At 33.8% G+C, this 115,343-nt stretch carries 97 protein-coding genes and 5 pseudogenes (2 of these 102 running past the window's edge); 52 read left to right on the forward strand and 50 right to left on the reverse strand.

What is annotated here, in order from left to right:
• Together ACXGSQ_RS04055 and ACXGSQ_RS04060 are read left to right on the forward strand one after the other, a co-directional pair.
• Window positions 1-662 carry the 3' portion of a slipin family protein gene (locus ACXGSQ_RS04055; protein WP_458628356.1) on the forward strand. 439 nt of this gene lie to the left of the window's left edge, so only the last 662 of its 1,101 coding nucleotides appear in the window; its start codon lies off the left edge, out of view; its stop codon occupies window positions 660-662.
• 185 nt (window positions 663-847) lie between these two features.
• Window positions 848-2,248, forward strand: coding sequence for an RtcB family protein (locus tag ACXGSQ_RS04060; RefSeq protein WP_458628357.1), 1,401 nt, complete (start codon window positions 848-850; stop codon window positions 2,246-2,248).
• Between the two features lie 560 nt (window positions 2,249-2,808).
• Here ACXGSQ_RS04060 and ACXGSQ_RS04065 read toward each other — a convergent pair.
• The 4 genes from ACXGSQ_RS04065 to purN form a co-directional block, all read right to left on the reverse strand.
• Complete coding sequence (locus tag ACXGSQ_RS04065) at window positions 2,809-4,707, reverse strand: amidophosphoribosyltransferase (protein ID WP_458628358.1); 1,899 nt, start codon at window positions 4,705-4,707, stop codon at window positions 2,809-2,811.
• A gap of 69 nt (window positions 4,708-4,776) precedes the next feature.
• Window positions 4,777-5,703 carry a PfkB family carbohydrate kinase gene (locus ACXGSQ_RS04070; RefSeq protein ID WP_458628359.1) on the reverse strand — a complete coding sequence of 309 codons (927 nt, stop codon included), beginning with the start codon at window positions 5,701-5,703 and terminating at the stop codon, window positions 4,777-4,779.
• 81 nt (window positions 5,704-5,784) lie between these two features.
• Entirely contained in the window at window positions 5,785-6,426 is a 642-nt protein-coding gene (locus ACXGSQ_RS04075; protein ID WP_458628360.1) for a ribonuclease H1 domain-containing protein, read from the reverse strand.
• A 39-nt stretch (window positions 6,427-6,465) separates the two neighbouring features.
• Window positions 6,466-7,029, reverse strand: a complete 564-nt coding sequence (gene purN, locus ACXGSQ_RS04080; RefSeq protein WP_458628361.1) for a phosphoribosylglycinamide formyltransferase — start codon at window positions 7,027-7,029, stop codon at window positions 6,466-6,468.
• Window positions 7,030-7,300: 271 nt separating this feature from the next.
• Between purN and ACXGSQ_RS04085 the strand changes: the two genes are divergently transcribed.
• From ACXGSQ_RS04085 to pyk, 5 genes and pseudogenes are all read left to right on the forward strand, one after another.
• Window positions 7,301-7,534, forward strand: coding sequence for an acyl carrier protein (locus tag ACXGSQ_RS04085; RefSeq protein WP_013869581.1), 234 nt, complete (start codon window positions 7,301-7,303; stop codon window positions 7,532-7,534).
• Between the two features lie 13 nt (window positions 7,535-7,547).
• Entirely contained in the window at window positions 7,548-8,798 is a 1,251-nt protein-coding gene (gene fabF / locus ACXGSQ_RS04090; protein WP_458628362.1) for a beta-ketoacyl-ACP synthase II, read from the forward strand.
• Between the two features lie 7 nt (window positions 8,799-8,805).
• Window positions 8,806-9,545: pseudogene (rnc, locus tag ACXGSQ_RS04095) on the forward strand (ribonuclease III).
• Window positions 9,546-9,677: 132 nt separating this feature from the next.
• On the forward strand, window positions 9,678-10,157 hold the full coding sequence (locus ACXGSQ_RS04100) for an IPExxxVDY family protein (RefSeq protein ID WP_458628363.1): 480 nt from the start codon (window positions 9,678-9,680) through the stop codon (window positions 10,155-10,157).
• A 1-nt stretch (window position 10,158) separates the two neighbouring features.
• Window positions 10,159-11,601, forward strand: a complete 1,443-nt coding sequence (gene pyk, locus ACXGSQ_RS04105) for a pyruvate kinase (protein WP_458628364.1) — start codon at window positions 10,159-10,161, stop codon at window positions 11,599-11,601.
• A 129-nt stretch (window positions 11,602-11,730) separates the two neighbouring features.
• Here the strand turns inward: pyk and dinB are convergent.
• Window positions 11,731-12,833: pseudogene (dinB, locus tag ACXGSQ_RS04110) on the reverse strand (DNA polymerase IV).
• Between the two features lie 53 nt (window positions 12,834-12,886).
• On the opposite strand from dinB, the gene ACXGSQ_RS04115 reads away from it, so the two are divergent.
• Complete coding sequence (locus tag ACXGSQ_RS04115) at window positions 12,887-13,360, forward strand: CYTH domain-containing protein (protein WP_458629317.1); 474 nt, start codon at window positions 12,887-12,889, stop codon at window positions 13,358-13,360.
• Window positions 13,361-13,566: 206 nt separating this feature from the next.
• Here the strand turns inward: ACXGSQ_RS04115 and ACXGSQ_RS04120 are convergent, their stop codons facing one another.
• The 4 genes from ACXGSQ_RS04120 to ACXGSQ_RS04135 form a co-directional block, all read right to left on the reverse strand.
• Window positions 13,567-15,480: an OmpA family protein gene (locus ACXGSQ_RS04120; protein ID WP_458628365.1), complete on the reverse strand. Its 1,914-nt coding sequence runs from the start codon at window positions 15,478-15,480 to the stop codon at window positions 13,567-13,569.
• A 20-nt stretch (window positions 15,481-15,500) separates the two neighbouring features.
• Complete coding sequence (locus tag ACXGSQ_RS04125) at window positions 15,501-16,409, reverse strand: PorP/SprF family type IX secretion system membrane protein (RefSeq protein ID WP_458628366.1); 909 nt, start codon at window positions 16,407-16,409, stop codon at window positions 15,501-15,503.
• Window positions 16,410-16,435: 26 nt separating this feature from the next.
• Entirely contained in the window at window positions 16,436-22,483 is a 6,048-nt protein-coding gene (locus ACXGSQ_RS04130) for a GEVED domain-containing protein (protein WP_458628367.1), read from the reverse strand.
• 225 nt (window positions 22,484-22,708) lie between these two features.
• Window positions 22,709-23,659, reverse strand: coding sequence for an endonuclease/exonuclease/phosphatase family protein (locus ACXGSQ_RS04135; RefSeq protein WP_458628368.1), 951 nt, complete (start codon window positions 23,657-23,659; stop codon window positions 22,709-22,711).
• A 71-nt stretch (window positions 23,660-23,730) separates the two neighbouring features.
• On the opposite strand from ACXGSQ_RS04135, the gene hflX reads away from it, so the two are divergent.
• Together hflX and ACXGSQ_RS04145 are read left to right on the forward strand one after the other, a co-directional pair.
• Window positions 23,731-24,942 carry a GTPase HflX gene (gene hflX / locus ACXGSQ_RS04140; protein ID WP_458628369.1) on the forward strand — a complete coding sequence of 404 codons (1,212 nt, stop codon included), beginning with the start codon at window positions 23,731-23,733 and terminating at the stop codon, window positions 24,940-24,942.
• Window positions 24,943-24,985: 43 nt separating this feature from the next.
• A complete protein-coding gene (locus ACXGSQ_RS04145) occupies window positions 24,986-27,235 on the forward strand; it encodes a penicillin-binding protein 1A (RefSeq protein WP_458628370.1) in 2,250 nt (749 codons plus the stop codon).
• Window positions 27,236-27,321: 86 nt separating this feature from the next.
• Here the strand turns inward: ACXGSQ_RS04145 and ACXGSQ_RS04150 are convergent, their stop codons facing one another.
• The 7 genes from ACXGSQ_RS04150 to ACXGSQ_RS04180 form a co-directional block, all read right to left on the reverse strand.
• Window positions 27,322-28,251 carry a DUF3078 domain-containing protein gene (locus ACXGSQ_RS04150; protein WP_458628371.1) on the reverse strand — a complete coding sequence of 310 codons (930 nt, stop codon included), beginning with the start codon at window positions 28,249-28,251 and terminating at the stop codon, window positions 27,322-27,324.
• A 139-nt stretch (window positions 28,252-28,390) separates the two neighbouring features.
• Entirely contained in the window at window positions 28,391-28,897 is a 507-nt protein-coding gene (locus tag ACXGSQ_RS04155; RefSeq protein WP_458628372.1) for a DUF2480 family protein, read from the reverse strand.
• An 18-nt stretch (window positions 28,898-28,915) separates the two neighbouring features.
• A complete protein-coding gene (locus ACXGSQ_RS04160) occupies window positions 28,916-30,751 on the reverse strand; it encodes an ABC transporter ATP-binding protein (RefSeq protein WP_458628373.1) in 1,836 nt (611 codons plus the stop codon).
• A gap of 12 nt (window positions 30,752-30,763) precedes the next feature.
• Window positions 30,764-31,090, reverse strand: a complete 327-nt coding sequence (locus ACXGSQ_RS04165; RefSeq protein ID WP_458628374.1) for an iron-sulfur cluster assembly protein — start codon at window positions 31,088-31,090, stop codon at window positions 30,764-30,766.
• 58 nt (window positions 31,091-31,148) lie between these two features.
• A complete protein-coding gene (locus ACXGSQ_RS04170) occupies window positions 31,149-31,571 on the reverse strand; it encodes a SufE family protein (protein ID WP_458628375.1) in 423 nt (140 codons plus the stop codon).
• A 33-nt stretch (window positions 31,572-31,604) separates the two neighbouring features.
• Window positions 31,605-32,357, reverse strand: coding sequence for an META domain-containing protein (locus tag ACXGSQ_RS04175; protein ID WP_458628376.1), 753 nt, complete (start codon window positions 32,355-32,357; stop codon window positions 31,605-31,607).
• 114 nt (window positions 32,358-32,471) lie between these two features.
• The gene (locus tag ACXGSQ_RS04180) at window positions 32,472-33,686 is read right to left on the reverse strand and encodes an aminotransferase class V-fold PLP-dependent enzyme (RefSeq protein WP_458628377.1); all 1,215 of its coding nucleotides are present in this window, start codon (window positions 33,684-33,686) and stop codon (window positions 32,472-32,474) included.
• Between the two features lie 123 nt (window positions 33,687-33,809).
• On the opposite strand from ACXGSQ_RS04180, the gene ACXGSQ_RS04185 reads away from it, so the two are divergent.
• The 4 genes from ACXGSQ_RS04185 to ACXGSQ_RS04200 are packed head-to-tail and all read left to right on the forward strand — an operon-like array spanning window position 33,810 to window position 36,407.
• A complete protein-coding gene (locus tag ACXGSQ_RS04185; protein ID WP_115817209.1) occupies window positions 33,810-34,142 on the forward strand; it encodes a PadR family transcriptional regulator in 333 nt (110 codons plus the stop codon).
• Between the two features lie 2 nt (window positions 34,143-34,144).
• A complete protein-coding gene (locus tag ACXGSQ_RS04190) occupies window positions 34,145-34,573 on the forward strand; it encodes a hypothetical protein (protein ID WP_458628378.1) in 429 nt (142 codons plus the stop codon).
• A gap of 11 nt (window positions 34,574-34,584) precedes the next feature.
• On the forward strand, window positions 34,585-34,764 hold the full coding sequence (locus ACXGSQ_RS04195; protein ID WP_092466156.1) for a hypothetical protein: 180 nt from the start codon (window positions 34,585-34,587) through the stop codon (window positions 34,762-34,764).
• A complete protein-coding gene (locus ACXGSQ_RS04200) occupies window positions 34,752-36,407 on the forward strand; it encodes a serine hydrolase domain-containing protein (protein WP_458628379.1) in 1,656 nt (551 codons plus the stop codon). The genes ACXGSQ_RS04195 and ACXGSQ_RS04200 overlap by 13 nt, the downstream gene beginning before the upstream one ends.
• Before the next feature lie 38 nt (window positions 36,408-36,445).
• Here the strand turns inward: ACXGSQ_RS04200 and sufD are convergent, their stop codons facing one another.
• The 6 genes from sufD to ACXGSQ_RS04230 all read right to left on the reverse strand — a co-directional run bounded on the left by sufD (window position 36,446) and on the right by ACXGSQ_RS04230 (window position 41,316).
• Window positions 36,446-37,759, reverse strand: a complete 1,314-nt coding sequence (sufD, locus tag ACXGSQ_RS04205) for a Fe-S cluster assembly protein SufD (RefSeq protein WP_458628380.1) — start codon at window positions 37,757-37,759, stop codon at window positions 36,446-36,448.
• A gap of 150 nt (window positions 37,760-37,909) precedes the next feature.
• Window positions 37,910-38,662, reverse strand: a complete 753-nt coding sequence (sufC, locus tag ACXGSQ_RS04210) for a Fe-S cluster assembly ATPase SufC (RefSeq protein ID WP_458628381.1) — start codon at window positions 38,660-38,662, stop codon at window positions 37,910-37,912.
• A gap of 4 nt (window positions 38,663-38,666) precedes the next feature.
• Window positions 38,667-39,074, reverse strand: coding sequence for a hypothetical protein (locus tag ACXGSQ_RS04215; RefSeq protein WP_458628382.1), 408 nt, complete (start codon window positions 39,072-39,074; stop codon window positions 38,667-38,669).
• 66 nt (window positions 39,075-39,140) lie between these two features.
• Window positions 39,141-40,589 (reverse strand): Fe-S cluster assembly protein SufB, encoded by a 1,449-nt coding sequence (gene sufB, locus ACXGSQ_RS04220; protein WP_458628383.1) that lies wholly within the window; start codon window positions 40,587-40,589, stop codon window positions 39,141-39,143.
• 21 nt (window positions 40,590-40,610) lie between these two features.
• The gene (locus ACXGSQ_RS04225) at window positions 40,611-40,940 is read right to left on the reverse strand and encodes a HesB/IscA family protein (protein ID WP_458628384.1); all 330 of its coding nucleotides are present in this window, start codon (window positions 40,938-40,940) and stop codon (window positions 40,611-40,613) included.
• 136 nt (window positions 40,941-41,076) lie between these two features.
• Complete coding sequence (locus tag ACXGSQ_RS04230; protein WP_458628385.1) at window positions 41,077-41,316, reverse strand: hypothetical protein; 240 nt, start codon at window positions 41,314-41,316, stop codon at window positions 41,077-41,079.
• Window positions 41,317-41,705: 389 nt separating this feature from the next.
• Here ACXGSQ_RS04230 and thiL point away from each other — a divergent pair, with 389 nt between their 5' ends.
• The gene (gene thiL, locus ACXGSQ_RS04235; protein ID WP_458628386.1) at window positions 41,706-42,758 is read left to right on the forward strand and encodes a thiamine-phosphate kinase; all 1,053 of its coding nucleotides are present in this window, start codon (window positions 41,706-41,708) and stop codon (window positions 42,756-42,758) included.
• A 297-nt stretch (window positions 42,759-43,055) separates the two neighbouring features.
• Here thiL and ACXGSQ_RS04240 read toward each other — a convergent pair whose 3' ends face one another.
• Window positions 43,056-43,298 (reverse strand): hypothetical protein, encoded by a 243-nt coding sequence (locus ACXGSQ_RS04240; RefSeq protein WP_458628387.1) that lies wholly within the window; start codon window positions 43,296-43,298, stop codon window positions 43,056-43,058.
• Window positions 43,299-43,375: 77 nt separating this feature from the next.
• Window positions 43,376-44,152: an alpha/beta fold hydrolase gene (locus ACXGSQ_RS04245; protein ID WP_458628388.1), complete on the reverse strand. Its 777-nt coding sequence runs from the start codon at window positions 44,150-44,152 to the stop codon at window positions 43,376-43,378.
• Between the two features lie 92 nt (window positions 44,153-44,244).
• Between ACXGSQ_RS04245 and ACXGSQ_RS04250 the strand changes: the two genes are divergently transcribed.
• From ACXGSQ_RS04250 to ACXGSQ_RS04260, 3 genes are read left to right on the forward strand one after another with little or no spacing between them, the layout of a single operon-like run.
• Window positions 44,245-45,798: a serine hydrolase gene (locus tag ACXGSQ_RS04250; RefSeq protein ID WP_458628389.1), complete on the forward strand. Its 1,554-nt coding sequence runs from the start codon at window positions 44,245-44,247 to the stop codon at window positions 45,796-45,798.
• Window positions 45,799-47,100, forward strand: coding sequence for a branched-chain amino acid transport system II carrier protein (gene brnQ, locus ACXGSQ_RS04255; protein WP_458628390.1), 1,302 nt, complete (start codon window positions 45,799-45,801; stop codon window positions 47,098-47,100). It abuts the gene before it with no gap.
• A gap of 2 nt (window positions 47,101-47,102) precedes the next feature.
• Window positions 47,103-47,807, forward strand: coding sequence for a DNA adenine methylase (locus ACXGSQ_RS04260; protein WP_458628391.1), 705 nt, complete (start codon window positions 47,103-47,105; stop codon window positions 47,805-47,807).
• A gap of 49 nt (window positions 47,808-47,856) precedes the next feature.
• Here ACXGSQ_RS04260 and ACXGSQ_RS04265 read toward each other — a convergent pair.
• A pseudogene (locus tag ACXGSQ_RS04265) lies at window positions 47,857-48,300 on the reverse strand (EamA family transporter); the annotation flags it as partial.
• Window positions 48,301-48,433: 133 nt separating this feature from the next.
• Window positions 48,434-49,726, reverse strand: coding sequence for an aminopeptidase P family protein (locus ACXGSQ_RS04270; protein WP_458628392.1), 1,293 nt, complete (start codon window positions 49,724-49,726; stop codon window positions 48,434-48,436).
• Window positions 49,727-50,223: 497 nt separating this feature from the next.
• On the opposite strand from ACXGSQ_RS04270, the gene ACXGSQ_RS04275 reads away from it, so the two are divergent.
• The 4 genes from ACXGSQ_RS04275 (at window position 50,224) to ACXGSQ_RS04290 (ending at window position 55,574) form a co-directional block, all read left to right on the forward strand.
• Window positions 50,224-50,910: a succinate dehydrogenase cytochrome b subunit gene (locus ACXGSQ_RS04275; RefSeq protein WP_458628393.1), complete on the forward strand. Its 687-nt coding sequence runs from the start codon at window positions 50,224-50,226 to the stop codon at window positions 50,908-50,910.
• A 12-nt stretch (window positions 50,911-50,922) separates the two neighbouring features.
• The gene (locus ACXGSQ_RS04280) at window positions 50,923-52,935 is read left to right on the forward strand and encodes a fumarate reductase/succinate dehydrogenase flavoprotein subunit (protein WP_458628394.1); all 2,013 of its coding nucleotides are present in this window, start codon (window positions 50,923-50,925) and stop codon (window positions 52,933-52,935) included.
• Between the two features lie 10 nt (window positions 52,936-52,945).
• Window positions 52,946-53,692 (forward strand): succinate dehydrogenase/fumarate reductase iron-sulfur subunit, encoded by a 747-nt coding sequence (locus tag ACXGSQ_RS04285; protein ID WP_458628395.1) that lies wholly within the window; start codon window positions 52,946-52,948, stop codon window positions 53,690-53,692.
• Between the two features lie 109 nt (window positions 53,693-53,801).
• Window positions 53,802-55,574 carry a MutS-related protein gene (locus ACXGSQ_RS04290; RefSeq protein WP_458628396.1) on the forward strand — a complete coding sequence of 591 codons (1,773 nt, stop codon included), beginning with the start codon at window positions 53,802-53,804 and terminating at the stop codon, window positions 55,572-55,574.
• Window positions 55,575-55,706: 132 nt separating this feature from the next.
• Here ACXGSQ_RS04290 and rpmA read toward each other — a convergent pair whose 3' ends face one another.
• Window positions 55,707-55,967, reverse strand: coding sequence for a 50S ribosomal protein L27 (gene rpmA / locus ACXGSQ_RS04295; protein ID WP_013869859.1), 261 nt, complete (start codon window positions 55,965-55,967; stop codon window positions 55,707-55,709).
• Window positions 55,968-56,009: 42 nt separating this feature from the next.
• The gene (rplU, locus tag ACXGSQ_RS04300; protein WP_458628397.1) at window positions 56,010-56,654 is read right to left on the reverse strand and encodes a 50S ribosomal protein L21; all 645 of its coding nucleotides are present in this window, start codon (window positions 56,652-56,654) and stop codon (window positions 56,010-56,012) included.
• 299 nt (window positions 56,655-56,953) lie between these two features.
• Between rplU and ACXGSQ_RS04305 the strand changes: the two genes are divergently transcribed.
• Both ACXGSQ_RS04305 and ACXGSQ_RS04310 read left to right on the forward strand, forming a co-directional pair.
• A complete protein-coding gene (locus ACXGSQ_RS04305) occupies window positions 56,954-58,273 on the forward strand; it encodes a M16 family metallopeptidase (protein WP_458628398.1) in 1,320 nt (439 codons plus the stop codon).
• Between the two features lie 19 nt (window positions 58,274-58,292).
• A complete protein-coding gene (locus ACXGSQ_RS04310; protein WP_458628399.1) occupies window positions 58,293-60,371 on the forward strand; it encodes a M16 family metallopeptidase in 2,079 nt (692 codons plus the stop codon).
• Between the two features lie 54 nt (window positions 60,372-60,425).
• Here the strand turns inward: ACXGSQ_RS04310 and ACXGSQ_RS04315 are convergent, their stop codons facing one another.
• Window positions 60,426-61,316 carry a DMT family transporter gene (locus ACXGSQ_RS04315; RefSeq protein WP_458628400.1) on the reverse strand — a complete coding sequence of 297 codons (891 nt, stop codon included), beginning with the start codon at window positions 61,314-61,316 and terminating at the stop codon, window positions 60,426-60,428.
• Window positions 61,317-61,414: 98 nt separating this feature from the next.
• Between ACXGSQ_RS04315 and ACXGSQ_RS04320 the strand changes: the two genes are divergently transcribed.
• A complete protein-coding gene (locus tag ACXGSQ_RS04320; protein WP_458628401.1) occupies window positions 61,415-61,918 on the forward strand; it encodes a cation transporter in 504 nt (167 codons plus the stop codon).
• 52 nt (window positions 61,919-61,970) lie between these two features.
• Here the strand turns inward: ACXGSQ_RS04320 and ACXGSQ_RS04325 are convergent, their stop codons facing one another.
• The 3 genes from ACXGSQ_RS04325 to ACXGSQ_RS04335 form a co-directional block, all read right to left on the reverse strand.
• Window positions 61,971-62,342: a hypothetical protein gene (locus ACXGSQ_RS04325; protein ID WP_458628402.1), complete on the reverse strand. Its 372-nt coding sequence runs from the start codon at window positions 62,340-62,342 to the stop codon at window positions 61,971-61,973.
• A 69-nt stretch (window positions 62,343-62,411) separates the two neighbouring features.
• A complete protein-coding gene (locus tag ACXGSQ_RS04330) occupies window positions 62,412-63,824 on the reverse strand; it encodes a DUF5689 domain-containing protein (RefSeq protein WP_458628403.1) in 1,413 nt (470 codons plus the stop codon).
• Window positions 63,825-63,902: 78 nt separating this feature from the next.
• Entirely contained in the window at window positions 63,903-66,689 is a 2,787-nt protein-coding gene (locus tag ACXGSQ_RS04335; protein WP_458628404.1) for a carboxypeptidase regulatory-like domain-containing protein, read from the reverse strand.
• A gap of 138 nt (window positions 66,690-66,827) precedes the next feature.
• Between ACXGSQ_RS04335 and ACXGSQ_RS04340 the strand changes: the two genes are divergently transcribed.
• Complete coding sequence (locus ACXGSQ_RS04340; RefSeq protein ID WP_458628405.1) at window positions 66,828-67,883, forward strand: endonuclease/exonuclease/phosphatase family protein; 1,056 nt, start codon at window positions 66,828-66,830, stop codon at window positions 67,881-67,883.
• A gap of 98 nt (window positions 67,884-67,981) precedes the next feature.
• Here ACXGSQ_RS04340 and ACXGSQ_RS04345 read toward each other — a convergent pair whose 3' ends face one another.
• The 11 genes and pseudogenes from ACXGSQ_RS04345 to ACXGSQ_RS04395 form a co-directional block, all read right to left on the reverse strand.
• Window positions 67,982-68,422: a hypothetical protein gene (locus tag ACXGSQ_RS04345; RefSeq protein ID WP_334468405.1), complete on the reverse strand. Its 441-nt coding sequence runs from the start codon at window positions 68,420-68,422 to the stop codon at window positions 67,982-67,984.
• Between the two features lie 49 nt (window positions 68,423-68,471).
• Window positions 68,472-70,822: pseudogene (gene pbpC / locus ACXGSQ_RS04350) on the reverse strand (penicillin-binding protein 1C).
• Window positions 70,823-71,026: 204 nt separating this feature from the next.
• Entirely contained in the window at window positions 71,027-71,878 is an 852-nt protein-coding gene (locus ACXGSQ_RS04355; RefSeq protein ID WP_458628406.1) for an SH3 domain-containing protein, read from the reverse strand.
• A 231-nt stretch (window positions 71,879-72,109) separates the two neighbouring features.
• Window positions 72,110-77,683, reverse strand: a complete 5,574-nt coding sequence (locus tag ACXGSQ_RS04360) for an alpha-2-macroglobulin family protein (RefSeq protein ID WP_458628407.1) — start codon at window positions 77,681-77,683, stop codon at window positions 72,110-72,112.
• A gap of 315 nt (window positions 77,684-77,998) precedes the next feature.
• Window positions 77,999-78,373 carry an endonuclease domain-containing protein gene (locus tag ACXGSQ_RS04365; protein WP_458628408.1) on the reverse strand — a complete coding sequence of 125 codons (375 nt, stop codon included), beginning with the start codon at window positions 78,371-78,373 and terminating at the stop codon, window positions 77,999-78,001.
• A gap of 64 nt (window positions 78,374-78,437) precedes the next feature.
• The gene (locus ACXGSQ_RS04370; protein WP_458628409.1) at window positions 78,438-79,160 is read right to left on the reverse strand and encodes a DUF6090 family protein; all 723 of its coding nucleotides are present in this window, start codon (window positions 79,158-79,160) and stop codon (window positions 78,438-78,440) included.
• Window positions 79,161-79,240: 80 nt separating this feature from the next.
• Window positions 79,241-79,936: a DUF6090 family protein gene (locus tag ACXGSQ_RS04375; RefSeq protein WP_458628410.1), complete on the reverse strand. Its 696-nt coding sequence runs from the start codon at window positions 79,934-79,936 to the stop codon at window positions 79,241-79,243.
• Window positions 79,937-79,968: 32 nt separating this feature from the next.
• Window positions 79,969-80,664 (reverse strand): DUF6090 family protein, encoded by a 696-nt coding sequence (locus ACXGSQ_RS04380; protein ID WP_458628411.1) that lies wholly within the window; start codon window positions 80,662-80,664, stop codon window positions 79,969-79,971.
• 60 nt (window positions 80,665-80,724) lie between these two features.
• Window positions 80,725-81,507 (reverse strand): DUF6090 family protein, encoded by a 783-nt coding sequence (locus ACXGSQ_RS04385; RefSeq protein WP_458628412.1) that lies wholly within the window; start codon window positions 81,505-81,507, stop codon window positions 80,725-80,727.
• Window positions 81,504-82,259 (reverse strand): hypothetical protein, encoded by a 756-nt coding sequence (locus tag ACXGSQ_RS04390; protein ID WP_458628413.1) that lies wholly within the window; start codon window positions 82,257-82,259, stop codon window positions 81,504-81,506. Before ACXGSQ_RS04390 ends, ACXGSQ_RS04385 begins: the two co-directional genes overlap by 4 nt.
• Window positions 82,252-82,962: a DUF6090 family protein gene (locus ACXGSQ_RS04395; protein WP_458628414.1), complete on the reverse strand. Its 711-nt coding sequence runs from the start codon at window positions 82,960-82,962 to the stop codon at window positions 82,252-82,254. The genes ACXGSQ_RS04390 and ACXGSQ_RS04395 overlap by 8 nt, the downstream gene beginning before the upstream one ends.
• Window positions 82,963-83,698: 736 nt before the next feature.
• Between ACXGSQ_RS04395 and amaB the strand changes: the two genes are divergently transcribed.
• From amaB to ACXGSQ_RS04420, 5 genes are all read left to right on the forward strand, one after another.
• Entirely contained in the window at window positions 83,699-85,252 is a 1,554-nt protein-coding gene (gene amaB, locus ACXGSQ_RS04400; protein ID WP_458628415.1) for an L-piperidine-6-carboxylate dehydrogenase, read from the forward strand.
• Between the two features lie 121 nt (window positions 85,253-85,373).
• On the forward strand, window positions 85,374-86,069 hold the full coding sequence (locus ACXGSQ_RS04405; RefSeq protein WP_458628416.1) for a carboxypeptidase-like regulatory domain-containing protein: 696 nt from the start codon (window positions 85,374-85,376) through the stop codon (window positions 86,067-86,069).
• Entirely contained in the window at window positions 86,047-86,751 is a 705-nt protein-coding gene (locus tag ACXGSQ_RS04410; RefSeq protein WP_458628417.1) for a hypothetical protein, read from the forward strand. Before ACXGSQ_RS04405 ends, ACXGSQ_RS04410 begins: the two co-directional genes overlap by 23 nt.
• A gap of 152 nt (window positions 86,752-86,903) precedes the next feature.
• A complete protein-coding gene (locus tag ACXGSQ_RS04415; RefSeq protein WP_458628418.1) occupies window positions 86,904-88,265 on the forward strand; it encodes a DUF1800 domain-containing protein in 1,362 nt (453 codons plus the stop codon).
• A 2-nt stretch (window positions 88,266-88,267) separates the two neighbouring features.
• Window positions 88,268-89,455, forward strand: coding sequence for a DUF1501 domain-containing protein (locus ACXGSQ_RS04420; protein ID WP_458628419.1), 1,188 nt, complete (start codon window positions 88,268-88,270; stop codon window positions 89,453-89,455).
• 214 nt (window positions 89,456-89,669) lie between these two features.
• On the opposite strand, the gene ACXGSQ_RS04425 is transcribed toward ACXGSQ_RS04420, so the two are convergent.
• The 5 genes from ACXGSQ_RS04425 to ACXGSQ_RS04445 are packed head-to-tail and all read right to left on the reverse strand — an operon-like array spanning window position 89,670 to window position 93,960.
• Complete coding sequence (locus ACXGSQ_RS04425) at window positions 89,670-90,803, reverse strand: DUF5929 domain-containing protein (protein ID WP_458628420.1); 1,134 nt, start codon at window positions 90,801-90,803, stop codon at window positions 89,670-89,672.
• A 30-nt stretch (window positions 90,804-90,833) separates the two neighbouring features.
• A complete protein-coding gene (locus tag ACXGSQ_RS04430; protein WP_458628421.1) occupies window positions 90,834-91,457 on the reverse strand; it encodes an HD domain-containing protein in 624 nt (207 codons plus the stop codon).
• Window positions 91,454-92,212, reverse strand: a complete 759-nt coding sequence (locus tag ACXGSQ_RS04435) for an SDR family NAD(P)-dependent oxidoreductase (protein ID WP_458628422.1) — start codon at window positions 92,210-92,212, stop codon at window positions 91,454-91,456. The genes ACXGSQ_RS04430 and ACXGSQ_RS04435 overlap by 4 nt, the downstream gene beginning before the upstream one ends.
• Window positions 92,209-93,039, reverse strand: a complete 831-nt coding sequence (locus tag ACXGSQ_RS04440; protein WP_458628423.1) for a DUF4886 domain-containing protein — start codon at window positions 93,037-93,039, stop codon at window positions 92,209-92,211. The genes ACXGSQ_RS04435 and ACXGSQ_RS04440 overlap by 4 nt, the downstream gene beginning before the upstream one ends.
• 57 nt (window positions 93,040-93,096) lie before the next feature.
• Window positions 93,097-93,960, reverse strand: a complete 864-nt coding sequence (locus ACXGSQ_RS04445; RefSeq protein WP_458628424.1) for an aldo/keto reductase — start codon at window positions 93,958-93,960, stop codon at window positions 93,097-93,099.
• A gap of 104 nt (window positions 93,961-94,064) precedes the next feature.
• On the opposite strand from ACXGSQ_RS04445, the gene ACXGSQ_RS04450 reads away from it, so the two are divergent.
• The 16 genes and pseudogenes from ACXGSQ_RS04450 to ACXGSQ_RS04525 all read left to right on the forward strand — a co-directional run bounded on the left by ACXGSQ_RS04450 (window position 94,065) and on the right by ACXGSQ_RS04525 (window position 110,986).
• Window positions 94,065-94,634 (forward strand): DUF4382 domain-containing protein, encoded by a 570-nt coding sequence (locus ACXGSQ_RS04450; protein WP_458628425.1) that lies wholly within the window; start codon window positions 94,065-94,067, stop codon window positions 94,632-94,634.
• A gap of 221 nt (window positions 94,635-94,855) precedes the next feature.
• Window positions 94,856-95,857 carry an AAA family ATPase gene (locus ACXGSQ_RS04455; RefSeq protein WP_458628426.1) on the forward strand — a complete coding sequence of 334 codons (1,002 nt, stop codon included), beginning with the start codon at window positions 94,856-94,858 and terminating at the stop codon, window positions 95,855-95,857.
• Window positions 95,858-95,951: 94 nt separating this feature from the next.
• Window positions 95,952-96,818: a DUF58 domain-containing protein gene (locus tag ACXGSQ_RS04460; RefSeq protein ID WP_458628427.1), complete on the forward strand. Its 867-nt coding sequence runs from the start codon at window positions 95,952-95,954 to the stop codon at window positions 96,816-96,818.
• 155 nt (window positions 96,819-96,973) lie between these two features.
• Window positions 96,974-98,608 (forward strand): hypothetical protein, encoded by a 1,635-nt coding sequence (locus tag ACXGSQ_RS04465; protein WP_458629318.1) that lies wholly within the window; start codon window positions 96,974-96,976, stop codon window positions 98,606-98,608.
• Entirely contained in the window at window positions 98,608-99,612 is a 1,005-nt protein-coding gene (locus ACXGSQ_RS04470; protein ID WP_458629319.1) for a vWA domain-containing protein, read from the forward strand. The genes ACXGSQ_RS04465 and ACXGSQ_RS04470 overlap by 1 nt, the downstream gene beginning before the upstream one ends.
• Window positions 99,605-100,645, forward strand: a complete 1,041-nt coding sequence (locus ACXGSQ_RS04475) for a vWA domain-containing protein (RefSeq protein ID WP_458628428.1) — start codon at window positions 99,605-99,607, stop codon at window positions 100,643-100,645. Before ACXGSQ_RS04470 ends, ACXGSQ_RS04475 begins: the two co-directional genes overlap by 8 nt.
• Before the next feature lie 150 nt (window positions 100,646-100,795).
• On the forward strand, window positions 100,796-101,650 hold the full coding sequence (locus ACXGSQ_RS04480) for a tetratricopeptide repeat protein (protein WP_458628429.1): 855 nt from the start codon (window positions 100,796-100,798) through the stop codon (window positions 101,648-101,650).
• An 81-nt stretch (window positions 101,651-101,731) separates the two neighbouring features.
• A complete protein-coding gene (locus ACXGSQ_RS04485) occupies window positions 101,732-103,501 on the forward strand; it encodes a BatD family protein (RefSeq protein ID WP_458628430.1) in 1,770 nt (589 codons plus the stop codon).
• Between the two features lies 1 nt (window position 103,502).
• Window positions 103,503-104,261 carry a tetratricopeptide repeat protein gene (locus ACXGSQ_RS04490; RefSeq protein WP_458628431.1) on the forward strand — a complete coding sequence of 253 codons (759 nt, stop codon included), beginning with the start codon at window positions 103,503-103,505 and terminating at the stop codon, window positions 104,259-104,261.
• Between the two features lie 47 nt (window positions 104,262-104,308).
• Window positions 104,309-104,602 (forward strand): hypothetical protein, encoded by a 294-nt coding sequence (locus ACXGSQ_RS04495; protein WP_458628432.1) that lies wholly within the window; start codon window positions 104,309-104,311, stop codon window positions 104,600-104,602.
• Between the two features lie 88 nt (window positions 104,603-104,690).
• Window positions 104,691-106,283, forward strand: a complete 1,593-nt coding sequence (locus ACXGSQ_RS04500; RefSeq protein WP_458628433.1) for a SulP family inorganic anion transporter — start codon at window positions 104,691-104,693, stop codon at window positions 106,281-106,283.
• Window positions 106,284-106,288: 5 nt separating this feature from the next.
• Complete coding sequence (locus ACXGSQ_RS04505) at window positions 106,289-107,098, forward strand: universal stress protein (RefSeq protein ID WP_458628434.1); 810 nt, start codon at window positions 106,289-106,291, stop codon at window positions 107,096-107,098.
• Window positions 107,099-107,134: 36 nt separating this feature from the next.
• Window positions 107,135-107,764, forward strand: a complete 630-nt coding sequence (locus ACXGSQ_RS04510; RefSeq protein ID WP_458628435.1) for a carbonic anhydrase family protein — start codon at window positions 107,135-107,137, stop codon at window positions 107,762-107,764.
• Between the two features lie 19 nt (window positions 107,765-107,783).
• Window positions 107,784-108,446 (forward strand): annotated as a pseudogene (locus ACXGSQ_RS04515) (DUF2490 domain-containing protein).
• A gap of 39 nt (window positions 108,447-108,485) precedes the next feature.
• Window positions 108,486-110,348 carry a SulP family inorganic anion transporter gene (locus ACXGSQ_RS04520; protein ID WP_458628436.1) on the forward strand — a complete coding sequence of 621 codons (1,863 nt, stop codon included), beginning with the start codon at window positions 108,486-108,488 and terminating at the stop codon, window positions 110,346-110,348.
• 11 nt (window positions 110,349-110,359) lie between these two features.
• Window positions 110,360-110,986, forward strand: a complete 627-nt coding sequence (locus tag ACXGSQ_RS04525) for a carbonic anhydrase (RefSeq protein WP_458628437.1) — start codon at window positions 110,360-110,362, stop codon at window positions 110,984-110,986.
• Window positions 110,987-111,018: 32 nt separating this feature from the next.
• Here the strand turns inward: ACXGSQ_RS04525 and ACXGSQ_RS04530 are convergent, their stop codons facing one another.
• The gene (locus ACXGSQ_RS04530; RefSeq protein ID WP_458628438.1) at window positions 111,019-111,531 is read right to left on the reverse strand and encodes a CvpA family protein; all 513 of its coding nucleotides are present in this window, start codon (window positions 111,529-111,531) and stop codon (window positions 111,019-111,021) included.
• Window positions 111,532-111,842: 311 nt separating this feature from the next.
• On the opposite strand from ACXGSQ_RS04530, the gene ACXGSQ_RS04535 reads away from it, so the two are divergent.
• The 4 genes from ACXGSQ_RS04535 to ACXGSQ_RS04550 all read left to right on the forward strand — a co-directional run bounded on the left by ACXGSQ_RS04535 (window position 111,843) and on the right by ACXGSQ_RS04550 (window position 114,016).
• Window positions 111,843-112,199 (forward strand): hypothetical protein, encoded by a 357-nt coding sequence (locus ACXGSQ_RS04535; protein WP_458628439.1) that lies wholly within the window; start codon window positions 111,843-111,845, stop codon window positions 112,197-112,199.
• A 230-nt stretch (window positions 112,200-112,429) separates the two neighbouring features.
• On the forward strand, window positions 112,430-112,564 hold the full coding sequence (locus ACXGSQ_RS04540) for a hypothetical protein (RefSeq protein WP_458628440.1): 135 nt from the start codon (window positions 112,430-112,432) through the stop codon (window positions 112,562-112,564).
• Between the two features lie 33 nt (window positions 112,565-112,597).
• Window positions 112,598-113,617 (forward strand): phenylalanine--tRNA ligase subunit alpha, encoded by a 1,020-nt coding sequence (pheS, locus tag ACXGSQ_RS04545; protein ID WP_458628441.1) that lies wholly within the window; start codon window positions 112,598-112,600, stop codon window positions 113,615-113,617.
• Between the two features lie 3 nt (window positions 113,618-113,620).
• Entirely contained in the window at window positions 113,621-114,016 is a 396-nt protein-coding gene (locus ACXGSQ_RS04550) for a hypothetical protein (RefSeq protein ID WP_458628442.1), read from the forward strand.
• A gap of 52 nt (window positions 114,017-114,068) precedes the next feature.
• Here ACXGSQ_RS04550 and ACXGSQ_RS04555 read toward each other — a convergent pair whose 3' ends face one another.
• Window positions 114,069-115,070 (reverse strand): NAD(P)H-dependent glycerol-3-phosphate dehydrogenase, encoded by a 1,002-nt coding sequence (locus ACXGSQ_RS04555; RefSeq protein WP_458628443.1) that lies wholly within the window; start codon window positions 115,068-115,070, stop codon window positions 114,069-114,071.
• Window positions 115,071-115,278: 208 nt separating this feature from the next.
• On the opposite strand from ACXGSQ_RS04555, the gene ACXGSQ_RS04560 reads away from it, so the two are divergent.
• A protein-coding gene (locus ACXGSQ_RS04560; RefSeq protein WP_458628444.1) for a nicotinic acid mononucleotide adenyltransferase crosses the window boundary here: on the forward strand, window positions 115,279-115,343 show its 5' portion. The gene runs 883 nt beyond the window's last position; only the first 65 of its 948 coding nucleotides appear in the window; the start codon lies at window positions 115,279-115,281; its stop codon lies beyond the right edge, outside the window.

Genomic DNA, 115,343 nt, shown 5'->3' on the forward strand with positions numbered 1-115,343 from the left:
TTAATGATACGTTTGTTAAAATCCTAGAACATGGGACTTACCATTTCTGGAAAAACGAGCAAACCATTAAAATAGCAAAAGCCGATATGCGTCAGTTGCAATTAGAAGTTGCTGGTCAAGAATTATTGACCAAAGACAAAGCAACAGTTCGTATTAACTTTTATGCACAATACCAAGTTACAGATATTGAAACGGCGTTAATGCAAAACAAAGATTACGAAAAGCAATTGTACACTATTTTGCAATTGGCATTAAGAGCGTTTGTTGGCGCGTATACTTTAGACGAATTGTTAGAGCAAAAGGAAACGATTGCCGAAGCAGTTTTGAAAAATGTTAAAACACAAGCCACTAAATTGGGTGTTAATGTATTGCATGCAGGTGTTAGAGACGTCATTTTACCAGGTAATATGAAAGACATCATGAACCAAGTTTTAATGGCGCATAAAAAAGCACAAGCTAATGTAGTAACCAGACGAGAAGAAACAGCGTCTACTCGTAGTTTGTTAAACACCGCAAAATTAATGGAAGACAACAGCATGTTGTTCAAATTAAAAGAGATGGAATATGTTGAGAAAATTGCCGATAAAATTGGCGAAATCACAGTTGCTGGTAACGGTAATGTGATTGAACAGTTAAAAGATATTTTCTCTGTGAATAAGTAGTAATATCCTGTGAGGTTATTAAATCCTCACAGGTTTTTATAAAAAAACACAACTACGCAAAACTATTGCGTAATGCACTATAATATTTGTAGTGTAATTGACAGTTTACTGTCATTCCGCACTAGATGCGGAATCTATTAAATAAAAAAAGTATTAATTTAATAAGATTTCCACTTTCGTGGGAAATGAATATGAAAACAAAAATAACAGGCCATACATTAAAAGCATTAGGTTACAGACAAGGAAAATGGATGAAAGAAGCCATTGCGCATATCAATGAAAATAAACTAGAAGGGGATGTAATGGAAGCTTATTTAGAACAATTTAAATCGCCTGATCCCATAGGATTACATAAAAAGGCCATTGAGTTTTCAATTAATATTAAAGCAGAAAATGATGAGGAAAAAGACAATGTAGATAAGGTGATTAATTCCATGCAAACGTTGATGAAAACGCCAACATTGGTTGATGGCGCCATTATGCCAGATGCTTGTCCAGCAGGTCCAGACGGAACAATCCCTGTTGGTGGTGTTGCAGTAGCAAAAAATGCAATTCATCCAGGCATGCATAGTGCAGATATTTGTTGTTCTGTAATGCTAACCGATTTTGGAAAAGCAGATCCTAAAGCTATTTTAGATGCAGCACATGCCAATACACATTTTGGTCCTGGTGGACGCGATAGAGATTCGCAGTTTCGGTTTCCGAAGGAACTATTAGAAGCTTTCGAATCTAATTACTTCTTAAATGATGGTAACATGATGCAAATAGCACGATCGCACTTAGGAACTCAAGGAGATGGTAATCATTTTTTATTCGTTGGAACCTCTAAAAAAACAGGAAACACAATGATGGTAACACATCATGGCTCTAGAGGGCCAGGAGCACGTTTGTATACAAAAGGTATGAAAATCGCTGAACGTTTCAGAAAAGAATTATCACCAGACACTAAGAAACAAAATGCGTGGATTCCTTTTGAAACCGAAGAGGGGCAAGCCTATTGGGAGGCGCTTCAAATTATAAGAGACTGGACAAAAACGAATCACGAAGTGTTGCATAATTCAGTTGCTGAAACTTTAGATATTGCCATTGAAAACCGCTACTGGAACGAACATAATTTTGTCTTTAAAGATGGGGATTTGTTTTACCATGCAAAAGGTGCAACTCCTTTGGATGCTAAGTTTATGCCAGATATTACAGGGCCACGATTGATTCCGTTAAATATGAGTGAACCAGTACTAATCGTTGAAGGTAATACCACAAAAACCAATTTGGGTTTTGCGCCACATGGTGCAGGTAGAAACGTGAGTAGAACACAACATAGAAAAAGTAAAACTGGAACCACAATGCAAATCTTTAAAGAAGAAACAAGAGGTTTAGATATTCGGTTTTTCTCAAAGGAAATTGATATTACCGAGTTGCCATCTGCATACAAAAATGCAAAAGCGGTACGACAGCAAATGGATGAATTCAACTTAGGAAACGTCATTGACGAAGTGCTGCCTTATGGTTGTGTTATGGCTGGCGATTGGCAGAAGAATGCACCTTGGAAGATTCGAAGAGAGCGGAAAAAACGAAATAGAAAATAACTTTTAGAGAGGAAAAGTGGATTGCCTTTGGTTGGTCTGCTTTTTTAATTAAGTCAATAAAAAAATGAGAACAATATGTGAGATATATCCAACTCGTATTTCTGAAGAAAAGCTTTCAAAGCCGTTTTAGGTAATAAAAGAAAATGAAAAAGGATGAACGGTTGTTCATCCTTTTTGCCCCAAATCTACCATAAACTTAACCTACTTATGTTATGGTGAGTCAAATATAAGATGACATTATATTAACTATTAATTTTTTGGACAAACGACCTATATATTAGTCTAAGCGTGGAAATTATATTGATTCTGTTGTAATTACCTTAAAAAACAGCGTTTAGTTAAGGGAATAACTTAAAGTATTACTTCAGTATAGGGTATAAAAAAAGGATGAACAGTTGTTCATCCTTTTTGCCCCAAATCTACCATGAACTTAACCTACTTATGTTATGGTGATACCAATGTATATTTAATTTGTTAAAACAAACCAATAATCGGACGAAATACGTTTTTACCCGATAAAACACTTATTTTATCGGGTAAAAGGCCTTTTTTGCTAAGCTTTAATAAGCACGACGGTTATTTCCTTCGTAAAAATTGATAAAAGCTCTGTTTACAACTCTGTTTCCTCCAGGCGTAGGATAATTTCCTGTAAAGTACCAATCTCCTAAGTTTTTAGGACAGGCTTTGTGCAGATTTGCAACAGGTTGGAAAATAATTTTAACTTCAGCATTAATATCTTCACCACCTAATAATTCGGAAATCTTATCAGATATCTGTTCATCTGTAAAATTATCATAGATCTCTTTTACATGGTTAACAACATTCTTGTCTTTAATATTTACCTGCTTAAGGCATTTATTATATACGTCTTCAACAATATGATATTGATTATTGTCTTTTAGTAATTCTAAAGCGGCCCTGAAAGCAATTAAGGTCTCTAAGTTGGCCATATCTATACCATAGCAATCGATGTAACGAATTTGAGGAGCTGAAGAAACCACAACAATTTTCTTAGGGTTTAATCGATCCATCATTTTAATGATACTCTTTTTAAGTGTTGTACCTCTAACAATACTATCATCAATAATTACTAAGTTGTCGGTAGGTTTTATAACACCATAAGTAACATCATAAACATGGGCCACTAAATCATCTCTACTACTATCTTCAGTAATAAAGGTTCTTAGTTTAACATCTTTAATGGCTATTTTTTCAATTCTTGGGCGTTCCGATAAAATTTCGGTAACCTGTTCTGCTGATAATTGACCGTTACCATTTAATATAGAGGCTGTTTTCTGTTCGTTGAGGTGATCTTCAACGGTTTCAATCATGCCATAAAATGAAGTTTCTGCCGTATTAGGAATATACGAAAACACACTGTTTTTGGTATCATTATTAATAGCTTCTAGAACTTTAGGCATTAATAAACGTCCCAGCATTTTGCGCTCTTGATAGATTTCAGCATCACTACCACGAGAAAAATAGACACGTTCAAAAGAACAAGCTTTGCGCTCTAAAGGCTCTAATATTTTCTTAATTTGTGTTTCACCAGATTTCTTAGTAATAATGGCATGTCCTGGTTCTAATTCTTTGACGGCTTCAAAAGGTACATTAAATACGGTTTGAATTACAGGACGTTCTGAGGCTACCACAACAATTTCATCATCTTTATAATAGTAAGCGGGTCTAATTCCAGAAGGATCTCTTAAAACAAAAGAATCTCCATGGCCTAATAGACCTGCCATAGCGTAGCCACCATCCCAATTTTTTGCGGCACGCTTTAATATTTTACCAACTTTTAAACGTTCGGCAATTAAAGGTGAACATTCACTTTTATTATAACCTTCTTTTTTAAGGTCTTTATAAATTTTTGAAACGGCATCATCTAAAAAGTGACCAATCTTTTCCATTACAGTAATGGTGTCTGCTTTTTCTTTTGGATGCTGACCAATTTCAATAAGATTATCAAAGAGTTCATTAACATTCGTCATGTTAAAGTTACCTGCTACAATCAGGTTTCTGTGCATCCAATTGTTTTGTCTTAAAAAGGGGTGAACACTTTCTACACTATTTTTTCCAAAGGTACCATACCTAACATGGCCTAGTAATACCTCGCCTATGTACGGAATGTGCTTTTTCTGTAAATCAACATCGTTTTGATATTCAGGATGGGTTGTAAGCTCTTGGTTAATGCGTTCATTAATTTGAGCAAAAATATCCTGTATGGGTTGTTGTGCAATAGAACGCACACGACTTATGTAACGTTCCCCAGGCTTTACGTCTAATTTAATACTTGCAAAACCAGCTCCGTCTTGTCCACGGTTGTGCTGTTTTTCCATCATTAAATACATTTTGTTAACACCATAAAAAGCACTGCCATACTTTTCTTTATAGTATTCTAATGGTTTTAAAAGTCTAATAAGTGCAATTCCGCACTCATGTTTTAACGCATCACTCATGATTAATTTTTTCCGCTATTTAGTTTTTTTGTGAAATAAAAAACGCGCTCAATTTCTGAGCGCGTTAGTTTATGTTAATTCTATATCAAATTGTGTCAGACTCTTAAACTGGTCTAAACGTTTATAAATTTCTTTATCTGTTAAATTCTGCATGCGTTCCGTACCAAATTTTTCAACACAGAAGGAGGCTAGAGTAGAGCCGTAGATGACGGCTGTTTTCATGTTCTCAAAAGAGAAATCACCTGTTTTAGCTAAATACCCAGCAAAACCACCGGCAAAGGTGTCGCCAGCACCTGTTGGATCAAATACTTCTTCTAAGGGTAAAGCAGGAGCATAAAATACATTATCATCATGAAACAATAAGGCGCCATGTTCTCCTTTTTTAATAACAACATATTTAGGTCCCATGTCATGAATCTTTCTCGCTGCAACGACTAAAGAATACTCTCCAGTTAATTGTCTTGCTTCTTCATCGTTAATAGTAATTACATCGACGTTTTTAATTACTGAAAGTAAATCATCTAAAGCGATGTCCATCCAGAAATTCATGGTGTCTAAAATGGCTAATTTTGGTTTTTTTGTCATTTGGTCTAATACACCTTGCTGTACAAGAGGGTGTAAGTTACCTAACATAACAACTTCAGAATCTTTGTAACCTTCAGGAACAATTGGATTAAAATGTTCCAATACATTGAGCTCTGTAGCTAAGGTATCACGAGAGTTCATATCGTTATGATATTTTCCACTCCAAAAGAACGTTTTACCTTCTTTTATAATTTCTATACCATCGATATTTACATTTCTATGCTTTAAAAGATCTAAATATTCTTGTGGAAAATCGCCACCAACAACAGAAACTGCCGCAGAATCTACATTAAAATTTGAAGCCGATAAACCTATATAGGTTGCTGCTCCTCCAAGGATTTTGTCAGTTTTACCAAAAGGCGTTTCAATAGCATCAAAAGCTACTGTACCAACAACTACTAATTTACTCATCAAAGAAAGTTTGAATTAAAGTGCAAAAGTACGTGAAATATATTTCTTGTGAAACATCAATTAATTCTATGAAAAACAGATTTATTTTCTGCCAAAATCCGCAGGAATTTCTCCCCAAGCCTTCGTTTCCCATTTTACAATAGTAGTAGAGTATTCATTGGTTTTTAGCCACTCTACAGCGCGATCTACTAAATCATAAACGGGTTTATTTTTGGCATTACGAGGGAGTTTTGAATTACAGTTTTTTTTGCGTACCCAACTCATAGCGGTTCTAGAATCCGTATACATTATACGATCACTATTGTGTTGTTTTAAAAATGCCAAGCCATGAACTAGTGCTAAAAATTCACCAATATTATTAGTGCCTTGTTCAAAAGGGCCTTGATGAAAGAGTTGTTTTTTTGTTTTAGTATCTACTCCTCTGTATTCCATAATACCTGGATTTCCACTGGACGCTGCATCCACAGAAATAGAATGGTAGTTGGGTTGCCCTATTTTTTTGAGTTCCGCTTCAGAAAGTCCACTGGAAAACGATTTATTTTTTCCTATATAATCAAAGTAATTCCCTTTTAATGCGTTTTCGGCTTCTTCAAGTGTAGGGAAAGATTTGTATTGTGCACCTTGATAATCTTTAATTTGAGATTTACAGGCATTCCAAGTGCTATAGACTCCTTTTTTATGGCCCTGCCAAACGGTATAATATTTTTTTTTCTTTTTACTCATCTTCAGTTTCCGTGTAAACGGAAATCCTATTTTAGGTTCTTACTTTAATAGTTCATTTACAATTAATGGAAAATGCTTCATTTCTAACAAATGAATCTTTTCAGCAATATTTTTTGCAGAATCCGTAGGTGAAACCTTACATTTTGTTTGAAAAATAATGGCTCCTTCGTCATAATTTTCGTTTACATAATGTATCGTGATGCCTGTTTCTGTTTCATTGTTGTCTACAACGGCGTTATGAACATTCATACCATACATTCCTTTGCCTCCATATTTTGGTAGCAAAGCAGGATGAATATTAATGACTTTATTATGGAATTCTTTTAAAATGAATTCTGGAAATTTCCAAAGGAAGCCAGCTAAAACAATAAGATCTGGTTGCGATGTTTTTAAGATATTTAAGACATCTTCAGATTTAGAAAAAGCAATCCTATTAAAAGATAAGGCGCTAACATTTAATTTTTTACAGCGATCTAAGACTTTGGCATGAGGATTGTTAGTTAGTACTTGAATAACAGACGCATTATCGCTGTTGTGAAAAAACTTAATTAAATTTTCAGCATTAGAGCCACTTCCGGACGCAAAAATTACAATACGTTTCATCAATTAGTTTATATTTTAAATTATTGTTTGATGGAATTCGCTAATTTAAACATAGAATGCACAGCAACCTTTGCTTAAGCTCATTTCATTTACAGGTATATTTCTTCAATTATTCGAACAAAAAAAAGAATAATAATTAACAATTAGGGTAAAACTTATAATACTTCTTTTTATTTTTACTAAATTAAAAACACATTTTATCGGTAAAGATGAATATTCAAATAAAGTTTTTTATTTTTGCCATCTAATTAAAACTTAAAATTAAAAAATTATGTCAGACATTGCATCACGAGTAAAAGCGATTATCGTAGATAAATTAGGTGTTGATGAAAACGAAGTTGTAACTGAAGCAAGCTTCACAAACGATTTAGGAGCGGATTCATTAGATACTGTAGAATTAATAATGGAATTCGAAAAAGAATTCGATATTCAAATACCAGACGATCAAGCTGAGAATATAGCAACAGTTGGTCAAGCGGTTTCTTATATAGAAGCAGCAAAATAATAACGCAATTTTTATGGAATTAAAGCGAGTCGTAGTAACAGGTTTAGGTGCACTTACACCAATAGGAAACACCAAAGATGAATATTGGGAAGCTCTTATTAGCGGGAAAAGTGGTGCTGCTCCTGTGACACATTTTGACCCTGAAAAGTTCAAAACCAAGTTCGCTTGTGAAATAAAAAACTTTGAAGTTACTGACTTTATTGATAGAAAGTTAGCAAAGCGAATGGATAAGTTTTCGCAGTATGCAATGGTCGCTTCAGATGAAGCCATTGTAGACTCGAAGCTAGATCTAGATGCGATAAATAAACTTAGAGTTGGAGTGATTTGGGGAGCTGGAATAGGTGGTTTAGAAACATTTCAAGATGAAGTGTTAAACTTTGCTGCTGGTGACGGAACACCTCGTTTTAATCCATTCTTCATTCCAAAAATGATTGCTGATATAGCGCCAGGAAACATATCTATAAAATATGGTTTTATGGGGCCTAATTATACCACAGTATCTGCATGTGCTTCTTCTGCAAATTCAATGATCGATGCCTTAAATACCATTCGTTTAGGGACTTGTGACGTGATTATTACAGGAGGAAGTGAAGCTGCAGTTACTATTGCTGGTATGGGAGGGTTTAACGCTATGCATGCCATGAGTACGCGTAACGACGATCCGCAAACAGCTTCGAGACCATTTGATGCTAACCGTGATGGATTTGTATTAGGTGAAGGAGCAGGTGCGATTGTTTTAGAAGAGTATGAGCATGCTAAAGCTAGAGGAGCTAAAATCTATGCAGAAGTTGTAGGTGGAGGTTTATCTTCAGATGCATATCATATGACAGCGCCACATCCTGATGGTATTGGTGTTGTTGCGGTAATGAAAAATTGTATAGAGAACGCTGGTTTAAAGCCTGAAGATGTAGATCATATTAATACTCACGGTACGTCAACACCTTTAGGGGATGTTGCCGAGTTAAAAGCTATATCTGAAGTTTTTGGCAGTCATGCTAAGAATATTAATATTAATTCTACAAAATCAATGACAGGACACTTGTTGGGTGCTGCTGGTGCTATTGAGTCTATTGCTTCAATTTTAGCAATGGAACATGGTATTGTGCCACCAACAATCAATCACGAAACGGTTGACGAAAACATTGACCCAGAATTAAATTTAACGCTTAATAAAGCTCAGAAACGAGATATTAAAGTCGCAATGAGTAATACATTTGGATTTGGCGGACACAACGCTTGTGTGTTATTTAAAAAATTAGATTAAATCTTGAATGAGCTTCATTCGTAACATATTAAATTCCCGTACTCAAGAAGACGGGAATTTTTTTTAAAAATTAGAGACATACTTGGGTTTAAGCCCAAGACCAAATCGTTTTACATTACGGCGTTTACCCATCGTTCTATGAATATAAAGGACAAGAAAGGCAATGCCGTTAATTATGAGCGCTTAGAATTTGTTGGAGATGCTATACTAGGTTCTGTAATTGCAGGGTATTTATTCGAGAAAGTGCCACATGGGGATGAAGGGTATCTTACCAAAATGCGTTCAAAAGTTGTTAGTAGAACACATCTCAATAAATTAGGTGAAGAATTAGGGCTTATTAATCTTGTAGAAAGTAAAATTCCGACATCCAATTTTGGAAATAATATTCACGGGAATCTTTTTGAAGCCTTAGTGGGGGCTATTTATTTAGATAAAGGTTATAGCTTTTGTGAAAAATTCATTTACAAACGCGTGATTGATCCACATGTTGATATCGAATCATTAGAAGGTAAAGTTATTAGTTATAAAAGCTTACTAATTGAGTGGTGTCAGAAAGAAAAAAACACGTTTGATTACGAAGTTTATGAAGATACCGGAAAAGATGAGTTAAAACATTTTTCTGTAAAACTCACTATCAATAATAAAGTGGTGTCAAAAGCACGAGCAACATCTAAGAAAAAGGCAGAAGAAAAAGCATCTAAACGCGCATTTTTTGCTTTACAAAATCAAATAACTAAGCTTCACTAGTATTTAATCTCTTAGTAGAATTAAATTAATAGAACTAAAACGTTTTCGTAGATTTTAAGAGCTAATCTTAGCATTTTCTTAATAAACTTAAGTTATTATTATACTATATTTACATTTCAAAGTTATAATTGTATGGCTTTACACAAACTTCAAGTAGATGATTTCTATGATGATTCCTATAAACTAATTGCGATTCATTCTAGAATAGAGGATTATCGATTGGCCTATTTGCTCAATAAGCATTTAGAGCTTAAGTTAGAACGTAAGGAAAAAGATATAGACTTTAAATATTTAGAGTCCTCATACAGTATTTTTGAATGGGATAACGAAACAGAATACATGATGTGGAATTTAATTTCTAACGTCTGTAAAAAGGAAGAAGATAGTTTATATAGTACCGGAACCTTATTTAGTACTAATGAAAAAGTACTTAAAACGTTCCATTTAATTCCTGAATATAAGAAGGTCGATTATTTCATAAAAATTTCAGACGAGATACAGAATGTTGATGAAAAGCTTATTCTAAATAAGTTAAAAGCCATTCCACAAATTATAACTAGTTATACGGTAGATCCGTTAAAAATAAGGTCGAAAGACCATCTAATTTTTTGAATTGATGTCAAACAAGAAAACAAAAATAGTAGCCACATTAGGTCCTGCAACAAGCACCAAAGAAGTATTGAAAGCAATGCTAGATGAAGGGTGTAACGTATTTAGAATTAACTTCTCTCATGCCGATTATAAAGACGTTGAAGAACGTATTAAAATGATTAGAGAACTCAATGAAGAGTTTGGGTACAATGCTTCAATTTTAGGAGATCTTCAAGGTCCTAAATTGCGTGTTGGTACCATGAAAGGTGAAGTGATCGTAAACGAAGGAGACGAAATTATTTTTGCTACAGGAGAACGTTTTGAAGGCACAAAAGAACGCGTTTATATGACGTATGATAAGTTTCCTCAAGATGCACAGCAAGGTGAACGGATATTATTAGATGATGGAAAATTAATTTTTGAAGTTGTTTCTACTGATAAAGTCTCTGAAGTTAAAGCAAGAGTTATTCAAGGTGGGCCATTAAAATCTAAGAAAGGTGTTAACTTACCTAATACGAATATTTCACAACCAGCTTTAACAGAAAAAGATATTGAAGATGCGATTTTCGCTATTGGTCAAAAAGTTGATTGGATAGCATTATCATTTGTGCGTCATGCAGAAGATCTAATGCAGTTAGAGAAATTAATTAATGAGCATAGTGATCATAAAATCCCAATTATAGCTAAAATTGAAAAGCCAGAGGCTGTTGAGAATATCGATAAAATTGTAGCGTATTGTGATGGCTTAATGGTGGCTCGTGGTGATTTGGGAGTTGAAATTCCTGCAGAGGAAGTACCATTAATTCAGAAGCAATTAGTTTTAAGAGCCAAACGAGCTAGAATTCCTGTAATTATTGCTACCCAAATGATGGAGACCATGATTACAAGTTTAACGCCAACACGCGCTGAGGTGAATGATGTGGCCAATTCGGTTATGGATGGTGCCGATGCTGTAATGTTATCTGGTGAAACTTCTGTTGGGCAATACCCTGTTCAGGTGATTCGCCAAATGTCTAATATAATACGTAGTGTAGAAGATTCACCACTTATTGAAGTACCACAATCTCCACCGCATATTCGTACTAAGCGTTATATAACCAAAGCAATTTGTTATCATGCGGCTAATATGGCTAATGAAATTAATGCAAAAGCGATTTCTACATTAACAAATAGTGGTTATACGGCATTTCAGATTTCTGCTTGGAGACCATCTGCTCATATTTTAGTGTTTACATCAAACAAACGTATTTTAACGCAACTTAGTTTACTATGGGGTGTTACAGCGTTTTATTATGATAAATTTGTAAGTACTGATGAAACCATTGAAGACGTAAACGCTATGGCTTGTAAAAAAGGTTATTTAGAAGTGGGTGACATGCTAATTAGTTTAGCCGCAATGCCAATTCAAGATAAAGGTATGGTGAATACGTTGCGAGTTTCTGAAATCGAAAGCTGTAGTTTCTAGATAGAAACTTTAATAATTAAGATATAGTAAATGCAGTATGGTTGGTAAACGATGCTGCATTTTTTATGATTATAAAGTGTCTAAATGCTAAAGCTGTTTCCTGTAAGAACGTTTCTGCCAAGGGTTTCATTAGAAACTAAATTTTAATTGAACACTAACAGATTTTTCGTCTTGATCTAAAGGTTTGGTTTTTTTAGTATTTAAATTGGACAAAGAAATACCTAGAAGTCGTACTGAATTTTTCATGATATCTTGATAGAGTAAATCCTTTGCAGTTTCTAGAATGAGGGCTTTTTCACTTACAAAATAAGGCAAGGTTTTGCTACGCGTCTGCAACGTAAAATCGCTATATTTTATTTTTAAAGTAATCGTTTTTCCTGCAACATTACTTTTATGTAGTCGTTTTGATACTTCTTCTGCGATATGCTCAAGTTTTTCTAACATAAAAACTTCAGACGATAGGTTTTCATTAAAAGTGCGTTCTGCCGCTAAAGACTTTCTAATTCTATTGGGCTTTACTTCGCTTGTATGTATGCCTCTTACCACATCATAATAATAGCGACCCGATTTTCCAAAATTCGCAGCTAAATACGCTAATGATTTTGCTTTTAAATCTTTGCCTGTAAAAATACCTTTTGGTACATTTTTTCCGCAGTCACCTTGCCTACACCATAGAATTTTCTGATGTCTAAATCTTCTAAAAATTGAAAGACATCTTCTGGATTTACAGTTTTTTGTCCATTAGGTTTATTATAATCACTTGCCACTTTAGCGATAAATTTGTTAATAGAGATGCCTGCGGAAGCTGTTAAGCCCACTTCGTTCAATATCCTTTGCCTAATCTCTTTCGCAATTAATGATGCGCTAGGAAGCCCTATTTTGTTTTCTGTAACATCCAAATAGGCTTCATCTAACGATAGGGGTTCTACCAAGTCAGTATATTCAAAAAAAATCTTGCGAATGCGTTTAGAAATTTCAGTATAACGTTCAAAATCTGGTTTTACGAAAATTAGTTCTGGACATAGTTTTATAGCTAAACGACCAGACATGGCACTTTTTACTCCATATTTGCGCGCTTCATAACTTGCAGCACTTACTACGCCTCGCGGTCCACTGCCTCCGACAGCAACGGGCTTACCTTTAAGTTCGGGATCGTCCATTTGTGCTACAGAGGCATAAAAGGCATCCATATCTACATGAATTATCTTTCTTATTGGTAAATCACAAATCATACTGTAAATTTAGGCATTAAATGCCTTTTAAAAGGTAATTGTAATAACGTATGATGATAGAAATAGAAAGAAAATTTTTAGTTACCTCTGATGCTTATAAAGTTGAAGCTTATAAGGCTTACACTATAAAACAGGGTTTTTTAAATAGTAATAAATCACGAACAGTACGCGTAAGGATAAAGAATGATAAAGGTTACCTGACGGTTAAAGGAAAATCTACGGCTAATGGTTTATCACGTTTTGAATGGGAAAAGGAAATTTCTAAACCTGATGCTGAAGCCTTATTACAACTTTGTGAACCGGGAATTATAGAGAAAACACGTTACGAAGTTCGATCTAATGATCATATTTTTGAAATTGATGAGTTTTATGGGGATAATGAAGGTTTAATTGTTGCTGAAGTTGAGTTAAATACTGAAAATGAATCTTATAAAAAACCGGGTTGGTTAGGTGAAGAAGTTACGGGAGATGTCAAATATTACAATGCCGTATTAAGTAAGATGCCTTATAAATTATGGAAACTATAAAGTAATTACTGCAGTTTTGTATTGTTTTGGTATGATAATTATTATAGGTATGGTGATAGTTAATATGAGATACTATACAATGCGTTCTATATAGAAGTTGTTAACTAAACCTCTCTATAGCGTGGTTGTAAACGTTGTTAATGGCGTTCAATAAAAAAAGCTCTGAAATTGATTTCAGAGCTTTTTTATAATTATTAAAAGACTGTTTATTCTGTAGCAGGTGCTCCGCTAACAATAATAAACTCAGAACGTCTATTTTCTGCGTGTTGTTCTTTTGTACAACCGCTAGCACAATCCACTTTAGGTTCGGTTTCACCTTTCCCTATTCCAGAGATTCTAGATTCGTCGATACCTTTAGAAATGACATACTGAACGGTAGTTTTTGCTCTTCGCTCAGATAAGGCATTGTTATAAGCATCAGTTCCTCTGTTATCGGTATGTGAGGTTGCTTTTATAACCATTTCAGGGTATTTTGTCATGATTTGAACTAATTTATCTAATTCAAAAGCGGCTTGCGCTGTGATGTTAGACTGATCGAACTCGAAGAAAATTGGCGCTAAATTGATCGTTTCAGCTACAATTAATTTCTCAATTGGATCTAAAGAAATTTGAACATTGTTTTCTTCGTCGTTAGAACCTTTCACTTGTACTTTCTTGCTGTCAAAGCCATCCATTACAACTTCTAATTCGGTATCTTTTTCACATTCTACAATAAATTCGGCAACACCGTTTTCATTTGTTATTTTAGAAACGACTTTATTACCTTCTGTATCAAATAAAGATACTGATGCACCACTTATTGGTTCGCGTGTTTTATCATCTAAAACAATAGCATTAACTAAAACATCACAAAGAGGTTGTAGTTTTTTGAATGCATATATATCGTCACCACCTTTTCCACCACTTCTGTTAGAAGAAACAAATCCTTCATCATTTTCTTCGTCAATAATAAAAGCAAAGTCATCACCATTACTGTTAATAGGAATTCCTAAGTTACGAATAGGTGCCATTTTACCATCAATTTCTTTAGTGTAAAACACATCTAAACCACCAAGGCCTAAATGACCATTAGATGAAAAATAAAGGGTGTTGTTGCTACTGATATACGGAAACATTTCTTGTCCTTCAGTATTCACTTTCTGACCTAAGTTTTCAGCTTCTCCTAAAGTTCCATCAGCGTTTATAGGTGCTTTGTAAAGGTCAAATCCCCCATAACCACCTGGCATGTTTGAAGCGAAATACAATGTTTTACCATCAGCACTAACTGATGGGTTTTTTACAGAATAGTTCTCACTATTAATAGCTAAGCTCTCTACTGTATCCCAATCGTTACCTAATTTAGTTGCTTTAAATAAATAAAGTTGACTAAATTTTGCACTACTTAAAGAATCTTTTTGAAAATCTTTTTCATAAAAACTTTCTCTAGAAAAATACATGGTTTTACCATCTGGTGAAAATGTAACTAAACCTTCGTGGAATCTAGAGTTAATTTTGTTGTTAGCTAACTCAGCTTCTTGGTAGGTGCCATCGGTATTTTTAACAATCGTATAAATATCTAAAAATGGTTGATCGTTCCATCCGTAGTTTTTACGACTGTCATTGCGACCAGAAGTAATATATAATTTACCATCATTCATAATACCACCAAAATCAGATTGCTCAGAGTTAAAGTCGGCATTTTGAACATTAAACTTTTTACCTTGTTCTAAAATCTTAGGAAGGTAATCTGGATTTTTTCTAAAGGCAGCAGCACGATGGTCAGAAGGACGCATTGATGCAAACCTATCCATTTGCTTATTAGATGCTTCGTACTTACCATTTGCTTTTAGCATTTGTGAGTACTTGTATATCATTTCTGGGTTATCAGAGGTTTCTAATGCTTTAGCATACCAACGTTCGGCAGCTTCTGTATTAAAAATGTTGTAATAACTTTCTGCAAGTTGTCCGTAAACATAAGCATCAGCTTTACCTTTTTCAACAAGTTTGTTATAGCTTTCAGCGGCTTTAACAAATTCGTATTGTGCAAATTGCTTATCTGCTTTTTTAGTGTCTTTATTTTGAGCAGTTAAGCAAAAGCTACTCATCAACGTAATCAATAATAATGTTTTAATTTTTTTCATAATTGTTTTAGCTTAACTGATTAAAAGTATCTAGGTGAACGAGAAACACGTTTTGCAAAATTAAGATCAAATAATACCATGATCTCATGTGATGCAGGTGAATAAGCTTTGATGTCTGAAGAGATAGCGTCATACGCATAACCAATTCTTAATGATGGTGTAAGCGCAACATTAACTAAACCAGAAAAAGAATCGTCTAATCGGTATGAGGCCCCAATTTCGAATTTTTTATAGAACCTTGCATTAACATTAACATCAAAAGACGTTGGGGCATCAAATGCTGATTTCACCATAAACGATGGCTTTAATTCAGTATTTGGTGACAGATCAAACACGTAACCACCAGTTAAGAAATAGTGTTGTGTTTCAGATCCTATTTTATAACCATCAGCATCTAAATGAACTGATGATAATAAATTTGGTACTGATAAAGATACATAGTATTTATTAGTGTAATAAAAGAATCCAGCTCCGATATTAGGTGTTGTAGAACTAATATCTTGAGAAAAAAATGGATCTGTATTATCAATAACATTTACATTAGAGTTTAAACCAATATCATGAAACGTAGCACCGGCTTTAACTCCAAAAGCTAAATTGTGTTCGCCACCTAACTTTAAGGTATACGAAATATCTGCATAAACATTGGTTTCTTTAACAGGGCCAATTTGATCTGCAATAACAGATAGACCTAAGCCCATGTTATTACCAACAGGGGAGTGGCCAAAAAATGTACCTGTTTCAGGTCCGCCATCAATCTTACTCCATTGGGTTCTATATAACAAACCAAAAGAAAGATTTTCTTTAGAACCTGCATAAGCAGGGTTAATTAGATTCATGTTGTACATGTATTGTGTGTACTGAGGGTCTTGTTGGGCATGCATCTGAAATGCTAAAAGCAAAACCGCAATAATAGAGAGTTTTTTCATTATAATAAGTTGATTCTGTTAGTTGATTATCTGTTAATATATACCCAAGCACTTTTGGTTTTCGTTCCACCTTCGTATTCAACAGTATAGAAATACGTTCCTACAGGTAATTCTTCGCCATCATTGCTTTGTCCAACCCATTCATTGGTGTAGTTCTTTTTAGAATACACTAAGGTTCCATATCTGTTAAATATTTCGAGCTTAGTTACATCAAATGCTCTTAGATCAAAAGTATCATTCTGACCAGGTGAAACACCAGGAGAAATACCTTCTGGGAAGATACACGTTTCAGCTTCTTCAACAGTTGTGGTTATTGTATTAGAACAACCGGTTTCGTTAAATGTAATTGTAGCCGAGTAATCACCTGCTACTACAACGTTATTTAAAGTTAATCCGCTACCACTAAAAGGGTTTCCATCTAATGTCCAAGTTACAGTTACATCAGCATCAGTAAAGTTAGAAGGTATAATACCTATCGTTTTTTCTGCTAATGATGGTGGTGGACATACAATATAATCATATTGAAGGTCAAATTCAGCTAATGGCACAATGTTGATTTCTAAATCAAACGAAGTCGTTTGGTAACAACCTGTTACGGCATCTTGTGCTCTTACATAAATCGTTTCACCACTACTAGAATATGGACTAGTTAATGCGCCATCTCCATCTTCCGCGGCCTGTAAAGAGGTGTGATATGAAATAATCATAGTATTATCTGTAGTAACGTCATCATTGATTGATATTAAATCAAACTCAGTAACACCATCTACAGCACCATCTAAATCATCACAGACAACAAAATCATCTGGTTGATTGATAACTGGTCTAGGGTTGACGATTAATTCAACTTGTGATAACTCACGACACCCTGTGTATCCGTTTAGAGCGGCATCTGCATCCTCAATTCTTATGATAAGGGTTTCACCTGCCGATTCGTACGGAGATGAGAGAGGAGGGAGGGCTTGGTTAGCAGCATCTGTGTTAGTATAATAACTTAATGTAAATCCATCAAGTCCAAGAGACGATGTTAAAGCATCTAAATCGAATGATTCTATGCCATCGGCTTCTGGTCCATCACATGCTATAAGCGTTTGTGGTGCTAATGGTTCAGGGTCTTTATAAAGGTTAATAATTACCACTTGAGATAAAGCATTAGCATTACATTGCGAATCAAAGGCTTGTACTTGGTAATTGTCAGATTCTGTAACAACAAGTGTGCTTGAATTCTCACCGACTATTGGTTCACCATTTTTGAACCAAACAAAATCATCAGCAAATGGAGAGTCTGTTTCAATCGTTACAGAAGTGAAGCCACATACTGAAACTTCGTCTGTTTCTAGCGGATCATTATTTGGATCAATCAATACATCGTTACTAGTAATAGAGGCATTAATATCAGCTATGGTACTACCAGAACCAGGTTCTCCAACGTTAGTTTGTCTTACTTGGATAATACCAGGCTCTTTTTCGAAGTTTGTTATCAATAATAAATAGATTTCACCTTCTTGAGCTCCTAGTAATGTAACATTTTCAACAGGTGCAGCAGAATAACTACAATCTACTACTGATGATAAATCACACAAGTCATCACCTGGACCAAATGGACCCCATAGGATAAAATCGACATCTAACTCGTCACCAATTGGATTATCATTCTCATCAAAAGCAGAGTTTTGAACCATTTCAATTAAGATATCACCAGTTGTTCCAATTTCTAAAACACTATAGGTTGGGTTTGGCGTTGTAAATAAACAATCAATTTGACCATCACCTGGAAGAACATTTATAGTGTTATAAGTATAAAGTATATCACTTGCATCACTACCACTACAGTAGTTGTCGGCTAAGTCACACTCAAGATTTACTGGTGGAATATATGGTGTAATACATAATTCAAAGGTTGTATCTACGTTTGAAGTACCACCAGAATACACTCTAATATAATAAGTATTACCTATAGTAAGTTGTGGTGTAACACTTGATAATTCTGCAAAACCAGAGGTACAAGAAATTTCAGTTAAGTTGTCACAAGTTCCTTCATAAACTGAATGATCGATATCTGAATCATCACCACCAACAATGTTTGCTATTGCAATTAATTGGTATTCGCTTGTAGCTTCAAATTGGAACCAAACATCATCATCAGCACTGCCTCCACATGAAGGTTCTGGAATACCAGAAGCTGAACCTGCTAATAATGTACCAGGTGTTCTGTTTTCACAAAGAATTTGATCGTTTACTACTGCCGTAGTAGCGTCACATGGATTATCGTTAACTGGAGGACAAGCTACAATTAGATAGTTATCACTACTAATGGTACAATCGCTGTCTTGTTCACTGGCAACAAATACTCTTACTTCTGTACCAAAATCAAAAGGACCAACAGAATAGGTTTCAGTATCTGTAGCTATAACAATATCGGTATTAAACGTATTTGAAATTTCTAGAGACGTTGCATCCCCTAAATCTAAAATGTTGACAGCAATTGAGAATTGGTCGCTAGCACAGTCTGGCACAACGGTATAGTCAGCCTCTGCAAGCGTACAATTTAATTCTTGAATGTTAACCGTAAAATCTAAAGTCACACCCCAAGACCCATTGTAACAAGGATTAGCAGGTGTTTGTAGAAAATCAGTTGTAACAATGCGCAGTCTATGCTGTCCAAGAGGGGCAGTAATAGGCATTAAAAATGAAGCATTTTGCATATGTGGATTGTTACCACCTGTTGATGCACCTTGATAAACTAGTTCTGTGTCATCTAATATTAAATCGTCATTAAAGTCAATCCAAATATTAGTGTTGTATGTCGCTGAATGTCCAAATTCAATTTCTAGATTAGTATCAAGACCTCTGAAGACATCTACCACAGATGCGGTGTTGTTTTCATAGAATACATCTCCAGCACTTGGGAAATCTGTTAATCCAAGAGTGACATTATTTACACCATCACCATCGTTACTTGTTGGTAGCGATTCACAATAACCTGTATAGAATTGGAAAGGACCATTGTATGAACTTTCGTCTCCAGGGCTACATATTGCTTGTACATAATACTCATAGCTTGTATCAGCTGTTAGGCCAGATAACGTATAAGGATTAGTCGTAACGTCAGTTATATATGTACCAGAACCTAATGGAAAACCAGCTTCACCGTATTGTATATTCCAAGAAGTTGCTGTACCAGTTTCTATCCAACTCAATTCTGTTGAAGTTAAAGTTAAGGCTGATGCTGATAGATCTGTTGGTTCAGGACACGTAGGAATACCCCTTACTCTAAAGTTATCTACAAAAATATCATTATCGGCAGTATCAACTACAGTTCCACTAGTAGCATATATTGCAAATTGTACGATTTGACCACTATAGGCAGTTAAATCAATTACGGGGTGTACACCAGTAATAGGAATTACAGATGTACTGTCATAAGTTAATAAATTCACCCATGTTGCGCCATTATCCGTAGAAATTAATAATTGTACAGTATCATCAGAACCTAGTGTTCCTGCTACGGTAGAACTAATCCATTCTGTAATTCCGAAATCGAATTCTACTTGAAAAGGACCTCCGGTTAAATCAAATTGTGGTGTTATAATCCAATCATTGAACGTAGTTAAAGTTGAGCCGAATACGTTTATATTATAAGAAAGGCTACCAGTAGCACTATTAAGAAATTCATCTGAATTCCAAGAACTATTACCTAAATCGGTTGGGCCAGTAGTTGGGGTACCTTCACTTGCTTCTTCCCAACAATCAGGAGTAATGGTTGCAAAGTTTTGAATGTAATCTGGAACAAAGATATCACATAATGTTGTAAAAGATATCGGACCTGTAAATGAGCTTAAATCACCACTACAATCGGATTGTACATAGAAATCATATGAAGTGACAGGATTGAGACCCGTAGCAATATAAGGATTAGAAACGTTAGTATCGGTTGGCGTACCAGTTGGTGCTTCACCTGCTTCTACGATTTCTACATTCCATATGGTAGACGTTCCCGCTTCTGTCCATGTTAATTCAGCACCATCAGGTGTAATATTGGTAACAGCTAAATCATTTGGCTCTGGACAACTTGGTACTGCTCTGACTTGAAAATTATCTACAAAAACATCTACATCTGTGGTATCATCAACAGTTCCGTCAGTAGCGTATATTCCAAATTGTACGATTTGGCCATTATATGCCGATAAATTTACAACAGGGTGTTCACCACTTGCAGAAACATTAGACGTACTATCATAAGTTAATAAAGTTGTCCATGTTGCTCCATTATCATTTGATATAAGTAATTGTACTTCATCATCAGAACCTAAAGTACCGGCTGTCGCATTACCCCAGTTTGTAATTCCAAAATCAAATTCTACTTGAAAAGGACCACCGGTTAAATCAAATTGTGGTGATAAAATCCAATCATTTAAAGATGTACCGTATATATTTACTTTATAGGCTCCTGTAAAACCGTCATTCAAAAATCCATCAGAGGTCCATGAGCTAGCTCCTAAATCTGTAGGGCCAGTAGTTGGGGTACCATTATTGGCTTCATCCCAACATTCAGGTGCTAGAGCGAAAGTAACATCTGTAAAGTCTTGGAAATAATCAGGAATGGTTACATCGCATAATGTTGTAAATGTGTAAGGACCAGACCATAAGCTTAATTCACTACCACAGTTAGCTTGTACATAATAATCGTAGGTTGTTAAACCGTCTAAGCCAGAAGCGTTATATGGGTTTGTAACATTCGTTGCTGTTGGATTTCCTGTTGGTGCTGTTCCTGTTGGTACAACTTCAACGTTCCATTGCGATACAGTACCTGCTTGTGTCCAAGCAAGTTCGGCATTATTAGCACCAATACCATTTGTTGTTAATGCACTTGGTGGAATACAATTTGGTGCTGCTGTAACGTTTATAGAAAAATCCATAGTCACTCCCCAAGTCCCACTATAACAAGGGTCTGGGGCAGCTGCTGATTGATTAAAGTCAGCCGTACCAATTCTCATATTATAGACACCTAAAGGTACATCTGGCATTAAAAATGACGCGTTAAATACCGTTGGGTTAACTCCTTCGCTAGTTCCTTGGAAAACGATTTCTGTTGCATTGTCAAACACTAAATCATTGTTGAAATCTATCCAAATGTTTGTATTGTATGTTGGACCTGTAGCAAAAGTGATTTGTAAATTAGAAGTCACTTGAGATGCTAAATCTACAGTTGTTCCTGTAAAATCTTCATAGGTTACGTCGTCACCTGCCGAAGTAAAAATTTCAGTGCCTAATTCTACTTGTGTAATACCATCCCCATCAACTGATGTTGGTACCGATTCACAATAACCTGTTAAAAACGTAAATGGACCTACCCATTCGCTAGTTCCATCTACTGTTCCGCAATCAGCTTGGTAATAAACATAATAATTTGTGTTCTCTGTTAATCCAGAGAAAGATGTTGCTGCACTGCCTGTGACATTAGCAGAACCTTCTTCTTCACCATTTCCTGGTGTAAAATCTGAGGTGCTGTATTCAACATTCCATGCGGTTTCAGAATCCCCTGCTGTCCATATTAAGTCAACTGTTGTTGTCGTTAATAAAGCGGTTGTCATTCCAGAAGGATTAGGACAAGCTGGACTTTCATAGAGTGTTACCACAATGTTATTGTAGTCTGCCTCTGAGCCTGCGTAGCTTTGGTCGAAAACGAGGTCTAAGTAACCATCGACTGTTGGATCATAAATAGCAGGAAACTCACCTACAAATGTAAGTGTTGTGTTGTCGCCATTAGTGCCTCCTCCTGTTGTTGCAGGATCAATTAACACATCTCCAGCGGTTGTTGTTAATGTAAGCTGTGCTTCATTAGACCATGGGTTTCCATCCCCTGCAACCCATTCTGCTGTTACTAAAAATGAAATATACGATCCTGTAGAGGATGCTGGTACTCCAGCAGTATTCGCTATGTCATTTACGTTTATAGCTGTATTCTCCCCAGATACTACTGTGGTTGGTCCAACTATTGGTGGAAAATCATACTGAGCGCTAGCTGTTAGGAAACAACCTAGCATGATTAAAAATAGAGTAATTTTTTTCATTATTAATCGGTTTGTTAAAAATTGTTTATGTGCTTTATAACTATTTGATTATAAAGTAATTTGTTGGTGTTTTGAAAAAAAATGCTTTGCAATGCGCATCATAATTGTTGGTTAGACAATTGTACTATGCGAACTCGAATATATAAAAAATGACTATTAACATGTTGTTAACATTGCTATAATAGATTAAATACCATAATAATCGATGAAAGGTTTAATGATTTTTTAAGAAGACTTCAATTGAATAAAAACAGGGAAATGATCGCTATAACCGCCTTTATATTTTTTGCCAACAAAGGTTCTAAAAGGTTGTCCTTTATATTTACCTTCGTTCTGTGTAAGAAATTTAGTTTTATAAACTTGTGCGTCACTGTACAATAACTTAGAATTATTGGTGTCAAAAAAGTTTGTAGAGAATAAAATTTGGTCGAATAGATGCCATTGAAAATTGTGGCTTAAACTACCGTTGTCACGAGACCAAACGGTTTTAAAAGGGTTAAAGAGCTTGCTTTCATTTTCTAACAACATTATACTTTGACAATTAGGATTGTCGTTAAAATCTCCCATAACTATAATTTTGGAATTGGGATTTTTCGTTTTAAGCATTTTAATAATAGAATTTACAACATTTGCTGCAGCTATACGTTTAAAATCGGTTTCCTTAACACCTTCTCTTCGAGAGGACCAATGGTTAACAATTACATTGATGTTTTCGTTATTTAATTCTCCTTGTACCAAGAGAATATCTCTAGTATAATCTTGATCCCCCTTTTCATTTTGAAGATATACCGAAAAGGTTTCAGAATGTTCTACTTTAAAAACATCACGTTTATAGAGTAAGGCCACATCAATTCCTCTTTCGTCTAAAGAATCGTAGTGAATATAGTTGTAGTTTTCGTCAATTAGATTTTTGCTATTAACAAAATATGATAGTACTTTTTGGTTTTCAACCTCAGCCAATCCAACTAAAACCGGTGCGTCTTTATCATCTTCTTTACCAATTTGAGAAATTACGGTGCCTAATTTCATTAATTTGTTCTGATAGCGCTTTAAAGTCCAACGTTTTGCTGACGTTGGTAAAAAATCCTTATCATTTGTGAATGGGTTGTTTTTTATATCGAATAAATTCTCGATATTATAGAATGCAATAGTATATGGTTCAAAAGTATTATTCATAGGATTAAATATAGGTTTTTAAAATATTAATTGGACTAATCGATTTGCTTAACTTTGTACTTTAATTAATTATGATAGAGAAAAAGGATATAGAATTAGAGAAAGCGGTACTCATTGGTGTTATTACACAAGATCAAGATGAAGAAAAATCTAAGGAGTACTTAGACGAATTAGAGTTTTTAACGTTTACCGCAGGCGGTGAAGTGGTAAAGCGCTATACTCAAAAAATGGCCATGCCTAACCCAAAGACCTTTATTGGTACGGGTAAGATGGAGGATGTGAGACAGTTTGTTGAAGCTAATGATATTGGAACTGTAATTTTTGATGATGAGTTATCACCAGCCCAAGAACGCAATATCAGTAAGATTCTTAATTGTAAGATTCTTGATAGAACCAACCTTATTCTAGACATTTTTGCGCAACGTGCACAGACCAGTTATGCGAGAACACAGGTAGAATTGGCGCAATGTGAATATTTACTTCCAAGACTAAAAGGAATGTGGACACACCTTGAGCGTCAAAAAGGTGGTATTGGAATGCGTGGACCTGGGGAAACAGAAATAGAAACGGATAGACGTATTGTACGTGATAAGATTGCCTTATTAAAAGCAAAAATAAAGACAATAGATAAACAGCAGGCCGTACAACGAGGAAATCGTGGTAAAATGGTACGCGTTGCATTAGTTGGTTATACCAATGTTGGGAAATCGACTTTGATGAATGTGATTAGTAAAAGTGATGTGTTTGCTGAAAATAAATTATTTGCAACATTAGATACCACTGTTAGAAAAGTGGTTATTGGAAACTTGCCCTTTTTAATGAGTGACACGGTTGGGTTTATTAGAAAACTACCGACGCAATTAGTAGAATCTTTTAAAAGTACCTTAGATGAAGTGCGAGAAGCTGATTTATTACTTCATGTCGTAGATATCTCGCATACGAACTTTGAAGAACATATAGATTCTGTAAATCAGATTTTAGACGAAATTGAAAGTAAAGACAAACCAACGATCATGGTTTTTAATAAAATTGATGCCTACGAAGCAGAACCTTTTAATGAAGAAGATTTAGTAGAGGTGCGTACTCAGGCCAACTATAGCATTGAAGAATGGAAAAAAACCTGGATGTCTAGAGTCGGTGATAATGCTTTGTTTATTTCAGCGTTAAATAAGGAGAATATGGAAGAGTTTAGAAAACGTGTGTATCAGGAAGTCAGAGAAATCCATGTAACGCGTTTTCCATACAATCATTTCTTATATCCAGACGTTGAAGATTTAGAATAATAAAGTTACATCACATCTTAATATGAGCACTTATGCGAAACAAATGACATCAAGATTAAAAAAGGTATTACAAAATAAATGGTTAAAAGGGATACTTGTTTTAATCGCTATAGGTGTCGTGTTTCTTTTGGGTTTATATATAAGTATCTATATAGGTTTATTTGGAAAATTGCCAACCATCGATGATATTAGTTCTATTAAGCAAGAGCAAGCAACACAATTATTAGATAAAGACGGAAAATTAATTGGGAAGTACTATGTCTACGACAGACAGCCTGTAAGGTTTGAAGATCTTCCAAAACATCTTATTGAGGCTTTAGTCGCTACGGAAGATTCACGATTTTATGAACATGATGGTATAGATAACATCAGTTTAATGCGTGTGTTTGTTAAAAATTTAATTCTTCAAGATAAATCTGCAGGTGGAGGTAGCACAATTACCCTTCAACTTGCTAAAAATTTATATGGAAGAAAAAAATATGCCATGTTTAGCATGCTCATTAATAAGTTTAAAGAATCTATTGTGGCTAAACGTATTGAAGAGGTTTATTCAAAAGAAGAGATCTTAACCTTATACCTCAATACGGTTCCATTTTCAGATAATACCTATGGTATAGAAAGTGCGTCGTTAAAATTCTTTAATGCTTCTGTAAATGATATTTCTATTATTGAAGCGGCAACTTTAGTCGGTACATTAAAAGCAAACACTTATTACAATCCAAGAGTGCATTTGCAACGAAGTGAAGATCGACGGAACGTTGTATTAAGCCAGATGGCGAACTATGGCTATCTTTCAAAAGATTCTTTAAAATATTATTCCGATCAACCATTAGAATTAGATTACCGTTCTTTTAATCACGATTTAGGTTTAGCACCATATTTTAGAGCTGAAGTAAAAAAACAATTAGAATCTATTTTAGATACATTAAAAACTCCAGAAGGTGAAAACTATGATTTGTATAAGGATGGCTTGATTGTGCACACCACCTTAGATTTTAAAATGCAAGAAATGGCAGAAGCAGCCATGAAAGAGCATATGAGTAAGCTTCAGGCTGATTTTGAAGCATCTTATGGTAAAAGTGGTCCGTGGGAAACAAATACGAAGCTGCTTGGAAATGAGATTAAAAAGTTACCACAAGTTAAGAGCTTTAAAAAGAATGGGTTGAGCGATATGCAAATTAAAGATTCATTACATATTAAACGACCTGTAGATTTATTTACTTGGAAAGGTGATACCGTAAAAAATGTTTCGACTATAGATAGTTTGAAACATTATCTGAAATTTTTAAATACTGGAATGTTATCTATTGAACCAACCACAGGTGCTGTTAGAACTTATATCGGTGGTGTTGATTATCGTTATTTTAAATACGATCATATTTCGCAAAGTGAACGGCAAGTGGGGTCTACTTTTAAACCCTTTGTGTATACTGCGGCTATTGATAATGGTTTAAATCCATGTACTTACTTTTCTTTAAATAAAGTGACCTACACAGATTATGATGATTGGACTCCAACCAATTCAGGAAGTAAGGAAGATGATGTTTATATCAATTATACTCTAGAAAATGCCTTGAGTAATTCTGTAAATACCATTTCAGTTAAGGTATTGGAGAAAGTAGGTATTCCAAAAGTACTAGCGCAAGTTGAAAAATTGGGGATTTCGAAGGAACTGCCTAATCAACCGTCGTTAGCTTTGGGCGTGGCAGAGATTAGTTTGAAGGATTTAACAGGGGCTTACGCAAGTTACCTTAATAATAGTAAATCAGTAAAACCTTATTATATTACAAAAATAGAAGACAAATCAGGGAATGTGATAGCGACTTTTAAACCTGAGGTTTCTGAAAAACAAGCTTATAGCGATTACACAAGGCAAGTCCTTTTGGAAATGTTGAAGTCTACAGTTAATAAAGGAACAGCATCACGATTAAGGCATACCTACGGTTTAGAAAATGATATTGCAGGAAAAACAGGAACAACTCAAAACAATAAAGATGGATGGTTTGTTGGTTTAACACCAAATTTAGTAACGATAACTTGGGTTGGTAATGATAATCACGGCATAGGATTTAAATCTACAGGCATGGGACAAGGCTCTAATTCAGCGTTACCAATTTTTGCAAAGTTTTATCAGAAGTTGAATAAAGACAGTGATTATAAAGCAATAACCAGCGCTCAATTTGAAGCACCTTCAGAACACGTTTTAAGTGATCTGGACTGTGAGCCCACAAAACGCGATGGTTTTATTAAGCGATTATTCAAGAAAAAGGAGAAAAAGAAAAATTTTAATTAAAGAGGTGTAGTAACTTCATAACTGCATAAAAAAAACCTGTCTAAATTAAATCTAGACAGGTTTGTGTGTTTTATAAAAAGTTGTGCTTAGAAAGCGTAAGTTAAACCAACAGTGTAATAAGATTGTATTTTGTTGTCTACAGAATCAAAAGTTTCAGTAGCATTACCTAAGGTGTTAACAGAATAATTTAAAGCTTCTTGCTTGTTACTACGTAATCCAAAATCGAAACCAACACCAATCATTTTCCATAATTTATAGCTAAATGAGTTGGTCCAAGTTATGTTAGATAAATCAGAAGATTCATAACTTTGGAATGCAGATAAGTTTGATTTAAAGTGAATAGCACCAATCTGTCTTGTATAATCAGCTACAATTTTAGCCCCTAAAGAAGATTCAAAAATAGTATCATCATCAGCAAAAACAAAGTTGTAGTTTAATGGGTGAACGACTACGATTAAGTTGTCAATAGGTGTCCAAGTTGCACCAATACCAAGGTCTAAGTACCCTGGATCATTAAAGTTGTCTAATACCGTTGTTCTGTATTCTCCTAAAGCGGATACAGCAATTTTCTCACTTAATTTATATCCGTAAAGAGAAGAAATATTAAAAACATCTGTTGTAGATTCAAATGAATCACTGTCTGTTGGATTATCTTTATCGTCTAATTTTACCCATGCAAAATTTGTAGTTAAAGAGTTTCTCCAGAAATATTTGTCTTCAATTTTATTTGCAAACGCATTGAAGGAAATACCAATATTACCAGAACTGTTATTTGGTGTTCCTTGAGAATACCAATCATTAAATTCAGATAAGCTTCCACCAATAGTACCAAAAGCACCTATTCTCCAGCCTGGTAAAGCGTCAATTTGTTTTTGTATAGCATTCGCTTCACCTTGAAACTTATCGGCTTCAGCTTGTTTTTCAGCTTTTTGAGCTTGTAGCTCTTCTTTTGTTTGAGAAAAACCAAGAGTTACAGCTAACAATAAGAGGGTTGATAAAAGTAATTTTTTATTCATAATGGATTAAAATTTAATAATTTAAAGTTGTTTTAATTTGCAAATATAAGTGTTTATTGATTTTAATAAATACAGTATTACTACATTGCATCTACTCTTAAGACCATAAATCTTTCAAAAAGTCACATTTTTTATAGTATTATTTTCTTTTAAATAAAGGAACTGAAGAACAGGCCTCTCCAAACATTATAGATTTTGCAATTGGTTTTAATTTTTGGGATAATAAGATGAGGGCATTAGAAGGTACGGGTTTGTTGGAACAGCCTTTAATAATGACAGGTAACCCTTCAAATTCGGAAAGATCTAGGTTAGATATGATTTCGGTGTATAGGATAGATTCTAAATCGTTTAAAGTGCCAATTATGGCTAGTTTAACATAGGGTTGAAGCTCAATTGCAATTAACATATAGGCCCAATCGGGTACAATGGCATCTGTAGCACAATGCAAAGCCATATAAGAATCTTGGTATTGCGACCAATCGTGTTCGGCAACAAAAGCCCTAAAGTCTTTTTCGCGAAGCACTAAGCCCTCCAATAACCAGTCGGATATATCAAAAAGAACACGTTTTCCTTGTGGGTAGTAATCCTCTAAGTCTATGACTCTTAGTTTGCTATTTGCAACTCTATTTATAATCTCTTCTGCCATACTGCAAAGGTAATTGTTTTACTGATAGCCTTCGGCTTGTAGTGTGAACAATTCAGAATATAAGGCTTGGTTCTTCATAAGTTCTTCATGAGTTCCAATTTCTAATGCTCTTCCATGTTCTAGCACTAAAATTCTATCGGCTTGGCGAACTGTGCTAAATCTGTGTGAAATTATAATGCTTGTTTTGTCTTCTGTTAAACCTATAAACCGACCAAAGACTTCGCTTTCTGCTCTAGCATCTAATGCCGAAGTGGGTTCGTCTAATACCATAACTTCAGCACTTTTCATATAGGCTCTAGCTAAGGCTACTTTTTGCCATTGCCCTCCTGATAATTCCTGACCGTTAGAAAAGCGTTTTCCTAGCTGTTGGTTATAACCGTGTTTTAATTCTGAAACAACTTCATTTGCTAAACTTAGTTCTGCGGCTTTTTCAATTTTAGTTTGGTTGTCTATCTCGCTTATATTTCCAATAGCAATGTTTTCTTTTACGGTAAATTCATACCTAAAGAAATCTTGAAAAATAACCCCAAAATATTCTTGATATTCGGCAATATTAAAGCGATTAATATTAATTCCGTCTAAAAGGATTTCACCAGAAGTTGGCTCATAAAAACGTAAAAGTAATTTTATTAAGGTCGTTTTTCCTGCTCCATTTTGCCCTACAAAAGCGAGTTTTTCTCCTGCTTTTAGTGTAAAACTGATGCCTTTTAAAATTTCAGTTTCAGAATTTGGGTAGGCAAAACGGACGGCTTTAAATTCGAATCCTGTTTTAATTTTAGCAGGTAAAGGCATATCTTCTTTAGCCTTTGAAATAATTTTTATATCAATAAAATCGAAATAATCCTTGAGGTACAAAGCACTTTCAGAAATACGTGTAAATTTTGAAAAGAAGTCTTGAAGGTTTCGCATTAAACGATTAAAGGATCCTGATAAGAATGTTAATTCTCCTAGGGTAATTGCACCAGACAAGACTCTATAAATAATAAATACATAGGCTCCGTAGTAGCTTATAGACCCTAAAACATTAAATAAAAACCCTAATGCAGAGCGCTTTATAGCTAGTGTTTTGTTGAGTTGATAATATTCCTCAGATAAGTTTTTAAAACGATCTACAACAAAATCGGTTAAACCAAATAGTTTGATTTCTTTAGCTGTTTTGTCGTTGGCGCCTATAAATCTTAGGTAGTCTAATTCGCGGCGCTCTGAGGTCCAACTTCTGGCTAAAGAATATTGTTGTTGGCTAAAGCGTACTTCGTTAATAAATGAAGGAATGATGCTTAAGACTAACAAAATTATTAAATAAGGTTCAAAATAGATTAAGCCCGCTACAAGTGTTGCAATAGAAATAGCACTTTGTGCTTGTCCTAAAACATTTGACATTAATGCCACACGCCCTGTAGTTTGCGTTCTGGCTCGTTCTAGCTTATCGTAAAACTCAGAATCTTCCAATAAACTAATATTGATTTGATTGGTTTTCTTGATAATAGTAACGGACGTCGCAATATTATATTCATCACCTAACAGGCCATCGGTTAACGAAATGGCTCTACTTATTAAATCGGAAAGAATAATGAGGCCAAATTCAGCAGCTACATAGGTCCAAAGGGTATAGTAATCAGGATGCTCTAATGAAATTTGTAAAATGATTTCATCAATTATTAATTTTCCAATCCATAAAATTATAACAGGAAGTAACGCTCCTATAAGTCTACAAAGTGCAGATAATAGGAAGAGTCCTTTATTAACTTTCCAAATTTCTTTAAAAAATCTAGGAATGTAAACTAAAGCATTAAAAGACGATTTAATACTCGTTTTTTTGCCGTCCTTTAATGAGGCAGGTGTACGTCTTGGCATTTATGGGTTGTATTAAAGCATTCCAAGTTCTAACTTGGCTTCTTCACTCATTAAGTCTTGTGACCAAGGTGGATCAAAAGTGATTTCTACTTCAGTATCCTTAACCTCGTTAATAGATTTTACTTTTTCTTCAACTTCAAGAGGCAAAGTTTCTGCAACGGGACAGTTTGGTGTGGTTAATGTCATTAGGATTTTTACTTCAAAATCTTCGTTTACAAAAACATCGTAGATCAATCCTAATTCGTAAATGTCTACGGGGATTTCAGGATCGTAAATCGTTTTTAAAACTCTTAGAATTTTTTCTCCTAAAACTACTGTATCGATGGGTGTGTCGCTCATAATTTGTTGTTTAAACTGTTAAGGTGATTGTTGTCAAAGGTTTGTACTAATAAGCAACTTAACTTAATTGTGTTTGGTATGCTATAGCATACATTTTTAGTTGTTTTATCATGCTTACTAGGCCGTTGGCTCTCGTTGGTGATAAATGTTCCTTTAGTCCAATTTTATCAATAAAGTCCGTATTAGCTTCAATAATAGCTTTTGGATGTTGATTAGAAAATACTCTAATCAATATGGCTATAATACCTTTAGTTATAATGGCATCGCTATCTGCTGTAAAGTTCACTTTGTCATCTTCCATAGTGGCGTGAACCCATACTTTGCTTTGGCAACCTTTAATGATATTATCTTCAGTTTTGTATTTTTCGTCTATGATAGGTAAGTCTTTACCCAAATCTATCATGTATTGGTAACGTTCTTCCCAATCTTCGAACATGGAAAACTCATCAATAATTTCGTTTTGTACTTCTTCAATAGTCATAGTCTGATCGTTTGTTGCAAAATTACAAAATCGTTAGTTTTTAACGGTCTTTTCTTTTATGGATAACACTTTATTAACTAATGCTTCTATCTCCTTTGGTGGATTACCATGATCAAAGGTAGGTGCTCTATATTCTACATCACCTATTTGTATGGTTAAAGTGGCATGAGGTGCTCCATCATATTGGTGTTTTTTTGACGGTGGTTTTAGATCTGAAAGTCCTTCTAAATCTATAGCGTCAATAAGGTTTTTAAGTTCCTCCCACGCTTTTATATCGCTTTTATATTTTTCAATATTTTGAAGACTGGGATCCTTTGAAAGGAATATGTTAGTCTTTGAAATAAGTACAAAGTCAAAGGCACTTCGTGTTAATGTTTCGTATTTAACAGCTGTTTTATATGTGCCATTTGTGCTCGCGCTTTTTTTTGATGTCACTACAGTACTGCTTCCTTTAAAGGCAACCGTTTCGTTGGTTAAAAACGAAACAAAGTTGTCCTTTATTGAAAAGGAATCCGTTGCATTCAAAGCTTTTAAGAATTGGTGTTCTAGTTTAGACACTTCACCATGACATAATTTTTTTGAAGCTCCAATATTTTCAAAGGTTATTGCATTGTCATCTATCGAATAATTTCCAAAGAAACTGTTGCAACCTGCAAATCCTGTGACTTTATTTGATGTATTTTCGAAGGTGATTACAATTTTATTTGAAGAAACGTCAGTGTCTCCAAGGTCTGTAATATAGTAAGTTCCGGAAAGTGGCTCTTGCATCGTTTTGTTGTTTTCCATTGCTTTTTTTGTTGAATCACAGGAATTCAATGTTGTTAAAAGCATAAATAAACTAAGTAAAATCCTCATCTATTAATTGTTTATCACCAAAAGTTGCATATTTGATGCCAAAGTCTAAGATAACATCATTATTGCCTTTTTAAGCGCCACAATAAATGCGTCAATTTCTTCTTTGGTGTTATAAAACATAAAAGAAGCTCTTATGGTACCTGGAATTTTATAAAAGTCCATAATAGGTTGTGCGCAATGATGACCTGTACGGACGGCGATGCCCATTTTGTCTAAAATGGTTCCAATATCATAAGGATGAATAGTGCCAACATTAAAAGATATTACAGAGGTTTTCTCCTTTGCTGTGCCGTAAATTTTTAAACCTTCAATTTTAAGTAACTGTTCTGTTCCGTAGTCTAAAAGTTCATTTTCGTATTTGGCAATATTTTCGAAGCCTATAGTATTCATGTAATCTAATGCAGCTCCAAAGGCTATGCCTCCACAGATGTTTGGTGTACCAGCTTCAAATTTGTGTGGTAAACCTGCATAAGTTGTTTTTTCAAATGATACTTCTGCAATCATTTCGCCTCCTCCTTGGTATGGTGGTAGTTTATTTAGCCATTCTTCTTTACCATAAAGCATTCCTACACCGGTTGGTCCACACATTTTGTGGGCAGAACACACGTAGAAATCAACATCTAACGCTTGAACGTCTGGTTTTAAATGCGGGCAAGATTGTGCACCATCGACTAAAACGGCTGCACCTACAGCATGAGCTTTTTCTATAATATATTCAATAGGATTTATAGTTCCTAAAGCATTTGAAATATGGTTTACAAAAACCAATTTCGTGTGTTCGTTTAAAAGCGCATCATAGTCTGAAAGGATTAATTCTCCATTTTCATTCATAGGAATGACTTTTAAACTGGCTCCTGAGCGTTCACAAAGCATTTGCCATGGCACAATATTACTATGGTGCTCTAAAGCGGAAACAATAATTTCATCTCCTTTGTTTAAGAGTGAAGAAAATCCGTTAGCAACTAAATTAATACTATGCGTTGTGCCAGCAGTATAAATGATTTCGTAACTGTGTTTAGCATTAAAATGTTTCTGAATCTTAATACGTGCTTGCTCATAAGCATTCGTTGCTTCTTGGCTTAAACTATGCACGCCTCTATGAATATTAGCATTGTAATTACTATAGTAATCTACAATAACATCAATCACCTGTTGCGGTGTTTGTGAGGTTGCAGCATTATCGAAATATATGAGTGGTTTCCCGTTTACTTCGCGTTGAAGTATTGGAAAGTCTTTTCTTATTTTTTGTACGTCTAACATGGGCTTAATTCCTAGTTACAAAGATACAACGCATTGGTCTTAAAGAAAAACTTATAAGTATTCATTAAAATATTTAATACACATTTTATTAGGATACATTTATATAAAATGTATATTTGTAATATGTATAGCAAAGAATTAACAAAAGGAACATTGCAACCTATCATTTTAAAGCTTATAAATGAAAAGGGTAGAATGTATGGTTACGAGATTACACAAGAAGTGAAAACGATGACTTCAGGGAAGATAGATATTTCAGAAGGGGCATTATATCCCATTTTACATAAGCTTGAAGCAAAAAAGGTTTTAGAAACTGAAAAGGTTTTTATTGGTAAGCGTGTTCGGAAATATTATAAAGTCACTAAAGAAGGGAAGAAAATGGTAGAGACTGTTACTGAAGAAATCAATGATTTTATTGAGACCTTAAATTTAATTTTTAATCCAAAACCGATATAATCATGGAATTATCAGAAAAGCATATCGCCTTTATTGAAAACAATTTAGCCTTATATGGTGTTAAAAATAAAGATTTAAGAGAGGATTTACTAGACCATATCTGTACATATATAGAGCATCAAAATTCTAGTGATTTTAATGCATTATATCAACAAGCGTTGCAGAAATTTGGTGGGTATTCTAGTTTTCAGAATTTACAATTAGAAACCAATTATCAAAAGTTTGCGAAGCAAATCATGACATTCAATAAGTTGAAATTCTCTGCAGGCTTTATGGTTATTTTATTGTTGGTGGTTAGTTTGGTTTTTCAAATGATGCAATGGCCTTATGCAAATGCTTGGTTACTTGGTGCTATTGTCATTGCAGTGTTAGTAATACTACCAGTTCATTTTTACGCGAGCTATAAAAAATCTATTCACAAATTTTCTTAAATCATTTTATTATGAAGAAATCATTTTACATCCTCGGATTTATTACTTTTTTTATTCTCGGTATTGGTGCTATGTTCGAGTTTTTAACTTGGCCATACAGAGGAATCATTGTCTTTATTGGCTTTCTATTTCTTAATTTCGGACTTATTCCAACCTATTTCTATCAAAAATATAAGCAATGTTCAATTTAAGAAGCACGTGCTTATTGATTGGTGTGTTTGTCTTTTTAAGTTCAAAAGCACAAACAAATGCAAATCTAAAAATTGATGAATTGTTGGCAGCATATGTTTCTAATGATGCGCCAGGATTGAGTGTAAAGGTGATTCATCAAGGGCAATCTATCTATTCTAAAGGTTTTGGACTTTCTAGTTTAGATTATAACATTAAGAATTCTGATTCTACTGTTTTTAATTTGGCATCCATCGCCAAACAATTTACAGCTTCGGCTATTTGGGCTTTGGCAAATGATGGTAAAATCAGTTTAGAGGATGATATTAGAATGTATTTGCCAGAATTTCCAGAGTACGAAGACACCATTAAAATAAAACATTTACTGAACCACACGAGTGGTATTCGTAATTATCACACTTTAATGTACTTGGCAGGTTTTGATTATGATACTCAATATTACGATAATAATACGGTTTTAGATTTAGCTATTAAACAGAAAAATTTAAACCATTTAGTTGGCGAAAAAGTGAGCTATTCTAATACCAATTATAACTTATTGACTATTATTATTGAGCGTATTTCAGGGCAAAACCTGAATGAGTATTTGAAACAGAAAATTTTGAATCCTTTAAAAATGAACTCAACTTTTGTAAGAGTTGAACATGGAAAACCCATTAGTAATAAAGCGGTTGGTTATCAAAAACATCGAGATGGTTACAGGTTTTATACAAATGACCAATTGAGTTATGGTGCAGGAAGCATGGGATCTTCAGTAGATGATATGGCTATTTGGATGCAAATGCTGAATGAGCAGATTTTAGAATTTAAATCTTTAGCGGAATTTTTAAAAACGACTGAAACTCTAATTTCAGGAAAGAATGCGAAATACGCACGAGGATTAATGTTAGATAATTATAAGGGTTATGAAACTGTAAATCACAGCGGATTTGGTTTTGGTGGACGTTCACAATTAATTGCAGTTCCAGAAAAGCAAATAGGCATTATAGTTCTAACTAATTCACAAGGGATAGATGCTCCAAGGATAGCGTATCAAATTTTAGATATTCTTTTGTCTAATACTGAAAAGACTATAGAAGAAAACGATGATCGTGTCTCATTTAAAAAACAAGATTTTAATAAGGTTATTGGTGAATATAAAGAGATTAATAGTGATATGACTATGAAAATATTTGTAGAAAATGACACTTTAAAATCTAAAGGTTCTATGGGAAGAACATCTGTTGCTTTAGTGCAATTTGAAAAAAACAAGTTTCATAGAAAGCAAAGTGAACATGTAAAGTATGATTTTACAGGATCACCTAATCATGATATGGTCATTTCATTTGGTGGTACACCGTTTTACTTTAAACGTGCTAAATTGATTGATGCGGATGTAGTCGTTGTTAATGAGTTTGGGGGTTTTTTCTATTCTGAAGAATTAGATGTTAGGTATCATTTTTATACAGAAGAAAACATGCTTAAATTGACTTATAAGAGCAAAGATGCTATCAATTTGCAGCCTGTTCAGTTAAACCAATTCGGAAACAACGACAGAACACTGTATCATTTCTTGAAAGATAAAAATAATTCAGTTACCGGAATGCTATTGTCTTGTGATGGTGTGGTGAAAGAAGTTATTTTTAAAAAAGAAAAGGATCGCTAAATAGCAATCCTTTTTTGTATTATAATATTTGGTAAAACTTATAGGTCAAACCCAATATTTACACCCAATTTATTTGCAATAATTTTAGTAATTCTATTTTTAATCTCTGGAATTTTCACAGAATCTAAAACGTTATTACTAAAGGCAAACATTAATAAAGCACGTGCTTCTTTTTCTGGAATTCCTCTAGAACGTAAATAAAACATTGCACTTTCATCTAGCTGACCAATAGTACAACCATGAGAACATTTTACGTCATCTGCAAATATTTCAAGTTGAGGTTTGGTATTTATGCTGGCTTTATCGCTAATTAAAATGTTGTTATTCGCTTGAAAAGCATTGGTTTTTTGTGCCAATTTATCTACAACAACCTTACCGTTAAAAACACCAGTAGCACTATCATCAAAGATACCTTTGTAATCTTGGTGGCTTTCACAATTTGGTTCAATATGATGTACTAATGTATTGTGATCTACATGTTGTTTGTTACCAATGATAGTAATACCTTTCATAGTAGAATCAATGCGCTCACCATTTTGGTAAAAGTTAAGATTGTTTCTAATTAATTTTCCTCCAAAAGAAAAGGTATGTACTTTGGCTAAACTCTCTTGTTTTTGATTAACAAAAGTGTTGTCTATTAAAGAGGCGTTTTCTTTGTCGTTTTGAATCTTGTAATAATCTACAATAGCACGTTTGTTTGTGAAAATCTCCGTAACAGAATTTGTTAAAACAGGGTTGTCTGTTAAACTCTGGTGACGTTCTATGATTTGAACATGTGCATTTTCGTTTACTACAATTAAATTACGTGGTTGTAACATTACAGCTGCTTCACTTCCTGTGGAAAAATGAATGATCTGAATAGGCTTATCAACGACTTTATTCTTCGGAATATTAATATACGCTCCTTCGTGAGAAAAGGCAGTATTTAAAGAAGATAAACCATCTTTTGCGGCTATTTTATTGAAATAATTATCAATAATAACTTTATATTTTGGTTTCGTTAAGGCTGCAGACATTAGGCAGACATCTAAACCATCGTGTGTAGTTTGTGATAAATGCGATGCGTATTTACCATCGATAAAGATGATTTTATAAGCATCAATTTCGTGAATAAAATATTTTTTTACATCATTAAATTCTAGCTCATTCTCATGTTTTGGAAATACGCTATAATCGTGCTTTAAAACCGAATTTAGGGATGTATACTTCCAATCTTCTAATCGTTTAGTAGGAAACCCTTCAGCTTCAAAAGTCTTTATGGCTTCAGTACGAATATCATGTATTGACGAGTGCACATCAACGGTGTCCTCAAAGGCCATAAATGACGATACTAATTTTTCTTTTAAACTCATGCTTCTTAGTTGCTAGTCGTTAGTGGTAAGTTGATAGTGTCTTATTGTAACCGAAGACTGACCACTGCTTACTAATTTATATTTATACGTTTGAGTAATCAGTTTAGTGTAAGTCGCTGTGCTAACTGAGGACTGATTACTGCTAAGTAACTACGCGTTAACCTCTTCTTTAATCCAATCGTAACCTTTAGCTTCTAGCTCGTGTGCTAATTCTTTTCCTCCAGATTTTACAATTTTACCATTGTATAAAACATGAACAAAGTCTGGTACAATATAGTCTAATAAACGTTGATAGTGTGTAATAACAATTACGGCGTTGTCCTTAGATTTTAATTTGTTAACGCCATTGGCAACTATACGAAGCGCATCGATATCTAGACCAGAATCTGTTTCATCTAAGATGGCTAATTTTGGTTCTAACATGGCCATCTGAAAAATCTCATTACGTTTCTTTTCTCCACCAGAAAACCCTTCATTTAGAGAACGTGATAAAAATTTACGGTCAATTTCTAAAAGTTCTGATTTTTCGCGAATCATTTTCAACATATCCTTAGCAGGCATGTCTTCTAAACCTTTAGCTTTACGTGTTTCGTTTATGGCGGTTCTCATAAAGTTGGTAACACTAACTCCAGGGATTTCTACAGGGTATTGAAACGATAAAAATACACCTTTGTGTGCGCGTTCTTCTGCCGATAATTCTTCAATATCTTCATCGTCTAGCATTATATTACCTTCGGTAACTTCATATTCTTCTTTACCTGCAATTACAGAAGCTAAAGTACTTTTTCCAGAACCATTTGGTCCCATTATAGCGTGTACTTCTCCTGGTTTTACTTCCAGATTGATGCCTTTTAATATACTTTTATCTTCTACACTTGCGTGTAAGTTATTGATCTTTAACATAGTCTTAGTTTGCTAATTTTATAACGTCTTCTTTATTTGGGTCTGGTGTTTCTACTTTTAAGATTTCTTTAATTTCTACTTTGTACTGCCAGCCTTCTTCGTCTTTATCTTTTTCAAATTTTCTAACCCTTACGGTTACAGGAACCATATCGGTTGCTTCTTTTTTAAATGCTTTTACTTGGTCGTCTAATAATTTCATGTTGTCATCAATAACCACACCGTAGATTTCTTTTGGTGTTTGCAAAACGGCAGCATCTGCGTAGTATACAAAGTCTCCCTTTAAGGTTATAAGTCCATCATTTTGATCATAAGATTTTACACGATTTTCCTCGAGGTTTACATCTTGTTTTGCTTCGTTTTTACAAGCCAACATTACTAAAGCTAAAATAATGATAAGGTTGATTTTTTTCATTTCGGAAATTTTATGCTCTAAACACTTCAATCATGTTCAGAGGGTGATGACATAGCGTTTTATATATTATCCAACAGAACCTTCTAAACTGATTTCTAATAATTTTTGAGCTTCCACAGCAAATTCCATTGGTAATTTGTTTAGTACTTCTTTACTAAAACCATTAACAATTAAGGCAATCGCCTTTTCGGTATCAATACCGCGTTGATTACAATAGAAAATTTGGTCTTCACCAATTTTACTTGTAGTGGCTTCGTGCTCAATCATGGCACTTTTATTTTTTGCTTCTATATAAGGGAAGGTATGTGCTCCACATTCATTTCCCATTAATAAACTGTCACATTGAGAAAAATTACGTGCATTATCTGCACGAGAATTGATTTGTACTAATCCTCGATAAGAATTCTGTGAATGACCAGCAGAAATTCCTTTTGAAATAATAGTTGATTTTGTGTTTTTGCCTAAGTGAATCATTTTTGTACCTGTATCGGCTTGCTGATAATTATTAGTTACAGCAATAGAATAAAATTCACCTACAGAGTTATCTCCTTTTAAGACACAACTTGGATATTTCCATGTAACAGCAGAACCTGTTTCTACTTGTGTCCAAGAGATTTTTGCGTTTTTCTCACAAAGCCCTCGTTTAGTTACAAAGTTAAAAACACCACCTTTTCCTTCAGCATTCCCTGGATACCAGTTCTGAACTGTAGAGTATTTTATTTCGGCATCATCCATTGCAATAAGCTCTACAACAGCAGCATGTAATTGATTTTCATCTCTACTTGGAGCTGTACAACCTTCTAGGTAAGACACATAACTACCTTCGTCTGCAATAACCAAGGTGCGTTCAAATTGTCCAGTTCCTGCTTGATTGATTCGGAAATAGGTTGATAATTCCATTGGACAACGTACGCCTTTTGGAATGTAACAGAAACTACCATCACTAAATACAGCCGAGTTTAATGCGGCATAAAAATTATCTTTTTGCGGTACAACGGTTCCTAGATACTTTCTTACTAATTCGGGATGCTCTTTTATGGCTTCAGAAATACTCATAAAAATAATTCCTTTTTCGCCTAAAGTTTTCTTAAATGTAGTTGCAACAGAAACTGAGTCGATAACAACATCCATAGCGACATTTGCTAATTTCTTTTGTTCATCAATAGAGATACCGAGTTTTGCAAAGGTTGCTAAAAGTTCAGGATCTACTTCATCTAAACTATCATATTTTGGTTTACTATTTGGAGCAGAGTAATAAGAAATAGCCTGAAAATCTGGTTTGTCGTAATGTACATTTGCCCAATCTGGCTCTGTCATTTCTTTCCAAACTTTAAAAGCTTCTAGTCTCCATTCTGTCATCCATTCTGGTTCTTCTTTTTTCTTAGAAATCGCTCTAACGATATCTTCATTTAGACCAATAGGAAATGTTTCAGATGCAATATCTGTATAAAAACCATATTCGTATTCTTTGGTTTTTAATTCTTCTCTTAGGTCATCCTCGGTATACTTTGACATAGATCGTCTTATCTGTTTATGTTATAATGAAAATGATTCTCCGCAACCGCAAGTGCGATTTGCATTTGGGTTGTTAAAAACGAAACCGGTTCCGTTTAAGCCTCCAGAATATTCTAGGGTAGTGCCAATGAGGTAAAGAAAGCTCTTTTTGTCTACAATGATTTTAATATCATTGTCTTCAAAGACTTTGTCGCCATCGCTTTGAGTTTTATCAAATTTTAAATCATAAGATAACCCGGAACAGCCACCACTTTTTACACCGACTCTAACATAGTCTGTACTTGGGTTGTAACCATCATCAGTCATAAGTTCTATGACCTTCTTTTTTGCGTGATCGGACACTTTAATCATATCGTTTAACTAGATTAGTTCTAAATAGAATGCAAATATACGATATAACAAAGGTTTTACCATAGGTACTAACATTATATTAGTATATGATTTAATAGGGTTTGGCTATTAAAGCTAAAGCCAGAAGAAATTGCTATTATATAGCTACTTTTGTTTTGTGTATACGTCTCGTAAGACGATATAATTCTTGTAAGGTGTCTGTGATTTGACTATTGGAAACCGTAATGTTTTCAAAATTTCCGTGACGGTCTGTAATAACTACAGTGTCGCAGTGCGAGCATGTCAGTTCTATAGTGTGATCGATGTTGGTTTTTGATCTTACGTAATTATGGCCAAATACAGCACATGGTAGGGTGGTGGTAGGGTTAGGTTTCATTATGTTATTAACTTAGGGTAGGACAATTTATAAAACCAAATTTAAAATAAGTCATAATACCTGAATTTTCGATGAAATACATAAAATTGATGTATTTCGTCGGATTTTTTTTAAAAATCTAATGTTTTGGTACAAAAAAGGGGAATTTCAAAGGGAGTGTAAAGACCGTTTTATAGGAGTGATTGAATTGATGTAGAGGGTATTGGGTTTTGCTATTTAAGTTATTATTTTTGCTATTGTTAAATCAAACTTTCGAATAGCAGCGTTTAGGGGCATATTATTTTGTCTTGCTTTTTTTAGTTGAGATAAAATTTAGGTCGAAATGAAATGCTTTGTAAAAATTGTTAAGAATACACTGCTATGTCATAAAAGCATAATATTTTTGCATTATGATTGAAGATAAAAACCCACAGCGTACTCCTTTGAGTGAATTAGGAGAATTTAAATTGATAGAGCACTTAACAGATCATTTTAAAGTGACTCAAAAATCAACGGTAAAAGGTATTGGTGATGATGCAGCAGTACTTAATTTTGGTAAAAAACAAGTCGTTGTATCTACAGATTTGTTGATAGAGGGAGTGCATTTTGATTTAAGCTATGCGCCGCTAAAACATTTAGGTTATAAAGCTGTAGTGGTTAACCTTTCTGATATCTATGCTATGAATGCTATAGCAACACAAGTAACAGTCTCCATTGCGGTTTCTAATCGTTTTCCTTTAGAAGCGCTTGAAGAATTGTATGCAGGTATTACAGCTGCGTCTAAATTTTATAATGTGGATGTCGTTGGTGGAGACACAACATCTTCGACTTCGGGTTTAATTATTTCTATAACAGCTATTGGAGAAGTTGAAAAAGGAAAAGAAGTTTTAAGATCTGGAGCAAAACCAAATGACCTATTGGTTGTTACGGGTGATGTTGGCGGTGCGTTTATGGGCTTACAAGTTTTAGAGCGTGAAAAAGAAGTGTTTAAGGTCAATCCTCATAATCAACCGGATTTATCGATGTACACGTATATTATAGAGCGTCAATTAAAACCTGAAGCGCGTAAGGATATCGTAGAATTATTGAAAGAATTAGACGTAAAGCCAACGAGCATGATAGATGTTAGTGATGGCATTTCTTCCGAAATCATACATTTATGCAAACAGAGTAAAGTGGGGGTAGATCTTTACGAAACTAAAATACCACTCGATCCTCAGGTGATTGCTACTTGTGAGGAGTTTAATTTAGATAGTACAACCATTGCTTTAAATGGTGGCGAAGATTATGAATTGTTAATGACAATTGCTCAAGAAGATTTCCCTAAAATTAAAGGCAATCCCAACTTAACCGTTATAGGATATATGACGGAAGAAGACAGAGGTATGCACTTAGTCACTAGAGCTGATGAAAAAATTGCAATTATAGCTAAAGGCTGGAACGCACTTAAAGATCAAGCATAAAAAGTTTTTGGCCTTTTTCTAGGCGCTTGTTGTGCACGCGATGCAAAACACTATTAATTTCTTTGAACTTTGGAGTTAGTGGAATAAATTTGCCATCGCCATCAATGGTCATTTCAGTTTTACAATTTTTACACTGATATTCTTTGACGTGATAAGTTACATTTCTGGACACTATGTAGTCGTGTCCAAATAATGAGCAATAAATGTTTTTCATTAACTAGTCTTCTTAGAGGTTTAATCATTCCTGAATAGGGATTTTAAATATATAAAAATTAGTTACTAAGAAGTTATTAACAATTAACAAATCGACGAACTGAGCGTTTTTCGCTTTAAACGCATCATTTTATTGTTGTAAATACGTTCTAAAGCGGAATTAATTTCTTGACGTTTAGCGGTTAGCTCTGTGAGTCTGCCATTACTGTTAGTGGTTAATTGTTTTTTACAGCATTTGCAAGTGTATTCTTTTACGTGGTTGGTTACTTTTTTGGTCACTTGATAATTATGGCCAAATAAATCACAGTAAATCTTGGTAGGAATCATAATAGCATTGTTTACAAATTATTTTTAATCTATACAGTAAACTTAGAAAATAAAATAAAATAAAACGTTTAAGTGGTTTATTTTTCGACAAAATGTAAAATATTGTAAGATAATTCTTTATTATTTTCAATATAACTCATATGGCCTTCTGAGAGCTCTATAAATTCAATATCGGTATTTTTAAGTTGTTCTTTAATTTGATTACCATCAATTAGCGTGTCCTTTTTACCGATAATAATTGATTTTTTGCATTTTAAGGTTTTGAAAGTAAGGAAGCGATTAGGTCTAAGTTTCATGCCTTCTTGTGCAGCAATGTAACCTTGTAATGGTGTTTTTAGGGCTAGTTGTAGTGCTTTTTCATATGCCGACTTATAAAGGTCTTTACTTTTTGGTGCAAATAAATTAGAAAAAGACATTCTCACAAGAACTTCAAAATTTTGTTGTGCCATTTTAGAGGCGCGTGTTCTAATAAGTTTTCGAGGGGTATCATCAGCGTCATAAGTTGAGTTCATTAAACACAAGCCATTAAAAAGTATAGGATGTTTTTCTGCTAAAGCTAAAGCTACATATCCTCCCATAGAATGACCAATAAAATGGGCGTTTTTAATTTTAAGATGTTCTAAAACAGCAAAAACGGCATCGGCCATTGCTTCCATGGTATGTACGTAGCCAAGGCAATCCGATTTGCCATGTCCTAATAAATCAATGCTAATGATTTGATTTGTTTTGGAAAATTCAGCAACTATATCGTGCCACATGGCAACACTCTCAAGAAAACCGTGAAGTAAAACTAGAGATTCTCCTTTGCCTTCAACCTCGTAGTGAATGTTGCTGTTTTTGTAGTTTAAAATCATGTTTGCAAAGATATACCTTGAAAACATTTCTGCATATTAATCATTCTAACATTTTAGTATCTTTGAATGCATTCAAACTAAATTAATAATCTATGGTTTTAAAACGTTTTTTTTCAATACTTCTATTGGGTTCTGTTTTCTTATTAAATGCTCAAATTGAAGAGCAACAACTCGATAAGCTCATCGAAGAAACCTTAACAACTTTTGATGTCCCTGGTATTTCTGTTGGCATTTTTAAAGATGGAAAAGTGGTATATTCTAAAGGTCATGGTGTGCGGTCGTTAACCAATAAAAAAGAGATGACTGACGAAACGTTAGTTGGGATCGCCTCAAATAGTAAAGGATTTACGTGTTTTGCTTTAGCGATGATGGTTGATGCAGGTAAATTGAATTGGGATGATAAGGTGCGTCAGCATATTCCAGAGTTTCAATTATATGATGCTTGGGTGACTCAAGAATTTACAGTGAGGGACTTAGTAACACATCGCAGTGGTTTGGGATTGGGAGCAGGAGATTTAATGTTTTTTCCGGAAGGCAGTGATTTTAACGTTAATGATGTTATTAAGAATATAAAATATTTAGAACCGGAAAGTTCATTTAGAAGTGAATTTGCATATAACAACAATATGTTTATTATCGCAGGTGAAGTTTTAAAACGTGTCAGTGGTTTATCTTGGGAAGATTTTATTGAAACCAAAATTATGAAGCCTGTTGGTATGACGAGTAGTAAGGCTTCTTATAATCGTGTGATAGATAAATCCAATATTATCGATGCGCATACTATGGCAGAAGGTAAGGTGATTCAAATTCCGCACGACTGGAGTGAAACGGCTAATCCTGCAGGTGGCATTGTGAGTAATGTTACAGATATGTTGACTTGGGCTCAATTTTTAATGAATGATGCGGTTACTGAAAATGGTGAGCGTCTATTAAGCGCTAAACAATTTCATGAACTTTGGCAATTACAAACTCCTTTAAATGTGTATCCTAATGATTCGTATAATTCTAATTTTAAAGGCTATGGATTAGGTTGGTTTGTTGCTGATGTTAAAGGTGGATATAAGCAAGTGTATCATACAGGTGGTTTGTTGGGTACGGTTACGCAATTTACTATGATTCCGGATTTGGATTTAGGAATTGTGGTCTTAACGAATCAAATGAATGGTTCTGCCTTTAATACTATTACAAATACCATTAAAGATGCTTATCTCGGTTATGAAAATCGAAATTGGTTAGAGAAGTATGGCAAATCAAATGCAGATTATATTAAATATAATGATAGTATAAAAGCAGCTGTTTATTCTAAAGTTGAAAAGGCAAAAAAGCTGAAATCACTACCAAAACCAGAACAAATTGTTGGGACCTATACAGACGATTGGTTTGGAGATGTATTGATTTCACACGATGTAAAAAAAGGTTATACTATAAAAAGTAAGCGTTCGTCTAGACTTTTTGGAGAATTATTACCATTTAATGCCACTACGTTTGTTGCAAAATGGAACGATAGAAGTTATGATGCAGATGTCTATGTAAAATTTACGTTTAATGAAAAAGGAGAAGCGGTTTCTGCAACGATGAGTTATATTGCTCCAATTACTGATTTTAGCTTTGATTTTGAAGATTTAGAACTTAAGAAGACCAAATAGGTGGATATAAAACGAAAAGAACTTTTAATTACCAGTTTTGCGTTGTTCTCATTATTTTTTGGAGCAGGTAATTTGTTGTTGCCTCCTTTATTAGGTTATAATTCTGGTGAAGATTGGGTTTGGGTGACAATTGGTTTTATGATAACCGCTGTAGTGATTCCAATACTTGGGATTTTTGCGCATGCGCGGCTTCAGGGAACATTATTCGATTTTGGAAAGAAAGTATCTCCAACCTTTAGTTTAATATACTGTATCTTAATCTATGTCATTGCTGTTGCAATTCCATCGCCAAGAACTGCTGCTGCAACACATGAAATTGCAGTTTTTCCTGCTTTTGGAACCAGTCCTTTGGTAACCAGTGCTATTTATTTTTCGCTTGTCTTGGTTTTTGTGCTTAATCGTTCAAAAATATTAAGTCTCATCGGAAAATTTTTAACACCATTTATTGTTATTATGCTTTTGGTAGTAATTAGTATTGGCTTATTTTCTTCTGAATTTAGCACAGGAATATCTCAATTTGAAACGCCTATTGCTACAGGAATTTTAGAAGGCTACCAAACGTTTGATGCTATCGGAGCAGTTGTTGTAGGAGCGGTAATTATTATTTCTTTGAATTTTAAAAATATGGCTGTTGAAGCGTATAGTTCTAAGCGGACTTTAATTCGGAAGTCTGGGTTTATTGCCGGTTTGGGCTTGTTTATTATTTATGCGGGATTAATTTCAGTTGGAGCCTATTTTGGAGCCGAAATTAGTATTAATGCCGAATTGAGTAGCGATATGCAACGCGCTAATCTTTTGCGAGATATTAGTATTAGGTCTCTCGGGGAATTTGGGAATACCGTTTTAAGTGTTTTAATTTCACTTGCGTGTTTTACAACAGCTATTGGTATTGTGGCTGGTACAGCAGATTATTTTAAAGGTTTACTAAATGATTCGCAAACGGTTTATAGTATTACCGCTATTGTTGCTAGTGTTCTTGGTGTGGTAGTTGGTCAACTAGACTTTAATTCTATCATTGTTGTAGCTATTCCTGTATTACTGTTTATTTATCCTATTACGATTGTGCTTATTTTACTTAATGTTTTACCTGAAAAAATGGCAACTCCTTTGGTTTTTCAAACGGTTGTTGCTGTTACATTTATATTTAGTATTCCAGATGTGATTGGTTTTATTAGTCCATCGGAACGCTTAAAATCAATAAGTAATTTTATTCCGTTTTCAGGTCAAAGTTTGGGATGGGTACTACCCGCTTTTGTAGCCTTTGTGATTTCGTCTTTTGTGCAACAAAAAATGAAAATTTGATAATGAAGTACATGGGGAGCAAAGCGCGTTTTGCTAAAGATTTATTACCAATAATTTTGAAAGATAGAAAAGAAAATCAAATCTATCTTGAGCCTTTTGCGGGAGGTATGAATATGATTGATAAGGTTGATGGTGTTAGAATAGCTAATGATCAACATCAAGAGTTAATGGCCATGTGGGAAGCTTTAATTAATGAAAATTGGGATCCTCCACAATTCGTTTCTGAGGAAGACTATAAGCATATAAAATACAATCAAGAGGAATATCCAAAACATGTAGTGGGTTATGTTGGCTTTAATTCTTTTGGAGGCAAGTGGTTTGCAGGTTATAGACGCGATAAAGAAGGTAAGCGTGATTATTGGGGCGAGCATTACCGTAATATTACTAAACAGCTACCTAAATTAAAAGGGCTTATTTTGTCTTGTAAATCATATACAGAATTAGAAATTCCGAAACAGAGTATTGTCTATTGCGATCCGCCCTACGCCTCTACAACGAAATATAGGGATGATTTTAATCATGATCAATTTTGGGAATGGTGTAGACAGCAAAGTAAAGCAGGACATCAAGTTTTTATTAGTGAATACAATGCGCCAGAAGATTTTGAATGTGTATGGGAAAAACCAGCAAAAACAACGTTTTCTTGGCATGCTGAAAATTTAGCGCCTAAAGTTGCTTTAGAGCGGCTGTTTGTTTTTAGAGTTTAAGCTCAAAAGAGTGGTTTATAGAATAGTAATTTTGATACTTTATTTTGATTCACATGTCTTTATTAAATTGTTTGAATAGTGTAATCACTTTTTTGGTATTTATAAAATAGACGCCTGTTAGTAAGACTACAGCTACAATTATAGATTGTAAGGATATGGATTCGTTTAAAAAATACCAACCTAAAATTAAGGCAACTATTGGATTTACATAGGTAGAAGTTGCTACTTTTTCAGGGGAAACTTTGCTAAGCAGATAATTAAAGGCCGTAAAAGCAACAATACTTCCAAAAATGATAAGCATTAACATAGAATTGATGACTTCAGTATTCCAACTAGGCAATGGGAGTCGCTCTTCTCCAATAGCAAAACTAGCGATTAATAATACGCTACCTCCAAATAGCATTTGGTAACCTGTATTGACAAAAAAGTTTGAAGGTAAGTCGGCTTTCGCAACAAAAATACTGCTATAGGCCCAGCTTAGCATACATAGAAAAAAAGGATAATAATACATATAGACCTTCTTTAGTCAATTTCATGCCTTTAGAATTAGAAATCAATATTAATTAAAAAAACCTGCAAGCTACATCATGAGCCTGCAAGTTTTTTTATTAGTTATGTTTTTGAAATTATGAATTCATTAGATCTTCAATCTCATCGGCTTCAATAGGGATATTGCGCATCAAATTAAAAGGTTCTCCGGTTTCTTGAATGACTACATCGTCTTCTAAACGAATACCAAAACCTTCATCTGGAATATAAATTCCTGGCTCAACAGTAAAGACCATATTAGCTTTCATCGGTTCTGTTAAAATTCCATAATCATGTGTGTCTAATCCCATGTGGTGGGAGGTACCGTGCATAAAATATTTTTTGTACGCTGGCCAATCTGGGTTTTCATTTTGCACATCAGCTTTATCTAAAAGACCTAAACCTAAAAGCTCAGAAGTCATAATTTTACCAACTTCAATATGGTATTGTTCCCATATGGTGCCTGGAACTAGCATTTTAGTTGCTTCATTTTTAACGCGATTTACCGCGTTATAAACGGCTTTTTGTCTATCGTTAAATTTACCAGATACAGGAATTGTACGCGTCATGTCACTAGAGTAATTTGCGTATTCTGCACCAGCATCAATTAATATTAAATCTCCAGCTTTACATTGTTGGTTGTTTTCAATATAGTGTAATACGTTAGCATTGTTTCCTGAGCCAATAATTGGGGTATATGAAAAGCCTTTAGAGCGGTTGTTTAGGAACTCGTGCATAAATTCAGCTTCCAAATTGTATTCCCAAACGCCAGGTTTTGTGAATTTTAAAACACGTCTAAAACCTTTTTCTGTAATATCGCAGGCTTGTTGAATTAAGTCTAGCTCAATTTGATCTTTTACAGAGCGTAAACGTTGTAAGATAGGATTGCTCTTAGCAACACTATGTGCGGGGTATTTGTCTTTTAACCATTTTGTAAAACGGTCTTCGCGTGTTTCGGTTTCTACATTTGCTCTGTAATGTTCGTTGGTATTGATATAGACCGTGTCGCATTGCGTCATAATCTCAAACATTATTTTCTCCATGTCTTGTAACCAATATACGGTTTTGATTCCAGAGGTTTCAAATGCTTTTTCTTTAGTTAGTTTTTCGCCTTCCCAAACAGCAATATGTTCGTTGGTTTCTTTTAAGAATAAAATTTCACGATGCTTTTCTTTAGGGCAATCTGGAAATAATACTAAAATACTTTCCTCTTGGTCTACACCACTTAGATAAAAAATGTCTCTATGTTGCGCAAAAGGCATAGTGCTATCTGCACTTATGGGGTAAATATCGTTAGAGTTAAAAACCGCTAAACTGCTAGGCTTCATTTGAGCCATAAAGTTTTTACGGTTTTTAATAAATAGTTGATTGTCGATTAAATCATATTTCATGAGAGTAAAATTTTAATTTTATCACACTAAGTGCAGTCGAAATGAATTCTATGTATACGTGTGAAGTGTTGTGATTTCAGTTCAATATCAAAAGTAGTGAAACTAAAACTGCAAGCAAAAGTCCGAGACTATAATCTGTTAAAATTTAAGAGACTTTTATGATGTTCTATGCTAAGAGTTTTAATTTCTACCTTACCTAAATCTATCCTTAATATATATGGTGAAATGTTTTGTCTGATATTGTTGTTGTATTTAATGCTTAGATGAAAAAACGAGGAGGTAAGTCTAGTTCTAAAGAAACAGTGGTTTAGAGCTTTATAGAATTGATTAGTATTTAGCCGTTATAAAACATAGCGATCAATCGAGGCTGGTGCTTAAGTTGTTGAATTGTAATTTCTAATTAAAACCATTCTAAATAATTTAATTATCATAAAGCACAGTTGGGAAAACGCTATTTGCAGTGTATATTTGTTGGACTAAATAAATCAAAATATACAATGAGCGGAATTCTAAATTCTTCGATTGGAAGAAAATTTGCCATGGCACTTTCGGCATTCTTCCTAATGATTTTCTTATTACAACATTTTGCAATTAACTTACTTTCTGTCTTTAGTCCAGATACTTTTAACGAAGTTTCTCACTATATGGGTACGTTTTGGGTAATTCAATATGTAATGCAACCTGTCCTTATTTTTGGTGTAATTTTCCATTTTATTATGGGATTTGTATTAGAGATCAAAAACAAAAAAGCAAATGGCGTTAAATACGCTAAAAACAATGGTGCTGCTAATTCTACTTGGATGAGTAGAAACATGATTTGGAGTGGTGCAGCTATCCTAGCATTTATCGCTTTACATTTTTATGATTTTTGGTTTCCAGAAATTAATACAAAATATATTGTAGGGGATATGACAGGGTTAATTGACCCTAATAGTGCTGATAGTGGCTATCGCTATTTTGAAGAGTTACAACATAAATTTGTAGATCTTTGGCGTGTGGCTTTATATTGTGTTGCTTTTGTTTTCTTAGCATTACATTTATTACACGGGTTTAGTTCTGCATTCCAATCAGTAGGAGCAAATAACAAATACACAAAAGGATTACAAGGGTTTGGAAAAGCTTACGCAATTATTATCCCATTAGGGTTTATTTTTATTGCATTATTTCATCACCTTAATCATTAAAACATATCTAATATGGCTTTAGATTCAAAAGTACCAGAAGGTCCAATTAAAGACAAGTGGACCGATTATAAAAATAAAATAGATTTAGTAAATCCTGCCAATAAACGACATATTGATGTTATTGTTGTTGGTACAGGGCTTGCTGGTGGTTCTGCTGCTGCAACGTTAGCAGAGCTAGGCTATAATGTAAAAGCATTTGCTTATCAAGATTCACCTCGTAGAGCACACTCAATTGCTGCACAAGGAGGTATTAATGCCGCTAAAAATTACCAAGGTGATGGTGATTCCACTTATAGATTGTTTTACGATACTGTAAAAGGTGGTGATTATCGTTCGCGTGAAGCTAACGTTTATCGTTTAGCTGAGGTGTCTGCAAATATTATTGATCAGTGTGTGGCTCAAGGTGTACCTTTTGCACGTGATTATGGTGGGTTATTAGATAACCGTTCATTTGGTGGTGTTTTAGTTTCTAGAACATTCTATGCTAAAGGGCAAACAGGTCAGCAATTATTATTAGGAGCCTATTCAGCAATGAATAGACAAATTGCTCGTGGTAAAATAGAAATGTTTAACCGTCACGAAATGCTAGATGTTGTTATTGTAGACGGAAAAGCAAGAGGTATTATTGCTCGTAATTTAATTACTGGCGAAATTGAAAGACATTCAGCGCATGCGGTTGTTATTGGTTCGGGTGGATACGGAAATGTATATTTCTTATCAACAAATGCTATGGGATCTAACGCAACAGCGGCATGGAAAATACATAAAAAAGGAGCGTACTTCGCAAATCCTTGTTATACACAAATACATCCAACCTGTATTCCACGTTCTGGAGATTACCAATCGAAACTGACCTTAATGTCAGAGTCATTACGTAATGATGGTCGTATTTGGGTACCTAAAAAGATGGAAGATGTATTGGCAATTAGAGAGGGTCGTAAAAAACCTACGGATTTGTCTGAAGATGAACGCGATTATTACTTAGAAAGACGTTATCCGGCATTTGGTAACTTGGTTCCGCGTGATGTGGCATCGAGAGCAGCAAAAGAACGTTGTGACGCTGGTTTTGGTGTAAATGCTACGGGTGAAGCGGTCTATTTAGATTTTTCATCAGCTTTTGAACGCTACGGGAAAGAGCAAGCTAAGATTCATAATATAGAAAATCCAAGCCCTGCAAAAATTAAAGAACTTGGTCAAGCTATTGTAGAAGCTAAATACGGTAACCTTTTTCAAATGTATGAGAAAATTATAGATCAGAATCCGTACGAAACACCAATGATGATTTATCCTGCGGTACATTATACCATGGGGGGTATTTGGGTAGATTATAACTTAATGACGACTATACCTGGTTGTTATTGTATTGGAGAGGCTAACTTCTCAGACCATGGTGCTAATAGACTTGGTGCATCGGCATTAATGCAAGGTTTAGCAGATGGTTATTTTGTGTTACCTTATACCATTGGTGATTATTTATCAGATGATATTCGTACAGGAAAAATTCCAACAGATACGAAAGAATTTGAAGAAGCTGAGAAAGAAGTTACTGATAGAATTAACTTTTTTGTTAATAATAAGGGAACAAAATCTGTAGATTATTTCCATAAGAAATTGGGAAAAGTAATGTGGGATAAGGCAGGGATGTCTAGAAACGCACAAGGTTTAACTGAGGCTATGGCAGAAATTAAAGCTATAAGAGAAGAGTTTTGGAAAGACGTTTCAGTACCAGGAACAGCGAACGAAATGAATCCTGAGCTTGAAAAAGCGGGTCGTGTAGCCGATTTCTTAGAGTTAGGAGAATTGTTTGCTAAAGATGCTTTAATGAGAGCTGAATCTTGTGGAGGGCACTTTAGAGAAGAATCTGCTGAATTGGATGGTCCACAAAAAGGTGAAGCTAAACGTAATGATAAAGATTTTGCGTTTGTTGCGGCTTGGGAATATAAAGGAGAGCCTTCTGATGCCGTTTTACATAAAGAAGAATTAGTATTTAAAGATATTGAACTAAAACAACGTTCATACAAATAAGAAAGACGATATGAATTTAACACTTAAAATTTGGAGACAAAAAGACTCAAAAGCTAAGGGTCAGATGGTCGATTATAAAGTCACTGATATTTCAGAACATATGTCTTTCTTAGAAATGATGGATGTTTTGAATGAACAATTGGTCAATTCTGGTGAAGAACCTGTTGCATTTGATCATGATTGCCGTGAAGGAATTTGTGGTATGTGTTCTATGTATATTAATGGTGAAGCACATGGACCAGATAGAGGCGTAACAACATGTCAATTACATATGCGTATGTTTAATGATGGTGACACGATTACTATTGAGCCATTTAGAGCAGCAGCTTTTCCTGTAATTAAAGATTTAGTTGTAGATAGAATGGCTTTTGAGCGTATTCAACAAGCTGGTGGTTACATTTCTGTAAACACTTCTGGTAATACCCAAGATGCGAATTCAATTCCTATTTCTAAACATGCCGCAGATGAGGCTATGGATGCGGCAACTTGTATTGGTTGTGGTGCATGTGTTGCTACATGTAAAAACTCTTCTGCAATGTTGTTTGTTGGTGCTAAAGTATCACAATATGCATTATTGCCTCAAGGACAAATAGAAGCAGCAGATCGTGTTCAAAACATGGTGGCGCAAATGGATTTAGAAGGTTTTGGTAACTGTACAAATACTGGTGCTTGTGAAGTTGAGTGCCCTAAAGGTATTTCCTTAGAAAATATTGCACGTATGAATCGTGAGTATTTATCAGCAAACCTAAAAGGTTAAAATTACGCCGTACTTTCTTAAAAGAAAGACGTTAAATGATATATAAATCCCAAGCTTAATTATGCTTGGGATTTTTACTTTTCTTATATTTCGATTCTAATTTAGCATTATGCAAAACCCAAATACATTTTATAAAGAACAATTAGAAATTAATCAAATTGAATCTAAGCGTATTTTTAAACAACTGAGTCTGTATAGTGTATTAAGACTTTTAATTTTTGTACTCACAGGTATTGGTGTTTATTTGACCTATGATAATTGGAGACTAGCTGCAGGAATTGGTGTCGTTGGTACGGCAAGCTTTCTTTTTTTACTCTCAAAGTATACAGATTTAAAGTCGAAAAGAAACCTTCACAAACGTTTAATTGCTATAAACGAAGAGGAACTAAAAATAGCTCAAGGTGATTTTTATGAACGCCCAGATGGATTAGAATTTCAAAGTCCAAAACATTTTTTTAGTTTAGATATCGATTTATTTGGAAAAGGATCGTTCTTCCAGTTTATAAATAGAACAGCAATTAAAGAAGGGACAGTAAAGCTTACAGAAAACTTGTTGTCTAATGATATTACTCATATTGAAGAACGACAAGAAGCCATAAAAGAATTAGCAGGATTGCCCAATTGGCGCCAGAATTACTTGGCAGTTGCTCAAGGTGTTGAGCTAGAGCATTCAGCGGCATCCATTATTACTTGGTTAAAAGATTATGAACCCTTTTTGGGAAAAGCACAGTACATTTTGACTATTGTATTTGCTTTAACATCTTTGGTGCTTATAGGATTAGGTAGTGCTGAGATTATACCTATTGCTATCGCGGGTTATTGGTTGTTATTAGGTCTAGCTATTACAGCCCGTTATTTAAAACATATAAATAATTTAGCTCAGCATACCGAACGTGCAAAAGATACCTTTAGGCAGTATGCTTTGTTGTTAGAAGCTATTGAAACTGCAGAGTTTAATTCTGAATTATTAAAGTCTAAACAACAATTAATTAAGGCCGATGGTCAGAAAGCTTCTCAGATTTTTTCAAAGTTTTCAAAGGCTCTTGATGCCTTAGACAATAGAAATAACCTGATCTCATTAGTTTTAGGTAACGGTTATTTACTTTTAGATATTAGGAATAGTTATAATGTAGAAAAATGGATAAGCGCCTATGCAGGAAAAGTTGAAGATTGGTTTGAAGTAGTCACCTTTTTTGATGCCTTTAATAGCTTTGGTAATTATGCGTTTAATCATCAGAGTTTTACGTATCCAATTTTAACTGAGGAACCTATTACTATTTTAGCCGAAGGATTGGGGCATCCATTATTAAATGCTGAAAAAAGAGTAGATAGTGACTTAAAGCTTGAAGAGGAACAATTCTTTATTGTTACAGGGGCAAACATGGCTGGTAAGAGTACCTTTTTAAGAACGGTTGCGCTTCATATTGTTATGGCTAATGTTGGATTGCCTATTTGTGCTAAACAGAGCAAATACAAGCCTATTAAGTTAATAACAAGCATGCGAACTACGGATTCGTTAACGGATGATAGTTCGTACTTCTTTAGTGAGCTTACAAGATTAAAATTTGTAGTTGATACGATTGAAAATGATAAAAACTATTTTGTGATTTTAGATGAGATTCTAAAAGGCACTAATAGTACCGATAAAGCGATTGGCTCTCGTAAATTTGTTGAGAAATTGGTAAAACAAAATGCGACAGGAATTATAGCAACCCACGATTTGAGTTTAACTGAAATAGAAACCGAATTAGAGGCGATAAAAAACTATTATTTTGACGCAGAAATCATTAATGACGAACTCTTTTTTGATTATAAATTAAAACAAGGGGTTTGTCAAAATATGAACGCAAGTTTTCTGTTGAAGAAGATGGAGATTGTATAAGGTGATGCTATATTATTCAGAATGCAGCGAAGCATCTCTAACTTAAGCTCGTTTTAGAACAACAAATACGAACTAAAAACCCTCTCTATTATTAATAGAAAGGGTTTTTTTATTGGATAAGAAATATATTTCTTAAGCCTCAAAAGGCTCTATAGAAACGTAAGACTTGTTGTCTTTTTTCTTAGTAAATTTTACTAAACCATCAACTTTAGCATGTAAAGTATGATCTTTTCCTTGGTATACGTTTTCACCTGGGTGATGTGTGTTACCACGTTGTCTTATGATAATGTTTCCAGCAATAGCAGCTTGTCCACCAAAAATCTTAACGCCTAAACGTTTTGATTCTGATTCTCTACCATTCTTCGAACTACCAACTCCTTTTTTATGAGCCATGATCTTAAGGTTTTATTTTGTTAATATTAATGGATGTGAAAATTATTTTTCAATACCACCGTCTAATCTGTCTTGTAATTCTTTTAATTCGTCCCACTTACCATCTGCAGCTAATTTAGCTTGTTTTGGCCAAGTATCAGTAACGATATGAGCTAATCTAGAACTTGCTTCAGAAAGTACAGCACTTAATGCTTCAGGTTTAGCCTTAGCAACTTTTTCAAAAGTTTCATAACCAGCAGCAACTAATGCTTCTGCAGCTTTTGGTCCAGCACCTTCAATTTTTTTCAAATCGTCTGCTTTACCAGTTGCTTTTTTAGGAGCAGCTTTTGCTTCTACTTTTTTAGCTTCTTTCTTTGGGGCTGCTTTTTTAGCTCCAGAAGTAGTAATACTTTCAATTACGATTTCGGTTAAAGATTGTCTGTGTCCGTTTTTTACACGGTAACCTTTACGTCTTTTCTTTTTGAAGACTATTACTTTGTCACCTTTAAGGTGTCTTAAGACTTTTGCACCTACTTGTGCTCCATCTATAGCTGGGGCGCCTAAAGTAATATTGTCACCATCACCAATCAAAAGAACGTTGTCGAAATCTACTTTCTTACCTTCTTCTGTTGCTAAACGGTTAACAAAAACTCTTTGGTCTTTTTCAACTTTGAATTGATGCCCTGCTATCTCTACAATTGCGTACATAGCGTAACGTTTTTTATTAATTTGTTTATTAAAAAATGAGCTTTCTTCTCAGAAAGCGGATGCAAATATACTCCTAATTTCTTAATGTACAAACGTTTTAAGGCTTTTCGAGTCGTTTTCTCTGTAATACTAAAGAGAAAAAATTATTTTACACAACTTAAGGTTGAAGTATAAGAGAGTTTTAATACGTTATTAGGTTAAAAAGAGAAATCATTGTTTATTTTTGTTGAACTACTTGTAACAATTTGCATTTAGAATAGACAAACACGTAAACAATTTAAATTTTAAAGAAAACTACAATGAAAAACTATTTACTAGCTTTGGCTTCTTTGTTGTTTATTAGCCATCAGGCAATAGCACAAAAAGTTGAATTTGAGGAATTTGATTTAGACAACGGATTGCATGTCATTATGCATCAAGATAATACCGCACCGGTTGTTATAACTTCTGTAATGTATGATGTTGGTGCAAAAGATGATGATAGAACACGTACAGGGTTTGCTCACTTTTTTGAACATTTATTATTTGAAGGTTCTGAAAACATAGGTCGTGGTGAATTCATGAAAATTATTCCTGCAAATGGAGGTACATTTAATGCTAACACCTCTCAAGATAGAACCTACTACTACGAAATTTTTCCTTCTAATAAATTAGAATTAGGATTATGGCTAGAGTCTGAGCGTATGCTGCACCCTGTTATTGATCAGGTTGGTGTAGATACTCAGAATGAAGTTGTAAAGGAGGAGAAGCGTCAAAGTTTCGATAACCAACCTTATGGTGGACTTATTGCAGCAATAGGAGCGAATTTATTTGAAGTTCATCCTTATAAAGATAAACTTATTGGTGAAATGGAGCACTTAGATGCAGCAACCTTAGAAGAGTTTAATGCATTTTTTAAGAAAAATTATGCACCAAATAATGCGGTTTTAGTAGTTGCAGGTGATATTGATTATGCTAAGACGAAAGCTTTAGTTAAAGATTATTTTAGTGAGGTGAAAAAAGGAACAAAAGTAGTGCGTAACTTCCCAAAGGAAACTCCTATTACCGAAACGAAAAAAGCAACCGTATACGATAAGAACATTCAAATACCGGCAATTGTTGCGGCATATAGATTACCTGGTCAAGCTACAAGAGATGCTTATATATTAGATATGATTTCTACATACTTAAGTGGAGGTAAGAGTTCTGTTTTACAAAAAAAATTAATGGATGAGCAGAAGCAGGCTTTAGCTGTACAAGCTGTAAATATTCCTCAGGTAGATCACAACATCTTTGCATTATTTGCTTTACCATTAGGCGATGTGAGTTTAGATACCTTATTAGAGGAAATGGATGAGGAAATTCTTAAAATGCAAAATGAATTAATTAGTGAGCGTGATTACGAAAAACTTTTAAATCAATTTGAAAATCAATTTGTAAGCTCTAATTCTAGTATTGCTGGTATTGCAAGTTCTTTAGCAACATATTATTTGTTATATGGAGATGTCAATATCATTAATAATCAGTTAGAAACTTATAGATCTATTACAAGAGAAGACATTCAGGCAGCGGCTAAAAAATATTTAAGTCCAAATCAACGCGTAGAAATTGAATATCTACCAAAAAAAGACGAACAATAATATGAAAACAGCATTTAACATGAACACTAAAATAGTAGCGTTTTTCGCATTATTTATTATAACTATTGGTGCTAGCGCACAAATAGATAGATCTCAGCCACCAGTGGCAGGTCCAGAACCAGAAATTTCAATTGATAAACCAGAAGAGTTTACATTAAAGAACGGCTTAAAAGTTCTTGTGGTTGAAAATCATAAATTACCTAGAGTCTCTTATTCATTACGAATTGACAATAGTCCTATCGCAACAGGAAAAAAAGCTGGTGTTGAAAGCTTAATTGGTAGTATGTTAGGGAATGGAACGACAACTATTTCTAAAGACGACTTTAACGAAGAAATAGATTTCTTAGGGGCTAGCTTAAATTTTGGAATTAGTGGTGGTTTTGCAAGTTCATTAACGAAGTATTCAGATAGAATATTAGAATTAATGGCAGATGCAGCAATTAATCCCTTACTTACCGAAGAAGAGTTTGACAAGGAAAAAACAAAATTACTTGAAGGTTTAAAAGCAGATGCTAAAAATGCAGATGCAATTGCAGGTAGAGTTGGTGCTGCTTTGTCTTATGGAAAAAATCACCCTTACGGAGAGTTTGTAACTGAAGAAACAATCAATAATGTAACTTTTGGAGATGCTGTAGCATTTTACGAAAAACACTTCAATCCAAATAATGCTTATTTAGTAGTTATTGGTGATGTAGATTATAAAGAAGTTAAAAAACAGATTAAGAAGTATTTTAAGAACTGGACAAAGTCTGTAAGCGTTAATACTACAGTGCCAAAACCAAGTCCTAATGTACAGTACACACAAATTAACTTTGTTAATGTTCCAGATGCAACGCAGTCTAATCTTTCAATAACCAACAACGTAGATTTAAAAATGAGTGATCCAGATTATCACGCAGCTTTAATAACAAACAACATCTTAGGTGGTGGCGGTGAAGGTTATTTATTTAAAAACCTTAGAGAAGAACATGGTTATACCTATGGTGCTTACTCTCGTTTAGGAAATGATAGATATGGAGCGTCTCGTTTTAATGCTACTGCTAAAGTTAGAAATGCAGTTACAGATAGTGCTGTGGTTGAGGCTTTAAAAGAAATCAACAGAATAAAAACAGAACCTGTAGATGCACAATTACTTAAGGATGCTAAGGCAAAATACGTTGGTAACTTTGTAATGGCTTTAGAGCGTCCGCAAACTATTGCTAACTATGCTTTAAATATTAAGTTAAATAACTTACCTGAAGATTTTTATACAACCTATTTACAGAAAATTAATGATGTTACTGTTGAAGATATTCAACGTGTAGCAAATAAATATTTTAAAACGGATAACCTAAGAATTATCATTGTAGGTAATGGTGCTGATGTATTAGAGAATTTAGAAAAAACAGGGATTCCTATTAAGTATTTCGATACGTATGCAAATGCAACTGAAAAACCAGTCTTTACTAAGCCTTTACCAGCAGGTTTAACCGCTGAAAAAGTAATTAATAATTATGTGACTGCAATAGGTGGTGAAGCAAATCTAAATAAGATTAATACTATTTTAGTCAATTCAGATGTTACTATCCAAGGTGCTCCGTTTAAGCCTAAGGCTACTGTAAAACAAATGGTTCCAAATAAATCTTATATGGAAATTGTTGTTGAAGGTATGGGTGCTGTAATGCAACAAAGTTTTAATGGTGAAAGTGGATACATGGTACAACAAGGTCAAAAAATTGTTATGGATGATAAAACACTTGCAGCAAAGAAAGCTGAAAAAGGGTTATTCCCAGAATTGTATTTGGATGCTTCTAGTTTAGAATTAGAAAGTATTATGACTATAGATGCTACGGATGTTTATAAAGTAAAAGTGATGAATGAAGATGTAGCGTCTTATAGATATTATGATACTAAAACAGGATATTTATTGAGAACCGAAGACACTGCAGAGATGGGAGGACAAACAATGACAACTGTTACTGATTATTCTAATTATAAAGAAGTAGATGGTGTGATGTTGCCAAACACTATGAAAATAGCAACAGGACCTCAGGTGCTATCTTTTGAAACTACAGAAGTTAAAATTAACGAAGGGGTATCAGATGCTGATTTTAACTAATCACATTTAAATATTATTATGAAAACCGAAGTGAAAGCTTCGGTTTTTTTATGGTTATGATTTACGGCTAGAATTTGATTGATGCGATAAATAAACGCCAATCAAAATGAGTAGTGCCGCTAAGGCTTGAATGGGACTAAAACTTTCACCATCTAAAATTCCCCAACTTAGCGCTATAATGGGCATCATATAAGTGACAGATGATGCAAAAACGGGAGTGGACATTTGGACCAATTTAAAATACAACACTTTTGCTAAGGCTGTTCCAAAGACAGATAAGATTGTAATATAGACTAATGCATTTAAAAAGTGAGGATTATGAAACGTTTTCGGAGTAAAGAAATTACTAAATAGTAAAACAATAAATGCAGGGATAATTATAAAAGCATAATTGCCGGCAGCAATAGCTAATGGTTTTACTTCTTGTAAATGCCGTTTTATAATATTAACATTAGTGGCATACATTACCGTAGATACGATGACAAAAACAGCGTATAAATAATTTTGATTTGGATTTAATTCTGATCCTTTCAATATTAAAATTGCCGTACCAATAAAACCTAAAATCACACCGAATATTTGACGTCTTGTTGAGGTGATTCTAAAAATCGCAAACCCTAATATAATCGTATTTAGTGGTACTAAAGAGTTTAGTATTGAAACTACAGCACTGTCAATTTCGGTTTCCGCAATAGCAAAAAAGAAAGCAGGAATAAACGACCCTAAAAGTCCAGAAAGTAACAACCATTTCCATTTAGATTTAGGAATTGTTTTTAGCGTATTGAAACCAAAGGCCAAAAGGAGTAGCCCAGTTATAATGGTTCGAAGCGCACCGAGCTGATAGGCTGTAAGACCTAAAAGCGATTTTTTAATTAAAATAAACGAGCTTCCCCAGATAATGGAAAGAATTAAAAGGTAAATCCATTTGAGATTAAGATTTTTCATACAATAACAGCAATTAGGAATCACAAAATTCGTTAATTATCTCGCACGGAACGTCAATATTTATTAGATTTAACCAAAATTATTAATACGTTACACTAATGAAGATATTTAAGACAATAAGCTTAGTAATGATTATGGCTTTATTTTTTACATCTTGTAAAAATGAATCCCAGCCAGAAGTTAAAACGGTAGATGTAGAAGTTTCAAAAAAAGATGTTGCTTCAACGCTAGATCCAAATGCAACTTATGCTAAAGTAGAGTTTGGTATAGAGGGTATGACTTGTGCCATGGGTTGTGCAAAAACAATAGAAAAGAAAATGGCTAAGATGGAAGGTGTAAAGTCGGCTAAGGTTGATTTTGATGCACGTTTAGCTATGGTAGAATATGATGAGGCTAAAGTTACGCCTAAGTCTTTAGAAGAAGCTGTAGGGAAGGTTTCAGAGACTTATAAAGTTAAAGATATGCATATTGTTGATAACTTTGGTGCAGAGAAAAAAGGATGTAAAGAAGATTGTTGTAAAGACAAAACTGAAGCCGAAAAATTGGCTTGTAAAGCAGATTGTAAAAAAGAAAGTTGCAAGAAGAAGAAACGAGCTGAGTAAATTCAGAAAATGTAATAATATTTAAAACGCTATCCGAAAGGGTGGCGTTTTTTTATAGAACTTGAAGGAGAATAAAGGCTATTGCAAAGCTTCCTAAAGGCAGAAGCCATAATAAGAATATTGAGGTGTCTTTGCGCTTTTGTTTGGCGTTAAGAATGTTTCTTTTCTTTCCATTGTAACGCATCCAATTCTTAGAAATAATAAAGAGTGCGATGAGTCCGTATAAAATCCAAAACTTAGTATTAGACATAAGCGCTGTCTTCATCTGGCTTGCAAATGCCATAAGAAATGCAGCTAAAGCAAGTATGATTGACAATTCTAAAAACGTAATATAAAACAATGCGATATCTAAGCTTCGTTTGCCGAATGCTTTTTTATAGTGATTGAAGATAATCATATAGTAACTGTCAAATAACGAAGCCATATAAAAAGGGTATAAAAAAATAAAACCTGCTAATTCACATCAGCAGGTTTTATTTATATAGTTATGTTCTTAGTTTGCAATAATAGAAATGTCATCAATTTGATAAGCTCCATCTAACGTTTCGTCGTTACCAGAACCTACAACTTTAAATGCTACATATAATGTACCAGTGTAAGATGATAAATCAATTAGGCCAGAGTCAACAAATTCATACCACGCGTTAGATTCCGTTGGTATAGTTGCATTAATAGGAATCCAAGTTGCTCCAAGTACATCAGATCCATTATAGTCTGTAGAAACAAATACCTCTAAAGTATTATCTACAGATTCTAAATGATGCTGAGCAGCTTTAAAGTTTAAAAATTCATTATCCTGAGCGTCCATATCAAGACCTGGAGTTACTAACCAAGCGATATTTTCGTCGTTACCAGAACCGAATGTACTGAATTCTGTATAACCATTTCCACTATAAGATTTTTCTCTCCATTTCCATGAACCTGCTTCTGCAAAGTTTGTCCAACCTGTAAAATCTAAATCAGTGTTATTAGTTACAGATTCAAAATCTTCAGAGAAAACAGTCGTAAAATCAGAAGGGTCTAATAAAGAACATCTTGGTCCTTCCATGTTGACATCATCCGTAGAATTTAATGCTAATATTAAACTTGCTCCATCAAAAGTTTTGTTAACGATAGCTGTTATGCTTCCATTTCCTGTTGGTAAAGGTTCGTTTTTAAAACTAGAGAAACTACTTGTTTCTAAATTGAATTGTGTATAAGAAAAACCACCACAACTTTGTAATGCTCTTTGAGTATCATAGACTTGGATTGGGTCAAAATAAGTTTCACCAATTAAGTTATCAGCAAACTCTACATTTTCAACAGTTACTAATACACCTACTAAAGCATTAGTGATTTCAGAAAACGTTTTAACTAAAGGTGTCATTTCAGCAGTTACTGTAGATCTTAAAACCTTTTGTCTTATTTGAATCTCATTTAAACTTGTTACAGTAGTACCGTATTGGTCAGTTTCAGTTCCTCCGCCAATAGTAGTTACTCCGTTTCCTACACGTTCTTCACCAATATATAAATCTTGTAAACTTATATAAACTTCTCTTCCAAAATTAAACTGGTTGTAAGTATCAACTTGGTTTAAGATGACTTTTAAACCTGAAGTTGGGTTAGATGGACTGTCTTGAATATAAAATTCTTTGAAGAAGTTTCCTGTTTGGTCGGAAGATGATACATATCCTTTTACGTATATGTTAGTGTCTACTGGGTCTAAGAATGATCCACTTTGATACATGGCTTTAACTTGCGCGAAAGATACTTCTGTACCTGTTGCTAGTAAATCTGTAAGAGCTTTATTTTCTTCGTCTCCTAAGCTATTAGGTATTGTATAATCATCATCCTGTACACAAGATGTAATAGCTACAGAAGCTATTAAGATTAACATTAATTTTAAAGATTTAATCGCTTTATTCATAACTTTTTTATTTATAATTATTGAATCTATGAAATATACACATTTCATAATTGTAATATTATTTATTAATTTTTCTTTTTAGAATCTTACGTTTAAGTTAACAAAATAATTTGCACCACGTCCATACCAATACTTAGATCCAAATTTAGGGTTGCCATCAGCATTGTCATCTCTAAGTTCTCTGTAGTTAGCGTTTCTACCTTGTTCAAAACCGCCAGTCTTGTAAACTTCGTCTAAGATGTTACCAACACTAGCAAATAGACTGATGTAATAATCACCAACTTTCCAAGATTTACCACCAACAAGGTTAACTACCATATAGTCGCTAATTTTTTCTTGTTTAAGTAAGTCTGCTGCTAATTCTTCATCATAATCATTAATAGGTAAGCCGTCTGAATCTAAATAGAAATTTTCGGTTCTTGTTAAAGCATTGACATCAATATATGCATTAGAAAAGAAGTTAGCTGTTGCTCCAAACCACCAGAAATCAGGATCTCTATATTCAAACCCAATAGAAGCAGCTCTTTGAGGTCCTCCTGCAAGTTTGTAGTCTTTTAAATTAGCCTTTCCATAAGAAATAGAACCATCTTCTGTTTCAAAACTAGCAGATGTTAAATATAAATTAGGGTTATTGTCATAAGTATATTGACCAACAGAAGCAGCACCTTTTAATTTAATAGTTGGTGTTACTTGTGCTTCAATTCCGAATTCTACTCCTAAGTGTTTTTTATCAATACCTTGTAAAACTTCTTGAACAAAAGCAGAGGTGTCATTATCAGTGATATCATTTCCACCACTTAGACCATCAGCATAGTAAAATCCAACTTCGTTAGCGTCTTCTATTTTAGTATAGAATCCTGTGATTTTAGCGTTAACTATTGGAGATCTAAAAATATAACTAGCATCAAATGATGTTACTAATTCTTCGCTAATATTATTTACGATAGAATGATTTTCTCTAGAGTTAGAGAAGGTGTTACGTAAATTAGGTGCTCTTGTTAAATACCCACCATTAACATCAATTAAGTGTTTTCCAGAAATTTTATAAGTAAATCCTGCTTTTCCTCCAACACCGGTAAAAGAAAGTTCTTTTCCTTTTCCGTAAGATGTTGGTGCATTAGGACCATAAGATTGAGCTTCGTCAAATCTACTGTGTTCCCATAAGCCTTCTCTTTGGTAGGTTGTGCTTGTGACATTAGCAGAGGCATAGAAATCAAATTTATTATATTTAAACTGCGCTTGAGCGTAACCAGAAATAACTTCAGCAAATAAGTTGTAGTTATATCTGTATTTATCTCCTTCGTTTAAGATTCTATCTCCATTTCGGTTATCGTATTGAAATCCGTCAAAAGAATCGACATTTAATAAACCAACAGTTGAGCCTAATAAATCGATAACTTCACCAAAGTTTTCTGATTTTAAATTTTTGTAGTTTACGGCTCCATTAATAATGATGTTGTCATTAATTTCAGAAGTAAATATTGAATTAACAGTTAACTGTGTATCATCAGATCTGTCTTCGTATAAGGCATAAGCAGAAGTAATATCATTGATATTATTAGTAACGTTAGCATCTATAATACGATTCCAATCTAATTGACCATCATTTATAAATTTTTGTTCTGCTAAGTAAGCACCTACAAGATCATCTCTTTGTTCGTGATAGCTAGGTAATAGTTGATAATACGCAGCACTTGGGTTACCACCACCACTATAATCTAATCTACTATTTCCTAATTTACCAAATTGGTAACCAACATTAGTGTTTAATCTTGTTTTAGAAGAAATATCCCAATAATGATTTAACATAAAGATTGGCTCTTCAACTTCTTTAATACGAGAGTTACGTTGTTCTCCATCTAGACTTCCCCAATACTCATTGTATTTAATCCCTTTTAAGTCATAAACCTCTTGAGTGTTTGGTGACGACTTTCCTCTTCTATTAGGAGTGTAAACTGAAGTAAAGTTAATACTATGCTTGTCGTTTATTTTCTTTTCTACAGACGCAAAAAATGAATTAGAATCATATAATGTTCCGTCTACAAAACCTTCTTCTCCCCAACGTCTTCCTAACATAAGAGCATAAGACCAACCACCTTCTAATAAACCAGAAGCATAACTAGCCATTACACGGTTTGTATAACTTCTATTTGAAGAAGATAACGTAATTCTACCACCTTTTCTATATGAAGATGCTCTTGTAATAATATTAGATGTTCCTAATACACCACCAAAATTGTAATCTGAAGGTGTTAAACCCGTAGTTAAGACTTGGTTACGCATCATATCATTTAATCCGCCCCAGTTACTCCACTGTGGTCTACCGTTGTAGAGTTTGTTCATCTCGATACCGTTCATTAAAACTGAACCATTTTCTGAATCTAAACCTCTTACTTTAAAGAATGAAGAGCTAAATTCAAAAGCTGCAGTTCTTTGAAAGATGTCTAATGAAGAAGATAGTAACCCAGATATATTATCTGCACCACTTGTATCATCATTTAACTCATCATCAGAAAGGGTAATCGTAAACATGTCTTGTACATCTGAAACATCAATGTCTAGAGTCATATCTGTTATGTCTACAGTTTGACCTTCGTTTACAATAATAGGATAACGTTTTGTTTCGTAACCTGCTTTTGAGATTTTTAAAATTTGTTCTCCTAATGGTACATCACTAGAAAAAATAAATTCACCGAAACCATTTGTTAAGGTTGTTTGTTGAGTTTCTTCAATTGTAACTGTTACATCAGGAATTGGTTCCGAAGATGCAGCATCTTTTACACTACCTTTAATAATAGCACTTTGCGCCATCATTGTAAAAGAGGAAAAAACTCCAAATAATAAAATAATTAAACTTTTTTTCATACCTAGTTTTAAAGTTATTAATCTTTGTACATTAAATAATAAGTTATTTAAGGCTTGCAAATTTACATTATTTATAATAAATATATACTTTTGGCTCAAGATTTGTAAAGTAATTAATGTTAACATAACATGCGATAAATGAAAAATTTAAAATACCCACTATTTCTATTATTTGTTTTGCTCTTTATAAGCGTGAATGCTCAAGAGAAAAAAAAGTTTAAAATTCACACCGTAGCGTTTTACAATTTAGAGAATTTATTTGATACTATAAATGATCCAACAAAGAATGATGAGGCAACTCCGATGATGGAATTGACTGAAGCTCTAAGAGGTAAAGCCTATAAGAAAAAATTACACAATATGGCAAAAGTGATTGCTGATATTGGTTCTACAGATACTAAGAATTCGCCTGCGGTTATTGGTGTTTCGGAGGTTGAAAATAGACAGGTACTTGTAGATTTAGTAAACCAACCAGAATTGCTGAAAAAGGATTATGGCATTATCCATTTTGATTCGCCAGATAAACGAGGGATTGATGTTGCATTGCTATATCAGAAAGCCTTGTTTAAACCTATTGACTCAAGTGCTCATGAATTAATCATTTATGATGATTCTACAAGAGAGCGTGTATACACAAGAGATCAGTTATTGGTTAGTGGAGAATTAGAAGGAGATTTAATACATATTATTGTTAATCACTGGCCTTCAAGAAGTGGTGGTGAAGCACGAAGTAGATTTAAACGTGTTGCTGCAGGGAAATTAAATAAACGTATTATAGATTCTTTACAATCTATAGATCCTTATGCTAAAGTCATGACGATGGGAGATTTTAATGATAACCCAATAAATGATAGTATGAAAAAAGCAATGAAAACAGAGGCAGATTTGGATAAAGTTGGACTTAAAGGTATTTATAATCCTTTTGAAAATAAATATAAGAAATTTGGTTTAGGGACTACAGGTTATAGAGATGCTTGGAGTTTATTTGATATGATTTTAATTACGCAACCGTTTTTAGAGAAAGATTATTCGTCTTTTAGATTTTATAAAGCGGGTATTTTTAACGAATCATATTTAACTAATAAAGAAGGACGTTATAAGGGATATCCTTTAAGAATGAGTAATGCTGGACTGTCAGGTGGCTATAGTGATCACTTTCCGGTTTATATCTATTTAATTAAAGAAGTACAATAAGTTGATTTGGAAACTGTAAATTAAGAATCCATTTTTACCATAAAAAAAAGCGTCTAGAGTTCTTTTCTAGACGCTTTTTTTATAGTAGTATTTGAGGTTTAAAACCAAAGGTTCCACGGAATTTTAGCCAAAACTAATACTAAAGCTAAGGTATAAAAAATAGCTAGCATTTTAAATTTTGGTTTAGATGTTAATTTCTTTTTGTGTTTTGAATAGCCTATAGTTAATAACGCTATTGCAATTATCATAGTTAGTGGGTGTTCTACAATGAGATTTCTTAAAGCTTTGTTTCCCATTACTTCTCCCATACCGCCAACTTGTTCTATTACTGAAAAATAATCTTTCATAAAAAACAATACAATACCAATGAGCAATTGAATGTGCATTGTTATTAGTGCAAATAATGAAATTCTAAAATCTTTTGCATCAAATTCCTTGTCGCCAAAAAATTTAATTAGTGCATTAAATGTAGCAAGTACTAATACTAGAAGTACTAAATAAGCCCATGTTGAATGTATAAACTGTACAGTTTCCATAATAATAAGTTGATTAATTTCTGTAAAAATAAGGATTTAAGGGGGAATGTAATTACTCTGAAATTGTAATTTTATGTTTTAGCTCGTTTCCTAATTCGTCTATAACGGTAATGATATGGTTTCCAGAACTTGGAAGAATAGCCATGTCGTGAATGTCTTTTGTGCTTCCAATATATTCACTATCAACGTACCAATACAATTCTAGTTCAGGTTTAGAATGCGCTACTTTTAAGATTAACTCATTAATATGACCATCAAAATCTTTTGGCAAATAAATCGTACTTTGTTGATTTGGGTAAATAAATTCCATGGGAGTTCCAATGGATTCAGTGCAATCTGCTCTGTAAGGTGGTAACGGTTTGTAAAACGGGTTTTTAGTTTTAAAATAATAGGCTTGTAAAGGAGGTAAAATAAACCAAGATTTATTTTTAATGTTTGAAATGGCTTCACATGAAGTGTTAACCTGAAACTGTTCAGAAGCATCTAAATGGACTAATTTATGATAAGGGCAAGGCTCGGTTTTCTTTCCGCTTGCTTGTATATAACGCATTTCTGTTTCATCGCAAATAGATGATGCACGATACCCACTTTTTTTACAGATATTAACTTCTAACATGTCGTCATATGGCATTGCAAACCAGTCGCTTTTTGGTAGTAAGTCAAAAACTTCAAACAAAATAGGTGCAGCTGCTTGCACACCAACTAAACCAGGTCGTCCTTCTCCATCAGCATTACCAACCCAAACGCCAACCACATAGTCTTTGGTGGTTCCATTGCCCAAGCATCTCTAAAACCAAAACTTGTTCCTGTTTTCCATGCAATTTCCTGAGAAGAATCATAGTATTCCCAGCTTTCATCACTTTGTGGTCGGTTAACTTGTTTCATGCTTTCATAGGTGAGATAAATGGAAGCGGCATCAAAGACTTCTTTTTCTGTAGATAGTTTTCCGAAATCAACAGATTGTTTTGAATTGTAAATGGGCTGGCAAAATTCATTATTGAAATACTGACTAGAATGGGCGTTAAAATGATTTAAAGTCGAAGACATCGCAGCATAACTTTTACACAAATCCCAAAGATTACTTTCTGCACCTCCAAGTATTAAAGACAAGCCATAATGATTGGCGTTGTATTTTAAATCTTTAAGTTGAAGCGCTTTGAGGTAATGATAAAACCGATCTAATCCAAACTCTTGAAGCATTCGTACTACAGGGACATTTAATGACCGCGATAGAGCTTCATTAGCATGTACAGCTCCATCGTAAGTTTGGTTATAGTTTTCGGGGTGATAACTTCCAAACTGCGTAGGTACATCTGCAATTAGAGTGTTGGGTAATACATCTCCAGCATCTAACATGGCAGCATATAAAAAGGGTTTTAATATACTTCCTGTACTTCTGGGTTTGTCAATAATATCAACACTGTTTTGATGGGCTTTGTTTGTAGGCGAATTGCCTACGTAAGTTAAAACCTCTCTTGTTTTTACATCTAAAACCAAAACGGAAATATTATAAATTTCATTTTGTTTTAAGCGATTATAATGTTGCTTTACAATGCTATTAGTTTGTTCTTGAAGCGCTATGTTAACCGTAGTTTTTATACGTTTACCTTTATGTTTTTTTGCTGTTTTTTGAAGTAAATGAGGTGCGATTTGCGGTAATGGATAGGGCTTTTGCGGTAAGCCTTCAGCAATAGATAGCTTATAGGTGAGTTCGTCTATTGTACCATTTTCATGAAGCTTTTTTAGTAACCGATTGCGTTTTTCTAATAATCGTATTTGATTTTTTCCAGGATAGATTAAACTTGGAGCATTGGGTAAAACCGCTAAAGTGGCACTTTCGGCCCAAGATAAATTATAGGCATTTCGATTAAAATAACGCCAAGATGCTGCGTCTATGCCAACAACATTTCCTCCAAATGGAGCATGACTGGCATAAAGATTTAAAATGTCATCTTTAGACAATCTGAATTCTAAGCGTGTGGCTAAAATGAGTTCTTTGAATTTTTCAAAATAGGTGCGTGATTGTCCTTTTCGAGATAATCGAATGACTTGTTGAGTTAAGGTACTTCCGCCTCGTTTTATAGTGCCAGAACTTAGATTGCCTTTTAAAGCCTTAAAGATTGAAACCGGATTAAAACCAGGATGTTTGTAAAAATATTCATCTTCAAATTGAAGAATGCAAGTTTTGAATTTTTCTGGAACACTATCATTAGCGGGAAATCTCCACTGGCCATCGTCGGCAATTAAGGCCCCTAATAATTCATTTGATTGACTTGTAATAACAGTGGCTGTTGGATCTTTAAATAATGTCTTTGGCAAACAAAAATAATAAGCACCTAAAAGCATTAAAACCACTAAGGATTTTGTTTTATTTCGCTTAAAAAAATGAATTAATCTATGCATAAATGATTTACCGAACGCTTACTTAAAACTTGTTAAACAAAGTTATCTATATATTTAAAGCTGTTAAATGTTTTCTTAGACTTTTGAACTATTTATGACGCAACTTAAACTAAAAGTAAATTCATGTTACGTTTTAATTGAAGTGAAGTAAATGTAAATAAGACTTGACAAATATTAAACCTATCAAGTCTTATTTATATTAAACTAGCAGCCATTTGGCATATCAAACTCAATTATTTTTTCAGTGATATTATCTTCAAAATCGGTCAAAATGATTTTAAGAAAAACACGATTTGTTGCAACTCCAATAGGATAATCCTTCACATTTTTTATCGTCTTAAAATAGTCTAACCAATCTGCTCCACATTGGTCAATAACTTCAATTTTTAAATCCTCTACAGAAGTGTCAATAAATTGTTTCCAATCATTTTCAGTATAAGCTAATGTTTCAAACGTATTAGATCTCGTTTGTTTTAATGGCTTCCATTCCGAATCAAAATGTTTCCAGTCATTAGCATCACATTTTTTATCTGCACTCATAAACGAAATGCTATTTTCATAACGTTGAAAAATACTCACATGCTTATAATCATTATCAACTAAAACAATTTGTTTTTTTTCAGGTGACGCCCCTAAATCGACATGGATTGTTGTAGAGTCGGTTTGTTTTAAGTTATGAAGTCTTTTGTAATCGCTAGTCGCTAAATTCTTTATTTCAACATTCAATAAGTCTAAATCTAATCGAATAGTTTTAGAAATTTTTGTTGAAGATAAGTAGCCATTAAACACATAACCAATATGGTTTCGAGTTTCAACTTTTACCCATTCTCCGCTTACTTTTTTTCCGCCATCGAGCACGACTAATTTTTTATCTGTTTTTTCAAGGACTCCAATGGCCTCGCCATAGGCTAATTTGCTTAGCATTTTGCCACTTACATCGGGCTGGTCTCTAAGTGATAATCCGCTTTCTGCTGCTACATAAGCATTTTGTTGTGCTGTTACTAATGCGACAGTGAAGAGCATTCCGATCGCTAAAATCTGCTTTAAATTTCTCATAATTTTGTGATTTAAGGTTAAACATTTTTAGCGGTTTTGTTTCTAGGATTCTTGCCTTCCGGACGGCGAGTATTTAGTTTAATTGTTTTGTCATTACGAGGACGTAGGACGTGGCAATCTTATAAAAGGTAACGTAATTGATAAACAGATTGCCACGCTATGCTCGCAATAACGTTTCTTCATAACAGACCTGCTAGGTTTTTAAAACCTACAAGGTCTCGTTCCATCGACTTACTTCTCAACAGTAATCCATTCTCCTTTGTTTCGCACCAAATAGTCATTATCATACATAGCTTCAGCTTGTGAGCCTGGTAAATAATAGGTGCCTAGGTAAGAGGCATTCAGCAATACGGTAAACGTTTTGGTGCCATGTTTGCCTTTAGGATTCATATCGAAATAGAAATTCACTCTGTCATCTCTAATATCTGTGTATCTCGCTTGGCTCACAGTGGTATCTCCAAAAGCTGTAAATCTTGTATTGACAATATCCCAACCTGAAGGGAAAATTTGCGTTAAAGCCACATCGTGTACATAGTCATTCGTTAAGTTGGAAATACTTACTGTAGCTACAAAATCTTGTCCTTGTTGTAGCGTTTTAACATCAATTTTGTTGCCTTGTAAATCTTTGTATACTGTTGAAATAGTAAAGCCACGTTGTTCTGCTAATTCTTCGCCTAATTTCAATTTACCAGAGTTTAATACTCTCACATAAACTAAATTGTCTTTTGCGTTAGTAATGGTAAGTTGATTAGTACCATCATTAATAGGAATATGACGTTGTGCAATGGCATTTTTAGTGTCTATAGTTTCTGATTTACCATTAATACTATAAGTCAGTTTTAAATCTTTACCGCCATTTTTAATAACCATTTTCCCCATGGCTAATAAACTATAAGCCGTCGTTTGTGTACTCATCCAACTATTGCCTGATAAATCTTTAGCAATGGTTTTCGCTAAATCTCTAGCTTTTGGGTTGCCTGTAATTATCATCGTTTCTAAAGCCATGGCTCTATTTCGATCTGCTGAACCATAGGTGTAATAATTTGATTTATACGGTTGAAAATTGATATTTGCCGTTTTAGAAATCGCATCACTCGCTTCTTGTTGTCCTGCTAAAGCATAAGCTGCTGCTAATCTCCATTTAGCTTCGTTAGATAGTTCTTCAAACTCACGCAATCTATTCATGCTTGCTAAATCTGGACTACCAGCTAAAGCTAAGGTGTATAAACGATAGGCTTGTGCTAAATCGGAATGATAAACCCGATAGCTAGGTCTCCAATTTCTAGAGGCTTGTTTTTGGTACGCAATCCAGTTGCTCTTGAATGTTAATGGCAATACAAAGCCTTTTTTCTCGGCTTCAATCATAAAGTGACCAGCATAACTTGTACTCCAATCATTAGCGGTGTTTTCTCCCATCCAATAGCTCATGCCGCCATTAGGTTGTTGGAAATTACCTAAACGTTTAATACCACTTTCAATATTACGTTGCACTTCTTTTTTCTTCTGAGGCGTTAAATCAAATATATCAGCTAAGAATAGTTGCGGGAACACTCCAGATGTGGTTTGTTCTAAACAACCATGCGGATAGCGGATTAAATATTGTAATCTACCCGTAAAGTCCATTGGTGGCAAGGTTGAAAATTCTACCGTTGCTGAATTTGTTCCAGCAACACCAAAGGTTGTGATATCTATTGTTTGTTTGGCATTCGCCTCTAATTCATTATCAATAACACGCGATGTATACGGATTAGGATTCTCTACATCAATTTCAACTTTATAGGTTGATTTTTCTCCGTTTCCTGTGGCGATGACTTCAATGGTATTGATACCTTTTGCTTTGGTGACATCCAATTCAAAATACACCATTTTTTCATCTGGTTTATCGAATTTTAATGATTGTGAAGCGTTGCCTTTTACGACAATACCATCACTTAACTTTAAGGATAGATTGACGTTTTTCACGTTGTCTTCCATGGCAAAAACCGTTACAGGAAGTGTTACTTTTTCACCAGGACTCAATTTGCGTGGTAAAGTTGCTAACACCATTAATGGTTTTTTAACCTGAACCGATTTCTCAGCACTTCCATAAGCTTCTGTGGCGTTATTACCTGCTACAACCATGGCTCTAACCGCACCAATATAATTTGGCATTTTTAGCTGATGCGTTTTTGTTTGTCCTTTGTCTAAAAGGAAAGGTCCTAAATAGGTCACCACAGGTTTAAAACGGTTGGCTTTCTTGTTTTTTCCACCAGCAGCACTGCCATCTCCACCAATAGCAAAGACTTGGTCAATGCTTCCTGAATACGCTCCAATAACATCATCAAAAATGTCCCAAGTTTTTACACCTAAAGCTTCACGAGCATAAAAACTATCCCAAGCATTAGGGGTTTTAAAACGCGTTAAATCTAACAAGCCTTCTTCTACAACGGCAATAGTATAGGTCATAGATTTGTTGTTCTTTTCAGATACTTTTATCTCGTAAGATTGCTCCGGCTGAATCACATCTGGCATTTTAATTTGTGGCTCTAATTTTGTCGAAGGATCCTCAACCATCATAGGAATTACACCATACAAACGAATTGGTAAATCGTTAGAGGTAATAGCATGCGGTTGTAATAACGAAATATTAATAAACACATTTGGTGCCATTGCTGAAGTTACAGGAATATCAATGGTAGTTTCGCCTGGCTTGGTTTTTACCCATTGGTGTTGTAGCACTTCTGAACCATTTTCTATACTTACTAGAGCCCGACCTTCAGATCCTGAAGGGAAGGTTAATTTTGCCGTATCGCCAACATTATAATTTTCTTTATCGGTTGAAAACACTAACATTTTAGCTGCTTCCTTATCGTTTGAAGGATTTGTAGACCACCAGTTTTTATAGAAATACGCCGTTCTTCCTGTGGCATGGCCACTTACAGGATCCACCACTCTAATTAAGTAACGTCCGCGTTCGTTTTCTGGGATTTTTAGTTTGAAATTTGCTTTTCCATTGGCATCTGTATTCACAGAAAAGGACTGAACAGGTCTGTGGTAATTGCTCGATACGTAACTCGATAAGTTATCGTAAGAGGAATTCCACCACCAACGCCATTCGACTTTATAAACCTTTACTTCTAGATTTTTACGTTGAATAGGTTGTCCTTCAGCTGTAACTGTAGCCACCTCAAAGGTGTGATTTTCATCTGTAAAATATGAGCCGTAGTTATTGCCTTTTGGTGATTGTAACCCAACAAAACTTTCGTAAGGAGCATAGGGCATGGTGAAGGCATCAAGGGAAAAATCACCTCCGTTTTCAAACGCTCGCACTAAGAATTGCGCGTTTAACATGCCTGGTGCATTTTTGCCAATATTCAGTTTTGAATTGATGACTGCATTACCTTCTGCATCTAAATGGCCTTCAAAAACATTGGTTTCTTCAGAGCTGAATGTTCGTGTTGGATCGTTAAAAACGTAATCTTTATAGCCTTTAAAACTGGTGTAGCTCGAGGTAAATTTTGCTTTTATTTCAGCTTTTAAATTTTTTGCTGGTGCGCCGTGTAACCATGTCACGTTTAAATCGCCTTGAAGTGGTTTGTTGTTGGTTAGAATCTCGTCTTCAAAATCGATTTTTATTTTTAATCGGTTTGGTTTTACGGTTTCAATTTTTAAACTTTTTGAAAATGTGGCACCACCAACGGATACTTTTGCGTTGTAGTTTCCGGTTTTGTAATCGGTGGAAGTTGGCACTATAAAATCATAGAAATTATTAAGATTATCTATAGAGATTTTTCTGTACACTAATTTTCCAACAGGATCTGTGATTTCTAATTTTACAGGATGACGCTTTGGTAATTTGTTTGCAACATCATTCAACATAAATGTTAAAAACAAACTGTCTCCTGGTCTCCAAACACCGCGTTCTGCGTAGATGTAGCCTTTAAGTCCACGTTGTAGCCGGTTACCAGACACATCAAATTTACTCAGCGATAAGGACATACCATCGTGTAATTTAATATAACTCACATTACTACCTTTAGTCGCAATCGCGAAAGCAGCCCTGTGTTTAGCATCGATTTTTATAATACCATCTTTATTGGTAATGCCATTTGCTAATTCTTGTTGTTGGTAATTGTATAGTGTGACTTTTGCACCACTTTCTGGACTAGTTGATAGCATATTTGTTATCGCAAATAGATACGTATTATCCGCACCTTGTTTCGCAATAATTCCAAGATCTGAACTGATTAAGTTCTGTGATACCACACGATTGCCGTAATTATAATAGGAGTCCGTACAAGGATTGTCTCTATCTCTCCAACGGTAATTGGTGTTTCTGTAGCTATAGGTTAAATTGTCCCAATAGCGTTCTTCTCGTAACTCTTCTTCTTCCTCAGTACTTTCTTCAGAAGCGTAGTAATCTTCCTCGTAATAATCGTCGTAGTAATCATCTTCATCAATGGTTGTTGTTTCAGCGTTTGATGAACAATCATATAACGAATAGTCCTTTTTAAAACTTAATTCTACTCTATAAATAGCTCCAGGATCGGCTTTTAGATATTTTGATAAATCAATACTGTAAGCTTTCCATTTTCCGGTGTTTTGATTTTCTTCTTGAATTAAAGTGATGGTCTCTTTGGCGATACGTCTACCTACTTTTTTAATAGCATATTGGTCGCGACTATTAAGGTTGTAATCTTGTAAAAATTGAAGAACGTTATCTTCAAATATTTTAATGATTCTGACATCGACTTTACTCAAGTTAACCGCTTCAAAATTGAATTTCAATTCTTTTGAATTTGGAAGAATACTTCCGTTGCTAATAAGTCGGACTTCAGGTTTTAATTCTTCAAAAGTTAGCAGTTCTGAAAACGGTGTTTTTAATTTGAAACCATCGGTGTTTTTAATGCCTTTAAAGACATCGACTTGGATATCTCCAACCAATTTAGTGTCTGGATACACTCTTAGTACATTACCATCAACAATATATTTTGGATTTTTAACGCCTTGAAGCGATACCAATCCGGCGAAATTTTGCTGCTTTACTAAAGGATCTGAAAAGTTAAGTGATAAGAATTGTTCTGGGCTCTGAACAACTTCTGTCGTTACAATCGTAAAATTATTTTTTCCAGGAATAGTAATAAAGTTTTCGCCTTTATTTTCCGCTTTTATGGCAGAGCCATCCCATGCGATATCAATTTTACTGTCTTCAACTAAACGGTTAATACTGTCTATTTTAAACTCGAAGAATTTTGAAGTTTCATTAGCTTCATTCCACACTAAATGTAAAGGTTTTGAGTTCTGAGCAGCAGTGACTAATTTTTTAGCCTCATTAAGTGAAATCACATCAGCCGATCGTAATTGCGCAAACATATACTGCCATTCTTTACTGTACGATTGTAGGTTTTGAGTGGTAATATTGAAACTTGGTGTGATGGTTTTAAATTGAAACGTATAATCTTCAAAATCCTTTGGTATGGTATTATAAATTTCACCCAATTTAACGTTTACGGTATATTCTGTAGCAGGTTCTAAAGATTCATCTGGTGTAAACAAAAGCGTATGATTGTTCATGGCTTTTAATTGTCCTTGAACGTGAGGTGTTAATTTGATAAGGTCAGTTGGTAGTGTTTTATCTATTTCCCATCCGCTTACTGTATCTGAAAGCGTAATTTTTATAGGATCTGCAACAGATACCAATCCTGAAGTGGTGTAACTAATATAGTCTCTGAATTTAAAAATGTTATCCGTTTCAACAGGTTTCTTTTTACAAGAACTTACAAATGCTAGAATTAGGAGTAGGACGAGGTGCTTTTTGATGTTCATGTTGCTGATGGATTTAAGTAAAAGATTCGATTATCAAGCAAAGGTAAGTGCTTTCTTGTTAAATAAGTACGCTTACATTTTTAGTTTTAGACGTAGGTGAATTGTTAAATTGGTCTTAAAGTTAAGAATTATACTCAAATGAGTTAATGGAATTGAGATTGTTTTTGTAATGGAAAATTTGGTTTTGATTTGTCATTTCTGTGCGGGTTGTGCTGCTGTTGACCCATCCCTTAATCCCTTCCCAGGAAGGGAAACTGTTGCATGACAACTGTTGCGCGTTAATAAATATATTGAGTGTTCCCTTCCTGGGAAGGGCTAGGGATGGGTATTTAAATTTTTAATCTCCTTTTCAATTTCTCTAATTACCCAACTTAAATTATTTTTAACATCTAAATTGCTAAACCTAATTACTTTTACGCCTAAAGATTCTAATCGACTTTGCCTGAGGGCATCTTTTTCTTGATGTCCTTCTTTAAAATGGATAGAGCCATCAACTTCAATGGCTAATTGTAAATCTTTACAGTAAAAATCTACGATAAAATAATCGATTGGTATCTGCCTGCTGAATCTTACTCCTAGTTTTTTCTTGTTTATTTCTCTCCATAAAACGACTTCGCTAAGCGTCATGTTTTTACGAAGCTTTTTTGCGTATTCTACTAGTTTTGCATTGTATGGTATTATTTTTCTCATTGTTTGACCCAACGTTTAATCCTTTCCTGAGACGGGAAACTGTTGTGGATATGTTTAAAAAAAATCAATCATTTTGTAATGCTATTTCATCATTAAGCACAACTAAAATTTGAGATATTTTTTCTAGCACCTCTTGTTGTATGACGTATCTGAGATGCTCAATAGCGACTCTATTCAGTAAATGACCAAAATAGGCGTCTTGTTTAAATAGAAAGTCGATAGCCATATCTTCTTTAGGACTTTTAATAGTGTCTAAACCTAGTTGTTTTCTCATTTTAGGCAATTCCAAATGAGCACTTACAGGTGCACTAATGTTTTGCATATTATTTAGAAGATTCATACTGTTATCTTGGTCTTCAAACCCAGACTTAACAATTGAGAAATACTCAGCAAGCATTTTTGTAAGTTGTTTATTTCTTAATAAATCGATGTTTCCAGAATCGTAAGCTCCAGTTAATAATTCTGCGCGATACCAACTTTGGGCTCCATAAACAAGGAAATTCTTTATAGAATCGTTACTCGCACGTGGTATTTTGCCTTCATACATTTTAATGAGTTCACTACTTTTTCTAATCACGTTTTTTTGCATAAACATCGTTTCTACTAAACGTTCTTTAGATGCTATAACGTCGTCTTTTAGTGATACTAATAAGTTGTGTTCTTGTTTTAGTTGAATTCGATTTTGATTCCAATTATTTATTTGAAGTGCAATGAGAATCCCAATAACCACAAGCACAATTTCACCAATAGCGTATTTAAAGTATTTGGTTGTTTTGTTTGTTTTCACGAGGTTAAGTCTTATACCACGAAAGAATTTTATCATATTTTAGTTTGTGTTTTTTTTCCTCAAGAGGTGATTTTACAAAATTAGTTTTGATTATTTTTTAAATGATTATCAATGTCTATAATCAATACTTTAGCATTTGTTAAATAGCTTTGAAGTTCAGCTATATAAATTTCAAAGATGAAATAAAATACGGCCAATCTACTTTTTATACTTTGGTCGTTATAATAACTATCAACAAAACCATTAATGTTGCCATTCATTAAATAAGATGAATACCATTCGAAATTTTGATAATAGTTATAATTTCTTACAAATTGATCGCCTAATTCCTCAGTACCTACACTAATTTCTGTAAGGTGTTTATTGTAAAACTTATCTATGGTTGTTGTAAGTTCTTGTTCTAAATTATTAGATAGACTAGATAAATTTTTAAGCAAATCTAATCCGCGTCTACTTAATGCTAAATCTTTATATCCACTTATTACAGTTGAATAATTAGGGTTATCCTTCCAATCTTTCCTTGTTAGTTCTTTGTTTAGTACACTGTCAAATGCAGGTTTTCTTACTGTGAAATATTCTTTTATAAAAGGCTCAAATTCTAAGATATCAGTTTCTAAATCTTCTTTTACAGTCTGATATATTGCGTTTTGTGTATTAACTTGTTTTCTGTTTTCATTCCAATTGTTAATCTGCAATGCAATTAAAATCCCAATAACCACAAGCACAATTTCACCTATAGCGTATTTAAAGTATTTGGATGTTTTGTCTGTTTCCATGAGGTTGTATCTTATTTTCCTAAAGAATTTTATCATAGTGTATCCGTTTTAGAAAGCGCAATAATAGCATCTAAGGTTTCTTGTACTAATTGTAATTCACCACTTGAGTTGACAATTTGATCTAAAAAATCTTGCCGTGATTTTACCAAATATTCAAACTCTAGAGTTTGTAATGCATCAAAATCATTACGTGGATCCTTAAAATTAAAATTGAAATCGAAATGCTTTGACATGTAAGGGTCGTATTGTTCCCAGACATGATTTCTTGAACGTATTTCTTCTTCTTGATAATCCTCAATTAAATCTTCCCATGAAATCAATAAATCGCGCAACTTCTCATTTTTTATAACCTCAAATGAGGATGTGTTAGTTAACGCTGTGATACTAGATTGAGAAGGATTAAAAGTTACACCATCATAAGTATCCCACAAGAGAACCGATAATGAATCTAAAACTTCTGGATTTGGTTTTGATGTGATAGGAAATAGCGTTATGACTTTGTTACAATAATCTAAACTTAACTTATGCCTATACACAACTGAGTCTAACTGTTTTTTGTTTTTTTTAAATTCTTTATGAATGTTAGTTAAAATGGCTTTTTCCTTACTAGAATTTTTTCGGTTCTCATTCCAATTATTAATCTGTAGTGCAATTAAAATACCAATAACCACAAGGATTATTTCGCCAATAGCGTATTTAAAGTATTTGCCTGTTTTCCCTGTTTCCATGAGGTTGTATCTTATTTTTCTAAAGAATTTTATCATGCTTAAACTTTGATTTTTATGATGTTATTTCTTCTTTTCTAAATAATCATTAATGAGTTTAATTGTTGCTCTACCTTTTTTGTTATGGGTAACTCTAATCTTGTTAGAATACAAAATGTTTTCTTTTAGTATTGTAAAATCTTTAAGTGCTTCTTTTTTTTGATCTTCATTTAGATTATCAAAAAAGTGAATGACATCTTCATAAGTAATCGCGTTAGTATTTGAATTCCATCTAGGTGCCATAGAAGCCTCTCTTAAAAAGGCATTGTCCGTATAATCATTCAGCCTGTAATATGCATTTGTTTGTAAAGCAATGTAGGTGTTTTCTTGTTTTATAACTTCTTCTACATGCTTATAATAGTTTTGTATACTTTCTCTTAATTCCTCCGAAGCGATTAGCGCTAGCTTACCAGAAAATTTCATTTCACTGAATACCACGTCATTTCCTTCAAACCAGTTGGTTCTCTGAATGTTACTTAAAGCTCCTAAAAAAGCTTGTTGGTTTGACTTAATTGAATTGGTCCTTAGCGTACGCATTATCTGGGTAAATGCATCTAGTTTTAGCGTGTCTATATTAAAATGCATCTCAAGTTCTGTTTGGTCTTTATTTAAATCAGATAGGATTCTTTGCAGATAGTTTTCTTCGTATTGACTATTCTTTCTGTTTTCGTTCCAAGTATTAATTTGAAGTGCTATGAGAATACCAATAACCACAAGTACAATTTCTCCGATGGCGTATTTAAAGTATTTGGATGTTTTATTTTTCTCCATAAGGTCTTTTCTAATATGTCTAAAAAATTTTATCATGGTTTTAAGTTTAGCTCTGAATTTAATAAGTTGGTTAGGCGCTCTCTCATAGCTTTAAATTCTTGCAAAGCATACTTTTGATATACAAGCATCTCTAACTTAAGTGTTATGATATTCCATGCTTCTAAATTATTAAATAGCCTTTCAAAATCTGTTTCAGGTCCTCCAGATACGAGGCTGTCTTTATACATATGTAGAGCAATTTGCGAGTAATTAAGATGTTTGTTAATAAAAGGTTCTATAGTTAATAAATATTGATCGCCTATTCCTTTATCAAGAGTCTTAAAGCGGTTCAATTGAATACTAAATGCTTGCAACTCGTCTTTAATTTTGGTGTTATTTACTTTAGCTAAATAGCCTTCATTCATAAACTCTTGGGCTATTGGGTAATTAAAATTATTGACCCAAGCTGTACCTAATGCACCTAAGGTTTTTTGAAGTGTTGGTATAGAATCTTTGTTGTTAGAGCTTAATATTTCAAGCGTTTTTCTATTTTGAATGACTAAACTATCAATGCCACTAATTAAATTGTCTAATTTATCACGACTACTTTCTAACTCCTCGTGCATACGTTCGTAGTAATTGCTTAATGTGAGTTTTTGAAGACGTTTTTCATTCCAGTTATTGATCTGAAGCGCAATGAGAATACCTATAACTACGAGTATTATTTCACCAATAGCGTATTTGAAGTATTTGGATGTTTTGCCTGTTTCCATGAGGTCTTTTCTAATGTGTCTAAAGAATTTAATCATAGGTTAATTCGCTATTAATAATCGATAAGATTTGTTGTGCCTTTTTTATAATTTTTAAATACTCTCTATTTTGGTTTTGAGTGCCGATTGATTTTAATGTTAACGCATTTAAGTAAGCATTATCTTTTATCAACAGAGATATATCTAATGGAGACACTTCTGCATTTATATTCATGCTCTTTTTTGTTATCGCAGGATGTATTAATGTGGGCGTAATAATTTGATGCTGATAAATTTGAACACTTTGTTCCATGTTTTTTTCAATTCTCTCTGCGTTGGAATAAAATCTAAATATGAGATCTCGTAATTTTTTGTTTTTTATAAAGCTACCTGAACTACTTGCTTGTATTTGGTTGATGGTTCCTTTTTCGGGAATAAAATAAGATTCACCAAATAATATTAATGTCATGTTTGCAAGTAATACTTCATCTTGTGCGGTAAATATTTTTTTTGAAGAAATAAGTGTTAAGATCGTATCAATATTATGTACCATTACATTATTATCTGCAACTCTAGTATTAAGCGTTTCAATATCAAAAGTGAAATCATTTTTTAGGTCTTGTAAATAAATAGTCTCTTGACTGTTTATTTTTCTATTTTCATTCCAGTTATTAATCTGAAGTGCAATGAGAATACCAATAACCACGAGCACAATTTCGCCAATGGCGTATTTAAAGTATTTGGATGTTTTTCCTTTCTCCATTGATTTATATCTTAATTTTCTGAAAAATTTTATCATAATTCTTATTAATGATTTACCAAATCTGAAAGCGCCATTCTTACTTAAAGGGTATTAGGTGTATGAAGATAGGCGTTGTAATAATCAGAGAACTTTATCTCTAATAGAGAATGTTGTCTAAGGTTATATCTAGTCGCTCTTCTAACATGCTAAGAAAAGTTTTCTTGGATGTTTTGTTTTGTATCATTCTTTTTATCGGCATTAGCACAGAGTAGCATAATGTAGATTTGTAATTCGGTTTTGGTCCAGTTAGGTTTTTTGTTTTTCATACTGTTTTGGTTATAATCTATTTGTTGGATATGTTATGATAATACCGATAACTATAAGGAGAGTTTGGTTTATGGTATAGGAAAATATTTCGAAAAAAATCTCGGGGAGGATGAATAGCCTAATTGGGCAAAACAATGTAATCATTTACTTTCTTTAGGTTGAAAGTAAATTAGGTTGATGGCTGTAGTTGAGGTTGGTTAACTATTTGTGTTTAAATATATTAAATTGTTACAAATAATGCCTTTACATTTGATTTTAATCTTTAAAAAATAGGAGTGCTTGGCTTTATTTAAAGTAGCGTACACTTTTAAGAGATAAAATTTTAAAGCGCTAAAGTGTTCTTTTTTTTGACATGGTTGCTATGAGAAAAGCTGATATTTTATTAGTAACTTCGCATAAAATTTTAATAATTCATAAAAAATAAGCAAATATGGAAGCAGTAGCTACCGATTTCGGAATTAAAGAAGCCCTACAACAGTTGGGTGTAAAAGATATAAATGAAGGATCTTCTACAGGTTCTAATAATTTTTCTAATGGAGAAATTATAGAGTCATACTCTCCTGTAGATGGCAAATTAATAGGAAAAGTAAAAACAACCACAAGAGCCGATTACGACAAAGTAATGGATGCAGCCACTAGCGCATTTAAAACGTGGAGAGATGTACCTGCACCACAACGTGGAGAAATTGTACGTCAGTTTGGTAATAAATTAAGAGACTTAAAAGAACCTTTAGGGAAATTAGTGTCTTATGAAATGGGTAAATCCTTACAAGAAGGTTACGGTGAGGTTCAAGAAATGATTGATATCTGTGATTTTGCTGTTGGTTTATCACGTCAATTAAACGGACAAACCATTCCTTCAGAACGTCCTGGTCACGTGATGAGAGAACAATGGCACCCAATCGGTGTGGTTGGTATTATTTCGGCATTTAACTTTCCAGTAGCAGTTTGGGCTTGGAATACCGCTTTAGCTTGGATTTGTGGTGATGTTTGTGTTTGGAAAGCCTCTGAAAAATCATTGTTATGTTCAATAGCTTGTCAGAATATTATTGCGGATATTCTAAAAGAAAATAACTTACCAGAAGGTATTTCTTGTATTATTAATGGAGACTACAAAGTAGGTGAAATGATGACTACAGACCATAGAATTCCTTTAGTATCTGCTACAGGTTCTACAAGAATGGGACGTATCGTAGGTAAAACAGTTGCAGAACGTTTTGGTAAGTCGTTATTAGAATTAGGTGGAAACAATGCTATTATTATTACACCAACTGCCGATTTAAAAGTGGTGGTTCCTGGTGCTGTATTTGGTGCTGTGGGTACTTGTGGACAACGTTGTACATCGACACGTCGATTAATTATTCACGAATCAGTTTACGATAAAGTACGCGATGCCATTGTTGGTGCTTACGGACAGATTAAAATTGGTAATCCGTTAGATGAAAACAATCACGTTGGACCATTAATCGATAAAGATTCAGTTAATACCTATTTAGCAGCTATTGAAAAAGCTAAAGCTGAAGGTGGAAACGTATTAGTTGAAGGTGGAGTTTTAGAAGGTGAAGGTTACGAAAGTGGTTGCTACGTAAAACCAGCAATCATCGAAGCTGAAAATCATTTTGAAATTGTACAACACGAAACATTTGCTCCAATATTATACTTAATGAAGTATTCTGGTGAGGTTGAAAATGCGATAGAGATGCAAAATGGTGTGGCTCAAGGGTTGTCTTCAGCCATTATGACTAACGAGATGAAAGAAGCGGAGAAGTTCTTATCTTATGCTGGTTCTGACTGTGGAATTGCTAATGTCAACATCGGAACGTCGGGTGCTGAGATTGGAGGCGCATTCGGTGGTGAAAAAGAAACTGGTGGTGGACGTGAGTCTGGCTCTGATGCCTGGAAAGTGTATATGAGAAGACAAACAAACACCGTTAACTACTCAGACGAATTGCCATTAGCGCAAGGGATTAAGTTTGATCTTTAAGCTAAGCTTAAGTTTTTAAATATTTTAAAGCCATATCGGAAGATATGGCTTTATTTTTTTAACATTGTAAGACGCAACCTTTTCTTACAAATAGCATCTACTTTTTAAATGAGCTATTTTTATGAAACTACTATTTAGATTCTTTTTCTCATGTTACGTGTTGTTAACAGCTGTCAGTTGTGAAGTGCGACTCGAGGACGATACAAGAATTTTGGTTGAAGGCACTATTAAAGATCAAAACAATTCACCTATTTCTAATGCGAAAATTAGTGTTCAGACGAGAAGAAGTAATTACAGCGAAGGAGAGAATCAGTATATTTTAGGGGAAGGCTATAGTAATTCTGATGGTGCGTTCTCTGTTATTTCATTATATGATGGAGATGAAGATTTTGCAATTGAAGTGGATGGAGGAGAAAATTATAGTACGTATGTCTATAAAACGAATACTATAAATTTTACACCAGACGATTTAACGTTTAATCTAGAAACAGTAAGCTTAAAAAAAACAGCCAACTTTAATTATAATATGGTTAGAACAAGCGGAGAATCTAATACGCTTAGGTATAGTTTTAAATATATTGAAGGCTTTTGTTTAGAGTATTATGAAGGGACAACACTTAATGAATATCAAAGTTCATGTTATCAAGAGCGTGTGGTAGGCCAATTTCTCAATGATAACAACCCTGATATTGAATGGCTATTGAGTATCCCATTTGGTGAGGATGTTGAATTTACATATTCTATAAATGACGAACCAGAAATAACTGAAATAATCACAATTAATCAGGAAAATTATGACTTTACATTCAGCTATTAAAGCGCTAGTATTGATTTTTGGACTGTTATATTATTCAGTTGGTTTTGCTCAAGATAAGCCTGATGACAATGAATCTAAAACTGCGTCAAGCAGTACGTTTTTTAACTCAGAAGAACGTCAACGATTTTTCGCAATTACAGTTGGTGGCCATAAACCTTTTACCAGTGGTGATAATTTTATGGGTAAGGGTTTAAAGGGGAAATCTGGAATCGATTTTAAAGTTCAGATGTATATTTATAAGCATTTTTTTATCGGACTTGCATCAGGTGCGAGCTATTTTGATGTTAAAAATCAAGAACTCTTAGGAAGTTATAGAAAATCGAGAATTGCTGAAAATTATGCCTATTTAGGCTATGAATTTCTGCCAACTGATAAATTGAGGTTAGGTCTTAATATATCTATTGATGGTGATTTAGATTATAAAAATACAGGTTTTAGCACGTCTGATATAGCTGAACAGCATGATTCTGCTAAATTAAATCGCTATGGATTATATCTTCATTATGAGTTGGCGAAGCATTTTATGATCTACATTGATTATGCTTATAATGTGAGTAAAACAAATATTGATGTGCCCTCTCAATTAGATAATTTTTTTAGTAAAGGAAAGTACAGTTCTGTAGGTATCGGTCTCGTTTTTACTATTGGAAGTCGTGATTTAATTTCTAGGTTTGTAAATTAATCTTCAAAAAAACAACATTTTAATTTTTGATTTACAAACAGGTCGTCTGTTCTGAAAATAATTAAACACAAAAACCGTTTCTATCTAGAAGCGGTTTTCTTTTTGAATACATTTTCAATTAAACGTTTCTAAAAAGTATAAGTCTTAATAACATGACGCAGCAAGAACTTCAACATTTATATTGGCGAGCCGGATTTGGAATTAATCCCAATAAATTCAAGGCATTATCTAAAAATAGACAGCAAGTTGTTAATACACTTTTTGAAGATTCTAAATCCATAACCCCAATTCAAATAGATTTATCTTTTATGAATGGTGTTACATTAAAAGACATTAAAGACAATCCCAAATTTGCTCAAGAACTCAGAATAAAAAGTAGAAAAAAATTAGCTAATCTTAATAATGCTTGGATTAATCAATTGATATCTCCAAAAGAATTATTACGAGAAAAGATGACCTTGTTTTGGGCCAATCATTTTGTGTGCAGAGAGAATCATGTGGTTTTTGCTCAGCAATTTAATAATACATTACGAACGCATGCCCTTGGTGATTTTAGAACCTTTGTAAAAGTTATTTCAAAAGAAGCCGCAATGCTTAAATATCTCAATGGTAAGCAAAACAAAAAAGCAAAACCAAATGAGAATTTTGCCCGAGAGTTAATGGAATTATTCACTTTAGGTGAAGGACACTATTCTGAAACAGATATAAAAGAAAGTGCTAGAGCGTTTACAGGATATAATCATGATTTTGATGGAAATTTTATATTAGCTCAACGACGACATGATGAAGGTCTAAAAACCTTTTTCGGCAAAACAGGGCATTTTTCAGGAGATGATATTATTGATATTATTCTCGAAAATAAACAATGTGCTGCGTTTATTTCAGATAAAATCTACCGTTATTTTGTGAATCCAAAGCCGAATAAACAACATATCCAGGCTATGGCTGAGGTGTTTTACAAGGATTATAATATCGAAAATTTAATGCGGTTTGTGTTTCTATCCGATTGGTTTTATGATGAGGTAAACATAGGCTCAAAAATTAAATCTCCTATAGAGTATTTAGTAGGTCTCACTAATACAGTACCTGTTACATTTGAAAAAGAAAAAGACCTTATTAAAATTCAAAAATTACTTGGGCAGACCTTATTAGATCCACCTAATGTCGCAGGTTGGAAAGGTGATAAAGCTTGGATTGATGCCAATACCATTATGGTGCGTTTAAAATTACCTTCTGTAATTTTGAATAATGCTGTAATTGCTTCAGGTGAGCATGATGCATTTAAAAAGAAATTTATGAAAAAGCATAGGGGTAAATTACCGTTTAAAACCCTACCCAATTGGGCTGCTTTTTTAGATAATTTTGAGGCTGTTGCTACTGAAAATCTTCAAGATTATATGTTGCAAGGCACTATTAATAAAGGAACTTCTGACTATTTAAAAACGCTGAGTAAAGTGTCTAAGCAAGAGTGTTGCGTTCAGCTGATGTCATTGCCAGAATATCAAATGTGTTAATTATGGATAGACGAAAATTTCTTAAGAATTCAGCCTTAGCAAGCAGCTTGTTTTTTGTGCCTAATTTTGTAAAAGCTTTCGAGTCTGTCGCTTCAGAACGTTTGGGGTATAAACGTTTGGTTATTGTGCAATTGGCAGGGGGAAATGATGGGTTAAATACCATAATTCCACATAATAATGATTTGTATTATAATGCTAGGCCAAAATTAGCAATCACTAAAGATATTATAAAACTGAATGACGATTTAGGGTTTCATCCAAGTTTAAGTCCTTTACGTGCATTGTTTGATAATGGTGAATTGTCTATTCTAAATAACGTCGGTTATCCAAATCCTGTGCGATCACATTTTAGGTCAATGGATATCTGGCAAACCGCAAGTAGTTCAGATGAATATTTACAAAGTGGTTGGTTGGGGCGTTACTTAGATCAGCATGGAAAACAACCTTATAATGCTATAGAGATTAATGAACAGCTTAGTTTGGCTATGAAGGGTGATCATTTTAATGGTATTGCCACTAATGATTTTAGGGTATTGTATAATTCGGCAAAAGATCCTTATTTCAAAAATGTATTAAGTCATTATAACGATGCGCATTTAAGCGAACATAACTTAGGGTATTTATATCAAACTATGATTGAAGCGAAGTCTTCTGCTAGTTATATTTTTGAACATACAGATGTAAAAAGATCACAAGAAACTTATCCTCAAAACGCATTTGCAAAACAACTCAAAAATGTCGCCCAATTTATTAATTCGGATCTAGACACTAAGGTGTTTTATACATCTCTAGGAGGATTTGATACTCATGCCAATCAGAATAATAAGCAAGCCAAATTGTTGTCACAATATGCAGAAAGTGTTGCGGCATTTGTAAACGATTTAAAACGAAGTAACACTTTTAAAGATACGCTGATTTTAACCTTTTCTGAGTTTGGAAGACGTGTCAAACAAAATGCAGCTAATGGTACTGATCATGGTGCTGCTAATAATGTATTTGTAATTGGTAAGGATTTAAAGCGGGCTGGTTTTTATAATGATTTGGCGCGTTTAAATGATTTGGATGCTAATGGAGATATAAAATACAATATAGATTTTAGATCCGTTTACGCTACAATACTTTCGAAGTGGATGGATGTTTCAGTTGAAGGTATAATTCCAAAGGAACAAAACGTTTTAGATTTCATTTAGAAAAATAAAAAAACCTTGTCTCGGTTTAAGCGTTTAGCTCATGGGAAACAAGGTTTGATAATTGATTAATAGCACTGCAAATATGGGTAATATTTTCAATGATTAGCAAAATTTATGATGAATGGTCAATAAAATTGTATAATCAGTGTTATTTTTGAGCTATCTCCGTTAAGACGCATAAAAAGAAGATGAAAAATCAGTTATTTCCGACGAATTAACTATATCTTACTTTTCTTAATATTCTCATGGTTTCTTTGTATGAATAGTAAAGTTCTAAATTATAGCTCTTTATAAATGGCTTAGAATGCTCTAATTTGTCTAAAGCATCATTAAATCCATTGAGGTAACAGATGAGATAGCTAGCCGCTAAATTTTTTAAATCTTCTGTTTCAATTTGAGATAATTCTCTTTGGTTTTTTAGTTTTTCTAAAATAGCATTATTGGTATTGTAAATATGATGTAATACTTTTTTGTCAAATTGTGGTGGTTCAAATACAAGGTTGGATTCAATGGAGTAGTTGGCATTATCGTTAAAGCGAATTATTTTTTCTTCAAGTTTGTGGTACTTATAAGACTTATACAGGCCAAGTCTTACATACTCAATTATTTTAAAAGCGTCTTCTGTGTAGGAAATGGAGACATCATCTAAAGCTGAGTAAAATAAACGGACCTGTTCGTTTATTAATTCTATATCAACTCTAGAAAAGAAGACTTCATCCTTAATTTGTTTTTTTACGCCAGACCAACATAATACAAAGTACTCTTTAAAAACCTTGTATTTTGGATTAAAATCTTGACGTTTATTCATAAAATCGAAAACACCGTCTAATGTCAGTTCAATATTGTTTTGTGCATTGTTTTCTATGGCAGTAACAATTTTAGAGTTGACATCCTTAATTTCAATGTCAACAACTTTAGGCATACTTATACTACCATCTCTAAAAAATACCGACCCACCATAATATTTCCATATGTTTTTTTTTAGAGACGTAAGGCCATTAATTGGTCTAATTGTTACTAAACCAACGACTTTATCATCAGGTAAATGTGGAAAAGGAATGTTTTCGTATTGTACAATGGGAGGGTTGCTGAGATAAGCATTAATAAGATTCTGAATTTTACTATCATCAAAAAAATCAACACCAACAATTTTATTGTCTTCATCATTAACACCAATTACAATAAAAGAATTATTGTTAGGGTTGCTATTAGAAAGTGCACAGACATGCTTTAAAAACTTCCCTTTTCCTTCTTTTAAACTAATATCAATCTTACGTTTTTTGTCATAAAAACTGTTCTCGTCGTTGTGAGCGAGTAAGTGTTTTATGAGAAGACGTTTGTTTATCATAATCGTTTAATTGAAATTAAGAATTGTGATTTATAGCATTGCCATTTCTTGTTTTAAATTTTTCCTAGCTTGTGATTCATATTTAGCTCTAAATTCATTCGTAAAAAATAGAGTATCTCGTTCTAGAAAGTGCTTAAGAATTTTCTTTCGACCTGGTTTGTATAAAATATCAGGGTAAATTTTATATTCTTTTCTAATATTTTGAATGTATGTTTTATAGCTGTTCCAATCGCTGCCTAAAATAGATAGATCTAAATCTAAAAGATACGCATTGTCCTTGTTTTCGGTTAAAATCAATTCATGTGTTTTAGTCGAAATAATAAGTGTTTTAACCTTTTCTATTTTGATTGTGTCGTATTTTATGATTTTTAAGACATTTTCGGAAAAAAGAGCGCTTTGTTCTTCGTTATCTTTATTGGTGGGTTTGTAGATAATATCGTGATACCAAATGGCAAATTTTAAACTGTTTAAATCGTCTATTTTAGCTTCTAAATCTTGTAATTGATGAAACATATTATAGAGATGTGACAGGTTATGATAATATCGTTTTTTGGATGAATATTGTGATTTAATAGTCTCCCATAAAGTCTTAACTTGAGCATCATTAGTATAATTTGAGGCTAAACCGCTCCAATAATCCTCTAACCAATTCATGGCAATTCTTTTTTTACAATAGTAGAACTTGCTTGTGCTGTACAAAACATTAAAACATCTGCAATATTTACATGGGCAGGTCTCGAAATCGCAAAATAAATAACTTCAGCTACATCTTCGGCTTGTAATGCTTTATAGCCTTTGTATACATTTTCGGCAGCGGCATCTCCTTTAAATCGTACTTCAGAAAACTCAGTTTCTACCAAGCCTGGATTTATGGCTCCGACTTTAATTCCAAACGGGTTCAAATCTATACGCATACCCTCAGTAATTGCTAGTACGGCATGCTTACTTCCACAATAGACATTACCATTTGGATAGACTTCTTTTCCTGCTGAAGAGCCTATATTAATAATGTGTCCAGATTTACGCTCGGTCATTCCGGGAATAATGGCTTTACTCACGTAGAGTAATCCTTTTACGTTAATATCCATCATGGCATCCCAGTCGTCAAGATCTCCGGTCTGTATAGGATCTAGGCCATGTGCGTTTCCTGCATTATTAATTAGAATATCAATTTTTTGGAATTCTTCGGGCAACGATGCTATGGCTTCTAATGTTTGCCTTCTGTCGCGAACATCAAAATTTAATGTATGCACAATCGTTTCTTTAGATAGGGCTTTCTGTATACTGTCTAGCCGCTGTTGTCTGCGACCACACAAGATTAAATGAATTCCGTGTTTGGCAAATTCGTGAGCTGTGGCTCTGCCTATTCCGCTTGTAGCGCCTGTGATTAATGCTATTTTTTTCTTCATGTTTTAGTCGCAATGGTTTTTAGTATGTCTGCTGTGGCTTTCTTTAAGTTGCCAGTATATTTTAATTGATCTGCTTTTGTGTCAGTTATTAAGTTATAGAAGATACAAGCGTTTAAAAATGCCCCATTTTCGTTAGGGTGTATATCATCTATAAAGATATTAATTTCAGGATCATTTTTTATAAGGTTGTATGCTAAATTGGAGTGGTTAGACTTTATAAGATGGTGTTTTGTAGCGAGACTATTGTAAGCGGAATTCGTAAGTTCAACGTGATGCGCTAAGGTTTTAATCTCAGGAGAGCAGCGTTCAGCTTCGGCTGTAGTTTTATTAAAATTGTAACAATAGGTCTTGGGATAAACGGCCTTAGATGCCCAAGTACTAAAGATTATAAATTTGCAATTGGGATTGTTTTCGCGGGCTTTGGTGTTGTTAATAGATTTATGGATGTCTTCGCTTTTTTTAGGTACTAAAACAGTTACAGTGCCTGTTTGTAAAACAATAACATCCCAATAGTGTTCTTTTATCTTTTGTTCAGTTAAAGTGAGTTTAACGTCTTGTTTTTTGATATTAATAATTTGGTCTTCAGGAGTGTGGTTTATAATTTGACCAAAATGCATATCTAAAGAATAGCCAGGAAAAGTACTTTGATGAATTTTTATTTGAGGATTAGTTTCATTACCCATGTCTTGAAGCATCTCTAGCATATTGCCGTAATACGTTAAGCTATTACCAATAAATAATATCTTAACAGCTTCATAATGTGTGTATTCAGTTGGTTTACAATCAATGCACAAACAGTATAAAATACATACAAATAGATATTTCATTTAAAACCTCAATTTTAAAAGCCGTTAATGTTATAAAGGCTTTGGTTGGGCTTTGGTTTACGGAACTTTATGTCCTTGTGCCGCTACTAATATCAAAAACCAATCTTCTAATTCGAGATTAATTTTTGTTGCTTCAACCGCTAATTTCAGGCGTTCTTTAGTTGTTGTTCCAACCACAGGATGAATAAGTGATGGGTGTTTCATAATCCAAGCCAATAGCAATTGATCTTCCGAAGCATTGTATTTTTCCATTAATGCACCAAGTTGTTTATGTATGCGTCTAGTTTGTTCGGTGTCATCTTTAAATACAGAACCTAAAGGAGACCATGCCATTGCTTTTATACCATTGGTCATCATATAATCTAAAGTGCCATCATGCATGGCCGAATGTTCTGTAAGTGAAAATTCTATTTGATTGACGTCAATATCCATACGTAAACCTATCATTTCCATTTGAGATGGGGTAAAGTTAGAGACGCCAAAATCTCTAATCTTTCCGTCTTTTTTTAGTATCGTAATTGCTTCTGCTATTTCTTCAGGAACCATTAATGGACTTGGTCTATGTAGAAGTAATAAATCTAAATACTCGGTTTCTAGTTGTCTTAAGGATTCTTCAACAGACCAAATAATATAATCTTTACTATAGTTATAATGTTTTACAATATTATTTCTGTTGTCGCATTGATACTGAATACCACACTTTGAAATTAACTGTATATCAGCACGATTAATTCCTGACCCTTTAAATGCTTTACCAAATTCGGCTTCTGTTGTATAAGCTCCATAAATGTCTGCATGGTCAAAAGTGGTGATGTTGTTAGTAATACAGAAGTTTATTAAAGCTTCTGTCTCCTTATTTGAGAGCTGTTTTCCCCAGCTTCCCCAGGTCATTGTACCTGCAATTAATCGAGAATATTTCACTTTATTTTCAGTTTATAAGGGTTTTTTTGCAATTCGTGCATAAATGTACTCAAAACATTAAGAATAAGGTATTATTGACCTGTAATTATTCAAAAGCTCAAGTCATGAAACGTTTACAAGTTATAAAAATTTTAGTTTTTTCTTTTATCATTTTAATCAGTACAACAAGTTGTACTAAAGATGATGTTAATGATAATAAAGAATTCGCAGAAATTTCAGTGAGTTTAAAAAGCACCACGAATAATCTAAATAAAGTATATTTAGATATAGAAGATGTACAGTTAAGAGTTAAAGAAGATGCAGATGCACCAAATGCATGGGTTAGTTTAGATGCGATTAATACAGGAACCCATAATGTTAGTGATCTAAAAGATGATTTTGTTTTATCTCTCGTAAGTTATTTTGAAATTAAGTCAGCGTATATTTATGAAATTAGGCTCGTTCTCGACGATAATAATTTTATAGACATCAATCAAACCTTATTTAGTCTAGATATTGCAGAAATAGGAAATGCTACACCTTCAAATTTAGTAAATATAGCATTTGAATCTAATCGTATTTATGACATCGTTATCAATTTAAATCTCGAAGAATCTATTAGTTTCAATGAAACTGAAAATATGATGGTTTTACATCCTAAACTTTATACAGAAATACGACAAATTCAATATTAATTATCTTAATCCATGATTAATAGAGTGCGTTTAGACGTGTTCTGAACTTTAAATGAGTGATACTTCGGTGTTGCTCTTTTTTTTAACCAATTGTTAACAGCAACTAACGAAAAATTTTAACACTTTGCATGCTCTAAAAATTACGAAACCATTTCTTGTTAAAAAATTTAATTTAATTGAAATCGGTATAAAACATAGTTTTGTTCTTAAACCCTTAAATAATGGAAGAAACGAGTACAGTTGATATTAAGTCAATTAACGAAAAGATAGAAAGAGAAAGTGCATTTGTAGATTTACTAACCTTTGAAATGAATAAGGTTATTGTAGGGCAAAAGCATATGGTAGAGCGATTGCTCATCGGTTTATTAGGTCAAGGTCATATTTTATTAGAAGGTGTGCCAGGTTTAGCAAAAACTTTAGCCATTAATACCCTTTCAAAAGCTATTGATGCTACGTTTAGCAGAATTCAGTTTACACCAGATTTATTGCCAGCAGATGTGGTTGGAACATTAATCTTCAATATGAAGGAAAATGACTTTACGATTAAGAAAGGGCCAATTTTCGCAAATTTTGTTTTAGCAGATGAGATTAACAGAGCGCCAGCAAAAGTACAATCGGCTTTGCTTGAGGCAATGCAAGAAAAGCAAGTCACTATTGGTGATGAAACCTTTGTTTTAGATAAACCTTTTTTAGTAATGGCAACAATGAATCCCGTTGAGCAAGAAGGAACGTATCCGTTGCCAGAAGCACAAGTGGATCGTTTTATGCTAAAAACGGTGATAGATTATCCAACTATAGATGATGAACAACAAATTGTAAGGGCAAATTTAAGAGGTACTTACGAAAAAGTAAATCCTGTTGTGTCTATTGCTCAAATTCTAAGTGCACAAAAAGCGGTTAGAGATGTTTACATGGATGAAAAAATAGAGAAGTATATTCTCGATATTATTTTTGCTACACGTTATCCCGAAAAATATAAACTAGGAGATTTAAAACCTTTAATTTCTTTTGGAGCATCACCTCGTGGAAGTATCAACTTGGCTACTGCAGCGAAGTGTTACGCTTTTATTAAAAGAAGAGGTTATGTTATTCCAGAAGATGTACGCGCCATTGTTCATGATGTATTGCGTCACAGAATAGGAATTACTTATGAAGCTGAAGCTGAAAACATAACTTCAGAAGATATTATTAATAAGATTGTAAACGAAATCGAGGTACCATAATAGTAGTTAGTAAATTAGTATTCAGTTGGCAGTGGCTAACTAGAATTCTGAATTATAACGACTAACTGAAGACTGCTCACTGCAAACTGAAAAAATGGACACTAAAGAACTTCTTAAAAAAGTACGAAAAATTGAGATTAAGACACGTCGATTGTCTGATCATATATTTGGAGGAGAATACCACTCAACCTTCAAGGGTCGTGGTATGACGTTTTCTGAAGTACGCCAATACCAATTTGGTGATGATGTGAGAAATATCGATTGGAATGTTACGGCACGAACCAATCTACCACACATTAAAGTCTTTGAAGAAGAGCGAGAACTTACCATGATGCTAATGGTTGATGTGTCGGGAAGTGAAATGTTTGGAACAAAAAATCAATTTAAAAATGAAATAGTTACAGAAATTGCAGCCACATTAGCGTTTTCTGCGACTCAAAATAATGATAAGATTGGTCTTATTTTATTTTCGGATCAGATTGAACTTTATATTCCTCCTAAAAAAGGGCGTTCTCATGTCCTTAGAATAATTAGAGAATTAATAGAGTTTTCGCCTAAAAGTAAAAAGACAGACGTCGCTGAAGCATTTAAGTTCTTGTCTAATGTAATGAAGAAAAAAGCGATTGTTTTTGTGCTTTCTGATTTCTTAGCAGACGATTATAAACAGAATTTAAAAATTTCAGCAGGCAGACACGATATTACTGGAATTAGAATTTATGATAAACATGAAGCGGAAATTCCAAACCTCGGAATGGTACAAATGGTAGATGAAGAAACAGGAGCGTCTGTTTTAGTGAACACAGCCTCAAAAAAAGTAAGACAGAATTACAGTCAATTTTACAACGAAAAAGTTAATTATTTTAAAGACAGTTTTGCAAAATCTGGCGCAGGAGTTATTGATTGCAGAGTGGATGAAAGTTATGTGAAGAAATTATTAGGATACTTTAAGCGAAGAGGCTGATATGTTCGAAGCTTAAAGTTGGAATCATGAAGAAGTAGAAAGTGTAAAGTAAGAATTGTAAAGTGAAAAGTTTAAAATATATATTTGGCATATTAACAAAAAAAGAGGACTCTGCGGTCTTTCGTCTTAGGGCTTCTGTCTTCGGACTATTTTCTGTGTTCTTTTTTCTTGGTTCTCTGTTCTCTTTAGCACAAGTTTCAACTGAAATCGATACCACTAAAATTAGAGTAGGAGAGCAAATTAATTATAAAATTAATGTTGAAGCCGATTCATTAGCATTAGTTGTTTTTCCAGAAGGTCAAACGTTTATGCCTCTAGAAAATGTGGAAGCCTTAAAAATAGATACCACAAAACGTGATGCTAAGTTCTTATTATCAAGAATCTATAAGCTTACACAATTTGATTCGGGTGCTTATACCATTCCACGACAAAAAATTATCATTGGAGAGCACCCCTTTTTTACAGATTCGTTAAAAGTAGAAGTTAATACGGTTGAGGTTGATACAACCAAACAGAAACTCTACGATATTAAACCTATTATTGAAGTTGAAAAAAGCGGAAGTGATTGGTGGAAATGGTTAGTTCTTGTATGTTTCATAATGGCTGTGATCGCCTTTTTGCTGTACTGGTTTATTTGGAGAGCTAAGCCTTTATCTGAAGAAGAGGAAATGGCCTTATTACCTCCTTATGATCGTGCAAAATTAGCATTGCAAAAATTAGATGAAAGTCAGTTGTTATTGCGCTCAGAGGTCAAGGAATACTATTCTGAATTAACGTTTATTATCCGAAAATATTTAGATGAGCAAGTCTATGATCGTGCTTTAGAAAGTACAACGTCAGAACTTATCGATAGATTAAATTTATTGAAAGAAGGGAATCAAGTGCCACTTTCAAAAGAAACGATTTTACATATTGAATCTATTTTAAAACGAGCCGATTTGGTTAAGTTTGCGAAGTCTGCACCAGATACTGCACTGGCAGAAATGGACAAATCTACAATAGATAAAGCTATCGATAACGTTAAGATTAGCTTGCCAGAGCCATCTGAAGAGGGAAAATTATTAGATCAGAAATATAAAGAAGCACAAGAACGTAAAAAGAAGCGAAGAAAAATCTGGATTACCGTGGCTATTTCGGTATTCCTTGTCATTGCTACTTTTATTGGTTTTGGACTAAAATATGGCTTTGGTTACGTAAAAGATACCATTATTGGTCATGAAAGTAAAGAACTTTTAGAGGGTGATTGGGTAAAAAGTGCCTATGGCTATCCCCCAATTTTTATTGAAACACCAGAGGTTTTAAAACGTGAAGACGTTGAGGTTCCTGAGGAATATAAAGATAAAATTAGTACAGCGGTATTTCGATATTTATCTAAAAAATCTGGATTAGACATTCAAGTTAGTACAACAAAATTTAAAATTACTGATTCTCAAGGTCAACCAAAAGAATTAACTGATGATGAAAAAGCACAAGATTTACAAAAAACTTCTGAAACTTATTTAAAACAATTAGAATCTCAAGGAGCAAAAGATATTATAGTTAAAAGAGAACAATTTACAACGCCAAATGGAGCTGAAGGATTGAAAGTTTATGGAACTATGAACCTGGCTCTAAGTGACGACGATATGATACCAGCCAAATACAACCTGTTTCTTTTTAGAGCAGAAAACGTTAGGCAACAAATAATTTTAAGTTGGAGAACTGATGATAATTATACCGATGATATCATTGAACGTATCGTAGATTCCATAGAATTGAAATCTGAAGCGCCTGAAGAAGAGAAAGAATGATGTTAGAAAATATACAATTTTTAAATAAAGAGTTTTTCTGGCTGTTGTTGCTTTTACCAATAGCAATAGTTTGGTATGTCTTTAAGCATAGCAAGCAAACGGCTGAGTTAAAGATGTCGAGTATTGAAGGATTTAAAGGCGCATCTTCATCTTGGTCAAAATTAAGACACCTGCTTTTTGCATTGCGCTTAATTGCCTTGGTGTTTTTAATTACAGCATTAGCTAGACCAAGAACCGTTGATGTATCCACAAAAACTAAAACAACTAGCGGAATAGACATTGTGATGGCGATAGATGTTTCTGCAAGTATGCTGGCAAAAGATTTGCGCCCTAATCGATTAGATGCGTTAAAAGAAGTGGCTGCAGATTTTATAGATGGACGTCCAAATGACCGAATCGGTTTGGTTGAATATGCAGGTGAAGCCTACACTAAAACACCAATTACTAGTGATAAATCTATCGTCAAAAGAGCTCTTAGAGATATTAACTATAATTCTATTATTGAAAGCGGAACAGCGATTGGTATGGGATTAGCAACCGCAGTTAACCGTTTAAAAGATAGTAGAGCTAAGAGTAAAGTCATTATTTTATTAACGGATGGGGTTAATAATTCAGGATTTATAGATCCAAAAATTGCGAGTGAATTAGCTGTAGAGTATGGAATTAAAGTTTATGCCATTGGCTTAGGTACAAACGGGATGGCATTATCCCCAATTGGATTTAATAATAATGGATCTTTTAGATATGGTCGTATGCAAGTAGAAATTGATGAAGCCTTATTAAAAGAAATTGCCACAGAAACTGGTGGTAAATATTTTAGAGCGACAAACAATGATAAGTTAGCCGAAATTTATGACGAAATCAATAAGCTCGAAAAAACCGAAATTGAAGAAACAAAATACTACAATTACGATGAAAAGTATAGACCATTAGTACTTATTGCCGGATTATTATTATTGATAGAATTATTATTAAGAAACACAATATTTAGAAGCTTTGTTTAGACTCGATGAAAAAATATGGTTTTGGACGCTACTGGTAATACCAGTAATCATTTTGTTGTTTATACTGCTTCAGTTTTGGAGACGCGCTGTGCAGAAAAAGTTTGCAGATGCCGCATTACTAAGACGTCTTAGTCCTAACCAATCACTATTTAAAAGTGTTTTAAAAGTATTGGTTCTCTGTGGTGCTTTTGCTTGCTTGTCTTTAGCATTGGTAAATCCTAAAATAGGAACAAAATTAGAAACTATTCGTAGCGAAGGTGTAGATATTGTTTTTGCAGTAGACGTTTCAAAAAGTATGCTAGCTGAAGATATAGCACCAAACCGATTAGAGAAATCAAAACAGTTGGTAACGCAGATCATAAACAGTTTGGTGAGTGATCGTGTAGGGATTATCGCTTATGCAGGTAAAGCATTTCCGCAACTGCCAATTACAACAGATTACGCTTCGGCAAAAATGTTTTTACAAAATATGAATACAGATATGTTGTCCTCACAAGGAACAGCAATTAGTGAAGCTATTCAACTTTCAAAAACCTATTTTGATAATGAAGACCAAGCCAATCGTGTGTTAATTATCATTTCTGATGGGGAAGACCATGACGGAGAGGCTTTAAATATTGCAGAAGAAGCTTCTGAACAAGGGATTAGAATACTAACTGTTGGAGTTGGTAATGTTAAAGGAGGACCAATTCCAATAAAACGAAATGGGGTCATTTTAAATTATAAGAAAGACAATAACAACGAAACTGTAATTACCCGATTAGACGAGTCAACATTAAAGGAAATTGCTGCTGAGGCCAATGGAGTTTATATTAATGGAAGTAATACAGCTGAAGTTGTAAAAACGATAAAAGAAGAATTAGATAAAATGGATAAGCAAGAATTTGAGTCAAAACAAATTTCAGATTTTAAAGACCAATTTCAGTGGTTCCTGGCTTTAGGCATAATACTCTTATTTATTGATATCTTCTTTTTAGAACGTAAAACCGCTTGGTTAAAGAAACTTAACCTATTTAACGAAACGTATATCTAAAAAGATTAATTGAAAGGCGACTCGTTGCAATATGTCCTTGAGGCTTTTCTAAATAATTGAAGCGATCAGATTAAAATTTTTAGATTTTTTTTAACGCTAAGTCTGTTTGGGCTTTAGTAATTTAGAGCTCGTTTTCATAATTAAAAATACATGAAACTATACATACTACTTATCACGCTTTTTATTGGCAGTCTTGTGGGGGCTCAAAATCTGAGTAAGGAACAATTAGAAGCTGAAAAAAAAGCCACAAATCTAGTTTATAAAGCCAATGAGTTGGTTAGTAAGGATAACTATGTTGAAGCCGAAATGGAATATAGAAAAGCCATTTCAGAAGCTCCAACAAAGGCTACCGGAGCTTATAATTTAGCCCACTCTTATTATAAAAAAGGAAGTTTTGATGAGGCCTTATTTAGAAGCCAAGAAGCGGCTGCTAATGCAACAACTAAAGACGAAAAACACAGAGCGTTTCATAATATTGGTAATATCTTAATGCAAAATAAGCAATGTAAGGAAGCTGTAGAGGCCTATAAAAATGCCCTTAGAAATAATCCTAATGATGAAGAATCGCGTTATAATTATGCCTTAGCCAAAGAATGCGCTGATCAGCAAAAGCAAGATGGCGGAGGTGAAGATGATAAAAAAGACGAGAACAAAGACAACGAACAGAATAAGGAAGACGAACAAAAGAAAGAAGACGAAAACAAAGACAATAAAGATAAGAAGGACGACCAAGATAAAAAGGACGAAGGCGATAAGGATAAAAAAGATGGTGACAAGGATAAAGATGAAGATGGCAAGCCTAAAGATGATAAAAAGGATAATGGAAAAGGAAATGAAGATAACAAAGACAATAATGAGAAGCCTAAGCCTAAACCAGGACAGATGTCGCCTCAGCAGATAAAGAATATTTTGGAAGCCATGCAAAATCAAGAACAAAAGGTTCAAGAAAAAATGAATGCCGAAAAGCAAAAAGGCGCTAAGGTTAAGACTGAAAAAGACTGGTAAAACAAATTACGATTGTCGAATTACGAATTTATGATTTATAGTATATGAATCGTAAATAGTATCTCTAAAGTCGTCTATATTATGAACATAAAAAATCAGATATCCATATTATTCCTAATACTTGCAACAAGTATCGCTTCTGCGCAAGTGAAATTTGAAGCAAAAGTTAGCAAAAAGAAACTAGGAATTAATGAACGTTTGCGCATCGATTTTGAAATGAACAAAGACGGAGACAATTTTGAACCTCCTAGTTTCGTAGATTTTGATGTCGTTGGAGGACCAAATACTTCTGTTAGTAATAAGTATTTAAATGGGAAACGTTCGTATTCTAAAACATATAGCTATTTTTTAGCACCAAAAAAACGAGGAAACTTTACTATAAAACAAGCAACCATTGAAATCGATGGAGAAACATATAAAACATTCCCGATAACGGTTACTGTTACTGCTGCTGTTAAAGCGCCAAATGGAAACACAGCGGCTTCAGATGTAGCCTCTGATAATATTCATTTAGTCGCTGAGGTCTCTAAAGCCAATCCATATTTAAACGAAGCCATAACCGTAGTTTATAAGTTGTATGTTTCAAGAGAAACAGGAGTAAGTAATTGGCGAGAAAAAGATATTCCAAGATTTAATGATTTTTGGAGTCAGAATATTGAAATTAAGGGATTTCCAGTTCAAACAGGAGAGTATAATGGAGAGGAATACCGTTATGTTATTCTTAGAAAGACCGTACTCTACCCTCAAAAAACAGGACCATTAAAATTAGAGCCGTTAGTAATGGATGTTACTGTAGAGGTACCATCAAATCGAACAGATATTTTTGGAAGAGCATTACTCACTAGGGTTCCTAAAGTTGTAACCGCAGGAAGTAGAACAATTAATGTTAAGCCTTTGCCAGAGAAAGGGAAACCTTCAGATTTTAAAGGCGCTGTTGGTGATTATACCTTTAAAGTTTCAACGAGTAAAACACAGTTGAATGCAACTGAATCACTTCAAGCTAAAATAGAAGTTTCAGGAAAAGGGAATTTAAAACTGTTTGAATTACCTAAGTTATCTGTACCAAGTGCATTAGAGGTTTACGAACCAGAGCACAAAGAAAATATCCGTACTAGTTTAGCTGGTATGCAAGGTAATATCTCAGATACTTACACTATCGTTCCACAATATAAGGGGAAATATCCGCTACCAAATATTTCATTTTCTTATTTCGATTTAAAAACAGAAAGCTATAAGCGTATTACATCAGAGGATATCGTTATTGATGTTTTAGAAGGCCCTACGTCTTCTAGTAATACAACAGAAAATGCAACCGTAAATACGAAACAAACGGTTAGTCCAAATACAAACACATTTGCGTTTATAAAAACAACCTCAAATTGGTTGCCAATAGAGTCTGAACCTTTCTTTAAGTCTACAGGATTTTGGTCTTTGTTATTGCTACCATTTTTAGCGATTCCTTTAGCTATTGTTGTAAGACGTAAAAAAGATGAACGCAATGCCGATGTGCATGGTAATCGTATAAGAAAAGCAGATCGATTAGCTAAGAAGTATCTAGGAGAAGCTAAAAAAGCACTTGGACAAAAAGAAACCTTTTATTTAGCTTTAGAAAAAGCGCTCCATAATTATTTAAAAGCAAAATTAAATATTGAAACTAGTGATTTTAATAAAGAAAAAATCAAAAGTCTTTTAAGTGATAAACAGGTCGGTGACGTGGTTGTTTCAGATTTTATTTCAATTCTAGAAAATTGCGAATTGGCACGTTACACTCCAATTACACAAGTCACCATGCAAAATGATTATGATAAAGCAGCAAAGACAATTTCATTAATAGATAAACAACTGAGATAATATGAGAGCTATTACCTTCTTACTTATATGTTGTTTTAGCTTCATTGGTTTTTCGCAAAACGATCAAAGTTTTAGTGAAGCCAATGCTTTATATAACGATGGTAAATACGCCGAAGCCATTGATAAATATGAATCTATTTTAGATTCAAAACAACATTCGGCCGAGTTGTATTTTAACCTAGGAAATGCCAACTATAAGTTAAATAATATTGCACCAAGCATTTATTATTTTGAAAAAGCGCTGCAGTTAAAGCCTAACGATAAGGATATTCAAAATAACTTGGCATTTGCACGAAACATGACGATTGATGCTATTGAGGAAGTTCCTGTGGTTGGTTTTTCAAGAATTATAAATAATGTGGTCAACACTTTTAGTACAGACACTTGGGCCAAAATGGCTGTTGGAGGGGTGCTTTTATTTGTGGTTATATTTTTAGCCTATCATTTTTCTTATACAAGTTCAAAAAAACGAATTGCTTTTGTAACGAGTATTGTGAGTTTGTTTGTCGCGTGTTTTGCTGTAGCTATGGCATTTCAAAAGGAAGGTTTAAATAAAAAAGATAATCCTGCCATTGTTTTTGCACAAGAAAGTAGAGTAAAGACAGATCCTAATCCGACTAGTGAAGAGGTGTTTAGGTTGCATGAAGGAACTAAAGTCCAAGTTATAGAAACATATGATGATTGGAATAGAATAAAACTTTCAGATAATTCTACAGGCTGGATTCCTTCAAAAGACATTAAATTATTGAACGTTTTTTAGAACTATTTAACAGTCTGTTCATCTCTAACGTACTATATTTGTCGCTTATGCAAAAAAGCATCAAATACAGACTCGCCATTTTTTTTACCATAATTTTTATGGCACTTATTGCTGCACCTACTATTATTATGTCTATTGATGACTCTGTAGATATCTCTTGTTTTTTTAGCATAACAGAAGAAGAAGAGCACGCTAATGCGAAGCTTATTTTTGATAAAAATGATCAAGTTTTAGAGCTTTTGTTTGTAGACCATACAAAAGCCAATCTTGTAGGATATACCTTTAAAAATTATCCGAAACCACATCTCAATTTAATATCTCCACCACCAGATTTGATTTAATATTTTTTCGTTCGACAGTTACTGTCCCCAAAAAAAAGTATTAAAATAACTATTGAAATCGATTCAATAGTAACAAATCATTTTATAAATGTTTAAAACATTAAAAAGCGACTTGCCTGCAAGTATCGTTGTATTTTTTGTGGCATTACCTTTATGTTTAGGTATTGCCCTAGCCAGTGGAGCACCTCTTTTCTCTGGTCTAATTGCCGGAATTATTGGAGGAATTGTTGTAGGAGCCTTAAGTGGTTCTAAAATTGGTGTGAGTGGACCAGCAGCCGGTTTGGCTGCCATTGTATTAACCGCAATAGGTTCTCTAGGAGGTTATGAAAACTTTTTAGTCGCTGTTGTCTTAGGCGGTGTTATTCAATTAATTTTTGGAGTTCTAAAAGCAGGAATTATAGGGTATTATTTTCCTTCTTCAGTGATAAAAGGGATGCTGACAGGTATCGGAATTATTATTATTTTAAAACAAATCCCTAACTTTTTTGGTTATGATGAAGCCTCTGCTTGGGATTTAGAATTTTTTGAAATCGATGGTGGTAATACCTTTTCAGAATTGTTTACTATGCTAAGCAATATCCATCCTGGAGCGGCGCTAATTGGCCTTATCAGTCTATTGCTTTTAATCCTTTGGGATAAAATATTGAGTAAAAAATCGAAAGTATTCGAAATTATTCAAGGGCCATTCGTGGTTGTAGTTTTAGGAATATTATTCTTCATGTTTACACAAAATAGTGATGTATTAGCTATTGGAAGTACACATATGGTAAGTGTTCCCATTCCTGATGATTTAGATTCATTTATCGGTCAATTTAGTTTTCCTAATTTTTCTGCAATTACAAATCCTGAAGTATGGGTTGTGGCTTTTACCATCGCATTGGTTGCGAGTTTAGAAACCTTATTATGTGTAGAAGCGTCAGATAAAATTGATCCAGAAAAAAACGTAACACCAACAAATAGGGAGTTGTTAGCACAAGGAACAGGGAATATTATTTCTGGTCTAGTTGGAGGTTTACCTATTACACAGGTTATTGTTAGAAGTTCTGCTAATATTCAATCTGGTGGTAAAAGTAAAATGTCTGCAATTTTACACGGATTACTACTTTTATTATCTGTAATTCTAATTCCGACCTTGTTAAATAAAATTCCTTTGTCAGTATTAGCTGCAATCCTATTGTTAGTCGGTTATAAACTAGCAAAACCATCATTATTTAAAAAAATGTACAATTTAGGATGGAAGCAGTCTATACCATTTTTTGTGACTGTAATAGGTATTGTTTTTACGGATTTACTTGTGGGTATTGGTTTGGGCTTAGCTGTTGGTATTGTTGTGATATTATTGAAAAGTTACCAAAACTCTCATTTTCTTCATATTGAAGATAATAGTAATGGTAAGCACAAAATTAAAATGGAGCTTGCTGAAGAAGTAACTTTCTTTAATAAAGGAGCAATTTTAAAGGAACTCGATAGCTTGCCAAGAGATACGTATTTAGAGTTTGACGTGACTAAAACTAGATATCTAGATTATGATATTATTGAAATTCTTGAAGATTTTGCTTTTAAAGCCAAAGAACGAAATATTGATATCAAATTAGTTTCAAAACGTGGTGTTGTTGAAAATCCACCGAGTTTTATTGAGTTCTTTCAATTAAGACCTAAGTCTAATATAAGTTTAAGCTAGAGGTTATGAAAAACAATACATATAAAATACTAGTCCTTTCAGATTTAAATAAAACGGCAAGTACTACTTTAAAAAGTAGTGTGAGTTTAGCTAATATGATTGATGCTGAAATTGCATTGTTTCATGTTAAAAAACACATTGATATTGTAGATAGAGATAATCAATTATCGGCTATAAGAACTTTAAATGAAGAACAAAATAATACTAAAAAGAAAATTGAAGCTTTAATTAATCCGATTTCAAAAGAGTATAAGGTGTCAATTGATTACAGTTATACATTCGGAAAAGTAAAGGAAGAAATTCGAAATTACATCAATAGCGCTAAGCCAGATATTATCGTTTTAGGACAGCGAGATTCAAGTCCATTGCAACTTATTGGAGATAGTATTACACGTTTTATTTTAAAAGAATTTAAAGGAATAATAATGATTTCGGCAAATGAAAACGCGTTAAGGCCTAATGAAAAAATGACTTTGGGAGTTTTAAATGATTCTAATAAAATTTTTAAATCTCAGTTTTCTAAAGATTTAATTACACATACAACAGCACCTTTAAAATCGTTTAAAATTATTAATAGTCAGAAGGAAATATCAAATACCATGACTACCCACAACAATGGTATGGTAGAATATGTATTTGAGCAGAATGCAAATACCCTAACAACACTTTCATCTTATGTATTAAAAAACAATATTAATTTATTGTGTGTAGATAGAACTGAAAGTAAAGTGAACACCACCACAAATGCAGTAGAAACGTCATTAAAACAAGTGGTAAACAAGTTGAATGTTTCCTTATTAGTATCGGAAGCGTAATAGTAGCAATTTTAATTAAATACAAAGACAAAACAGATGAAAGCACATACAAGAGAAACTCAAGCAACAATGACGCCTCAAAAGGCTTTAGCATATTTAAAAGAAGGAAACGTTAGATTTCAAAACAATTTAAAAGCCAATAGAAACCTATTAGAACAGGTTAATGATACCAGTGAAGGGCAATTTCCGTTTGCAACAATTTTAAGTTGTATAGATTCTAGAGTCTCGGCCGAATTGGTTTTCGACCAAGGGTTGGGTGATATTTTTAGTGTACGTATAGCAGGTAATTTTGTAAACGAAGACATTTTAGGGAGCATGGAATTTGCATCTAAGTTAGCAGGGACGAAACTTATTGTTGTTTTAGGACATACAAGTTGTGGAGCCATAAAAGGGGCTTGTGACGATGCTAAATTAGGGAATTTAACCAAGCTTATAGCCAAGATTAAACCTGCAGTTAAAGCTGTTGAAGAACCTAAAGATGTGAGTTTAAGAAATTCTAAAAACTTAGAGTTTGTTGATAATGTATCTCATATGAATGTACAATTGACTATAGAGAGAATTCATGCCGAAAGTCCTATTCTTACTGAAATGGAAAAAAATGATGAAATTAAAATTATCGGTGCTATGTATGATATTAATACAGGCGAGGTGAAATTTTATGAATAAAAGAGGGGTTACATATTACATGAAGAGGAAGGTAAATAGGGTAGCATTAACAATTTTGTTAGTGCTGCCTATATTTGCTTATGCGCAAGAGCCTAAATTGGGGAATTGGCTGCTGTATATTGGAAATAAGCAACTTAATGAAAAGTGGAATATTCACAATGAAGTACAATATAGAAGTTATAATATTATAGACGATTTAGAACAATTACTTATAAGAACAGGACTTGGTTATAATTTATCGGAAAATAATGATAATATTTTGCTTGGTTATGGTTATATTCTATCTCAAAATTATACTGATGAAACTGATGCTAAAAGTTCTATAAACGAACATCGAATATTTCAACAATTTACAACAAAACAAAAGGATGGTTTTGTGAAATTAAACCATAGGTACCGATTTTAACAACGCTTCATCGAAAGCGATTTTAAAATGCGATTTCGTTATCTTTTAGGGCTTACAGTTTCATTAAGTAAGAATGAAAACAACAAATATTATTTTTCGGCATACAATGAGATTTTTATAAACACAGAAAGTTCTATTTTCGACAGAAATAGGTTATTTGGTGGTTTTGGGTACAAGGTTAATCGTTCTTTACGGCTAGAAATTGGTTATATGAATCAGTTTTTTGAAACGAATAGTAGAGATCAATTAAATATTATAACGGTTTTTAATTTTTAAAAATCGGTGCAGCATAAATAACACAATAAATAGATATAGATGAAAAAGTTTTTTTCAAATTTTAAAGGAGATGCGTTTGGTGGTATTACCGCAGGTATAGTCGCATTACCATTGGCATTAGCCTTTGGAGTGTCTTCAGGTTTAGGACCAGAAGCAGGTTTGTACGGAGCTATTTTTATCAGTTTCTTTGCTGCTCTTTTTGGCGGTACTGCCACACAGATTTCCGGACCTACAGCACCAATGACTGCAGTCAGTATGGTTATAATTGCGGGTATCGTTGCTGCAAATGATGGTAGTATAGAAAAAGCATTACCAGCAATATTAACGGTATTTCTGCTAGCTGGTTTAATTCAGGTTGGTTTAGGGTTAATGGGATTAGGTAAGTATATTAGATATATTCCATATCCCGTTGTATCTGGCTTTATGACGGCTATTGGTGTAATCATTTTACTAACACAGATTTTACCATCTTTAGGGTATTATCCAAAGGAGGATACAGCTTTTGTGGAGCAATTTAAACCCCAAGCAGAAGAAGTGATTCTTGAGAATATTTTAAAAGAAGAAGCCGGCGAAGGAATTTTAGTTCTTGAAAATTTTAAAGAAACCATTACTAGAGCCGAAAAAATTTCGCCTGAACAAGTGCTTAACGAATCTCAAACTTTAGCCGCAAAAGAAGCTTCAGGTACTATTGGTGCAATAAAAGTGTTGCCAAGAGCAATACAAAATATAAATTGGTTAGAACTTCTGTTGGCATTAGGAACCATATTTATTATTTATGGGTTTAAACGCATAACTACAGCAATTCCTAGTACTCTAGTGGCTTTGATTGTAATGTCTGGTATTGCTTATGGTTTCAAATTAGGTTATCGGCCAATCTCAGAAATTCCAGGGGGTATTCCAATTCCAAAACTAGAAATGTTTACCAGTTTTAGTTTGGGAAGTGTTACTCCTTACATATTTACAGCATTAACTTTAGCCCTGTTAGGCGCTATAGATTCTTTATTAACAAGTGTGGTTGCGGATAACATGACTAAAACAAAGCACAAACCAAATAAGGAGTTAATAGGTCAGGGTATTGGTAACAGTATTGCTGCTGTCTTTGGTGGAATTCCAGGTGCAGGTGCAACAATTAGAACGGTTGTGAACATTAATGCCGGTGGGAAAACAAAATTATCTGGAATGATTGCTGGTGTAATGCTGTTAGTTATTATGTTAGCGTTAGGTCCTGTAGCATCTAAAATACCAGCGGCTGTATTAGCAGGGATATTGATTACAGTAGGTATCGGAGTTATGGACTATAAAGGCCTAAAAGCAATTCCGGCATTACCAAAAGACATAAAAATAGGCCCACTAAAACTGAGCTCTGAAGTCTTAATTATGATGGTTGTTTTATTACTGTCAACTTTCTGGGATTTAATTTATGCCGTAGGTATAGGTTTAATTATTGCTTCGCTAATGTTTATGAAAAAGATAGGGGACTTAACAGCAGAACGTTCGGATGTTAAATCATTAAAAGAAGAATCTTGGGATGATGAAGGTGATTTTCCTTCAGATTTAAAAGAAGAAGTCTTTGTTAAACATTTAAAAGGGCCTTTGTTTTTTGGATCTACAAGCGATTTTCAAGCCTTAACACAGCAAATCCCTAAAACAGCAAAAACAGTTGTGATACGATTAGGACGAATGCAGTACATGGATCAGTCTGGTTTATATGCTATGGAAGATATGCTTTTAGAGTTGCAAAAGCATAAAATAGACGTTTTATTTGTAGGGCTTTTAAAACAACCTCGATATATGATGGAACGGATTGATATTATTCCAGATCTCATTCCTAATGAGCATATTTTCAAAGATTTTAAAACCTGTATGAAATGGGTGAAAAACAATATTAAAAATACAATTTAAAACAGCGGACTATGGATATCAAAAATGTATTTAAAAACAACGAAAAGTGGATTAAAGACAAGTTAGACAATGATACTGCATATTTCGATAAATTAGGTAAGGGACAAAATCCTGAATTGTTATTTATTGGTTGTTCAGATAGTCGTGTTACGGCTGAAGAATTAATGGGGTTAGGACCTGGTGATGTTTTTGTACATAGAAATATCGCAAATATGGTTGTTGGTACCGATGCCAATGGTATGTCTGTAGTTAACTATGCTGTTACACATTTAAAGGTCAATCACGTGGTGGTGTGTGGACACTATGCATGTGGAGGTGTAAAAGCCGCGATGCAATCGGCAGATTTGGGCGTTTTAAATGGTTGGCTAAGAAATATAAGAGACGTTTACAGAATGCATCATGACGAGTTAAATGCTATTACATGCGAAGAAAAAAAATACGATCGTTTGGTAGAACTCAATGTGCAAGAACAGTGTGTGAATTTAATTAAAACAGCAGCTGTTCAAAAAGCTTTTAGAGATAGGGGGTTAAAAGTTCATGGATGGGTGTTTGATGTGCATACAGGAAAACTCATTGATTTAAAAATAGACTTTGAAAAGTATCTTAAGGATATTATGGAAATCTATCATTTAGATTAGTAAATAAAAGCCATTCAAAAGAATGGTTTTTTTTATGCGTCCTCCTCAGTGGTTTCTTCTGAATCGCTTTTAATGATGGTTGGAAAAATCATAGGGGCTAATGATTTTATAGGCTCGTAAAGCATGCTTTTTTCCAAATCTTCTTTTTCCATAAACGGCAATGTATTATTCATTTTATGAAAAACACCTAAGAGTACACTTAGAATCAATCCAATTTTAAGCGCTCCAAAAACAGCACCAGCTAGTTTATTGATAAGGCCTAAAGCAGCAAAATCGGCTAACTTCGTTAAGGCCTTTCCTGTCAAGCTAATGACTAAAACGATAACCACGAATGTAATGGCAAAGGCAACAATATTGATGGTTTTTTCGTTCCAATCGACTTTTGATTCTAAAAAACCTGAAGCAAAGTAGCTAAAGTGAATAGCTCCATAAACTCCTAAAACTAGGGCTACTAATGAGGCGACTTCTACAAAAAGCCCTTTAAAAAGCCCACGAATAAACCCAAATAATAAGAGGGCAGCCAAAATAATATCAATAATACTCATACAATTAGCGGTTTAAACAAAAGTACATGATTTTTTTAAGTTGTAATTTGAGTCCGTCAACTTAATAAAATTTTAGATGTACACAGGTGTCAGTTTTATAAAATGGCGTTTTGTAAATTATTGCAATAAGAAGACTTTTATCTTGTAGATACCTACATTTTTTTTTGATTTATAAATGATAACGTAATTCAAGAGGCTTTAGTTTCTTAACTTTGAACTTTTAAAACTAAAGATGATATTGAAGTAGAAACCTTCAACTCAAAACTTTGAATTATTAATTAAAGTGATTCCCGTTTTTATGGGAAATGAACATGGCAAGAGACGAACAATTAAAAGAACGATGGGATTTGGTGGTAGAAAAACTCTCAAATCAATTTGCGGATGGAGATCGATTAGATCTCGATTCTATTATATATCTTATAGGTGTGCAGGAGCTTGGGCAATTGCATCGCGAGTATAAAAAAGATCAAAAACTTGATTTAATGCATATTGCTATATGTAAGGTGTTAGAACCTTATGGGTTTTATGAATTCGATTATGTAGATGATGATGGTTGGCCACATTATAAAGTATTGGCACAATTACCACATCTAAAAGCTGGTGAACAAAGTGTATTAATGAAAGAAGCGATTGTGAATTACTTTTTAGAGTCTGATTATATTAAATAGGCTTGGTTTGAAAAGTCCATTTTATGTGACTTTAAAAGGGTTTAAATCGAATCTTAAATTATTGTAAGGGAATAACCCATAACTATTTTATAACGATTAGCTCGCTGATTTTGCAACTGTTGTGACTTAGAGCAGATTGACTTTGGTAATAATTATGCTGTAAATTCCAATGGACACTGGGGGCCTAGGTCAGCAACAGCAAGAACTAGGAATACTTAGAAAAGGATAGAGTGCAACTTACAGATAATGGTAACGTATTTGAAGTCAGATTTACCGACACAACTTTAGTTATGGAATTTGGAGAAGCGATCACAAATGAAAATCCTGATGGTATTCATGTAATTTTTGTGTTTTTACGTTCATAATTCCTTAAATTTGCCACCTACTTTTTAGAAACCATGATAGACAAGATAAAAGAACTTATAGCAGAAGCAGAAGCTTTTAAAGCACAATCTAAAGAAGAAGTTGAGGCTTTTAGAATAAAATATTTAGGCTCAAAAGGACATTTAAAGGCGTTTTATGGCGAATTAAAAAATGTTGCGAATGATCAAAAACGTGAATTTGGGCAAATAATTAATGAGCTTAAAAACACCGCTGAAGCTAAAGTAAATCACTTAAAAGAGGCTTTAGAAAGTGAGGAAGAAGATAAAGGAATTTATGGTGATTTATCGCGACCTGGTGAGCCCATTGCTATAGGAGCACGTCATCCTATTTCTATTGTAAAAAATGAGATTATTGATATCTTTTCGCGCATAGGTTTTAACGTTAGTGAAGGCCCAGAAATTGAAGATGATTGGCATAACTTCACCGCTTTAAATTTACCAGAATACCATCCGGCAAGAGATATGCAGGATACGTTTTTTATTCAAACGGATCCCGATATTTTATTACGTACCCACACCAGTTCTGTACAAGTGCGTTATATGGAAAATAATCAACCTCCAATACGTACAATTTCTCCGGGACGTGTGTATAGAAATGAAGCGATTTCTGCACGTGCACACTGTTTCTTTCATCAAGTAGAAGGATTATACATTGATAAGGATGTGAGTTTTGCAGATTTAAAACAAACACTTCAATATTTTACCACAGAAATGTTCGGGAAATCTAAAATTAGATTACGTCCATCATACTTTCCATTTACGGAGCCAAGTGCTGAGGTTGATGTGTATTGGGGACTTGAAACTGAAACTGATTACAAAATCACAAAAGGTACAGGTTGGTTAGAGATTATGGGTTGTGGTATGGTAGATCCTAATGTTTTAGAAAACTGTGGTATTGATTCTAAAGAATATTCAGGTTTCGCTTTCGGAATGGGCATCGATCGTATTGCTATGTTATTAAATCAAATTAGCGATATTCGTTTGTTGAGTGAGAATGATGTTCGATTTTTAGAGCAGTTTAAATCAGCCTTATAAACTTTGAAAAAAGATATACAAATACCGGAGGTAAAAGAGGTCTATGTTGCTGTTGTTCAAGAGGAACATTTAGAATACAAAACCCAAGACTGGAATGCCTATATCATAAATAATAGCGACAAAGATTTAGATACGGTGCTTATTGTTAGTAGAGGTTATAACGATAAGAAATTAACTCCTGTAATGCGACATACACTTGCAAAATTACCAGCAAGAAGTTACGCTAAGATTGAATATTTACAAGAAAAAGTTTTAGAACTAAACAACGAGTTTAAAATTATGTTTTTTGAAGGCAATCAAATGTTTGATAAAACGTATTTATTCAGAAAAAACACCATTAACGAAAAGGCTTTACAGACTGTTCCTTTGATGCAGTTGCGTGGTGTTTTGGTGAAATAATTATTAGCTTTTAGCTAATAGCAGAAGGGCTAAGAGCTAAAAGCTAATCAATCTAATCTAACTTATCAGTCAATTTCTTAAAGACCTTCTTTGGATCTTTATTGTCATAAAGAATATCGTAAACGGCATTAATTATAGGTAATTGTGTTTTCTTTTTATTCTTAAGATTGAGTTCGTGAGCACTTTTAGTGGCATAGTACCCTTCAGCAATCATACTCATTTCCATTTGTGCAGATTTTACGGTATACCCTTTGCCTATCATGTTTCCAAACATTCTGTTTCTTGAAAAAACGGAATATCCAGTCACAAGTAAATCACCTAAGTAAGCTGAATTATTAATGTTACGTTTCATCTTATGCATCTTTTTAATAAAGCGTTTCATTTCCCTAATAGAATTGCTCATTAAGACACTCTGAAAATTATCACCATAACCAAGTCCGTGTGCAATCCCAGCGGCAATAGCGTAAATATTTTTTAACATTACAGCGTATTCTATACCAATAACATCGTCGCTAGTTTTTGTTTTAATGTAATCACTCGATAAATTATCGGCAATAGCTTGTGCTTTTTTAGAGTCGTCACAAGCAATTGTTAAGTAAGATAAACGCTCTAATGCTACTTCCTCTGCATGACAAGGACCAGCGATAACAGCTATGTTTTCAAAAGGGATATTGTATTCGTCATGAAATTGCTCACCAACTAATTTCCCAGTTTCTGGCATAATACCTTTTACAGCAGAAACGATAGTTTTTTTGCTAATATCAACGGTTAATTTCTCTAATTCGGCATGAATAAAAGCGGATGGAATAACAAAAACAAGCACATCTGCCCATTCTGCTATTTCGTTAATATCGTTGCTAAGTTTTAATTGCTCAGTTTTAAACTCAACCGAACTTAAATAACTAGGGTTATGTTTTTCTTTTAAGATATGTTCTTTGACATAAACGCTTCGCATATACCAACCAACTTCATCTAAGTTTTCGCAAAGCATTTTTACAATGGCTGTAGCCCAACTTCCGGCACCAAAAACAGCATATTTTGTAGTATTACTCATAGTGTTTTATTCAAATTTGTATATCAAAAATACGTAAAATTTATAGAAGAATACCTGCTTATATTCGGTTACATAAAGCCTTTCTATGTGCATTTGTGAATCAATTAATTAGTAATAAACGTAATTTAATAGGTGTGTAAGTAGTGATTTTAGTTTTTTGGCACATGTTTTGAAATGCTATAACCAATAACCTTAAATCCGTTAGATTATGAAGCATTTAAAACGACTATTAGGATTTGCATGTATTGCAACATTATTTACCTCGTGTTACAC

Source organism: Winogradskyella sp. PC D3.3 (assembly GCF_054366245.1).

Excerpts from the sequence above, each read along its gene's own strand:
- rpmA (WP_013869859.1), bottom strand. The coding sequence starts at position 55,967 with ATGGCTCATAAAAAAGGAGTTGGTAGTTCGAAGAATGGTAGAGAATCA.
- ACXGSQ_RS04500 (WP_458628433.1), top strand. The coding sequence starts at position 104,691 with ATGTTTAAAACATTAAAAAGCGACTTGCCTGCAAGTATCGTTGTATTT.
- ACXGSQ_RS04240 (WP_458628387.1), bottom strand. The coding sequence starts at position 43,298 with ATGATTCCTACCAAGATTTACTGTGATTTATTTGGCCATAATTATCAA.
- ACXGSQ_RS04450 (WP_458628425.1), top strand. The coding sequence starts at position 94,065 with ATGAAACGTTTACAAGTTATAAAAATTTTAGTTTTTTCTTTTATCATT.
- ACXGSQ_RS04150 (WP_458628371.1), bottom strand. The coding sequence starts at position 28,251 with ATGAATAAAAAATTACTTTTATCAACCCTCTTATTGTTAGCTGTAACT.
- ACXGSQ_RS04530 (WP_458628438.1), bottom strand. The coding sequence starts at position 111,531 with ATGAGTATTATTGATATTATTTTGGCTGCCCTCTTATTATTTGGGTTT.
- ACXGSQ_RS04495 (WP_458628432.1), top strand. The coding sequence starts at position 104,309 with ATGCAAAAAAGCATCAAATACAGACTCGCCATTTTTTTTACCATAATT.
- ACXGSQ_RS04430 (WP_458628421.1), bottom strand. The coding sequence starts at position 91,457 with ATGAATTGGTTAGAGGATTATTGGAGCGGTTTAGCCTCAAATTATACT.
- ACXGSQ_RS04325 (WP_458628402.1), bottom strand. The coding sequence starts at position 62,342 with ATGGCTTCGTTATTTGACAGTTACTATATGATTATCTTCAATCACTAT.
- ACXGSQ_RS04290 (WP_458628396.1), top strand. The coding sequence starts at position 53,802 with ATGCAAAACCCAAATACATTTTATAAAGAACAATTAGAAATTAATCAA.
- ACXGSQ_RS04170 (WP_458628375.1), bottom strand. The coding sequence starts at position 31,571 with ATGACTATTGAAGAAGTACAAAACGAAATTATTGATGAGTTTTCCATG.
- ACXGSQ_RS04390 (WP_458628413.1), bottom strand. The coding sequence starts at position 82,259 with ATGATTAAATTCTTTAGACACATTAGAAAAGACCTCATGGAAACAGGC.
- ACXGSQ_RS04155 (WP_458628372.1), bottom strand. The coding sequence starts at position 28,897 with ATGGCAGAAGAGATTATAAATAGAGTTGCAAATAGCAAACTAAGAGTC.
- ACXGSQ_RS04440 (WP_458628423.1), bottom strand. The coding sequence starts at position 93,039 with ATGAAATATCTATTTGTATGTATTTTATACTGTTTGTGCATTGATTGT.
- ACXGSQ_RS04320 (WP_458628401.1), top strand. The coding sequence starts at position 61,415 with ATGAAGATATTTAAGACAATAAGCTTAGTAATGATTATGGCTTTATTT.
- ACXGSQ_RS04145 (WP_458628370.1), top strand. The coding sequence starts at position 24,986 with ATGACATCAAGATTAAAAAAGGTATTACAAAATAAATGGTTAAAAGGG.
- ACXGSQ_RS04060 (WP_458628357.1), top strand. The coding sequence starts at position 848 with ATGAATATGAAAACAAAAATAACAGGCCATACATTAAAAGCATTAGGT.
- ACXGSQ_RS04260 (WP_458628391.1), top strand. The coding sequence starts at position 47,103 with ATGAAGTACATGGGGAGCAAAGCGCGTTTTGCTAAAGATTTATTACCA.
- ACXGSQ_RS04100 (WP_458628363.1), top strand. The coding sequence starts at position 9,678 with ATGGCTTTACACAAACTTCAAGTAGATGATTTCTATGATGATTCCTAT.
- ACXGSQ_RS04280 (WP_458628394.1), top strand. The coding sequence starts at position 50,923 with ATGGCTTTAGATTCAAAAGTACCAGAAGGTCCAATTAAAGACAAGTGG.
- ACXGSQ_RS04315 (WP_458628400.1), bottom strand. The coding sequence starts at position 61,316 with ATGAAAAATCTTAATCTCAAATGGATTTACCTTTTAATTCTTTCCATT.
- ACXGSQ_RS04375 (WP_458628410.1), bottom strand. The coding sequence starts at position 79,936 with ATGGAAACAGACAAAACATCCAAATACTTTAAATACGCTATAGGTGAA.
- ACXGSQ_RS04075 (WP_458628360.1), bottom strand. The coding sequence starts at position 6,426 with ATGAGTAAAAAGAAAAAAAAATATTATACCGTTTGGCAGGGCCATAAA.
- ACXGSQ_RS04225 (WP_458628384.1), bottom strand. The coding sequence starts at position 40,940 with ATGATTAAAGTGTCCGATCACGCAAAAAAGAAGGTCATAGAACTTATG.
- ACXGSQ_RS04425 (WP_458628420.1), bottom strand. The coding sequence starts at position 90,803 with ATGATAAACAAACGTCTTCTCATAAAACACTTACTCGCTCACAACGAC.
- ACXGSQ_RS04410 (WP_458628417.1), top strand. The coding sequence starts at position 86,047 with ATGACTTTACATTCAGCTATTAAAGCGCTAGTATTGATTTTTGGACTG.
- ACXGSQ_RS04535 (WP_458628439.1), top strand. The coding sequence starts at position 111,843 with ATGGCAAGAGACGAACAATTAAAAGAACGATGGGATTTGGTGGTAGAA.
- pheS (WP_458628441.1), top strand. The coding sequence starts at position 112,598 with ATGATAGACAAGATAAAAGAACTTATAGCAGAAGCAGAAGCTTTTAAA.
- ACXGSQ_RS04245 (WP_458628388.1), bottom strand. The coding sequence starts at position 44,152 with ATGATTTTAAACTACAAAAACAGCAACATTCACTACGAGGTTGAAGGC.
- ACXGSQ_RS04195 (WP_092466156.1), top strand. The coding sequence starts at position 34,585 with ATGAAGAAATCATTTTACATCCTCGGATTTATTACTTTTTTTATTCTC.
- ACXGSQ_RS04460 (WP_458628427.1), top strand. The coding sequence starts at position 95,952 with ATGGACACTAAAGAACTTCTTAAAAAAGTACGAAAAATTGAGATTAAG.
- ACXGSQ_RS04505 (WP_458628434.1), top strand. The coding sequence starts at position 106,289 with ATGAAAAACAATACATATAAAATACTAGTCCTTTCAGATTTAAATAAA.
- ACXGSQ_RS04455 (WP_458628426.1), top strand. The coding sequence starts at position 94,856 with ATGGAAGAAACGAGTACAGTTGATATTAAGTCAATTAACGAAAAGATA.
- ACXGSQ_RS04520 (WP_458628436.1), top strand. The coding sequence starts at position 108,486 with ATGAAAAAGTTTTTTTCAAATTTTAAAGGAGATGCGTTTGGTGGTATT.
- ACXGSQ_RS04070 (WP_458628359.1), bottom strand. The coding sequence starts at position 5,703 with ATGAGTAAATTAGTAGTTGTTGGTACAGTAGCTTTTGATGCTATTGAA.
- fabF (WP_458628362.1), top strand. The coding sequence starts at position 7,548 with ATGGAATTAAAGCGAGTCGTAGTAACAGGTTTAGGTGCACTTACACCA.
- ACXGSQ_RS04115 (WP_458629317.1), top strand. The coding sequence starts at position 12,887 with ATGATAGAAATAGAAAGAAAATTTTTAGTTACCTCTGATGCTTATAAA.
- ACXGSQ_RS04470 (WP_458629319.1), top strand. The coding sequence starts at position 98,608 with ATGTTAGAAAATATACAATTTTTAAATAAAGAGTTTTTCTGGCTGTTG.
- hflX (WP_458628369.1), top strand. The coding sequence starts at position 23,731 with ATGATAGAGAAAAAGGATATAGAATTAGAGAAAGCGGTACTCATTGGT.
- ACXGSQ_RS04160 (WP_458628373.1), bottom strand. The coding sequence starts at position 30,751 with ATGCCAAGACGTACACCTGCCTCATTAAAGGACGGCAAAAAAACGAGT.
- ACXGSQ_RS04310 (WP_458628399.1), top strand. The coding sequence starts at position 58,293 with ATGAACACTAAAATAGTAGCGTTTTTCGCATTATTTATTATAACTATT.
- ACXGSQ_RS04215 (WP_458628382.1), bottom strand. The coding sequence starts at position 39,074 with ATGAAAAAAATCAACCTTATCATTATTTTAGCTTTAGTAATGTTGGCT.
- ACXGSQ_RS04525 (WP_458628437.1), top strand. The coding sequence starts at position 110,360 with ATGGATATCAAAAATGTATTTAAAAACAACGAAAAGTGGATTAAAGAC.
- ACXGSQ_RS04165 (WP_458628374.1), bottom strand. The coding sequence starts at position 31,090 with ATGAGCGACACACCCATCGATACAGTAGTTTTAGGAGAAAAAATTCTA.
- ACXGSQ_RS04330 (WP_458628403.1), bottom strand. The coding sequence starts at position 63,824 with ATGAATAAAGCGATTAAATCTTTAAAATTAATGTTAATCTTAATAGCT.
- ACXGSQ_RS04480 (WP_458628429.1), top strand. The coding sequence starts at position 100,796 with ATGAAACTATACATACTACTTATCACGCTTTTTATTGGCAGTCTTGTG.
- amaB (WP_458628415.1), top strand. The coding sequence starts at position 83,699 with ATGGAAGCAGTAGCTACCGATTTCGGAATTAAAGAAGCCCTACAACAG.
- ACXGSQ_RS04360 (WP_458628407.1), bottom strand. The coding sequence starts at position 77,683 with ATGAACATCAAAAAGCACCTCGTCCTACTCCTAATTCTAGCATTTGTA.
- ACXGSQ_RS04285 (WP_458628395.1), top strand. The coding sequence starts at position 52,946 with ATGAATTTAACACTTAAAATTTGGAGACAAAAAGACTCAAAAGCTAAG.
- ACXGSQ_RS04185 (WP_115817209.1), top strand. The coding sequence starts at position 33,810 with ATGTATAGCAAAGAATTAACAAAAGGAACATTGCAACCTATCATTTTA.
- ACXGSQ_RS04385 (WP_458628412.1), bottom strand. The coding sequence starts at position 81,507 with ATGATAAAATTTTTTAGACATATTAGAAAAGACCTTATGGAGAAAAAT.
- ACXGSQ_RS04355 (WP_458628406.1), bottom strand. The coding sequence starts at position 71,878 with ATGAGAAATTTAAAGCAGATTTTAGCGATCGGAATGCTCTTCACTGTC.
- ACXGSQ_RS04180 (WP_458628377.1), bottom strand. The coding sequence starts at position 33,686 with ATGTTAGACGTACAAAAAATAAGAAAAGACTTTCCAATACTTCAACGC.
- ACXGSQ_RS04130 (WP_458628367.1), bottom strand. The coding sequence starts at position 22,483 with ATGAAAAAAATTACTCTATTTTTAATCATGCTAGGTTGTTTCCTAACA.
- rplU (WP_458628397.1), bottom strand. The coding sequence starts at position 56,654 with ATGTACGCAATTGTAGAGATAGCAGGGCATCAATTCAAAGTTGAAAAA.
- ACXGSQ_RS04305 (WP_458628398.1), top strand. The coding sequence starts at position 56,954 with ATGAAAAACTATTTACTAGCTTTGGCTTCTTTGTTGTTTATTAGCCAT.
- ACXGSQ_RS04555 (WP_458628443.1), bottom strand. The coding sequence starts at position 115,070 with ATGAGTAATACTACAAAATATGCTGTTTTTGGTGCCGGAAGTTGGGCT.
- ACXGSQ_RS04175 (WP_458628376.1), bottom strand. The coding sequence starts at position 32,357 with ATGGAAAACAACAAAACGATGCAAGAGCCACTTTCCGGAACTTACTAT.
- ACXGSQ_RS04420 (WP_458628419.1), top strand. The coding sequence starts at position 88,268 with ATGGATAGACGAAAATTTCTTAAGAATTCAGCCTTAGCAAGCAGCTTG.
- ACXGSQ_RS04275 (WP_458628393.1), top strand. The coding sequence starts at position 50,224 with ATGAGCGGAATTCTAAATTCTTCGATTGGAAGAAAATTTGCCATGGCA.
- ACXGSQ_RS04135 (WP_458628368.1), bottom strand. The coding sequence starts at position 23,659 with ATGAATAATACTTTTGAACCATATACTATTGCATTCTATAATATCGAG.
- ACXGSQ_RS04200 (WP_458628379.1), top strand. The coding sequence starts at position 34,752 with ATGTTCAATTTAAGAAGCACGTGCTTATTGATTGGTGTGTTTGTCTTT.
- ACXGSQ_RS04230 (WP_458628385.1), bottom strand. The coding sequence starts at position 41,316 with ATGAAACCTAACCCTACCACCACCCTACCATGTGCTGTATTTGGCCAT.
- sufB (WP_458628383.1), bottom strand. The coding sequence starts at position 40,589 with ATGTCAAAGTATACCGAGGATGACCTAAGAGAAGAATTAAAAACCAAA.
- purN (WP_458628361.1), bottom strand. The coding sequence starts at position 7,029 with ATGAAACGTATTGTAATTTTTGCGTCCGGAAGTGGCTCTAATGCTGAA.
- ACXGSQ_RS04510 (WP_458628435.1), top strand. The coding sequence starts at position 107,135 with ATGAAAGCACATACAAGAGAAACTCAAGCAACAATGACGCCTCAAAAG.
- ACXGSQ_RS04120 (WP_458628365.1), bottom strand. The coding sequence starts at position 15,480 with ATGAAAAAAATTAAAACATTATTATTGATTACGTTGATGAGTAGCTTT.
- ACXGSQ_RS04335 (WP_458628404.1), bottom strand. The coding sequence starts at position 66,689 with ATGAAAAAAAGTTTAATTATTTTATTATTTGGAGTTTTTTCCTCTTTT.
- ACXGSQ_RS04415 (WP_458628418.1), top strand. The coding sequence starts at position 86,904 with ATGACGCAGCAAGAACTTCAACATTTATATTGGCGAGCCGGATTTGGA.
- ACXGSQ_RS04405 (WP_458628416.1), top strand. The coding sequence starts at position 85,374 with ATGAAACTACTATTTAGATTCTTTTTCTCATGTTACGTGTTGTTAACA.
- ACXGSQ_RS04270 (WP_458628392.1), bottom strand. The coding sequence starts at position 49,726 with ATGAAATATGATTTAATCGACAATCAACTATTTATTAAAAACCGTAAA.
- ACXGSQ_RS04490 (WP_458628431.1), top strand. The coding sequence starts at position 103,503 with ATGAGAGCTATTACCTTCTTACTTATATGTTGTTTTAGCTTCATTGGT.
- sufC (WP_458628381.1), bottom strand. The coding sequence starts at position 38,662 with ATGTTAAAGATCAATAACTTACACGCAAGTGTAGAAGATAAAAGTATA.
- ACXGSQ_RS04340 (WP_458628405.1), top strand. The coding sequence starts at position 66,828 with ATGAAAAATTTAAAATACCCACTATTTCTATTATTTGTTTTGCTCTTT.
- thiL (WP_458628386.1), top strand. The coding sequence starts at position 41,706 with ATGATTGAAGATAAAAACCCACAGCGTACTCCTTTGAGTGAATTAGGA.
- sufD (WP_458628380.1), bottom strand. The coding sequence starts at position 37,759 with ATGAGTTTAAAAGAAAAATTAGTATCGTCATTTATGGCCTTTGAGGAC.
- ACXGSQ_RS04380 (WP_458628411.1), bottom strand. The coding sequence starts at position 80,664 with ATGGAAACAGGGAAAACAGGCAAATACTTTAAATACGCTATTGGCGAA.
- ACXGSQ_RS04085 (WP_013869581.1), top strand. The coding sequence starts at position 7,301 with ATGTCAGACATTGCATCACGAGTAAAAGCGATTATCGTAGATAAATTA.
- ACXGSQ_RS04365 (WP_458628408.1), bottom strand. The coding sequence starts at position 78,373 with ATGAGAAAAATAATACCATACAATGCAAAACTAGTAGAATACGCAAAA.
- ACXGSQ_RS04435 (WP_458628422.1), bottom strand. The coding sequence starts at position 92,212 with ATGAAGAAAAAAATAGCATTAATCACAGGCGCTACAAGCGGAATAGGC.
- ACXGSQ_RS04190 (WP_458628378.1), top strand. The coding sequence starts at position 34,145 with ATGGAATTATCAGAAAAGCATATCGCCTTTATTGAAAACAATTTAGCC.
- ACXGSQ_RS04395 (WP_458628414.1), bottom strand. The coding sequence starts at position 82,962 with ATGGAGAAAGGAAAAACATCCAAATACTTTAAATACGCCATTGGCGAA.
- ACXGSQ_RS04250 (WP_458628389.1), top strand. The coding sequence starts at position 44,245 with ATGGTTTTAAAACGTTTTTTTTCAATACTTCTATTGGGTTCTGTTTTC.
- ACXGSQ_RS04485 (WP_458628430.1), top strand. The coding sequence starts at position 101,732 with ATGAACATAAAAAATCAGATATCCATATTATTCCTAATACTTGCAACA.
- ACXGSQ_RS04125 (WP_458628366.1), bottom strand. The coding sequence starts at position 16,409 with ATGAAAAAACTCTCTATTATTGCGGTTTTGCTTTTAGCATTTCAGATG.
- ACXGSQ_RS04065 (WP_458628358.1), bottom strand. The coding sequence starts at position 4,707 with ATGAGTGATGCGTTAAAACATGAGTGCGGAATTGCACTTATTAGACTT.